A 114,172-nucleotide genomic window follows, 5' to 3' on the forward strand; every position below is an offset into this window, starting at 1 on the left:
CGCCCGCAAGTACTTCGGCAACTGGGGCCAGGTCATCGACTTCTACACCCAGACCGTCGGCGGCACCGTCACCAACCACGGCAAGAAGTAACACCGCGCCCCGGGGGGCGTACGCCGGCGGCGTTCATACAGCAGTGCGGGCTCCTTCGCGTCGGGCGCAGGAGCCCGCACGCCGTCGTACGGCGGCGTGCGGCCGTACGGTCAGGGCCGCCCGCCCCGCGAGTGGAAGCCCCGCCGCGCGTCCCGCCCCGTACCCACTCCCCACCCGGCCAGCCATACTGGACGCGCCGGGGAGGGCACGGCGAGGCGACGGGGGCGACAGCACGCGATGGGGCACACCAGGCTGATCCAGGGCCGCTACCAGTTGCTCGATCTGATCGGGCGCGGGGGAATGGGCGAGGTCTGGCGGGCCCGCGACGAATCACTCGGCCGGCGCGTCGCGGTCAAGTGCCTCAAGCCGATGGGACCGCAGCAGGATCACGCCGTCACCCGGATCATGCGGGAGCGGTTCCGCCGCGAGGCGCGGGTCGCCGCGGCCCTCCAGCACCGGGGCGTCACCGTCGTCCACGACTTCGGCGAACACGACGGCGTCCTCTACCTCGTCATGGAACTGCTCGAAGGGCGCAACCTCAGTGAGCTGCTGGCGGACAACCAGCAGCGGCCGCTGCCGGTGCCCGACGTCGTGGACATCGCCGAGCAGGTCGCGGAAGCCCTCGCGTACACCCATGAACAGGGCGTCATCCACCGCGACCTGAAACCCGCCAACATCGTGCGGCTCACCGACGGCACCGTGAAGATCTGCGACTTCGGCATCGCGCGCCTCGGCCATGACCTCGACTTCACCTCGCGGCTCACCGGCACGGGCATCGCCATGGGAACCCCGCACTACATGTCGCCCGAGCAGATCGGCGCCGGCCAGATCGACCACCGCAGCGACCTCTACTCGCTGGGATGCGTGCTGTACGAGATCGCCACCGGCGCTCCGCCGTTCGACCTCGACGACTCCTGGGCGATACTGATCGGCCACCGCGACACCGTGCCGGAACCGCCGCGCAAGCACCGCGCCGAACTGCCCGCCTTCTTCGACCGGATCGTCCTCGACCTGCTGGCCAAGTCACCCGGGGAGCGCCCCGCCGACGCGGCGGAACTCCGGCGCAGGATCAGCGCCGCGCGCTCGGCCGAGGGCCCGCACCGGGCCGTCGCGGGAGCGGCCCCCGTTCCACCGCCCCGGTTTCCCGGCGGCGCCCCGCTGCCGTCCTGGACCCGGTCCATGACCACCGGCCACCAGGCGACCGGCACGCACGTGGCGCGGCCCACGCCGCCCGACCCCACCGCGGGCCTGACCGGGGAGTGGACCGGCCCGGCCGACCCGCGCGCCGCCGTGACCGGCCCCGCGCTCGGCGGAACCGGACGGCCCACCCCGCCGCCCGAGCAGCTCGCCGCGCTCACCGGACGGCACAACGCCGGGCTGAGCCTGGGCCGGCTGGGCCGCTGGAAGGAGGCGGGCGAGGTGCACCGGGCGGTCGCCGCCGAACGCGAGCACACCCTCGGCCCCGACCACCCGGACACCCTCGCCAGCCGGTACGAGGTCGGCGTCACCCTCAGCAGGACCGGCCGGACGGCGGACGCCCTGCGCGCGTTCGCGCGAGTCGCCGAGGGACGCGAACGCGTCTTCGGCCCCGACCACCCCGACACGCTCGCCGCCCGCCAGGAGACGGCGTACGCCCTGGGGCAGCTCGGCCGGCACTTCGAGGCCCATCAGCTGTACGCGTCCGTCCTCGCCTCCCGCGAGCGGGTGATGGGACCCGAACACCCGGACACACTGCGCTGCCGCCACAATCTGGCGTACAACCTGAGCAGGCTGGGCCGCATCGAGGACGCCCACCGACTGGCCGGCGAGGTCGCCGCGGTCCGTTCCCGGGTGCTCGGCGCCCGGCACCCCGACACGCTGGTCACCCGGTTCGAAGTGGCCTACACGCTGGGCCGGCTGGGGCGCCGGACGGAGGCGCTGACCGCCTACGGCGAGGTCGCGGCGGACCGCGCCCAGGCGCTCGGCCCGGACCATCCCGACACGCTCGCCGCCCGGTACGAGGTCGGTGTCAGCCTCGGCCGGCTCGGCCGGGGCGCGGAGGCGCTGGAGCTGTACCGCGGCCTGGTCGCCGACCGCGCCCGCGTCCAGGGGCCGGGCCACCCCGAGACCCTGCGCGCCCGGCACGCCCTGGGCGTCAGCCTCGGCCGCCTCGCCCGCTGGGAGGAGGCACTCGCGGAGGCCCACGACGTCCGCGCGATCCGTGAACGGGTCCTCGGCCCGGACCATCCCGACACGCTCGTCTCCCTCCGGGAGGTCGCCGTCGGCCTGGGCTGGCTGGGCCGCTGGCCCGATGCCCTGTCCGTCTACCGCCGGGTCGCGGAGGCCCGCGAACGGGTCCTCGGCCCCGCCCATCCCGAGTCCCTGGCGGCCCGCGACGACGAGGCGTACTGCCTGGAACGGCTGGGCAGAGGCACCGAGGCGGCCGCGCTGTACCAGCGCGTGGCGGCGCTGCGCCGGCAGCACTCCAGCCACGGCCCCTGACCGCCCGGCCCCTGACAGCGGCACGGCACGGCACGGCATGGCACGGCACGGCACGCACGGCACGCACGGCACGCACGGCACGCACGGCACCGCACGGTACAGGCCGGTCGGCGGCGGCCCGCCGTCCGGCCACCCGCCGTCCGGTCGGCGCGGGACCGCTCCCCGAACGCCCCGGCCGATCTCCGCCGGCCTCTGGCCCCGCGATCATCCGCGTGTTACCAAGGGCCCATGCCCGCACACGCTTCGTACGACGCCGTCATCGTCGGCGGCGGCCACAACGGCCTGGTCGCCGCCGCCTACCTCGCCCGCGCCGGGCGCTCCGTGCTGGTGCTGGAGCGCCTCGGGAACACCGGCGGCGCCGCCGTCTCCAGCCGTCCCTTCGCGGGCGTCGACGCCCGGCTCTCCCGGTACTCCTACCTGGTGTCCCTGCTGCCCGAGAAGATCGTCCGCGAGCTGGGACTGCGCTTCGCCGTACGCAAGCGCACCGTCTCCTCGTACACCCCGCAGGGCGGCGGCGGACTGCTGGTGGGCCAGGGACGTACCCGCGAGTCCTTCGCCGCGCTGACCGGCGGGGAGAAGGAGTACGCCGCCTGGCGGGACTTCTACGGGATGACGGGCCGGGTCGCCGAGCGGGTCTTCCCCACGCTGACCGAACCGCTGCCCACCCGCGAGGCGTTGCGGGCCCGGATCGACGACGAAACCGCCTGGCGGACACTCTTCGAGGAGCCCATCGGGGTCGCGATCGAGGAGCGGTTCAGCGACGACCTCGTCCGGGGCGTGGTGCTGACCGATGCCCTGATCGGGACGTTCGCCGACGCCCACGATCCGTCCCTCACGCAGAACCGCTGCTTCCTCTATCACGTGATCGGCGGCGGTACGGGGGACTGGGACGTGCCGGTCGGCGGTATGGGCGCGCTCACCGACGCGCTGGCCGAGGCCGCGCGCGCCGCCGGTGCGGAGATCCGTACCGGGCACGAGGTGACCCGCATCGACACCGACGGAACACAGGCCGAGGTCGCGTTCCGCGACGACGGCGCGGGCGGCGACAGGCGGGGCGGCGACACACCGGTCGGAGACACACCGGGGCGCGGGCACGGCGAAGGTACGGTGACGGCCCGCCAGGTCCTGGTGAACGCCTCGCCCCAGACCCTCGCAGCCCTCCTCGGGGCCGAGCCGCCCCCCGCCGCCGAGGGCGCCCAGCTCAAGGTCAACATGCTGCTGCGCCGACTGCCCCGGCTGCGCGACCGCGGCGTCGACCCACGGGAGGCGTTCGCGGGCACCTTCCATATCGCCGAGGGGTACGAGCAGTTGGCCACCGCCTACCGGGAGGCGGCGGCCGGCCGGCTGCCGAGTGCGCCGCCGTCGGAGATCTACTGCCACTCCCTGACCGACCCGTCGATCCTCGGCCCGGAGCTCGCCGCCCAGGGCTACCAGACCCTGACCCTGTTCGGACTGCACACCCCCGCCCGGCTGTTCGCGCACGACAACGACGCCGTACGCGCGGAACTGCTCGCCTCGACCCTCGCCCAGCTGGACGACCGGCTCGCGGAACCGATCGCCGACTGCCTGGCGCTGGACGAGAACGGCCGGCCCTGCATCGAGGCGAAGACCCCGCTCGATCTCGAACGCGACCTGCGCCTGCCCGGCGGCCACATCTTCCACCGCGACCTCTCCTTTCCGTACGCCGCCGAGGGAACCGGCCGGTGGGGAGTGGAGACGGCGCACGCGAACGTGCTGCTGTGCGGCGCGGGAGCCGTCCGGGGCGGCGGGGTCAGCGGTGTGCCGGGCCACAACGCGGCGATGGCGGCGCTGGGACGCTGAGGGGAGCCGGAACGGGACGCCGAGCGGGATCCGGGGGCGGCGCCGGCGTGAGCGGGACGTCGGCGTGAGCGGGACGTCGGCGTGAGCGGGACGCGGCGTGAGCGGGGCGTCGGCGGGGCGGTCACGGACCAGGTGGTGGCCGCGCCTGCCTTGGCGGTGGGGGCGCCGCAGGTGGTCGGCCCGTATGTCTTGGCCACGGGGGCGGTAAGGCGTACCCCCTTCGGCGCGGCGGTGTCGGTGGCCCTCCAGGAGAGGGTGAGCGGGACTGTCGTGGTGCTCACGGTGCGTGTGCGCAGCGCCGGGGCGGGCTTGGTGGTGAAGGCAACCGAGTTCGTCGGCGGCACATGACGGGGCCTGCGACCCGGGGGGCCCGGGGACGGCGTCAGTCCCGGGGCGGAGCGGGGGTCAAGAGCTGTTCGATGGCAGCGAGGCGCGTGTCCAGCCGGGCGATGTCCGCCCTGGTCGCGCCCTGTTGCGGGGGCTTGAGGACCATGACCAGCTGCCCGTCGGGCTCCAGGCGGCCGACGGCGACGTCGTCGACCGCCTCACCGCTCTGGAGCCGGACCGCGTGTTCGATCTCCGAGGGGCGCAGCGCCAGGTGTTTGAGGGCATCGGGGAGCAGGTGGCCGTCCTCGATGACGGTGCTCGGCCTGCCCTCCACGAGGCGAACGGCTCGTTCGTCGTGCGCCAGCCACCGGTTCAGCAGCACATTGATGGTGACCAGGGTGACCGCGCCGATCACCCCGCCGAGCAGGCTGTCGTCGTTCCCGATGACAGCGTTCTGCACGACGTTGGACAGCAGGAAGATCACGACGAAGTCGAAGGTGTTCAGGTTCGCCAGGCCCCGCTTGCCGCTCAGCCGGAACAGGACCACGATCAACGCGTAGACCGCGACGGTGCGCACGATCTTCTCCGCGATGGGGATCTGAATCGACGTCAGGTCGTGCCACATGGAAACTCCTCGGATCGACCAGCCCATCCGCCGATCATCCCGGACGCGGATTTGACATCGGCTCAGGCGAGGAGCAGCCGCACTACGTGTCACCGCTCGGGCCGCGCGCCGGGCCTGGGGCTGACGGCACGCCTCGCGATGGTGACTTCGCCGGTCTCGACGGCCCCCTGCCCGCGTGGGCGGACCACCCAGGACAGTGCCCGCGGGGGCCGAAGCGGTCAACGCGCGGGCGGGACGGATGTGGACGAGTTCGGGTGGACGTGGAGAGCCGGTCGCGGGTCCAGCCCCGGGGTGCGAGGACGCCCCCTCCTGGTCAGGGAGCGGGTTGTCAGCTTCCTGCGCCGCTGAGTTGCTGATTTCTCGTCGGCGTACAGGCTTTGTGTGTCGGTGCGGATGGTGGCGGCGGGGGCAGGGCCGTGTCGTCGGCTGTTCGGGTGAGGACGAAACGATGCCCCTGGCGCGGGGGGTTATGGGCTCGCCGTGGCGGCCGGGAGCATGTCGGCTGTCCGGCTGCCGCGCCGGACCTCGGTCGGCAGGTCTGGGCCGGTCGCGCGCCTGTGACGGCGAAACCCCGCACCCCTGGATGGGAGTCCTGCTGTGGCACTGACGACAGCGACGATCGCTTCGGAACTGGAAGCGGCGAACAAGGCCGGTGATCCGAAGGCCGACCAACTCGTGTCCGACCTGATCGACAACAAGGAGATCGACGGGGTCAACGCCCTGTTCCGTACGATCGGCACGCTCAAGCCCGGCCAGGACCTTTCCCAACTCCCGCCGAGGCTGGCCGAATTCCTCAAGGAGGCCACGGCCCCGCCGCCGGACTGGTCCGAGGCGGACGTCACAGCGGCGGAGAGCTTCTTCGCCCACCACCACGGCGAAGTCTCCATGCTCCAGGGCACCGTCGGTCTCATCGGCACCTACCTCGCCCCGGCCGGCGCGTTCACCCTGCGCTCCACCGGGCGCCTCGGCGGCGTTGACGGCCCCGGGCGGCGCCTGTCGCAGTCCTCCCGGCTCTTCCTCGACATGGGCGACAAGAACGCGATGAGGGACGGAACACTCGCGGCGAACGTCACCAAGGTGCGCCTGGTGCACGCCTCCGTACGGCAACTGCACCGCAAGAGCGGCGAGTGGGACTACGCCACGTGGGGAGAGCCCGTCTCGCAGAAATACACCACCGGGGCCGCCTTCGTCTTCTCCACCCAGATCCTGCAGGCCATGGAGCGACTGGGCGTCGACGTCGCGAAGGACGACGCAGACGGATTCATGTGCGCCTGGCACTACGTCAGCCACTACCTCGGCACCGCCGAGAAGTGGCTGATGCCCAAGAACGCCGACCAGGTCGAGGCGCTGTGGAACCAGGAACGCGACAAGGAGTGGAAGAAGACCGACGACGGAGTGTTCATGACCGAGCAGGCGGTCGACTTCTACAAGAAGTTCTACCCCCCGGGCGTGCACGACGCGTTCTTCGCGATGGTCCGCCACGCCCTCACCGACAAGTACGCCGACATGGCCGGCCTGCCCCGGAGCGTGCTCGGTCCGGCCGCCGAGCCGCTGGCCGCCGGCCACGGTCTGGTCAGCGGAATCGGCGGTGGTCTTCTGGGCGGCGGCGCGAAGAAGGCCGTGGGCGTCAACCCGTACAAGGACATCCTCGGCATCGCCTCCAAGGGATACAACGAGGTCCAGAAGTTCGCCCTGACCCACGACCAGGACAACCAGCCCCAGATGCACCAGGAACTGCACGACAATCGCTGATGCCCAGGATCCGGCGGCTGCCCGGGGGCGGCCGCCGGATCCGCACCGTCATCCGGGACGGTCCCGGCCGGGGCGGGCTCTTCCCGGCCCGGCACCGGGAACCGCTGTCCCTGTCGTCCTGCGGAGCGGACCGGCGGAACCACTGGTGCGTGTCCTCCAGAACGAGGATGTCGCGACCTCACCCGACCTCGCCCTCAGCGCCTTGCCATCCACGCACCGGTCCATCGAAGCCGCGCTCGGTGCAGCCTTCGAGCCCGGCCAGAACCGGCAACCCGCCGGCCTCACACCCTGCTCGCCATCCCGGCGGTCAGTCCGGGGACGCCGTCCAGCCCACCGCCTCGATCCGCGCCGCGTCGCGCTGGCGTGCCTCGTCGAAGAGGGTACGGGCACCGTCCTCGATCAGCAGCTCGTCCACGTACACGCCCCGCCCGACGTACCGCCGATCCGTCGTGTACCGCCAGCGCAGCCGTACCCCGGTGCCGTGCCAGGGCGCGAGCGGCGCGGTCAGCCGGTACCACAGCCGTCCCGACCAGCCTGTGACCGAGCCCGCCGGACGGGCCCGCGGCTCCTGGTCCGGGCACCCCGCACGTCCCGTCGGCACGGTGGTGAAGGGCACAGGACGCCACGTCGTACCGGCGTCGCCGGACGCCTCCAGGAACAGCGCTCCCGAACCGGGCGCGATGTCCCACCACAGGGCGCAGCGCAGCACTCCGTGCGGTGTGGCGGGCGCCACCGGCGGCAGGGTGAGGGTGGCCGTCGTGGCGGCGGCCATGCCGGAGAACCACGCGGTGGGGCCCCGCGTCGGCCGCACGGCCACGGCCCGCGCCATCCGGTCGGCGGCCGCCACGCGCGGCGCGCTGCCGGAGCGCCGGCCGCGCACCGGGTGGACGGAATTGCTGAGGACGACGAGGAACGAGTCGGTCGTCGGGTCGAGGACGAGGCTGGTCCCGGTGAACCCGGTGTGGCCCGCCGTTCGCGGGGTCGCCATGGCGCCCATGTACCAGTGCTGGTACAGCTCGAAGCCGAGGCCGTGCGCGTCGCCGGGGAAGCCCGTGGTGGCGTCGCCGAACATCAGCTCCACGGACTCGGGGCGCAGGATCCTCGCCCGGCCGTACGCGCCGCCGTTGAGCAGAGTACGGGCCAGGATCGCGAGGTCCCAGGCGCACGAGAAGACACCGGCATGGCCGGCGACGCCGCCGAGGCTGTACGCGTTCTCGTCATGGACCTCGCCCCACACCAGTCCCCGGTCGAGGCCCGACCACGGCGGCCGGGCGTCCTCGGTGGCGGCGATCTTCGGCTTCCAGGAGGCGGGCGGGTTGTAGCGCGTGCGGTGCATCCCGAGGGGAGCGGTGATCTCGTCGTGGACCAGTGCATCCAGAGGGTGACCGGTGATCTTCTCCAGGAGCAGCTGGAGCGCGATCAGATTGAGGTCCGAGTAACGGTAGGCGGTGCCGGGCGGCCGCTCCGGAGCCTGCTCCCACAGGAGCCGGAGCCCGCCCTCGCGGCCGCCTCCCGGCTCGTTGCCCTCCATCGGCTCCAGGGCCGCCCCCGTCCTCCCGGCCGGTGCCCGGTGGAGCGGGATCCAGGCAGGCAGCCCCGAGGTGTGGGTGAGCAACTGGCGCACCGTGATGTCCTGCTTGCCCGCCCGCCCGAATTCCGGCAGGTACGCGGCGACTTCCGCCTCCAGCTCCAGCGCGCCGCGCTCGATCTGCCGCACCGCGAGGATCGACGTGAACAGCTTGGAGACGGAGGCGAGGTCGAAGACCGTGTCCCCGGCCATGGCGATCCGCTGCCCGGCCGGCAACTCCACCCCGGTATCCGTCCTCTCGTCGTACGCCGCGTACCGCACCGCCGAGCCGATCGCCCGGTGCAGCGCCACCGTCCCGCCCCGCCCGGCGAGCAGGACGGCGCCCGCGTACGAGGGATACGCGGGGGACGGCCCCAGAAAGGCCACCGCGTCGGCGACCAGTTCCTCCAGCTGACCGGGGATCAGCCCGGCCCGCTCGGCCGAGCCGTGCCGCAGGGTCGTCCGACCGGAGCGGGGGCCGAAGCCCACGGCGTCCTCGTCCTCCGTCACCGGACCTCCTCCCGCACAGTGACTGTCGTGGTCCCGGTGGACCATCCTGCCCGTCACCCACCGGGAAACTGACCCGACATCACGCCCGCGCGGGGCGGGCGCCGTCCGGCGCAGCTCACCGCGCGTACCTCCGGCGCCTCTGGCAGCGTGTGGCTCATGAGTACGCGCACCGGCCCGAGGGCACTGCTGTCCCAGTGGACCGTGGTGGTGCCGCTGATCGCGGTGGTCGCCCTCGCGCTCAGCTGGGGGCGCCATCTGCCCGGCTACGCGGTCGCGCTGGTCGCCCTCTGCCTCGCGGGCGCGGTGCTCGCCGCCGTACACCACGCCGAGGTCGTCGCGCACCGGGTCGGGGAGCCGTTCGGCTCCCTCGTCCTCGCCGTCGCCGTCACCTTCATCGAGGTGGCGCTCATCGTCACCCTGATGATCGACGGCGGTGACAAGACCGCCTCGCTCGCCCGGGACACCGTTTTCGCCGCCGTCATGATCACCTGCAACGGCATCCTCGGGCTGTGCCTGCTGGTCGGCGCGATCCGCAGCAGACTCGCCGTGTTCAACGCCGAGGGCACCGGCGCGGCGCTGGCGACCGTCGCGACGCTGGCCACCCTGACCCTGGTCTTCCCGACGTTCACGACCAGCAAGCCGGGAGCCCAGTTCTCCCCGGCGCAACTCGGCTTCGCCGCCGTCGCCTCACTCGTCCTGTACGGGCTCTTCGTCGCCGTCCAGACCGTACGTCACCGCGATTACTTCCTGCCGGTCACCCAGGAGGGCGAGCTGCGGGAGGAGGACACCCACGCGCCGCTGCCCACCCGGCGGGCGACGACCCTGAGCCTGGCGATACTGCTGATCGCGCTGGTCGCGGTCGTCGGTGACGCCAAGGCGGTCTCACCCACCATCGAGTCGGGCGTGGCGTCGGCCGGGCTGCCGCAGGCCGTGGTCGGTGTGGTCATCGCCCTCCTGGTGCTGCTGCCGGAGACCCTCGCCGCCGTGCGCGCGGCCCGCCGCGAGCGGGTGCAGACGAGCCTCAACCTGGCCCTCGGCTCGGCCATGGCGAGCATCGGGCTGACGATCCCGGCCATCGCGCTCGCCACCATCTGGCTGAGCGGACCGCTGGTACTCGGGCTCAACGCCGTCCATATGGTGCTGCTCGCCCTGACCGTCGTGGTGGGCGCCCTGACCGTCGCACCCGGACGCGCCACGCTCCTTCAGGGCGGGGTCCATCTGGGGATCTTCGCCGCGTTCGTGTTCCTCGCCATCAGCCCGTGAGCGGCCGGCCCGCCCGGCCCCCGGGGACTGTTCGGCGACCCTGAGGAGGAGGCCCTCTCACGCCGTCCGCAGGTCCACGATCCGCCGGCTCTTTCCCGCTGAGCGTTCCAGCGTCCCCGGATCGACGATCTCCACCCCCACCGAGACCCCGATGCCGTCCTTGACGGAGGCCGCGATCGCCCGCGCCGCCTCCGCGCGCTGTCCGGGGCCCGCCTGCGCTCGGGCCTCGGCCCGTACGGTCAGCGCGTCCATCCGGCCCTCGCGGGTCAGCCGGAGCTGGAAGTGCGGAGCCACCCCCGGCGTACGCAGCACGATCTCCTCGATCTGGGTGGGATAGAGATTCACCCCGCGCAGGATCACCAGGTCGTCGGTGCGGCCCGTGACCTTCTCCATCCGCCGGAAGACCCGGGCCGTGCCGGGCAGCAGCCGGGTCAGATCCCGGGTCCGGTAGCGGATGACCGGCATCGCCTCCCGGGTGAGCGAGGTGAGGACCAGCTCGCCCTTCTCGCCGTCCGGCAGCACCTCACCGGTGGACGGATCGACGACCTCCGGATAGAAGTGGTCCTCCCAGATGTGCGGGCCGTCCTTCGTCTCCACGCACTCCTGTGCCACCCCGGGGCCCATCACCTCCGACAGGCCGTAGATGTCCACCGCGTCGATCGCGAACCGCTCCTCGATCTCCCGCCGCATCTCCTCCGTCCACGGCTCGGCGCCGAAGAGGCCCACCTGGAGCGAGGTGGAACGGGGATCGACGCCCTGGCGCTCGAACTCGTCGAGCAGCGTGAGCATGTACGAGGGCGTCACCATGATGATGTCGGGGCGGAAGTCCTGGATCAGCTGGACCTGACGGGCGGTCACCCCTCCGGAGGCGGGGACGACGGTGCAGCCCAGCCGCTCGGCGCCGTAATGCGCCCCGAGCCCCCCGGTGAACAGCCCGTAGCCGTAGGCCACATGGACCATGTGCCCGGGACGCCCGCCGGCCGCCCGGATCGAGCGGGCCACCAGATCGGCCCAGGTGTCCAGATCCCGCTGGGTGTACCCGACGACGGTGGGCCGGCCCGTGGTGCCGCTGGAGGCGTGGATGCGCCGTACCTCGGACCGGTCCACGGCGAACATCCCGAACGGATAGTTGTCCCGCAGATCGGCCTTGGCGGTGAACGGGAAGCGCGCCAGGTCCGCGAGCGAGCGGCAGTCCTCCGGGCGCAGCCCCGCCCGGTCGAAGGCCTGCCGGTAGAAGCCCACGCGCTCGTAGGCCCGGCGCAGCGTGGACCGCAGCCGCTCCAGTTGCCGTACGGCCAGCTCCTCGCGGCTGAGCCGTTCCGCCGCGTCCGCCGCGTCCGGCGCAGGGGTCATGGGCGCACTCCAGGGTCTCTCGGGGCGGGTCTCTCGGGACAGGTCTCCGGAGCGGGTGTTGTGCGGCACGTGGCCAACCGATCATTCGGTCGACTGCTCCGGGATCAGCAATTCAGCCCGGGTCCACGAGCGTCAAGGGCCATGACGCTCGTGGACCCGGGCGAAAGCCGTTTGCCCTGACCGGCGGCGCACCGCGACGATCAGGGCATGCCGAATTTCAGCGCGGACGACGGGACCCGCCTGGCCTGCCACCTGGCGGGGGAGGGAGAACCGCTGGTGTGTCTGCCGGGCGGCCGACGGGCGCGCTCGATGTCGACCGGCCTGTTGTTCCGTCCGTCGACGCCCAGCTGAATGACCCAGATCCGCTCCGGCGGGCGCGCTTCGACCGGATCACGGTCCCCACCCGGGTCATCGCGGGCGGCGGCGAAAGCCGCATCACCCAGGAGAACTCCGCCTGGACGGCCGACCGGATTCGGGACGCCCGCCCGGCCACGATCGAGGCGGGCCATCTGGTGCACGCGGCGCGGCCCGGGCAATTCCTCTCGAAGCTCAGGGAGTTCGGGATCTGACACGCGGTGGCGGTGTGCCCTTCCCCGCCTGCCCGCCGGACAGGACCTACGCTCGGAGTCCCGACCCGGCTGAGCGGAGAGACGTCCATGGATCCCACCGGTTCCGTACGCGGGTGGCTCACGGCGGGCGCCGCCGCCACCGCTCTCCTCCTCGGCGCGGGCACGGCCGCCGCCCTGCCCGCCGGGGGCCCCGGCCCCTCGGCGCTCCAGCCGGACGCCGGCCCCTCAGCGCTCCAGCCTGGCGCCGACCCCGTCGCGCGGCTCCGGCCGGTCGCCGGTCTCTCCGCGCGGCGCCTCGCGATCGCCGACCTGGTCGCGGCGGCGAAACGGGGCACCGGGAGCCCCGTGGACGATCCGGTCCGTGAGCGGCGGGTCCTCGACACGGTCGCGCACCGGGCGCGTGAACGGGGCGCCGACCCGGTGGCGACGGTACGGATCTTCCGGGACCAGATCGCGGCCGGCAAGGCCGTACAGCGGGCGCTGCTCCGCCGCTGGGACGCCGATCCCGCCGAGGCCCCGGCAGGCAGGCCGGAACTCTCCGCCGTGCGCGCCGAGATCGACCGGGTCGACGACGCGCTCGTACGGGCCCTGGCCCGCGCGGCCCCGGACCGTGCCACCCCTCACTGCGGCGGCGTCCTCCGCGCCTCGGCCGCGCTGGTCCGCACGGAACGGCGGCCGGACGCCGTGCACGCGGCGGCGCTGCGCCGCTCGCTGCGGTCCGTCTGCGCTGCCGCGGAGTTCGACCCCACCTGAGGCGGAGACGCGGCACGCCGCGCCGTCCGGATCCGGCCGTCCCCACCGCGCACCGTAATCTGACGATCATGAGCGGCGAGCGTGATCTGCGGAAACTGCTGAGCGGGATGCGGCCCGAGCTGAACCCCGGCCGCTACGTCTTCACCCACAGCGCCGGCCCCGCCCTGCCCGGCACACCCCCGGCGCACCCCGGCCCGGCGCTCCCCGGCCTGAATCCTGTCGTCACCGTCGCCGAGGCGGAAGGGCTGACCCTGGTCGTACGGGCGGAGGAGGCGGACGCGGCGGGGCTGCCGTACGACTACACGGCCGGCTGGATCACCCTGCGCGTGCACTCCGCCCTGGCGGCCGTCGGGCTGACCGCCGCCGTCGCGGCGGAGCTCGCCGGGGCCGGCCTCAGCTGCAACGTCGTCGCGGGTTTCCACCACGACCATCTGTTCGTGCCGTACGAGCGGGCTCCCGAGGCCCTCGCTCTGCTCCGGGACCTGGCGGCGCGCTCCGCCTGACAGGCCCGGCCTCACTCGTCACGCCCGCCCCGCCCGTACCACTGGTAACGATGTGCCGGAGCCGGTCTCCGGGACCCCGGCACCCGGCGCGGACGAAGTGGCGTGAACCCGTACCATGGTGGGATGTCCTTTCTCCGCCGCCGCAGCGCCGCCACACCCGCGGGCCCGGACTTCGATGTCCTGGCCATGGACCCGGGTGACTGGCCCGGGAATCTCGGGGCGGGTCTGCTGCCCGCGCCCGACGGCAGTTGCCAGGGTGTCTTCCTCCGGTACGACCTCTTCGGCGGACGCGGTCCGGCGATGGTCATCGGCAATCTGCCCGAGGGCTCCCCGGCGCGGGCCCTGGACGACGGACAGGTTCCGTTCGAGGTCGCCCAACTGCTGCTGGCCCTGGAGAACGAAGAGCCCGTCGAGGTCATCGGCGTCGAGGACATGCCGGTGATGCAGGGCGACAACCTGCTGATCGTGCGCCGCCTCAAGCTCTCGGAGAGCCGGATCTCCTGCGTGCAGTTCGACCGCAGTGACAAGGTCCTGGTCACCATCGCCAGCTGGGACCGGCCGATCACCGACGACCTCTACGCTCTGCTGAAGCCGCTGCCCGCGGAACTGTTCCAGCAGGGCTGATCCCGGCTCCAGCGGCGCCGCTCTCGGCGCGGCCGGGACCGCACGGCCGAGCCGGCGGACTCCGTACGGCCGGACCCGGCACCGATCCGGGCCGGTCGTGTCCACGGAGTTAATTTGTCATGTCCCTTGCAAAAACAGTCATCGGACTTTTACGGTGCTGGCCATGACTCCTGGTATCAGTCGCAGAACGACGCTCAAGTCCGCTCTCGGAGTAACAGGCGCCCTGACGCTGGGAGTTCCGGTGATGTCCGGAACGGCCGCTGCGGCCGACCCCTCCGATGAATTGACCCTCTGGTACACCTCGCCCGCCGCCGACTGGGAGCGCGAGTCGCTGCCCATCGGCAGCGGCGCGCTCGGCGCCAGTGTGTACGGGACCCTCGCCACCGAGCGGCTCACCTTCAACGAGAAGACGCTCTGGACCGGCGGCCCCGGCGCGGCGGGCGGATACGACCACGGCGACTGGACCGAGCCCCGGCCCGGCGCCCTCGCCTCCGTCCAGGAGCGGCTCGACGCCGAGGGCAAGCTCACCCCGGAGGCCGTCGCCGCCGAACTCGGCCAGCCGAAGCACGGCTTCGGCGCCTACCAGGTCTTCGGCGATCTGGAGCTGGCCGTGCCCGGCGCTCCGGCGGCCCCCGACGGCTCGTACCGGCGCTCCCTCGATCTCGCGTCCGCCGTCGCGGCCGTCGCGTACACCCACGAAGACGTCGCGTACAGCAGGGAGTTCTTCGCCTCCTGCCCCGGCAAGGTCATCGCCGGACGGTTCTCCGCCGACCGGCCGGGCTCGGTCGGCTTCACCCTGCGCTACACCTCGCCGCGCGCGGACCACACCGCCGCCGCGACCGGCGACCGGCTCACCGTCCAGGGCGCGCTCCAGGACAACGGGCTGCGGTTCGAGGCGCAGATCCGGGTGATCGCCGAGGGCGGCGAGGTCAGTGCCGGCGCGGACGGCACCCTGACCGTCAGCGGCGCCGACCGCGCCTGGTTCGTCCTCGCGGCGGGCACCGACTACGCCGACACCTATCCGGACTACCGGGGCGAGGACCCGCACGGAGCCGTCACCGGCGCCGTGGACGCGGCAGCCGGCCGCTCGTACGACGAACTGCGCGCCGAGCACGTCGGCGACCACCGCGCGCTCTTCGACCGGGTCTCGCTCGACATCGGCCAGCGGCTCCCGGACCTGCCCACCGACCAGCTCCTGGCGGGCTACACCGACGGGACGAGCGCCGCCGACAAGGCCCTCGAAGCGCTCTTCTTCCAGTACGGGCGCTATCTGCTGATCGCCTCCTCCCGCGCCGGCTCGCTGCCCGCGAACCTCCAGGGCGTATGGAACAACGTCGTCGACCCGCCCTGGTCGGCGGACTACCACGTCAACATCAACCTCCAGATGAACTACTGGCTCGCCGAGGTCACCAATCTCGCCGAGACCACCGCCCCGTACGACCGCTATGTCGAAGCGATGCGCGAGCCCGGCCGCCGCAGCGCGCGGGAGATCTTCGGCTCGGCCGGCTGGGTCGTGAACAACGAGACCAATCCGTACGGCTTCACCGGGGTCCACGAGTACGCCAGCTCCTTCTGGTTCCCGGAAGCCGCCGCCTGGCTCACCCAGCAGCTGTACGACCACTACCGCTTCAACGGCTCCACCGACTACCTGCGCTCCACCGCCTACCCGGTGATGAAGGAGGCCGCCGCCTTCTGGCTCGACAACCTCAGGACCGACCCCCGGGACGGAAAGCTCGTCGTCACCCCCAGCTACTCCCCGGAACACGGTGACTTCACGGTGGGCGCGGCGATGTCCCAGCAGATTGTCCACGACCTGTTCACCAACACCCTGGAGGCCGCGCGGACCCTCGGGGACGCCCCCGACTTCCGCACCCGGCTGGAGGACACCCTCGGCCGGCTCGACCCCGGGCTGCGCATCGGCTCCTGGGGTCAGTTGCAGGAGTGGAAGACCGACATCGACAGCCCGACGGACGACCACCGCCACGTCTCGCACCTCTTCGGTCTCCACCCCGGCCGGCAGATCGAAGCCGGCAGCGAGTGGGCCGAGGCCGCGAAGGTCTCGCTGACCGCGCGCGGCGACGGCGGGACCGGCTGGAGCAAGGCGTGGAAGGTCAACTTCTGGGCGCGGCTGCGGGACGGCGACCACGCCCACACGATGCTCTCCGAGCAGCTCAAGGGCTCCACGCTGCCGAATCTCTGGGACACGCATCCGCCGTTCCAGCTCGACGGTAATTTCGGCGCCACCTCCGGGGTCGCCGAGATGCTGGTGCAGAGCCAGCACGGTCCGGTCGAGGTGCTGCCCGCCCTCCCCGCCGCCTGGCCCGACGGCCAGGTGACCGGACTGCGGGCGCGTGGCGGCGTCACGCTCGACATCGCCTGGTCCGGCGGCCGGGCCGACCGGATCACGCTGCACGCGAGCCGTACGACCGACCTGACCCTGCGCAGTACCCTGCTGCCGGGTGGCGAGCGGACGATCCGCGTGATCGCGGGCCGCACGTACGTCTTCCCCGAGGATTCGTGATCGGGGGTTGGTGATCGGGGGTTCGCAGCCCCCTCGCGGGAGGGTCCCGGGGCCCTCCCGCGACGCCCCGCCTGCGGAGCCGGACAAAGTCCCGCAAAATGGTTGCACGCATGAGGATCCGGGCGCCGGGCGTCGGTCCGCCGCCGGACCTTCATCGAGCGAAGGGACAGCATGGACAGCAATGCTCTGACGCCCGACGTCCTGCGGGAGCTCCGCACACCGCGCCCGTACCCGGCTGTATCCCTGACGATGCCCACGCACCGGCGTGAGCCCCGCAGCGATCAGGACGCGGTACGGCTGCGCAAACTCGTCGCCGAGGCCGGGCGCCGGCTGGAGGCCGAGCCGAAGCTCGACAAGCGGACCCACGCCTCGGTCAGGGCGCGCCTCGCCCAGGCCGTCACCGAGGTCGACCTGAGCCACGCGCTCGACGGACTGCTGGTCCTCGCCGACGCCGAGGACCACGGGATCTGGTACCTGCCGCGCGAGGTGCCCGAACGCGTCGTCCTGAGCGACACGTACCTCACCCGCAATCTGGTGGCCGCCACCGCGCAGTCGCGGCCGTACTGGGTGCTCGGGATCGCCGCCGACCGCGCGACGCTGTGGAGCGGTGCCGGCGAGCGGCTGCACGAGCACCGCGAGGACGGATTCCCGATGCAGGCGCCGCAGGACAGCTGGGACGTCGAACGTGAGGAACGGATCGGCGACACACCCAGCACCTTCCGCGACGAGGAGACCCGGCGGTTCCTGCGGACCGTCGACGACGCGGTCGGCAAGGTCCTGGCGGAGCGGCCCCGGCCGCTCCATCTGGTCGGCCTCGCACCGGCCCTCGCCCTGCTGGACGAGGCGGGCAGCGCCACCCGCGCGGCGGCCGGCCGGCTCGTCAAGGGCGGTCTGACGAACGGCCCCGCCCCCGTCCTGCTCAAGGAACTCCGGCCCGTGATCGAGGCGTACGCCCGCCGCGAGAAGGACGAGGTGATGAACCGCCTGGACGGTGCCAGGGGCCGGCGTGCCTTCGGTGCCGGACTCGACGAGGTCTGGGAGTCGGTACGCGAGAAGCGAGCGGGCCTGGTCGCACTCGAAGAGCACTACCGCCGTACCGTCCGGGTCTGCGACGGCCATCTGGTCGCCGTGGACGACGCGACGGCCGCCCGCCCCGACGTACGCGACGACATCGTCGACGAACTCGTGGAGACGGCGCTGGACGGCGGCGCCGAAGTGGTCTTCCTCCCCGACGACGCGCTCGCCGCGCACGACCGGATCGCCGCGGTCCTGCGCTACTGACGCACCGGACGGACGCGCCGTCCGCGCCACGTGACGCACGGCGCGCGAGCGCGGGACGCGTGTCGGGCGTCACCGGCCTTCCCGGCCGGTGACGCCCGATCTCCCGCGGGGTGGGGTCAGCGCGCGGCCGGCCGCACCTCGACATCGGCCGCCTTCACATAGGCGACCCGGTGCCCGAACTGGATCTCGTAGTAGATCTCCTTGCCCCGCACCACCTGGTGCGCGGTGGTGTCGAAGACCGGCGAGTAGTAGTACTCGCCCGGCGCCCGGCCACCCACCACGTACCGCTGGCCCGCGAGCAGTTTGTACGGCAGGGCGGAGACCGTCTGCACCGGAACGCCCGACGGATACGCCGACGCCTCCGGATAGGCACGCCCGTACACCGGCACCTCGGCGACCCCGGCCTTCGGCGTCAGCACCGAGGCCTTGGCGCCCACCGCTGTCGGCCGTGCGCCCGGGTTGCTGAACCACGCCTTCTGGCCGAGGTACCAGATCGCCGTCCAGTCGCCCTGGCGCTCGGCGACCGCGAACTGCTGGCCGGTCGAGGCACGGGCGCCCATGTCGTTGACGTCGATCGTGGAGGCGTCACCGCCGGGACGCAGCCCGATGTCCTTCACCAGCGGCGCGCTCTCGTCCGGCGCGGTGTGCAGCCGTACGGCGCCCGAGCCGTGCGGCGCGCACGCCTCGCCGGCCTTCTCGCACCCGGTGTACGGCGGCTTGTTCGTCGCGAAGTCCGGCCGGATCGTCACCACGTCGGCGGTCGCGCCCGCCGTGGCCTGGAACGGCTTGCCGAGCAGCTGGAAGTAGTGCGCCCAGTCCCAGTACGGGCCCGGGTCCGTGTGCATCCCGGGGATCGTGGACGTGGTCGTGCCCGGCACGTTGTCGTGGCCGAGGATGTGCTGCCGGTCCAGCGGGATGTCGTACTTCTTCGCCAGATACGTGACCAGGCGCGCGGAGGTGCGGTACATCGCCTCGGTGAACCAGGCGTCCGGCGCGGTGAGGAAGCCCTCGTGCTCCAGACCCACCGACTTGGCGTTGGTGTACCAGTTCCCGGCGTGCCAGGCCACGTCCTTGAGCGCCACGTGCTGGGCGATGTGTCCGTCGGAGGAGCGCAGGGTGTAGTTCCACGACACGTAGGTCGGGTCCTGGACCAGCCGCAGGGTGGTGTCCCAGGACCCCTCGGTGTCATGGATCACGATGTAGTCGACCGACTGGGACTTCGGCCGGTCCGCCTTGTCGTGGTTGCCGTAGTCGCCCTCGCCGAACTCCTCGTACGGCGCCGGTACCCACTCGCAGGCGACCGTCGTCGGACACTCCGTCTTCGCGGCCTTGGGACCGCGCAGCCCCAGCCGGGCCCGCTGGGAGGTGTCGGGCGTGAGCGCCGGAACCGCGCGCAGCGCGACCTGCTGGCCGCTGTCCGTGGTGCGCCGCTCGCCGCCCCGGATCACCGCGTACACGTCGTCGGCGTAGGTCGTGGCGGTCGCGGAGTCGTCGGCGCCGGAGAAGCGGGCGACCGCCCCGTACCAGTCGGCCGGATCGCCGCTCAGCGGCTCACCCAGCTCACGCTGGGCGGCGGCCAGCAGCGCCGCGCCGCCCTCGACATTGGCGGCCGGGCTCTCCCGCAGCTCCTTCGCGGGCAGCCCGGTCAGCTGGGCGGCGCGGTCCAGGGTGCGCAGCCGCGCGGGCAGCTCGGACGCCTGGGGCAGCGCCTTCACGGTGGCCGTCCGTACCGCGCGGGAGCTGTCCCCGCGCGCGTCCTCGGTGCCGTCCGCATGGTGCGGCGCCTCGGCGAGCGCGGTCCTGGCGTCGGTCAGGTGCATCGGGCCGTAGCCGCCGGTGACGCTGGGGGCGCCGCTGTGCGCGTCCCAGCGGGACTGCAGGTACGAGACACCGAGCAGCACGCTCTGCGGCACCTTGTACCGTGCCGATGCCGCGGCGAACTCCCTTTGCAACGTGCCGGATCCGGGCTTCTCGGCGGTGGCCGAGGGACCGGCTGAGACCAGGGGCAGCAGCAGGGCGGCGGACGCCACGGCGCCCCCCGCTCTCCATACGTGTCTGCGGGCGGGCCTCGGTCGTGGGGGGACGGAACCTTGCAATGCAGCCTCCAGTGACGGGTGATGCGCGACAAGCCTGCTGGGCCGACTCGCCTACAGAGGTATCGGCTGGCGGACGATCCGTCAATCATCCGCCACAGCAAGGATTTCGCACGTCAGCGGGCGTGTCGCGGAGTTTCGCGGCGATGGCCCCCGGGCCTGCGGCGCGTCAGTGGAGTGGACCAATGAATGTATACAGTCCGCTCCTGCCGCTCCCCGCCTCTTCCGCCGCCCCGTGCCGCGCGCCCCGTGCCGCCCTGAGGCGCGCGGCACGGGGGCTCACTCCCGCGAGGGCCCCGCCCGCCCGGCTCAGCGCGTGCCCACCGCGGCGCGCACGGCCCGCCGGGCCATCGCGCAGTCGTCGTGCAGGCGCCGCAGCAGCAGCCGCTGCTCCTCGCCCGCCACCGGACCACTCGGCTGCGCCCCCTGCCGGGACCGGTCGCCACCGGCGCCCGACGGGGGCGTCTCCCGCATCGCGCGCTGCACCGCCGTCTCGTACATCCGGATCTCCCGGGTCAGGACGAGCATCAGATTGACCAGGAACGCGTCCCGCGCCGCGGCCCCCCGGGCCTGGGCGAGCTTGCTGATCTCCCGACGCGCCGCCGGGGCGTCCCCGAGGACCGCCCACAGCGTCGCCAGGTCGTACCCGGGCAGATACCAGCCCGCGTGCTCCCAGTCGACGAGCACCGGACCCGCCGGTGACAGCAGTATGTTCGAGAGCAGCGCGTCGCCATGGCAGAACTGGTTCATGCCCTGCCTGCTGCTCGCGAGACCGTGTATCAGCTTCTGCAGATCGCCCAGGTCCCGGTCGGTGAACAGACCGAGCTCGTGATAGCGGGCGATCCGCGTCGCGTAGTCGAGCGGCTTGCCGAACATCCCGGCCGGCGGCTGCCAGGTGTTGAGCCGGACGACCGCGCCGAGCGCGGCCCGCAGATCGGTCCTGGACGGAGCCTGCGCCGGATGGCGGGTGAGGGCCGCCGCACGACCGGGCATCCGCTCGACCACCAGGACGCAGTTCTCAGGATCCGCGGCGATGAGGCGCGGTGCCCGCACCGGGGGCCGGTGCCGGACGAAGGAGCGATAGGCCGCTATCTCGTGACGGAACCGCTCGGTCCACACGGGGGAGTGGTCCAGTAAACACTTGGCGACCGCGGTGGTGCGCCCGGTGGTTCCGACGAGCAGGACGGAACGGCCGCTGCGGCGCAGCACCTGCACCGGATTGAACTCCGGGCAGATCCGGTGCACCGACGCGATCGCCATCCGCAGCTGCGCGCCCTGAGGGCCCGACACGTCGATTCTCCCGCTGAGCGGTTGGGTGGCCGTCCCCGCCCAGCGCCGCGCCCGACCGGCATGTGAGGGGTCGAGATACGGTCCGCTGCCGACCGCGACCGTACGCGTCGGCCGGGGCGGGGCGGACACGGAGGACGATGCTGTGTACATGGGGGGTACAGATCCCTTCGTGTGCCGACGAGTTGCCTGCGCCGCCCCGGCCCGGCGGTCCCGCGGACCCTGGGGAGTACGTTCGGCTGCCGGGCCGGGATGGCGCGTTCCTACCCGACACCGGCGCGCGGGTGGCACACCAGCTGGCGCACCCTGGCGAAAGCCTGGCGAATAGTCGCCAGGCATCTGACACGGGTTACTGTCGGATCAGCCGAGAACCTGGGGGCTTGACGTGAACGGCGAACCCAACACCCGTCTGTCGGATCTGTTCGGCCTGGCCGGCTGGTCCAAGGGCGAACTCGCGCGGCTGGTCAACCGGCAGGCGGCGGCCATGGGCCACCCCCAACTGGCCACCGACACCTCGCGGGTGCGGCGCTGGATCGACATGGGGGAGACCCCGCGCGATCCCGTACCGCGTGTGCTGGCAGCCCTGTTCACCGAGCGGCTCGGTCGTGTCGTGACCATCGAGGACCTCGGGTTCGTACGGAACGGGCGAGCGGGGAAACGACGGGACGCCGGGAACACGGACAACCCCGACGCCCTGCCGTGGGCGCCCGACCGGACGGCAGCGGTCCTCACCGAATTCACGGGAATGGACCTCATGCTCAACCGACGCGGCTTGGTGGGCGCGAGCGCCGTGCTCGCCACCGGCTCCGCACTCACCAGCGCCATGCACGACTGGCTGCACTCCGACCCCGTACTCGTCGCCGACGCCCCCCGGCTGGGCGACCCGCTGCACGCCGGCCCCGCCGGGTTCGACCGCTACGAGGCCGCCCCCATCGGTTCACAGGAGATCGACGCGCTGGAGCGCTCGGTCGAGGTGTTCCGCCGCTGGGACGCCGCCTGCGGCGGCGGTCTCCAGCGCAAGGCGGTGGTGGGCCAGCTCAACGAGGTGGGCGGCATGCTCGCCTACCGCCACCCCGACCATCTGCAGCGGCGCCTGTGGGGCGTCGCCGCCAATCTCGCCGTACTCGCCGGCTGGATGTCCCACGACGTCGGCCTCGAACCCACCGCCCAGAAGTACTTCGTCATCGCCACCCACGCCGCGCGCGAGGGCGGCGACCGGCCGCGCGCGGGTGAGGCGCTGTCCAGAGCCGCACGGCAGATGATCCACCTGGGCCGGCCCGACGACGCCCTCGACCTGATGAAGCTCGCCAGGTCGGGCTCCGGCGAGCAGGCCCTGCCCCGCACCCAGGCCATGCTGCGCACGGTCGAGGCGTGGGCCCAGGCGGCCCTGGGCCACGGGCAGGCCATGCGCCGCACCTTGGGGGAGGCGGAGGAGCTCTTCGTCTCGGACAAGGGCGATGTCCCGCTGCCCTGCTGGATGCAGATGTTCGACGAGGCGGACCTCCACGGCATGGAGGCCCTGGCCTTCCGCACCCTGGCCGATCACGAGCCCGCGGCGGCCACCGTCGCCCAGCACCACGCGAGACGGGCGCTGGAGTTGCGGGGAACCGGCCGGCAGCGGTCGCAGATCTTCGACCACCTCTCGCTGGCCTCCGCCTGCTTCATCGCGGACGACCCCGAGCAGGCCGACCGCTACGCCCGGCTCGCCCTGGCGTCGATAAAGGAGACTTCCTCCCACCGCACCTGGGACCGGCTGCGGGAGATGTACCGGCTCACCGGCCGCTACGCCGGTTACCCGAAGACCGAGGAGCTGCGTGAGGAGATCCAGCTCTCCCTGCCGAAGATGCCCGCGAAGCGGGCGCGGAGCGCGGACCTCTAGGGACGCGGAGGTCAGGGGAGAGGCGGGAGGGTTCTTTTCAACAGGTGTTTCAACAGGTGCGGGACGGTGCCGGGTGGAGCGTCTCAGGCGCCGATCCTGGCGGCCATCACACAGGCGTCGTCCGTACGAGCGGCCGTGCCGAATTCCTCGACGACCGCTCGCGCGCACTCCTGTGCGGTGCGGGCCCCGGCCAACCGGGGCGCCAGCGCGAGCAGCCGGTCCTGTTCCGGCGAGCCGTTCCGGGCGAGCCCGTCGGTGTGCAGCAGCAGCAGGTCGCCGGGGAGGAGCCGGATGTCGGCCTGCTCGTACGCGGCTCCCGAGGTCGCCCCGAGCAGGACGCCGTCCAGGGGTGTCAGCGCGCGCCCCGCCCCGCCGCGGAACAGCAGCGGGGCGGGATGCCCTGCCTGCGCCCAGGCCAGCGTGCGGGTCGCCGGGTTGTAGCGGGAACAGAGCGCGCTGCCCAGCGCGGGCTGCCCCGAGGTGGTGAGCAGCTGATTGAGGTGTCCCAGCAGGGCCCCGGGCTCGATGCCCGCCACGGCCATTCCCCGGAGCGCGCCCAGCAGCATCGCCAGTGTCGAGGCGGCGGCCACCCCTTGCCCGGTCAGATCGCCGACGGTCAACAGGGTCTCCCCGCCGGGAAGTTCCAGCGCGTCGTACCAGTCTCCGCCGGTCGGCGGGCAGGAGGCGGACGGCAGGTAACGCGCGGCCAAATCCAGTGCCGCGGGACCGCTCTGGGACAGCTGTAACGAGCCGCGCCACGAAGGGAGAACGGCCTCCTGCAACTCGACCACGATCCGCTGTTCGGTGCGGGCCGTGTGCTGCTCGCGCCGGATGGTCTCGCGGGATTCCCGTACCGCCCTTTCACCGCGGCGCAGTTCGCTGACGTCACGGAGGACGGCCCACATGGAGGCGGTGCAGCCGTCGGCGCCGAGGACGGGTTCGCCCCTCATGTGCAGCGTACGGATCCGGCCGGCACCCGTCAGGACGCGGAACTCGCCGTCGATGGGCCGCCCGTCGATCAGACAGCCCGTCACCAGGGAGGTGAGCAGCGGCTGATCGTCCGGGAATACCAGGGAGGGCAGTTCGTCCAGTGACAGCGGGCCGCTGAGCGGCGCCCGCCCGAAGATCTCGAACAGCTCGGCCGACCAGGTCACCTCGTCGGTGATCAGATTCCACTCGGCGCTGCCGACCCGGCCGACGGGTGAGCCGCCGGGCTCCGGCCGATCCGGCCGGGGGAGGGCCGCGGGGGCGTCCTGCCGTCCCTCGGCGGGCGCCCCGGGCCTGCCGGCCCTGAGCTGATCCAGGTGGGCGCCCAGGTCGTCCAGCTGATGTACCGCCAGGTCGCACAGCGCGCGCTGCCAGCGCCACAGCGAGTCGTCGCCGGTGGCGGTGTCCCGGCGTACGGCGTCCACGTCTCCGCGCAGCCGGCGCGTCCGGGTGATGAGCGCGTCCACCGTCCCCGGCTCCGGAGGCCGGGGCGCGGGACGGTCCGCGAACAGAGGGGACGGCATCTCAACTCCGATACGACGCGGCACGACCACTGCCTGATCCGATCGATGGACCTTGACGACTGTCGCACAGGCGCCTGGGGCCCGTAAGGCGTTCGGCGACACTCGCCGCGACGGTGCTCCTGGCATATGCCACGGGCGGTACGGGGGAGCCGTGTTCGCCCGGGGGGCCGACGGTCCGGCCGTCAGTGCGATGCCGGCGGAGTCTCCAGTGCCCGCTGGAGATTGCGCAGTGTGGTCCGGATGTTCCGGGCCTGGAAGGCGGCGAAGGTGTGACCCCGGGTGGCGATCCGGTCGAACAGGTTCGCCACGGCATCCGGCCAGGAACGCCGGTCGTCCGTCCAGGTCTCGGTCACCCGGGTTCCTCCGGGGACGGCCTCGAAGCGGTAGTCCCAGGTGGCGATGGGTCCGCGCAGCCGTGGCGTCCGCACGCCGATGGCATGGACGCGGAACGTGAACCGCTCGCCGGGGTCGGCGGCGGTCACCGTGCACCGGGTGGTCCAGCGTGCGGGGCCGCGCTTGTTGCGGCCGTCGAAGACGGTCCCGACCGTCGCCTCCCGCTCACCGCCGAGCACCGTGGCGCCGAGATTCTCCGGACTCCACCGGCCCATCAGAGAAGGCCTGCTGACCCGTCCGTAGACCGTCGCGGGATCGACGGCTATGACGATGGAGTCGGAAACGGTGAACGTACGTGGCATGGACACCCCAATCTTGGCGTCCTCGACAGTAGCGCGGCCGGACAGGCCTTAAAACGCCGGCAGTCGGTGGAGGGCCACCAACAGTCGCCGGACGCGCGTCGCGATGGACACGGCCGAGTCCTCGATCAGCCCGTGCGGCCGGTCCGCCGGCACCCCCGTGAACGTGGCGGCCACCGCCGTGGCGATGGGGCTTGAGGAACATCCATGTCAGATCGTGCGCTAAGCCCTCTCGGTGTTGCTTGGTGCTTTGACCTCGGATGATCGCCTAGCAGAGCCTTCGTGGGTCGCTGTTGTCGATCTTCGGAGTTTTGTTGTGGCGGTCGAGTTTCCGTCGGGCGAGCAGGCTGGGTACGGGGTGTTTGTCGGGGCGCCGTCCCGTACGGAGTTGGAGCGGTACTTCTTCCTGGACGACGCGGACAGGGAGGCGGTGCAAGCCAAGCGGCGTGCGCACAACCGGCTCGGGTACGCGGTCCAGCTCACGAGCGTGCGCTACTTGGGCCGGTTCCTGCCGGACCCTCGGCAGGTGCCGGCGGAGGTGGCCGAATACCTGGCCGAGCAGCTGGAGATGGCGGACCCGTCGTGCCTGAAGGAGTACGGCGAACGGGACGGGACGGCCCGCACCCACGCCGGGGAGACTCAATGAGGCCGGGGGCTGGCGGGACTTCGCCGAGGTCTCGGCCGAGCTGAGTGAGTGGCTGGACGCGCGGGCCTGGACGACTGGGGATGGGCCGAAGGCGTTGTTCGATGCGGCGGCGGGATGGCTGCGCGAGCGCAGGGTGCCTCTGCCCGGGGCGAGCCGCTTGTCACGTCTGGTGGGCAATGTCCGGGAGGCGGCGAACCAGCGGCTGTGGGACAGCCTCTACGGACTGCTGAACACCGGCCGGCGAGCGGTGCTGGACTCGCTGCTGACGGTGCCCGCCGGTGCGCGGGTCTCGGAGCTGGATCGCCTGCGGCGCGGGCCGGTGCGGGTGTCGGGCCCGCAGATGAAGTGATCCCTGGCCCGGGCAGAGGAGATCGCTGATCTAGGCATGGGTGAGCTGGACGTGTCGGGGGTGCCGCCCCGCCGGCTCGCGGAGCTGTCGCGGTACGGGGTGGACGGGAAGGCGACGCTGCTCAAGCGGCACAACGACGCGCGGCGCCTGGCGACGCTGCTGGCCACCGCGGTGCACCTGACGACACGGGCGGTTGATGACGCCTTGGACCTGCTGGAGGTGCTGATCGCCACGAAGCTGCTGACCAAGGCGGAGCGGGAGACGGCCAAGGAGAAGATTGAGGACCCTGCCGAGAGTCGAGCGGGCCGGGGCGAAGCTGGCGACCCCGTTCCAGGTCGTCTTCGACACCACTGCCGAGCAGGTCGATACCGACACCGGGGAGATCAGCGACCCGAAGGTGCAGACGCTGGCGGCGATGTGGGAGCAAATCGAGGCGGTGGTGCCGCGCAGCGAGCTGGCCGCCGCGATCGCGGCGCTGTTCGAGCTGACCCCGCCGCTGGACTCCGATGCGGATCAGGCATGGCGGGCGATGCTGGCCACCCGGTTCGGGACGGTGCGACCGTTCCTGAAGCTTCTGGTCAAGGTCGTGGACTTCGGAGCGACTCCGGAGGGCGCCCCGATTCTGGCCGCGCTGAAGACCTTGCCGGAGCTGATGGGCCGCAAGAAGGTGGGACCTGCCGAGATCGACACCGAGCTGCTGGCCGGGTCCTGGCGGCGTCTGGTGCTGGCCGCGCCGGGCCTGGAGCCGGGGACGGTGGACTGGAAGGCGTACGTGTTCTGCGTGCTGGAGCAGTTCCACCGCATGCTGCGACGGCGGGAGATCTTCGCGAAGAACTCCTCCAAGTGGGCGACCCGAGGGCGAAGCTGCTGGCGGGTGAGGCGTGGGAGCAGGCCAAGTCCACCGTCCTTGCGTCCCTGGGCCTGCCCGAGGGCGCGGGCGAACACCTGGCGGCGCGGGCCGCGCTGCTGGACGGTACCTACCGGGAGGTCTCGGGCCGCCTGCCGGAGAACGCGCAGATCTCTTTCGACGATGACGGCCGCTTGCACTTCGCCGCGCTGGAGCCGGAGCCCGAACCGGCCTCCCTGCTCGGTCTGCGGGCGGCGGTGAACGCGATGCTGCCCCGCGTCGACCTGCCGGAGGTGCTGCTGGAGGTGTTCCCCTGGACCGGCGCCGACCAGGCGCTCACCTCGGTCACCGGTGGCGAGGCCCGGCTCAAGGACCTCCCCGTCACGATCGCGGCGCTGCTGGTGGCCCATGGCTGCAACGTCGGCTACACCCCCGTCATCAGCGGGGTTGACGCGCTGAAGCACGGGCGGTTGTCCCACGTCGACCAGACGTATCTGCGGCTGGCGACCTACCGGGCCGCGAACGCCACACTGATCGACGCCCAGGCGGCGATCCCGCTCGCCAGTGCGTGGGGCGGCGGGTTGGTCGCCTCCGTGGACGGGATGCGGTTCGTGGTGCCGGTGCCCTCGGTCTATGCACGGCCGAATCCGAAGTACTTCGGGCGCCGGGGCGGCGCCACCTGGCTCAACATGATCAATGACCAGGCGGCCGGACTCGGCGGCAAGGTGGTGGCCGGCACCCCGCGCGACTCGCTGTACGTGCTGGACGTCCTTTGCGACCGCGATGGTGGCAAACGCCCCGATATGATCGCTGCGGATATCGCCTCATACTCCGACATTGTCTTCGGACTCCTGACCTTGGCGGGGTTCACCTACGCACCGCAGTTGGCCGACCTGCCGGACCAGAAGATGTGGCGCATCGACCGCATGGCCAACTACGGCGCGTTCGAGGACGCGGCCCGCGACCGGGTCGACCTGGTCCGGATCGAGCGGCATTGGGAGGACATCCTGCGGATCATCGGCTCGATCCACACCGGGGCCGTGCGGGCCTACGACGTGATTCGCATGCTGTCACGCGACGGCCGACCCACCCCGCTGGGCGATGCGATCGCGCACTACGGGCGCATCTCCAAGACCCTGCACATTCTGCGTCTGGCGGACGAGCCGGCCTACCGGCGGAAGATCAAGGTGCAGGCCAACCTCCAGGAAGGCCGCCATGCGCTCGCCCGGAAGATCTTCCACGGGAAGGCCGGGCAGCTCTACCAGCGCTACCAGGACGGCATGGAGGACCAGATCGGCTCCCTCGGCCTCGTCCTCAATACCCTGGTGCTGTTCAACACGAGGTACATGGACGCCGCCGTACAGCAGCTCCGCGAGGATGGGTTCGACGTCCGCGACGAGGACGTGGCCCGTCTCTCCCCGTTCGTCCGCCATCACGTCAACATGCTCGGCCGGTACTCCTTCCAGCTCCCCGACCTGCCCGGCGGCCTGCGGCCACTACGTGATCCGGATGCCGTAGACAACGAGTGAGGGGCACGCCTGGCAAGTCTGGCTGGAGGCTGGACCCCAGGAGGAGATGACCGCCGCGCTGGCCAGGTCGAAGCTGAGGCACGCCCCTCTGTGGCCGGCAAGCCTAGGTGCTCACGCCTGGCCGCTGCCGGGGCAGCTCGGCTCGCCGTACGGCCCCGGAGGCTAGGGCAATGACCACGCCCAGGCTGGCGAAAATGCCGCAGCCGACGAACACCGGGGCGCCGCCCCAGGCGCCGATGGCGGCGCCGACCAGCGGGTAGCTGAGGGGTGCGAGACCGACCATGGTCAGCATGACCACAGAGGTGACGCGGCCGAGATAAGCGGGGTCCGCCGCGGTCTGTATCAGGGCGCTGTCCAGACTGCCGAAGACACCCGCGCTCAGTCCGATGACCGCTGCCAGCACTACCGCGATCCAGAGGGTCGGAACCAGTGCGATGGTGGCCGCTCCCGTGCAGCCCACGAGCAGCGTCCCGGCCAGCATCAGGCCGGCGCGGGGCAGCCAGCCAGTGATGGCGAGCAGGGCGGCGCTGGCCGCTGCTCCTGCGCCGAAGCTGCTGACGATCCAGCCGTAGCCGGAAGGTCCCCAGCCTCGCTCGGCGTTGAGGAGGACCATGCCCACGTTGAGGGTGCCGGTGAGGCCGAGCTCGCAGATGGCTCCGGCGGCGACGAGCGGCCCGATGAGGCGGTGGCGGCGGATGTAGCGCAGGCCGTCGAGGAGGTCCTTCCATGCCGTGCCGGGTTCCGGTTGCTGCTGGCCGTGCTCCCCGAGGGGCTGCATCCGTATCGTCAGCAGGAGCGGCAGGGAGAGTGCGAAGAGGAGGCCCGCGACGGTGAAGGCGGCCGCAGGCCCTCCGAGTCCCATGGCCAGGCCGCCGATGGGCGGGCCCGCGATCTGGCTCAGGCGCATGGACAGGGAGCGCATGCCGGTGACCCGGGCGAGCTGGTCGGAGTTCGTGATCCTCGCCGGAAGGGCCCCGATCGCGGGTACGAACAGCGCGTCCACGGCACCGAAGACGAGTGCCACCGCGAGCAGGATCCACAGGGCTGGTGCACTCAGCGCTATGACAGCGGCCACCGAGAGGATGAGGAGACAGCGCAGGGCGTCGCTGCCGAGAATCACCCGGCGTGGATCGATCCGGTCGGCCAGCACGCCCCCGCCGAGCATGAGCAGCGCTCGTGGCAGCGCCCCGGCGGCCATGACCAGACCGACTTCGGTAGGACCGGCAGCCTTCTGGGCCGACCAGGCGAGGGCGACGAAGTACACGCTGTCACCGACGAGGGAAGCGGTGTACGCGGTGAGCCAGCGCAGCACGTTGCCGTCGCGGTAAGCCGGTGTGGCGGCACGTTGGGGCAGGGCTGTCTGTATCTCTAAGGGTTCCATGACGGGGCTCCAGTGAGTCGGGGATGCAGCCCGGTCAGGGCCGGAAGGGGAAGCCGTAGAGGTGGGCGGAGACGTGCTCACGGTCCTCGGTATCGCCGGCCGCCTTGGCGGCCTTGCCGCGCTCCCGCCAGTGCCGGGCCACTGCCTCCAGTTCGTCGCTCATTTCAGCGAGTTCAGCCGGAGTGAGGTCGAACATCCATTCCGAGCTGAACGCGGCGTCGGTCCACGCCTTGCCCCAGGCGGCCGTCTGGTCCAGATACGTGCGGTACTGGGCGGTGCGGGTGTCGAGGATGCTCCGGGTTACTGCCCCGACGGCAGCGGCCCCTTCAGGCGATTCCGCGAAGTCCGAGTCGCGAAAGCCCCAGCCCTCCTCGGACGCCACCTGCCACCACCGCTCACGGCCGTCGGTCCCCTCGCCGCTCGCCTGGGTCACGAAGCCGTGCTCGGCCAGCTTGCGCAAGTGGTAGCTGACCAGCGACGGCGTCTCATAGACGTGTTCGGCGAGTTGAGAGGCGGTCGCTGTGCCTGCGGCGTACAGCAGCCGGTAGAGCTGCATTCGCAGGGGGACGGTGAATGCCTTCAGCCGGGACAGGTCGGTGATCTGCTCGGGCTCATGCTTTGGGCGCATGCCCTCACCTTAGATATGAAGCCGAAGTTTCGCAATATTCGCTTCAGGCCTGCGCGAGAGTGAACCCGGCCCCTCGACGGGGGCCCATGTCCATTCGATGCAGGTCGGTTTGACTGCCGCAAAGGCCGGAGACGCGGTCAGCGTCGGCGATCGCCCGGCACGAGTACGCTGGTGACCTCGGCGATCGCCTCGGGCGAGGGGTGGAAGTACTTCCGCACGTTCTCCGCCTTCTTATGCCGGGACTTCGCCATCAGCATGAGCAGACTCGCCCCGCCCTCGCCGAGGTGGGTCAGGCCGGAGTGCCGCCACTCATGCAGATCCCAGCCCGTGCCCGGCTCGCCGTCCAGGGTCGTGCGCTCGTCCAACAGCATCCGAGCCTGCCCGTAGGAGAGGCGGGCGAGCCCAGTGTCCGGGCATACATCGCGCGGGCTGACTACCTTGCCGGGGCCCGGCTTGCGGTGGGTGACGAACACCGGGCCGCGAGTACGGCCCTTAAGGAGGCGGGGCAGCAGCCGGGCGGTACCCGCGTCCCAGTAACCGTCTCCAGCACGAAGTCCGTGCGGACGGCGCCGCGGCGACGTGTACGAGGACGAGCACCCTTGGCCTTCACCGGAGCCCGACGCCCGGCGAGGTCCAGCTCCTCGATGTTGACGCCCAGAATCTCCTCCGCGCGGGCAGTGGTCTCGTAGAGCATCCGCCACAACGTCTTCTCCCGCAGGTGCACCTCCCGCCGAGCGATCAGCCGGTCGATCGCCATCTTCGAGCGGGCCGGAGTCTCGGAGTCCGGCGGGGTGAGCCGCTTCGCCCAGACCGGGACCGCCGGGCCGTCGTACCCACGCTCACCACACCAGTCCAGCCACGAGAGCACCGACGCACGCCGGCGTTCCCAGTGTTCACTGCGGCACTTCCCCACAGCAGCTCCAGGGCCTCGCCGATCTCGTCGTCCGCGACGGACGCCAGCGGCCGGCCCTCGCCGAGCCACTCGGCGGTCTTGCCCACCCCGATCCCGTAGTTGCGGACCGTGTTCGAGTTGCCGAGCGAGTCGAGGAACACATCGGCCGCCGCGCGGACGGTCAGCGCCTTCCCAGCTGGCAGTTGCACGACAGTGGGCACCGCTTTCCCCCTTGCCGCAGATAATGGGGCCGCTTCGCGTACGGCTTGGCGGCCGTTCCCGCAGGTCGCGGTCAGCCGTCCCGCAGATAATAGGGCGTTACCCGTGGAAAGACTTCAGATGGCTTTCGCTATCGATGCTGCGTCAGCCGCCCACCAGGCACGACAAGGGCTTAGCGCACGATCTGACATGGATGTTCCTCAAGCCCCGCGATCAGCTCGGTGGCGGGCGCCCCGGCCAGGGCGCGTTCGGCGCGGCTGCGCTCACGCAGTTCACGGTGGAGCGGCTCGCCCGGCGGACCGCCGCCGCCCGGGCGCGGGAGCACCCGGTAGAGCGCGGCGTGCGGGGCGAGAGCGGTCAAGAAGAAGGTGAGCGCGGGCGGTGTGAGCCGCGGGTCGGGGGCGCCCCGCCAGGCGTGCAGCGCGTCCACCGCGTTCCGTACGACCTCCGCGCAGGCGTCGACGGCGAGTGCCTGGAGGTCCGGGTGGTGCGGAGAGAACGTGGCCCTGCCCGGACCGGCCCGGCGCACCAGGGCAGCTACCCCCACCTCTTCGAACGGGCGCGGCGCGCACTCGTCGAGGAGCGCCTGGCGCAGCTCGGCCCGGGGCCTGGCCGTCCGGGGATCGCCCTCCGGTCCGCCGTCCGGTGGTCTCCCCGCCGGTGCGCCGGTCATCCCGCCGTCAGGACGGCGGCCAGGGCGAGGGCGCCCGGCAGCGCCTGGGCGACGAGGATGCGCCGGTTCGCGGTGACCCCGCCGTACACGCCGGCGACGACCACGCAGATCAGGAGGAAGACCTGGACCCGGAACCCGGTCGGGTCGGCGGCGAGGAGGCCCCAGATCAGCCCGGCCGCCAGGAAACCGTTGTAGAGACCCTGGTTCGCGGCGAGGGGCGCTGTCGCGCGCGCCATGTCGGCGTCGAAACCGGACAGCCCGCGCCCCGGCTTCCGTTCCCACAGGAACATCTCCAGCACCATGATGTAGACGTGCAGCGCGGCCACCAGGCCGGTCAGGACATTCGCGGCTATCTGCATGATCGGGATCCCCCACGCTCGAACAGTTGGACAGGTGTCCGCGAACTATAGACACCTGTTCAGGAGGGCGTATCACGGGGCCACCGGGACCCTGCCGGCTCCGGTACTACGGCCGGGAGGCGGTCGGGAGAGGGTCGGTCGCCGGGCCCGGTGATCCGGACGCGGACAAGCCGGAGCCCCCGGGACGACCGCGTCCCGGGGGCTCCGGCCAGCTTTCCCCGATGGGGGCGCTTGGAGTTAACCCGGCACAGTCTGGCACCGGGCGTGATCAGGTACGGAGCTGCCGCGCCGCGCTCACCAGATGGCCTCGACCCATTCGGGGTGGTCGATGAACGGGTTCCTGTTGTGCTGGTAGTCGTTGTATATGACGTCGTTGCGCTTGCGCTCGAAGGCGCTCGGCGGGTCCTGCTCGCTCCACTGCTTCAGCACGGAGAGCCGCCCGATCGCGGGGCTGGAGCCGTTGTTGACCTTCTCGTTGGGTTCGAGATCCGCGAAGGAGTCGTCGCCCTCGTACCGCACGGCCATGTAGAGGATCATCCGGGCGACATCGCCCTTGTCCGCGTCGCGCGGCTCGTACGAGTCGGAGTCGGTGTAGTTGCCCGGAGCGCCGGAGACCGCGCTGCCACCGTTGTCGAAGTCCTTGTTGCCTCGGGTGGAGTTCACCTGGACATCGCTCGGGCGCAGGTGGTGGAGGTCGGTGCCGGGGCCGGTGGACTCGCCGAAATCGCCGTGGGACTTCGCCCAGACGTGCTCGCGGTTCCACTGACCCGTGTTGCCACCGTTGCTCGACTTCGGCCGTGACGTGCCGGTGTAGAGCAGGATCACGTTCGACGGGTTCGCGGGATCCTCGTCGGTGGCCTTCAGCGCGTCCCACGCCTGTGCGTAGGTGAACTTCGTCTGGTTCTTGATGATCGTGTGCAGGGCCGCCTTGAGCGTGGGGCCGGTCTTGCCGAGCGCGCCCTGGTAGTACGTGTCGTCGAGCGCGGCGGTGGAAGCGGCCGCGGAGGCGGCCGGGAACGGCGCCGGCTGGGCGGCCGGTGCGGCGGCCACGGTGGTGGCGAGCACCGCCGTAGCGGCGCAGAGAGTCAACAGCGTACGTCTGGAGGGGCGTTGACGACGGGCCATGTGAGGGCTGGTCCTCTCCGGGAGACCACGCGGGTGGCACGGCCAGGGGTGGGGGCGGCGCCGCTGTGGTCGTGAGGTAACGGTTCAGCGGGAGCTTTCCACAGGAGTCGGGACCGCGTGTGAATGCCAAGCGGCGGTCATGTGCAGGTCAAGTCGAGGCATGGCCCGTCATGCCGGGGATGTCGGACAGTCCGGTTGTGCGGGGTCTGCGTTCATATGGATGCGCGGCGGACAGAGCTCTGGCCAACTTTGGTCCATACCAGCTTCTTGACGCCCCCTCCGACCCTCCCTTAAATCAAGTACGGAAATAAGCGGGCCGGGGCGGACCCTTCCGAGCGACCACCTCCCGGTCCGTGAACTGTCATGCGCATGCCCCCACGCGAAGCGATGTGATGACCTGTGCGAAACACTCTGGCCCGTCGGATGGCGCTGTACGCGCTCGCCCTTCTCTGCTGTTCGGGAGCGGCGGCCGCCGTGCCCACGGGAGCGCTGGCCGCCCCCCTGCCGCAGCCCGCCGTGGCCGCCGCCGCGACCTTCACCGAGGACTTCAACGGTCCGGCCGGATCGGCCGTCGACGGTGGCAAGTGGCAGATCGAGACCGGCGACAACGTCAACAACCACGAGCGGCAGTACTACACCGCCGGCAGCAGCAACGCGGCTCTCGACGGCCAGGGCAACCTGGTCATCACCGCCCGTAAGGAGAACCCGGGCAACTACCAGTGCTGGTACGGGCGGTGCGAGTACACCTCGGCCCGGCTGAACACGTCCGGCAAGTTCACCTCCACGTACGGACACGTGGAGACCAGGATGAAGATCCCGCGCGGCCAGGGCATGTGGCCCGCGTTCTGGATGCTGGGTGACGACATCGGCGGCGTCGGCTGGCCCAACAGCGGCGAGATCGACATCATGGAGAACGTCGGCTTCGAACCCGGCACCGTCCACGGCACCCTGCACGGTCCCGGCTACTCCGGCGACGGCGGCATCGGGGCCGGCTACACCCTGCCCGGCGGTCAGGCGTTCGCCGACGCCTTCCACACCTTCGCGGTCGACTGGGCGCCCGACTCCATCACCTGGACGGTGGACGGCACCGTCTACCAGCGCAGGACACCCGCCGACCTCGGCGGACGCAACTGGGTCTTCAACAAACCCTTCTTCATCATCCTGAACCTCGCCGTGGGCGGCTACTGGCCCGGCGACCCCAACGCCGGCACCAGCTTCCCGCAGCAGCTCGTCGTGGACTACGTACACGTCACCACGAGCGACAGCGGTTCGGGAGGTTCGGGCGGCACGGGCGGCACGATCACGGGGCTCGGCGGAAAATGCGTCGATGTCGCCTCCGCCAGTTCGGCGAACGGCACCCCCGTGCAGCTCTACGACTGCAACGGCTCCGCGGCCCAGCGATGGACCGTGGGCTCGGACGGCACGATCCGCGCGCTCGGCAAGTGCCTGGACGTGAAGGACAACAGCACCGCGAACGGGGCGCAGCTCCAGCTGTGGGACTGCACCGGCGGGCCGAACCAGCGCTGGGGTGTGTCGGGGGCCCGCGACATCGTGAACACGCAGGCCGACAAGTGTATGGACGTCACCGGCAACAGCTCCGCCAACGGCACCCGGCTGCAGATCTGGACCTGCTCCGGAACCGCTAACCAGAAGTGGACGGTGAACCGCTCATGACCCCCGCACGCGGACCCCGCAAGCACCTCAGATCCCTGTCCCTGCTGGCCGCCCTGCCGCTCGCGGTCGGCGCCTCGCTCGTCGCCGCACCCACCCCGGCCGCCGCCGCGACCGGCACGATCACCGGCCTCGGCGGAAAATGTGTGGACGTGGCCTCCGGCAGCTCCGCCAACGGCGCCGCGGTCCAGCTCTACGACTGCAACGGCTCCGCCGCCCAGCAGTGGGACGTCAATTCCGACGGCACGATCCGCGCGCTCGGCAAGTGTCTCGACGTGAAGGACAACAGCACCGCGAACGGGGCACAGCTCCAGCTGTGGGACTGCACCGGCGGCCCCAACCAGCGCTGGACCGTCTCCGCGGCCCGCGACATCGTGAACACGCAGGCCGACAAGTGTATGGACGTCACCGGCAACAGCTCCGCCAACGGCACCCGGCTGCAGATCTGGACCTGCTCCGGAACCGCCAACCAGAAGTGGACCGCCCCCTCCGGCTCCGGAGGCGGCGGAACCCCGCCGGCCGGCGGCGGCCCCATGGCGGTCGCGCCGTACCTCTACAACGGCTGGGGCAGCCCGCCCAGCCCGACCACGGTCATGAACGCGACCGGCGTGAAGTGGTTCACCCTCGCCTTCGTCCTCAGCAACGGCTACTGCAATCCCCAGTGGGACGGCGGACGGCCGCTGTCCGGCGGGGTGGACCAGCAGACCATCAACACCGTGCGCGGTGCGGGCGGCGATGTCATCCCGTCCTTCGGCGGCTGGAGCGGCAACAAGCTGGAGAGCTCCTGCTCCAGCGCGGGTGAGCTGGCCGCCGCTTACCAGAAGGTCATCAACGCGTACGGCCTCAAGGCGATCGACATCGACATCGAGGCCGACGCCTACAGCAACACCACCGTGCAGCAGCGCACCGTGGACGCCCTCAAGACCGTCAAGGCCAACAACCCGGGCATCAAGGTGTACGTCACCTTCGGTACCGGCCAGAGCGGCCCGGACACCGGCCTGATCAACCGCGCCGCCTCGTCCGGGCTGACGGTCGACAGCTGGACGATCATGCCGTTCGACTTCGGCGGCGCCGGCCAGAACATGGGCACGCTCACCACCCGTGCGGCCGAGGGCCTGAAGACCGCCGTCAAGAACGCGTACGGCTACAGCGACGACCAGACCTACCGCTCCATCGGCATCTCGTCGATGAACGGCATCACCGACGACAACGAGACGGTGACCGTCGCGGACTTCCGCACCATTCTCGCCTACGCGCAGCAGCACCACCTCGCCCGGCTGACCTTCTGGTCGGTCAACCGCGACCGGCCGTGCGGCAGCGGCGGCCCCGGCGACGACACCTGCTCCGGCGTGAGCCAGCAGGCGTGGGACTTCACCCGCGTCTTCGCGCAGTACACCGGCTGACCGGGCCAGGAGGAAACCGTGAACACACTCTCGTACGGGGGCGGAGCGCGTACCCGCCCCCGCGGGCGGCGCCCGTCCCCACGCGTCCTGCTGCTGACCGCGGCGGCTCTGTGCGCGTCGCTGGTCGCCCTGCCGCAGCAGCCGGCCTCGGCGGGCACCACCGCCGCGGCCGCGCTGCCCACCGGCTGGGTCACCGTCACCAACAAGGGCAGCGGCAAGTGCGTCGACGCACGCGCCGCCGCCACGGCCAACGGCACCGCCGTCCAGCAGTACACCTGCAACGGCACCCTCGCCCAGAACTGGAGCCTCACGGCGACCAGTGGAGGCTATGTGAAGGCGGGCAACCGCGGCGGTGAGACCCAGGCCTGGGACGTGAAGGACGTCTCGACCGCCGACGCCGCCGCGATCCAGCTCTGGACGTACAGCGGCGGGAACAACCAGCAGTGGCAGCCGGTGGCGGAGGCGGACGGCGCGTACCACTTCGTCAACCGCAACAGCGGCAAGTGCCTCGACGTGCCGAGTGCCTCGACCGCCGACAGCGTCCAGCTCGACCAGTACACCTGCAACGGCACGGCCGCGCAGTCCTTCCGGGTGAACGCGGCCGACCCGCCGCCGCCCGCCGGCACCCCGGATCTCGGACCCAACGTCGTCGTCTTCGACCCCTCGATGTCGGCCTCCTCGATCCAGAGCCGGGTGGACACCACCTTCAAGCAGCAGGAGACCAACCAGTTCGGCACGCAGCGGGCGGCCTTCCTGTTCAAGCCCGGCACCTACAGCGCCGACGTGAACGTCGGCTTCTACACCCAGGTCGCCGGTCTCGGCCTCTCCCCGGACGACGTCACCATCCGTGGCGCCGTCCACGCCGAGGCCGACTGGTTCCCGCCGCAGAACGCCACCCAGAACTTCTGGCGCAGCGCCGAGAACCTGTCGGTGACACCCACCTCGGGCGCGGACCGCTGGGCGGTCTCCCAGGCCGCCCCGTACCGCCGGATGCACGTCCGCGGCGACCTCGCCCTGGACGACGGCGGCTGGGCCAGCGGCGGCTTCATGGCCGACAGCAAGATCGACGGCCAGGTCAGGTCCGGCTCGCAGCAGCAGTGGCTGTCCCGCAACACCGAATGGGGCAGCTGGAACGGCTCCAACTGGAACATGGTGTTCGTCGGTGCGCGGAACGCCCCCGCGAACACCTTCCCCAACCCGCCGTACACCACGGTCGCCCAGACCCCGCAGGTGCGCGAGAAGCCCTTCCTGTATGTCGACGCGGCCGGCGCCTACCAGGTGTTCGTGCCCGCGCTGCGCGCCAACTCGCAGGGGACGACCTGGTCGGGCGGGGCACCGGCGGGCACCTCGATCCCGCTGGACCAGTTCTTCATCGCCAAGCCCGGCGCGACGGCCGCCGACATGAACGCCGCACTGGCGGCGGGCAAGAACCTGCTCGTCACCCCCGGCGTCTACCACCTCGGCCAGACCCTCAAGGTCACCCGCGCCGACACCGTCGTCCTCGGGCTCGGCCTCGCCACCCTTATCCCGGACAACGGCGTCACCGCGATGTCGGTCTCCGACGTGGACGGCGTGAAGGTGGCGGGCCTGCTGATCGACGCGGGGTCCGTCAACTCCCAGCGGCTGATGGAGGTCGGCGCCGACGGCTCGAACGTCAGCCACGCGGCCGACCCGACCTCGCTCCACGATGTGTTCTTCCGCATCGGCGGCGCGGGCGTCGGCAAGGCGACCACCAGTCTCGTCGTCAACAGCCGCAATGTCATCGGCGACCACATGTGGCTCTGGCGCGCGGACCACGGCAGCGGTGTCGGCTGGACCTCCAACACGGCGGACACCGGTCTGGTCGTCAACGGCGCCGACGTCACCATGTACGGCCTGTTCGTCGAGCACTACCAGAAGCATCAGACGGTCTGGAACGCCAACGGCGGCAAGACGTACTTCTACCAGAACGAGATGCCGTACGACCCGCCCAACCAGGCGGCCTGGATGAACGGCTCCACCCAGGGATACGCGGCGTACAAGGTCGCCGACTCCGTGACCAGCCACCAGGCGTACGGGCTCGGCAGCTACTGCTTCTTCAGCACCAACAGCAGCGTGACCGCCGAGCATTCGTTCGAAGTGCCCAGCAATCCCAACGTCCGCTTCACCAACATGGTGACGGTCTCGCTCGGCGGTACCGGGACCATCCGGCACGTCATCAACGACAGGGGAGGTCCGTCGAACTCGGCCACGAACGTCGCCAACCTCGTCAGCTACCCCTGACGGCGCCCGACGGGCCCGGGTGACGGGACGGCGGAACTGACGGCCGGCGGATGAACACCGCCCCGGGCAGCGCCACCGACCACCGCCCGGGAAACCACCCGACCAGCACCCGGGAAGCACCCGAGCAGCACTCGGGAAACCACCCGGGAAGCACCCCGAGCACCACCCGGGAAGCTCTCCGGAAAGCGCCCCGGCACCGCCCCGAGCACCGGCAGGACAGGAGGTGCTCGGGGCGGTTCCCGAGGCGCCCCCGCTCAAGAGGCGGGCTCGACCTCCAGGAACCGCCGCCGCCCTGGCCCCCGGTACAGCAGGGCTTCCCAGCCCAGGCGCTCCAGCACGGCGGCGCACGCGGTCAGCGCGCCCTCCTCCTCCCGCGCGGCGCCACCGCCGTGCGGGCCGAGCCATTCCACCCGTACCGTCCCGGCCCGCTCCCCGGGGCGCACGCGGAACCCCGTCGCCACCCGCAGTCCGGTCCCCGCCGCGTCCACGGACGAGGCCGCCGTCCCGGACGCCTCCAGCGCGAGCGCGACGGCCCGCACGGGCCGTCGCCGCTCCCACTCCGCCGGAACGGCCGCGGGATCGCCGGGACCCGGGTTCGTCAGACGCCGGATCTGGAGCAACCCCTCGAACGCGGCCCGGACTTCGGCCGCACGCGCCCCGGGCGCCGCGACCGGCACCGGCCCATCGCCCGTGGCCGGTTCGAAGCCGCCGGGCAGTCGCGTCTCTTCTTCGGCCGCCATGGTCGACATCTTCCCTGGTGTCTGTAATTTGCGCAACGGATCTTCAATTTTTGCGTAGTTGGTTGGTAGGTTGATGGTGTGAAGAAAAGACTCTCTCAGGTGGCCGAGTTCGCCGGTGTCAGCGAGACCACCGCCCGGCGGGTGCTCAACGGGGCGACGGACGTGGCGCCGGCGACCCGTGACGCGGTGCTGACCGCGATGGATGTCTGCGGCTTCGAGCGGCCCAGGCAGTTGCAGCGGGAGCGGGCCGCGCTGATCGGGCTTGTCGTGCCTGACCTGCAGAACCCGATCTTCCCCGCGTTCACGGAAGCGCTCGCGGGGCTGCTGAACAAAAGCGGCCTGATCCCGGTGCTCTGCACCCGGACGGCCGACGGGGTCTCCGAGGCCCACTACATCGACATGATCCTCAAACAGAACATCGGCGGGATCATCTTCGTCGGCGCCAGCTACGCCGACGCGGGCCCCGAGCAGGGCCGCGCCCTGCGCGAGCGCCAGGTGCCGATCGTCCTGGTCAACGCGGCGGACGAGAACCTGGGCGTCGCGCAGGTCGCCATCGATGACGCGGCCTCCTCCCAGCAGGTCCTGGGGCACCTGACGGCGCTCGGGCACGAGCGGATCGGCATGATCCTCGGACCGGTCGGTCATGTCCCCTCGGCCCGTAAACTCGCCGGCTACCAGGCGTTCTACCGGAGTCGCGGCGGCTTGAAGGGCGACTGGAAAAGGCGCGTCGCCCATGGGCTGTTCTCGATGGAGGGCGGCGCCACGGCGTTGTCGCGGCTCAGGGCGGAGGGCGTCACGGCGGTGGTCTGCGCAAGCGACGCACTGGCGCTCGGCGCGATCCGGGCGGCGCGGCGCCAGGGGCTGCGGGTACCGGAGGATCTGTCCGTCGTGGGATTCGACGACTCCCTGTACATGGTGGCGACCGATCCGCCGCTGACCACGGCCCGTCAGCCGGTGCCGGCGATGGCCGCCGCCGCGGTCGCTTCGCTGCTCTCCCAGATGAAGGGTCACGCGACGACGGGGGAGTCGATGATGTTCGACACCGAGCTGATCGTGCGCAGCTCAACGGCCCCGCCGGCCCGTACGCGAGCCAGCTGACCGCATCACGGGCGGCGTCCGCCGCGCGTCAGGGGTCCGGCCCTCGGCCGGGCCCCTTCTCGCCGTCCCGCGTCCGCCACGCGGCCTTGGCGGCCCGAATCAGCGGTCCTCGCCACGCGCCGCGTGGTGACGGTGTGTTACAGGCGCAAGCGTCGCTGATTAAGTTCTTGCGCAGACTCATTGACTTCTTGCGGTTCCCGCTTTTACTGTCAGCGCCGTTGAGACGACGCGACGGCCCGGCCGCCGCAAGTCACGCAAACCCTTTGCAGACCTCGCCGCCCGTCTCCGGGGACCGGTGTGTCTGCTGTCGTTGTCAGGAAGGCATGGGATCCCCATGGATGGCATAGCAAGACGTCAAGTACTCGGCCTGGCCGTGGCCACCTCGCTGTCGCTCGGCCTCGCGGCCTGCGCGGGGCCCACGGCATCCTCGGGCGTGGACAAGGACGGCGTGGTGACCATCAGCGTCAACGGCATGCCCACCAAGACCCAGCCGGCCGACCGCAAGGACTTCGAGGACCTCGTCAAGGAGTTCGAGGCGAGCCATCCCAAGATCAAGATCGACGCCCGTGAGGGCCAGATGGATCCGAAGACCTTCGCGGCGAAGCTGGCGGGCGGCCAGTTGGAGGACGTCTTCTACGTCTACTTCACCGACCCGGCCGGGCTGATCCAGCGTCACCAGGCCGCGGACATCACGCCGTACCTCAAGGACGTGCCGTACCTGAAGGACGTCAGGCCCGCGCTGCAGGACGTCTTCAAGGGCGCGGACGGCAAGATCTACGGCCTGCCGACCGGCAACTACTCGCTCGGCCTCGTCTACAACCGCGACCTGTTCAAGAAGGCCGGACTCGACCCCGACCAGCCGCCCACGAGCTGGGACGAGGTGCGCGCGGACGCCAAGAAGATCAGCGCCCTCGGTGACGGAACCGTCGGCTACGCCGACTACAGCAAGAACAACCAGGGCGGCTGGCACCTCACCTCGTGGATCTACTCCATGGGCGGCGAGGTCGCCACGAAGGAGGGCAGCACGTGGAAGGCGGCGTTCAACAGCGACGCCGGACATCAGGCGCTCCAGGCGCTGCACGACATGCGCTGGACCGACAACAGCATGGGCACCCGCCAGCTGCTGGAGATCGGTGACGTCCAGAAGATGATGGGCGCGGGCAAGCTCGGGATGTACATGGCGGGTCCGGACAACATCCCCACCATCGTCAAGCAGTTCGAGCGCAAGTACGACGAGTACGGCCTGGCCGCGCTGCCCGGCTCCGCCACCCTCGGCGGCGGCGACGGGTTCATGTTCAACCCGAAGGCGTCGCCGGAGAAGATCAAGGCGGGCCTCCAGTGGGTCCAGTGGAAGTACCTCAACCCGGACCGCGAGGAGGCGAACGTCAAGAAGTTCGCCGAGCTGGGCGTCCCGATCGGGCTGCCGCAGCCGAACCTCTTCGACGGCGCCGCACAGCGGAAGAACGACGCGATCCACGCCGAGTACGCCAACGTGCCGCAGCAGAACTACCAGCCCTTCGTCGACCGGGGCCCTGACGTCGCGGTGAAGGTCGAGCCGCCCAACGCCCAGCAGATCTACACGGTGCTGGACAGCGTCATGCAGGCCGTGCTGACCAAGAAGGACGCGAACATCGACGAACTTCTCGCCGCCGCGCAGAAGAAGGTCGACGTCATCCTCGCCACGGTCAAGTGAGCTGACCGACCCGGTCGGGGCCGGTGGCGCGCCAGAACCGCCCGCCGGCCCCTCCTCCGGACCCCCGCACTCGGCACGGCAGGAATCGAGTTCACCATGACGGCCCACCCGCTGACCTCAGCACACGACCCGTCCGTCCCGGCGGACACCGGGAGCACGACGACGCCGAGCACGACGACGGGAAGCACGACGACGCCGAGCACGACGACGGGAGGCACGACGACGCCGAGCACGCCCCCGTACCCGGCGAAGAAGACCCGGAGCGCGGGCACGGGAAACACCTCCCGCACCCCCGGCCGCCGGCCGCGCCGCATCCGCGAGAACCTCGTCGCGTACCTCTTCCTGGCCGCCGGCATCCTCTGCTTCGCGCTGTTCTCCTGGTACCCCATCGTGCGGGGCGTGCTGCTCGGCTTCCAGCAGGTCACCTTCGCCGAACCGGCACAGTGGGTGGGCCTCGACAACTTCCAGCGGCTCTTCGCCGACCCGCTGTTCGTCACCGCGTGGCGGAACACCGGCTGGTTCACCCTGCTCGCGCTGGTCTTCGGGTTCGCGGCGCCCTTCGCCACCGCCGTCGTGCTGAACGAACTGCGCCACGGCAAGGCGTACCTGCGGATGACCGTCTACCTCCCGGTGATGCTGCCGCCGATCGTCACCATGCTGCTGTGGCGCTGGTTCTACGATCCCGGACCGGGGCTCTTCAACCAGGTGCTGGAGGTCTTCCACCTTCCCGCCCAGCAGTGGCTGGAGTCGGAGAACCTGGCGATGGTCTCCCTGGTCCTCGTCTCGACCTGGGCCAACATGGGCACCACCACCCTCATCTACCTGGCCGCACTCGGCGGTATCCCCGGCGAGCTGTACGAGGCGGCCGAGCTCGACGGGGCGTCGATCCGCCAGCGCCTGTGGCACATCACCATCCCCCAGATGCGCTTCATCCTGATGATCACGCTGCTGCTCCAGGTCATCGGGACGATGCAGGTGTTCGTCGAACCGTTCGTCCTCACCGGCGGCGGCCCGGACGACGCCACCGTCACCGTCCTGCTGCTGCTCTACCGCTACGCGTTCGTCTACAACGACTTCGGCCTGGCCAGCGCCATGTCCACGCTGCTCTTCGTGGTGCTGGGCCTCTTCGCGGGCGTCTACCTGCGCCTGACCCGGACCAAGGGCTGAGAGGAAACCACCATGGCAGCCGAAGCCACCGAGACCGCCGTCCGTACCCTGATCGCTCCCACCGAGATGAACCGCCGCACCGGCAGGTTCCTGCATCGTTTCGTCCTCACCGCGACCCTGACCGGCTTCACCCTCGCCTTCGTCTTCCCCCTCTACTGGATGGCGACCGGCGCGCTGAAGTCCTCCGCCGAACTGGCCGACCCGAACCCGAGCCTGCTCCCCGCCGCCTGGCACCCGGAGAGCTACGCCGAGGCGTGGACGAACGTCGGCCTGGGGCAGTACTTCCTCAACACCTTCCTGCTCGCGGCCGGTGCCTGGCTCTTCCAGCTGGTGGTGGACGTCGCCGCCGCCTACGCGCTCTCCAAGCTGCGCCCCGTGCTCGGCAATGTCGTCCTCGGCATGATGCTCGCGACCCTCATGCTGCCCGTCTCGGCGCTGCTCGTCCCCACCTACCTGACCGTGGTCGACGTCCCGCTGGTCCATCTCAACCTGATCAACACGCCCTGGGCGGTCTGGCTCCCGGCCTGCGCCAACGCCTTCAACATCTTCATCCTGAAGCGGTTCTTCGACCAGATCCCCGCCGAACTCCTCGACTCCGCGCGCATCGACGGCGCGGGCACCCTCCGCGTCCTGGTCTCCGTCGTCCTGCCGCTCTCGCGGCCGGTCCTCGCCGTGGTCTCCATCTTCGCGGTCGTCGGAGTCTGGAAGGACTTCCTCTGGCCGATGCTCGTCCTGCCGGACCCGGCCAGGCAGCCCATCACCGTGGCGCTCAACCGGCTCTCCACGGACATGCCGGCCAACCAGCTGCTGGCGGGCATGGTCATGGCCAGCGTGCCGCTGCTCGTGCTGTTCCTGATCTTCCAGCGCAACATCATCGCGGGACTCACGGCGGGCAGCCTCAAGGGCTGACCACGCCCGCGCTCCCGCCCCGGAGCCCCGGCCCTCCCCGCCACCGGAGCCCCGCCACCGGAGCCCCGCCCCCCGAGCTCCGCCCCCCGAGCCCCGGCACCGGACCCCCGTCCGCGCCGGCCCCATCACCCACGGTCCCGTTCCCCCTCACGGAAGGACACACCGTCGTGTCATCTGCACTCCGCACGCGACCGCCCACCCTCCGGCTGATACCCGCCCTGATCCTGTCCCTGCTCTGCGCGCTGCTGTACGGGCCGTTCGCCGGATCCGCGTCCGCCGCGGACACCACCCTGGAGGCGGAGTCCGCCGCGCTCTCCGGCGGCGCCGCCGTCTCCACCGAGCACCCCGGCTACACCGGCAGCGGCTTCGTCGGCGGCTACACCGACGGCAACAAGGGCAGCGCCTCCACCTCGTTCACCGTCCAGGCCGCGGCGGCCGGGGCCGGATCGATCCGTATCCGGTACGCGAACGGCACCACCGCCACCATGACTCTCAGCCTCTACGTGGGCGGCGCCAAGCTCCGGCAGATCAGCCTTCCGCCCACCGCCAACTGGGACACCTGGACCACCCACGACGAGTCACTGACCTACCAGCAGGGCGCCAACACCGTCGCCCTGACCTTCACCACCGCCGACAGCGGCAACGTCAACCTCGACAACATCGTCGCCACCACACCGGCAGGCGGCGGCACCACCGATCCGCCGCCCACCCTGACCCACCAGGCCGAGAACGGTTACTTCTCCGGCGGCCCCTCGGTCGCGACCAGCGTCAGCGGCTACGGCGGCACCGGCTACCTCACCGGCTTCACCACCGCCGGCGCCCGCTCGGTCCTCGCCGTCAGCGCGCCGTCCGCCGCGACCTACCCGGTCGTCGTGCGCTACCGCACCCCCGACTCCGGCGCCGCGACCATCACTCTCACCGCCAACGGCACCAAGGTCCGCCAGCTCTCGCTGCCCGGTACCTCCGGCGCCTGGAAGTCCGCCTCCACCGACGCCCCGCTGCGCGCCCAGCTCAACACGCTGACCCTGCGGACCGAGTCCGGCGACAACGGAAACCTCGCGCTCGACGGCGTCTCGGTCACCGGCTCCACCGCCAACGCGACGCGCGGCGCGACCGTCCCGTACACCACGTACGAGGCGGAGAGCGGCACCACCAACGGCTCCACCATCGGTCCCGACCGCACCTACCTCACCGTCGCCTCCGAGGCCTCGGGCCGCAAGGCCGTCGTCCTCAAGCAGACCGGCCAGTACGTGCAGTTCACCCTGACCAAGCCCGCCAACGCGGTGACCCTGCGCTACTCGGTGCCGGACAACACGCCGGCCACCACACTCAGCGTCTACGCGGGCTCCACCCATGTCCGCGACCTCGCCCTGACCTCGACGTACAGCTGGGTGTACGGCGCCTACCCGTACAACAACGACTCCTCCCAGGGATCGGGCCACCACTTCTTCGACGAGACGCGCTCGCTCATCGGCAGCTTCCCGGCCGGTACCGTGCTGAAGTTCCAGAAGGACGCCGGCGACACCGCCGCCTCGTACACACTGGACCTCGTCGAGACCGAGACCGTCGCCGCCGACCAGGCCATGCCCTCCTCCGGCTTCGTCTCCGCCACCACTCTGGGCGTCACCGCCAACGACGGCAGCGACGACACCGCCGCGCTCAACTCGGCCGTGTCGAACGTCAACTCGCAGGGCAAGGGCCTGTGGCTGCCCGCCGGTACGTACAACATCTCCGGCCATGTCAACCTCACCGGCGTCGCCCTGCGCGGAGCCGGCGCCTGGTCCACCACGCTGCGCGGCTCGAACGGCAAGGGCGGCCTCTTCGGCCAGGGCGGCACCAGCACCGTCCAGGACCTGACCATCGCCGGCGACGTCACCTACCGCGACGACGCCAACTTCGACGCGGGCATCGAGGGCAACTTCGGCAACGGGTCGACCTTCCAGGACGTCTGGATCGAGCACACCAAGGTCGGCCTCTGGATCGACGCGCCCACCAACGGCCTGTACGTGAGCGGCCTGCGGATCCGCGACACCTTCGCCGACGGCGTCAACCTCCACAAGGGCACCGCCAACACCGAGATGTGGAACTCCAGCATCCGCAACACCGGTGACGACGCCCTCGCGATGTTCTCCGAGGGCCAGGCGGTCTCCAACAGCGCCTTCCGCTTCAACACCGTGCAGGTCCCGCTGCTCGCCAACACGATCGGCATCTACGGAGGCAACGCCAACCGCGCCGAGGACAACATCCTCTCCGACACGGTCACGGCTTCCGCGGGCATCGCGATCAGCAGCCGCTTCGCCCCCGTACCGTTCAGCGGCACCACCTCCGTGCAGCGCAACACGCTCCAGCGCACGGGCGGCTTCGAGCCCAACTGGCAGAGCAAGTTCGGCGCCCTGTGGATCTACGCCGACTCCTCCGACATCACCGCCCCGGTCCTGGTCCAGGACCTCGACATCATCGACTCCACCTACAGCGGCGTGCTCGTCTCGTACCAGAAGACCGTCAGCAACCTGACGCTGAAGAACATCAAGATCCAGAACACCGGCGCGTACGGCATCGAGGTCATCTCCGCCGGCGCCGGCAACTTCTCCAACGTCACCGTCACCGGCACGGCCTCCGGCGGCCTCAGCAGCACCGGCGGCTTCACCATCACGCGCGGCTCCGGCAACAGCGGCTGGTAGCCACCACCCCCGCCGCCTCTCGCGGCACCCGGTGCGGGCCCGCACGGACGGGCCCGCACCACCCCATTCGGACAAGGAGTTCCTGTGAACCACTGGTGGCGGCATGCCGCGATCTATCAGATCTACGTACGCAGCTTCGCGGACGGCAACGGCGACGGCGTGGGCGATCTGGCCGGCGTCCGGGACCGGCTGCCCTACCTGCGGGACCTGGGCGTCGACGCCCTGTGGTTCACCCCCTGGAACACCTCCCCGATGGCCGACGGCGGCTACGACGTGGCCGACTACCGGGACATCGACCCGCTCTTCGGCACGCTCGCCGAGGCCGAGCGGCTCATCGGGGAGGCGCACGGCCACGGCCTGCGCGTCCTCGTCGACCTCGTCCCGAACCACTGCTCCGACCAGCACGTCTGGTTCCAGGAGGCGCTGGCGGCAGGACCCGGCTCGGCGGCGCGCGAACGCTTCTGGTTCGTCCCCGGCCGGGGCGAGGACGGCAACGAACCGCCCAACGACTGGCACTCCTACTTCGGCGGCCCCGCCTGGACCCGGATCACCGAGGCGGACGGCACACCGGGCCCCTGGTACCTGCACATGTTCGCCCCCGAGCAGCCCGACCTGAACTGGGAACACCCCGAGGTCCGCGCCGAGTTCGAGGACATTCTGCACTTCTGGCTGCGCCGGGGTGTCGACGGCTTCCGGATCGACGTCGCCCACGGCCTCACCAAGAAGCCCGGCCTGCCCGATGTCGGCCCGCGCCCCGACCACACCGACCTGCCCTACCAGGACTGCGACGACGTCCACGACATCTACCGCTCCTGGCGCAAGATCCTCGACGGCTACGACGGGGACCGGATCTTCGTCGGCGAGGTCTGGCTGCCCACGGCCGAACAGTTCGCCCGCTACCTGCGCCCCGACGAACTGCACTCGGCGTTCAACTTCGATTTCCTGTGCTGCGCGTGGGACGCCACCGCGCTGCGGGCGGTCGTCGACTCGACCCTGGCCGCCCACGGCCCGGTCGGAGCGCCCCCCACCTGGGTGCTCTCCAATCACGACACGATCCGCCACGTCACCCGCTACGGCCGCGAGGACACCTCGTTCGACATGGGCGACAAGCGGCTCGCCGACCCGAGCGACCGTGCCCTCGGACGCCGCCGGGCCCGGGCCGCCGCACTGCTGACCATGGCGCTGCCCGGCGGGGTGTACGTCTACCAGGGCGACGAGCTGGGCCTGCCCGAGGTGCGGGACCTCCCCGACCACCTGCTCCAGGACCCGACCTTCGTCCGCTCCGGCGGAACCGACCGGGGCCGGGACGGCTGCCGCGTCCCGCTCCCGTGGGGGAACGGCACCGGCTCGCTGGGCTTCTCGCCCGCCGACACCACGACAGCGCCCTGGCTGCCGCAGCCGGCCGACTGGGCCGGGCTGACGGCGCAGGCGCAGGAGAACGACCCCGGGTCGTTCCTCACGCTCTACCGGACGGCACTGGCCCTGCGCCGTGAGCGGCTGACACCCCTCCCGGAGACACTGACCTGGGTGGAGACCGGCCCGGGAACGCTCTGCTTCGACCGGCCCGGGGGCTTCCGGTGCCTGGTCAACGCGGGTGGGTCCCCGCTCGCCCTGCCCCCGGGGGCGAGCGTCCTGCTGAGCAGCGCGCCGCTGGACCGTACGGACGACGGCGTGCTGCTGCCGGTGGACGCCTGTGTCTGGCTGACCCTGGCGTGAGGCCCGTACGGGAGTAGGCGCCCGTAGGGGCGCCAGGACGGGAGGAGGCCCCGACCGGGCGGGGGGACGCCGATCGGGGCCGAACAGAGGAGGGTGCGGATGGCGGTCGCCTCGCGGCGATAGGCTCCGCAGGGCTTCAGCCGAACGATCTTCCCTGCGGGCGATTCTTTTGTGGGGCCCGGGGACACTGTTCCATCCACACCCTCGATCTGTTCAACGGGTGGACACCATCGAATGTTCCCCGCCCCGTCCCGCCCTCCCGTCGCAGGGGGCGGAACGCCGACGACCGGCGCCGGGGCGGGAAGGCGGTCCCCGCGCCGACACCGGTCACCGGGTCAGGCCGCAAGCGGTCAGGCGGTCAGGCGGTCACGACGGCAGAACCCAGATCGGGTTCGAATAGAACCAGAGGTCCTTCCACGGATCGGCGTCGCCGATCACGTCCATCGCGGGGCCCACGGGGTCGACCTTGGCGCCGCCCAGGCCGACGGCGCTGCGGTTGCCGTCGGTCCCGCGCAGCCGGACGTACAGCGGGCCGGAGACCTTGCCGAGCTTGTACGTCAGCTTGACGGTGCCCTTCGACTTGTTGACCTCGAAGGACTTGGCGACCCTGGCGGTCGGGGCGCTGAAGGTGTCCTTGTCCCGGGCCGTGCCCGTGACCTGGCCCTGGATGACGTCGACGCGGGCCAGCGTGGGGATGAACTGCGCCCAGTTCGCCCCGTTGGCCAGCGCGATGTCGATGCTCAGCTCGACCTCCGTGCCGCGCTTGACGTGCAGCGCGCCGCCGAGGGTCGCCCAGCGTCCGCCGCCCTGGAGCCGGGCGTCGAGGCCGCTGATCAGGCCGCCGTGGTCGACCCAGATCCGGCCGGCACGCATGGCGTCCATGACCGCCGCGTACGAGAAGCGCTCGGCGCCGACGTGCGTACGGCTGTAGTGGCCCGGCCAGAAGTCACCCTGCGTGAGGTCGAGTCCCTTGCCGTACACGGGGTCGGCGTGCTTGCCGTTGCCGTTGAAGTTGTCGTTCGGGCCGTACACCGAGGGCTCGGCGTACACGCTGTGCGAGTCGGAGTTGGCCGTGATCCACCACGGCTTGCCCTCGGCCAGCAGGCTGTCCCACAGACCGCCGACCGTCGAGGTCATCCAGTCGAAGCCGCCCCAGGTGCGGTAGCTCTCCGGCGGGTAGGGGGCGAAGGAGTTGGCGCTGGGCGCGTTCTCGTAGTAGCCGCGGCCACGGCCGCTGCCGCCGGGGCTGGGCAGGCTGGCGGCCTGGTGCCCGGGCGCGCCCTCCATGCCGATGGCGATCGGGTGGTCGGCCGAGGTGGCGTCACGCCAGGCGCGGATCTCGTGGGGCGAGTCGATGCCGTTGCGCGCCGGGTGGTTGGCGAGCATCACGATGTCGTCGACCTTGCGGCGGTGCACCTGGTCGGCCAGGAAGCGCAGACCGGAGACGGCCAGCGCCTCGTTGACGGCATTGGACGTGTTCGGGTGCAGGCTGCCGTCGTAGTCGTTCTCGAACTTCTTCAGCACCTCCACCTCGTTGCGCCCGGGGTGGACGAAGACGGTGGCGTGCTCGGCGCCCGGGATGTTCCACTCCAGGCCCTGGAAGACCAGCGCGTCCTTGTACGTGGAGCGGGCTTCCTTGATGTCGGGGTTGACCTTGTCGACGCCGATCTTGGCGTGCGCCTCGCTGCCGTGGTCGGTGATGACCATCCAGTCCAGGCCGTGCCGCGTGCCCTGGCGCACCTGGTCCATGACCCGGTACTTGCCGTCGCTGCTGTACTGGGTGTGGATGTGATGGTCGCCGGCCAGCCAGAGGTAGCCCTTGCCCCCGCCCTGACCGGTGTGGCCGTGGTCGTGGCCGTGACCCTGGGAGTGCGCGGCGGCGGTCGTGGCGCCACCGAGTACGCCGGCTCCGGCGAGGCCGGCGCCGAGAAGGCCCGCGCGGCGCAGCATGGACCGCCGGGACAGCTGGCTGGGCGACAGCTCACTGTCCGGCACGCTCACGTCGAGCGCCGCGGGCAGCGGGCCCGCGTCGGCCGCCGGGCCGTGGGAGTGGTCGTGCGGGTGGTCGTGCGGGTGGTGATGGCCGTGGCCCATTCCTGCTCCTCGCCGGTACCTGTCATGCTCAGCGGCTCAGATGCTTGGGGGACCGGATGGCGCGCGGGTGACGGGAGTCCGTACGGACCGTGTTTAATTCCGTACAGATCGCATACACGTACGGGCCGTCCCGAGCAGGCTCACTATGCACTCCGTGTATACGCCGTGTGTATAGTTCGCACGCGCGGCGCCGTCCGGGCCGGCGTACAACGGAAGAGGGAATGGATCATGTCGGGGATGCCAGGGAAGAAAACCGCTCTCGGAGCGCGGATCGCCGCCGCCCTGGCGGTGGTCGCGACGCTGTCCCTGGCGCTGACCGGCTGTTCGGCCGACCCCCTCACCCCCGCGGACGCGAGAAGCCGCACCGACCTGGACGGCGACGGGAAGAGCGGGAAGCCGGAGGCCAGGACCGGCTCGGTGGACTGCCGTCAGGCGCGCTGCATAGCGCTCACCTTCGACGCGGGGCCGGGCAAGGACACGCCCCGCCTCCTGGACATACTCAAGGAGAAGAAGGTGCCCGCGACCTTCTTCCTGCTCGGCAGGAACCACGTCCTCAAGCACCCCGACATCGTCAGCCGGATGGCCCGCGAGGGTCATGAAGTGGGCAACCACACCTGGACCCACAAGCGGCTGACGGACCTGGACGCCGACGGCATACGCGAAGAGCTCTCCCGTACGCAGGACGCCATACAGGAGATAACCGGCGACGTCCCCACGGTGATGCGTCCACCGCAGGGCCGCACCGACGACCAGGTCTCGGAGGTCAGCCGCGACCTCGGCCTCGCGCAGATCCTCTGGAGCGCCACCGCCAAGGACTACGCGACGACGGACCCGGCCCTCATCGAACGCCGCATCCTCGACGCGGCGGACCGGGACGGCATCATCCTGCTGCACGACATCTACGCGGGGACCGTGCCCGCCGTCCCGAGGATCATCGACGAGCTCAAGAAGCGCGGCTACACCTTCGTCACGGTGCCCCAGCTGCTGGCCCCGGGCGTTCCCGAGCCGGGCGCCGTGTACCGGCCCTGAGCCAGGGGGAAGGGAGCCCCCGGTGATACCGCTCAGACGGCGGGGGTCCGGGGGTGGGTCGCGGCGGCGCGCTTGCCGCGCCGGTCGGCGAGGAGGGCGAAGGCGACACCGATGGCGACCCAGGCGGTGAGGACGAGGGCGGGCAGGCCGGCGCCGGCGCCGGCGAAGAAGGCGTTGGCGCGCAGGAGGCTGCCGGAGGCGCCCGGAGGGAGGAATTGGCCGAGGGTGGCCCAGCCGGTGGGGAGCCAGTGGGGGCCGGTGGCGAGGCCCGAGAGGGGGTTGCCCAGGAGCATCATCAGCGCGCCACCGAGGGCGAAGCCGGCCGTGCCGAGGAAGGCTTGGAGGCCCAGGAGGGTGGTGGACATGGCGGCCATGGCGAGGATGACTCCGAGGGCGGTGAGCCAGTAGTCGCCGTCGACCGAGTGGGTGGCGAACTGGAGAACGGCGGCGACAGCGGTGCCCGCCACGATGGAGAAGAGCAGGGCTCCCGCCAGGCGGGTCCGCAGCCCGTGGTGGCCGGGGAAGACACCGCTGAGAATCAGGGCGGTGAAGATTCCGCCGAAGATCATGGGCAGGAGTGCGGAGGTCAGCCCGGTGCCGCGGGGGTCGTCCTTGGTGAAGGCCACCAGGTCGTGGACGGACGCCTTCATCGCGTGCTGTGCGGCGACGCTGTCGCCCAGTTCGGTCAGGGCACTGGTGGCGGAGGGGCCGCCCGCGGTGGCGGTGTAGACGGCGACGCCGTGATCGGTGACCGCGAGGCCGCCCGCTATCTCACGGTCCTTGACCGCGGACCGGACGGCGTCGGGGGTCTCGTAGACCCGGACGTCCCACGCGTCCCCGTCAAGGTTCTCCCGGAGAGCGTGGGTGGTCTGCGGGGTCCCGCTGACGCCGATCGGGATGTGGTGGGGGCCGCTGTGGAGCGAGGGCAGCGCGAAAGCGCACAGCATCGTCGTGATCAGGGCGGCCAGGCCGAGGACGACCAGGGCCAGCTTGCGTCCCGTACCGGGCAGCGTGGAGTGCTTGGACATCGGTGAGTCTTTCTGTGCTGCATACCGTGCTCGGAAAGGGCGGAGCCCCCTTGCCGGCGGAGTGGGGGGCCGAGTGGGGGAGAGAGAAGGCCGGACGGGCCCGAGCCCGCGCACGTCGAAGCGGCCGGCCCGTGCCGCCCTGATGGGTCGGCACTCATGTGGCTGCCGGCCGGACGTCGGGCCGCGTGGCTCGCTGGTGTCGAAGCTGCCCGGCGTCCGGCCGAAGACCTCAGGCGCGGGCCGCCGCCGCGGCGACGATCCAGTTCCTGAACTCGACGGCGTAGTGCCGCAGGTGGTGTTCCATGACGTCGTCCGGGCACGTGACGGGGAAGTAAACCGTCAGGTGCGCCGTGAAGCCGTCGGCGGTGTCACCGAACTGGATCAGCGACCGCCCGACGACCGTGCCGTCGGCCAGGAAGAGGTTCGACGACATCTTGCGCGGAAACTCCGACTCCGGGAGGAGTTCGGCCGCGTCCGCCGCCCAGGCCATCGCGTCCGTTCCCCAGCCGCCCATGGAGAAGGAGCAGACGTGGGGGCCGATGTTCTCCACCACGCGCGCGCCGACGGCGTCGGTGCCCATCGCGTAGTGCTCGGGGTGCGCCGCGAGGAGCGCGTTCTCGTCACCGGCGAAGGCTCTGTCCATCCAGGCCAGAAACGCGGCCGAGGTGAGGCCCCGCGTCGTGAGCACCGTCGTGCCTGCCGTGAAGCGGCCGTCGGAGGTGCGAGCGCTCTCGCGCAGGAAAGCGTTGCCCTCTTCGATGTCCGCTGCCAGGAGGTCGAGCAGGCCCTGACGTCCCAGCCGCTTCCTGAAGCGGTCCAGGGCGCGGCGGGCGTAGAACAGCTCGAAGTCGTCGATGCTCCCGGCACCGGTGGGCCCTGACTCAAGCGTCACGGTCACGGGCGGGGCTGTCCGGTTGTCGCTCATGGTCGAACCTCCATAGAATGCGAATGTGAATTCACGTTCACATCATGAGGGTACGCAGAGGGGTACACCACTTGTCAAAAGGACCTGCCCGGACCACCGCAGATACCATGCAGGACATGACCGAGGAGCCGGACCGCCCAGCGCCCTACCGGGAGCCCCGGCAGGCGCGCAGCGCCGCGACGCTGGCCCGCGTACTCCAGGCGGCCGAGGACATCGCCTCCTCGTCCGGCCTGGAGGAGATGACGATCACCGGCGTCGCCGCGCACGCCGGCGTCTCGGTCGGCACGATCTACCGCCGCTTCGAAGACAAAGAACAGCTGATCACCGCCCTGACCGAGCGGATGCTGGAGCGGCGCGAGGAGTACGTGGCCGAGCGACTGCGCAGCGCCGAGCCGTCGCTCTCCGGCGTCGTGGACGCCTACGCGCAAGCCCTGTTGCAGTCCTTCGCCGACAGCAACCGCCTCTTCCCCGAGCTGCTGCGTGTCCGGAGAACCACATCCCTGGACCGCGGCGCCCGCACCATCACCGAAATCCACCGCCTCCTGCTCGAAGCGGCAGCCCCCTACACCGACCAGATCCGGCGCTCCCGACCCGAGGCGGCGCTGGACACCGCGGCCCGCGCCATCCTCGGCGCCTGCTTCCACAACTCCGTGCGCCCCGACCCTGTTACGGGAGAGGCGGCCAGGCGCCGGTACGCCGACGAGCTCAGCGACATGGCCATCACCTACCTCCTCACACCCGAGCGCCACCGCACCGCACAGACCTGAACGGCCCCCGCGCCGTCGGCTGCGGAAATCTTCCGTGCGGCGACTGTGACCCCGTCGGACCTCCGGAAACGGCGCCGGCCGGGCACCGGATGTCCGGGCTGCCGCCGTGTCGGATGACGGTCAGGACGCGCTCGGGGCGCGTCCTGACGGCTCCCTGCTGGCGGGTGCGCGAGACCGGCCGTACGGTGGAAAGGCGACTGACGTGAGTGACCTGTGTGGTCGGACGGGCGGCAGCGACATGGCGAACGACGAAGAGCGGACGAGCGGGATGATCTGCGGTCATCTCGCGGAGGTCCAGCCGGTGAGCGCGGACAGTGCGGACACCTGTCCGGAGTGCGTCGCCCTCGGCGACAGCTGGGTGCATCTGCGCGAGTGCCAGGGATGCGGGCACATCGGCTGCTGCGACTCGTCCAAGAATCAGCACGCGACCGCGCACCACGACGCGTCCGGACATCCGCTGATCCGCTCCTACGAGCCCGGCGAGGGCTGGTGGTGGTGTTACGAGGACCACGTGGTCTTCGAGGTCGAGGGCGTGCCGCCGGTACGGGCGGCCTGACCGGACGACGGGTGCCCGGGTCGCAGGTACGGACGGGTGGCGGACCGGCGTGGTGTGCGGGCGCGGCGGGTGTGCGGAAGGCGGCGGGCGGCGGGTGTGCGGAAGGCTCAGAGCAGGCTCCCGGTGAATCCGTCCCGCCAGGACCTGTGGCGGGGGCTCCAGCCCAGCTCCTCGCGCGCATAGCGGTTGTCCGCGCCGCGCGCCCAGTCATGACGCTCCGGGCCGGGGGAGCGCGGCGGCGCGGGCGCGCCCACGGCGGCGCAGAACACCGGGATCCACGCATGGCCCGTGGCCGGCTCGTCGTCGCAGATGTTCACCGGCCCCGAGGGCCAATCCAGTGCCGCGAGCGCCGCCGCGGCGGCGTCCTCGACCCGCAGGAAGCTGCAGATGTCCCCGTCCGTGGCCAGTTCGCCCGCCAGGGCCCGCTCGGCCATGAGGCCGCCGGGCGCGTACCACGTGCCGGGGCCGTAGAGCACGCCGTACCGCAGCACCACCCACTCCGGAGCCTCCCGTACGGTCGCCTCCAGCGCGGCCACCCCCCGTACGGTCGTCGCCCGGGGCAGGTCCGCCTCCAGATCCAGCGGGGTCGGCTCCGTGGCGGGAATGTCCCCGCCCTGGTACGCCCAGGCCACGCTCTGCGCCACGATCCGGCGCACCCCGGCCTCCACCGCCGCGTCCGTCAGATTGCGGGTGCCGGTCCTGCGCATGTGCGCGTTGGCCTCGGCGCTCGCGCCGCCGAGGTCGGTGAGCTGGTGGATGACGACCTCGGGTGCCGCGTTCCTGAGCGCCCGGGTGAGTGACTCGGCGTCGTACGCGTCGGCCACCGCCGGCTCCGCGCCCAGGGAACGCAGCCCTTCGGCGTCCGTGGTCCGCCGGGTCAGGGCCGTGACCTGATGCCCCTCGGCGAGCAGCAGAGGCAGCAGCCGGCTGCCGATGACTCCGGTCGCTCCCGCCAGGAAGACGCGCATCGCGTCACCTCGCCGGGGTCGCCGGGGTCGCCGGGGCCACGACGGGGGAGGAGGGCGGGATGGGCGAGAAGAGCGAGGGGGGAATGGTGGCTTTTGCCCGGTCCGTCATAGGGGTCACGTTAGCTCAGCAGGCTCCCCGGGAGTCGTACGGCGATCCGGGGGCAGTGCCTCATCATGACGAACTTGACGCCGTCCACCACAGAACCGGTCCTCGACCTCCAGCTCCAGATGCTGATACGGCTGCTGGAGGAGGACCCCGGGTCCTCGCTGCCGATCACCCTGAACGTGCCCGGGGGAGTGGTGTACGGGGATCTGATCACCCGCGAGGAGTGGAAGGCCGACTGGGCCGCCTCCCTGCACCAGGTCAGGAGCGTGGGCGCGGATCTGCTCGCCAGGCTCCCGGAGACCGTGGACGAGACGGTCGGCGAACTGCTCGGCGAGGAGGGGCAGCGTCATCTTCCGCGCTGGATCCATCTGCGCAAGGCGACGCTGCCCGCGGGAGGCGTCACCTCCGGGGTGGAGCTGCCGGTATGGCGCGGCAGACTCGCCGACGTCGCGGGCTGGGCACTGGGCCGCCCGTCCGACGGCGCATGAACGGGCCCGCCGGCTACGGCTGGCGGGCCGTTGGTTCCGGGAAAACCGCTCGTCGGAGGGAAAGGGCAGGCCACAGGGCAGCCAAACAGCAGATAGAGGGCGACCAGGCTTCCGGTGAAAGGGCCTGGTCAGACTTCACAAGCTTCGCTGTACTACGTGATGACCCGCACACCATGCGTGCTACGGAGGTCGGCCACTTGGAGCGCCCGATGGAGACTCGCACCGCGCCGTAGGGCGAGAGCGAGCAACTCTCGGCGTGGCTCGCCGTAGCGGGCCCCGCCCGGTTCTCGCCGCCGACCTGTGGCGTCAGCACCCGAACCTGCCGCGCCGGCGCCGTTGTGGAATCACCTTCGACGGTGGTCCTGAACCGACGGCGGTGTGGTAGAGCAGACCTACCGGCCCCTCCACCAATACGGGCAGCCCCTTGGCCCCGCCCTGCTCTTCCCTGCGTACCGGCGCCGTACTCGTCCCTCGCGGCCCGGCGGCCCGGTGGAGTGGCCTGATCGAAGCCTCTCCGTGGCCCGAGCGGACGCCCCGGCCGGCCTGCCTCGGTGTAGGGCACGGCCATCCAGGTGCCGGCCTAGCACCCAGCAGCGCCTCGATCGTCCGGTGGCTGGAGGCCCCGGACACGAATCTGCTCATCGGGACGGGACCTCTGGCTCACTAGGTGTATTGACCCGCCAGACAAGGAGCTAAGAGAATGTCTCACGTGGTGAGCTTCGCGAGTCTCTTGTAGCAGGTGAGGGCTGCGGCGAGGCCCGCACCGACGCGGCATCGACGATCGCGGACGACCAGTCCAGCTCACCCCTGGCGCCGAGTTCGTCCAGCACCGTCCGGTGCAGCCTGCGCCACAACCCGGCCTCGGTCCACACGGTGAACCGGCGGTGCGCGGTGGCCGGCGAGACGCCGAACGACTCCGGCAGATACCGCCAGGCGCACCCGCTCGTCAGCACGTACACCACGGCCGTGAACACCGCCCGCTCGTCCACCGGAGCCGTACCACCGCCCTGCGGACGGGACGTGAACCTTGGCAACAACGGAGCTGCCAGCTCCCACAGTTCATCCGGAACCAGCCGACGCGACAGATCAACCCTCACGGGACAACATCATGCCTCGCCATCAACTCACCACGTGAGACATCCTCTAAGGGCTGTCCCGTTAAATACCTCGACATCGGTCGTGGTGATCGGGGAGGCTTCGCGTGATGACCAGAATCGACGACACACCTCCCGCGTGGGACGAGCGCACTCAGCTCACCACGTTTCTCGACTACGCACGTGACACCGCCCGCGCCAAGTGCCAGGGCGTCTCCGCAGAGAACGCACGCAAGGCGCTCCTGCCCGACTCACCGCTGATGACCATGAGCGGAGTGATCAACCACCTCCGCTGGGTCGAGTACCACTGGTTCCAGGTGGTCTTCCTCGGCGAGGAGGACCGGGGCCCCTGGACCGAGGAGGACCCCGACCGCGAGATGCGTATCGCCGTCGACTTCCCACTCACGCAGTTGCTCGACGAATACGCCGAACAGAGCGCCCGCTACCGCGAACTGGTCGCCGGAAACGGCCTGGACGACCAGGCCCAGCGCCCCGTCCGCAACGGCCTCCACGTCGACCTGCGCTGGATCCTCCTCCACCTCACCGAGGAGACAGCCCGCCACAACGGCCACCTGGACATCCTGCGCGAGATGCTCGACGGCACGACCGGCGACTAGATACGGCGGAGATCATGAGCCGGAGTCGGATCGAGGCGATGGTGACGGTGCCGTGGAAGATGGGGCCGCGCTTGTCGAAGCGTCAGGTCGTAGAACGGCGGAGACACCCCCGGGGACCTGGGAAGATCGCACGTGAGAGATGCCTTGCTTTACTTGCCGGATGGAGCCCTGAGAAGTCCCACCTTCGCAGGTCACAAGGCATCTCTTCGTTTCGGACCTCCTGCCCCGCAGATATCAACCGGTGGATCCAGGCTCAGAGATCGCCAGGCTTGGACGTCCAGCCCTTTTCGTCCGAGCCTGGCCCCCCGAGTCTTATCCTGCCGAGGCCGGTCCGTCACGGACGGCCAACTCGGCGAGATACTGATCGCGTTTGCTCAGCAAAGGATAGTTGGGCATCGGCAGGTCGAAGGAGTAGAGCAGCGCGCGCAGTAGGTCATGCTCGGCAGGCGTGACCGCGATGCCGTACTTGCGCAGCGTACCGATCAGGCCGTAGGCCAGTTCCTCCAGCTCGCCGACCGCGATGAACACGCCGAACTGTTCGGCCCGGCCTTCCGGCAGCCGTTCGGCCAAGCTGTCCACCAGGGATTTCGCTGTGTTTATCGCTGAGTTGGTTACCACGTTGGCCCTCCTTCGTTCCCGGCCGCCGGCCGCGTGGGCTGGTCAGGCATCGGCGGGTTCGCCTCCCCCTCCGGCAGGTTCCCCTCCGGCGGGTTCGCCTCCGCCACCGGCAGGTTCCTGTGCGTCCCTATCCTTGCGAACCAGCGCTTCCTCGCGTTCTCGCTCGGCATCTTGCCGCTCCCGTTCGGCATCCCGCGCGGCATGCTCGTCACCGTCGCGACGGGCCTCGTCCGCCTCCTCCGCCGCCTCCCGCGCGCGGCCCTCGGCTTCCTGCTCGGCTTGTTTCGCCTGCTCCGCGTCGTGCTCGGCCTCTTTCCGCCGCTCCTCGTCCCTCGGATCGAGCGGCTGCGGTTCGCCGTTCTCGTCGTTATGGCGTACACCCTCGCCTGCTACCGGATAGGCGGTCCTGATCCGGCCGTCCTCCTCAACGATGACCTCCATGGTGACCCCGTCCCTGGTGCCGGTAACCTTCCACGACGTGCCGCCGTCGGCGTCGTCCTGTTCGACCGGGGGCTGATCGGGGTTCTTGGCCACATCCTCGACGTTGTGCATGAGTTTGTCGTCGTCGGTCCATGGCTCTTTGTTGGGGAAGGTGTTCTTGTTCGGTGTCCTGCTGTCCGGCGCGTGACCGTCGAGTGTGTGGTTCCGGCCTTTCCACTCCTCGTGGACATCGGACGGGTTGGGATGCGAGCCTTCCAGGTCGTCCCACTTGTTACCAGTCCCTACGGGACTGGTAACCGCTGGGAAGCCGGCGGGCGCGCTGGCCGACTCGAAACCGAGCCCGGTGTCGTCACCGGCTTGTCTGACCTGCTACCGCGTCCGGTCCAGCAGTTCGGTCGCCGCCTGCTGTCCCGCCGCGGAACCGTCCGCCTGCTGCCAAAGTCGCGCCGCCTCGGCCGCATTGCGCTGCCCCCATTCCAGGGTGCCCGCGTAGCGGGAGAGCGCCGCACCAGACGTGCGCAGTGTCTCGCCGGCTTTGCTCCATCGCGGCGAGTCCTCGGTCTGCGCAGCGCTGAACGCCCGCGCAGCCGGTCCCTGCCACGGCCCGACGTCCAGACCGGACAAGTCTTTCCCGGTCGAGTCAAGGATCTCAGCGAGTTCGTGCCAATGTTGGGCAGCGGTCTGTAACTGCTCGGGACTACCGGGAACCAGTTCTCTCGGATCGGATGTCTGCCCCAGTTCAGCCATTCTGGTCCGTCAGAATCGCGAGAATAGCGCCGATTGCACTGGCATTGGCCTGATCCACTGCCTCGTACTCCGCCGCGCAGCTGATAAGTTTGTCTCCCTTACCATGGCCTTCCTCGACGAAGCCATCCACACTGGCCTGCCACTGCGTGGTGAAGGTGTCGATTGTCCGCGCGAGGCCATCGTGCCCCACATCGGCCGAGGCCATCGTGATGGAGTGTGAATCAAACGCACGCAGCTCATCGGTCACCTGATGCGCCCGCGCTCCTGCTGCCCGCAACACCTCAGGTTCAGCGACGAATCCGTTCCACATGTCGGCTCCTGCCCAGGGCCTCTCATGCCACTGCGCGACCTCTTCAAGGTCGTGAGCATTCTCAACTGTACTTTAGGTGAATGCGTTAAGCGGGTCTGTCCAGTAAAGGCGTAACTGGGCTTGGCGTGGCTGGAGTTGGCCTGTGGTGAGGCGACCGTCGAAGGCGATGTCGAAGGCGTTCATCGCGCTCTTCCAGCGCATGGTCCAGCGTTCGCGGCCGGCGCCGGTGGGGTCGAAGCTCACTTGAGGGCGGCCTGCTTCGAGGGAAGTGCCCGCGGGAACGGACGGACTTGCGGATGCGGGCGTTGCCATTCTCGATGCTGTTGGTCGTGACATAATCCGGCGTATTTCCGCACAAACTGGAGGAAAGGCGTGAATTTCGTCCAACTGGGCTCCCGCAGACGGACGATCGCCGGATACTTCTTCCCCCAGACCGCGGCGAACTCCGGGAAGCTTGTCGTGGCCGCGTTCTCGCTCGGCGCGGTGCAGACCGGCTTCAACGCCTTCGCGATCTTGTCCCAGTCCTGCCAGGCCGCGTATCGGAACGACGCCCACAACAGGTGAACCACACATGTTTGCATAACGGTACGAGGTCAGACCTCACCCGCCGCGTCGGGCAGCCTCTTCAGCCCATCACAGACCAGCATGAGGACGTCTTCGACGCCCCTGTTCTTCGGCTCCGACAGCACCGCAGCCAATGTTTCGCGCCTTCGCCGCCGTCGCCGGCCCACAGGCCGAGCCAATCGGGTTTGCGTCACAGCGGACGCGGTGCAGCGAACACTGCACCGCATCCGCTGGAGCCGGATCGAGCGGGATGCAGCCGGACGGAAACAGGTTGATATGCCCGCTTCGCCAAGAAAACCGCAGGTGAGACGCGTCACCGGGATAGGTTCGGGCTGTTCAGTCCGGGGGTCTGCGGTCCGAGGCCCGGGGTCCGTTCAGTCCGACGTGACGGTGAACAGCGCGCCGTCCGGATCGCGCAGCGTGGCCTCCCGCGCGGCCGGCGAGACGTCCGGGCCCGAGACCAGCGCGCCCCCGCCGCTCAGCGCCGCCGCGACGGAGCCGGGCACCTCCGGCACCCGGAAGTAGACGTGCCAGCGCGGCCGCAGCCGGGGATCCGGCATGGCCTGCACGGCGCCGCCTCGGATCTTGGCCACCACATGCTCGTCCTGCCGGAGTACCGCGTGATCGGCTTCGTGTACGAGGGTGAACCCGCTCTCGGCCTCGGGCGCCCAGCCGAGGACCTGGCTGTAGAAGCGGGCGGCGTCGGTGGTGTCCCGCGTCCGCAGCTCCAGCCAGGCCGGCGCGCTCCCGCGTCCCACGGTCCAGTCCGAGCGTACGGCGCCCTCCCAGATGCCGAACGCCGCGCCGTCCGGGTCGGTGGCGAGCGCCGCTCGGCCGGAGTGGAACGCCAGCGGCCCCACCGCCACGGTGGCGCCACGCTCCCTGATCCGCGCCGCGGCCTCGTCCACATCGGCGACCGCGAAGTACGGTGTCCACGCGGCGGCGACGCCCGACGACGCCGCCGGCGCCCCGATCCCCGCGACGGGCATCCCCTCGGAGAGCGCCACCCGGAAGTCGTCCCCCAGTCCGGCGGGCCGGTAGGTCCAGCCCAGTACGCCACCGTAGAAGGATTGCGAGGCGGAAAGCTCGGGTGAGAGCAGGGTCACCCAGCACGGACCTCCGGCCACTGTCTGTGAGTCCATCCTGTCCTGCTGCCACACGCCACTCGCACCGCTCACACTGCTCACTCCACCCTCATCAGAACCCTTGTTACGACTGCCTTTTGCCCCTACTCTGCCAGGCCACGCCCCGAACTGGTGCGAGCCGTATCACCCATGGGCCCCGGTGGCCCGGCCGGCGGCTCAGCGCAGCAGCAGTTGAAGCCCGCCGAGGACGGTCGCCGCGATCACCAGCCGTTCGAAGAGACGTTGGTCGATCCGGTTCACGCACGCCCTGCCGAGGAGGGCGCCGGGGACGACGAACAGCACCAGGGCGGCGTCCAGCAGCAGGGACCGTTTGTCGATCAGACCGAGCCCCACGCTGAGCGGCACCTTGGACGTGTTGACGATGAGGAAGAACCACGCCGAGGTGCCCAGGAAGCCCAGCTTCCGAAAGCCCGCGGAGAGCAGGTAGAGCGACATGACCGGACCACCCGCGTTGGCGACCATGGTGGTGAAGCCGCTGACCACACCGTACGAACGTGCCATGAGCCGCCCGCCGAACGAAGCTGTGCCGTCAGGGCCGTTCGGCGCGCGGCTCCGGCCTGTCGCGCTCTCCGTCGTCCCGCTCTCCGTCGTCCCGCTCTCCTTCGCGCCCTCCCCGGCGTCGCGCCGCCGCCACATCGTGACCCCGGCCATCAGCAGCAGAATCGCGCCGATCGACGTACGGACGGCGGCGTCATCGGCCACGAGCAGAAAGACGGCGCCCGCCACGACGCCCGCGGCGACGGCGGGGAAGAGCCGCCACAGGGTCGGCCAGTGGGCGTGCCGCCGGTACGCCAGTACGGCGAGCACGTCCCCGATGATCAGCAGAGGCAGCAGCACACCCGTCGACCCGCGCGCCGGCAATACGGCCGCGAACACGGCCAGACTGACCGTATTGGCGCCGCTGACCGCGGTCTTCGAGAAGCCGACCAGCGCCGCCGCCGCCGCGAGCGCGGCAAAACCCCACCATGTTATTTCCATCCCGGCGGATGATCCTAGCGCCGCGACCGGCGCCAGGGCGTGCGGCCGGTCCGGCGCCGGTCGGACGGCCGGGCGGGCGCACGTCGCACCGCCGGGCGGGCGCCGGCTGGCCGTCGTTCAGGCGGGCACCGGCCTTGCTACGGGGGCCTCCAGGCGTCCGGAACGGGCCAGCGCGAACACCCCGACCGCGCAGGCCAGACCCGTACCGCTCAGCACGACCCAGGGCAGCCACCGTGCGTCATGACGTCCCGCGACATCCCACAGCGCCCCGATCGCCAGATTGCCGAGCGTGATGCCCAGCCCCGACACGGTGTTGTAGAGGCCGTAGTGGGTCGCGACCAGCCGGTCGCCCGACAGCGCGACGACCGTGTCCATCTCGAAGGGGTAGACCACCGCGCTGCCGACGGCCAGCCCGACCACCGCCGCCACCAGCGCGGCGAGGACGCCCAGCCGGGCCGGGCGCCCGTCCCCGGCCGGGACGAGAGCGGGCGGCAGGAACGCGAGCCCCATGAGGGCGAGTCCCCGTACCAGCGCGCCGTGCGCACTCCACCGGCGCGCGGCCCAGCCCGTCAGCCGCAGTTGCCCGGCCACCGCCACGGCCGCCGAGATCACGAACAGCGCCCCGGTGGCCTTCGTACCGGCGGACCCCAGCGCGTCGTCGGCGGCCAGCGGCAGCGCCAGATAGACCTGGAAGGTCAGGACGTACGAGCCGATCATCGCGAGCGAGAACAGCAGGAACGGCCGATTGGCCAGCACCGTACGCCACGGAGTCGTCAGCCCCGCCGCTCCGCCGGCCGCCGGTCCCTTGCCCGCCGCTTCCTTGTCCGCCCTCCCGCCGCCCCGCGCGGGCAGCGCACGCCACTGCAGCACGGTCAGCGCCGCGAAGATCAGCGCCGCGACCGTGCACACCACCCGGAAGTCGGCGGCCAGCAGGACGAGACCGGCCGGCGGCCCCAGCAGTATCCCGGCCTGGTAGTAGACGTTGAAGGCCGCGAACGCCGCCACCCGGCGCTCGCCCGCCTCGGCCGCCAGATAGGCGCGCACGGCGGGGTTGAACAGGGCGCCCGCGAAGCCGGTCGCCGCCGAGGCCGCGATGAGCGCGGGCAGTTGGTCCACCCAGCCCAGCAGCGCGAAGCCGCCGGTCCGCAGGAGACAACCGGCCATGATGGGCGCCTTGTAGCCGAAGCGGTCGGCGAGGGTGCCGCCGACGAGGAACATGCCCTGCTGGGAGAGGTTGCGTACACCGAGCACCAGGCCGACCGCCCAGGCGGCCAGGCCGAGGGTGCCCGCGAGATGGGCCGCGAGGTAGGGCATCAGCATGTAGAAGGCCAGATTGATGGCGAACTGATTCACCATCAGTAGTCGTGCGGCGGGCGAGAAGGAGCGGGTGGCGGCCCAGGGGCCTGCCGCCGGGACCTTCGACGGCGCCGTCACCGGGCGGATCCCGCCAGGTCGCACGCGTCGGGCCCGGGACCGGTGCCCCCCGCTTGTGAGCCGCCCGGGACCGTGTCGGCGCCGGTGGCGAGCGGGTCCGCCACCGTGGTGCAGCGCGTCCACCGGGTGACGGTCCGCTCGCCGGGATGCGCGATCTCCTGCGGCCGGTCGGCCGGTTCGTGGCCCAGCAGGTCGTGCTCGCGGCAGTACGCGTCGTCGAACACGGTCCCGACGTAGCGCTCGGGCCCGTCGGGGAAGACCGCCACGATCCGCTCCCGCGCGGGCCGGACCGCCGCCAGCCAGCGGGCGACCAGGGCGACCGCCCCCACGCTCCAGCCGCCGGTGGCATAGCGCGCACGTGCCAGCGAACGCGCCGCCCAGACCGCCTCGGGGGCGGCGACCCAGTGCACCTCGTCGAACAGGTCGTACGCCACATTGCGCGGGTGGATGCTGCTCCCCAGGCCGCGCATCAGCCGGGGCGCGGCGGGCTGGCCGAAGATGGTCGAGCCGGTGGAATCGACCCCCACCACCCGCAGGTCGGGGAAGAGACCGCGCAGCACCGACGCGATCCCGGCGGAGTGCCCGCCCGTACCGACGCCAACCACCAGCGCGTCGACGCGCCCCAGTTGGGACACCAGCTCCAGGGCCAGCGGACGGTAGGCGGCCACATTGTCCGGGTTGTGGTACTGGTCGGGGCACCAGGCGTCCGGATGCGCGGCGAGCAGCTCCGCCACCCGGCGGCGGCGGGCCTGCTGCCAGCCGCCCACCGGATCCGGGGCCCCTACCCGCTCGATGTCCGCGCCGTACGCGGTGAGCAGACCCGTCATCAGCGGTTCCATGCCCGGATCGGTGACGACCGTGACGGGATGGCCGAAGGTCACCCCGGCCAGTGCCAGACCCAGCCCCAGCGTGCCGGAGGTGGACTCCACGATCCGCGCTCCCGGTGCCAGTTCACCGCGCTCGCGGGCGCGCGCCACCATGAACAGGGCCGCGCGGTCCTTGATCCCGCCGGGGTTGGCGCCCTCCAGCTTCGCCCAGAATCCACGGCCGGGCACCGTGAACGGTTCACCGACCCACAGGGCCGGGGTGTCGCCGACCAGGCCCGCCGGGCTGTGCGCGGGCCGCGTGGACGCGGACCGCGCACAGCCGGGGGGCATACCAAGATGTTTCGTCACGGGGGTCTCCTGCGGCGGGTCTCCCGCGACCGGGCGCGCGGCGGCGCCCCGGGTCGCGATGGTGGGTCGTACGGACGGGCGGTGACCTGAGGGCTGCTGACGGACCCGCCGGCACAAGGCCGACGAACCGTCAGAAGCCCTTGGGAGGTGTCAGATCCGCCACACGCTCAGGGCCGCACGTGACCGGTGGTCCGCGCCCCACCCGTCTCCCGCGCCGTCCCGGTCCGCGCGGGAGACGCCGCCGGGGCCGTTCCGTACGGCCACGCCGGTCGTCCCCGGCGCCGACGCGCCCACCGTCCGGGGGGTGGCGGACCTGTCCGTACGCTGCGGCAGGATGCTCGGTTCGTCGGTGTCGGTGCAGGCCGCCGCCCCGTGCGCGGGCCGCCCGGCGCAGGCCGCTGTCGACCCGGCCCTGTGGGATTCCGCCGGGTGGTGAGGCGCGGGCGTCCCGGCCATCGGAGCGTTCGCCAACGGGCCTGCGGTGACGGGCCCGTGGGCGCAACCCAGCAGATGGACCAGCGCGGCCAGCACGGCGAACAGCGCCAGGCGGGACCACGCCCCGCGCCCGCTCCTCGTACCACCGGCCACACCGCTCATGTCGCTCAGCGTAGGCGATCGGACACCCCGAGTGCGCACCGCGCTCCGTCCGGGCCGGGCGGTGAGGCGTTCGGAGTCCCGGCCGGACCTGGCCCGCACGGCGCACCGGTCCCGATCTCCCCCGCCGGGGGCGGCTGTTGACGGCCCGGAGATCGACAAGCGGAAAGAGGTGCGTACGCTGGGGGCTTCTACGACGACCGAGCCGCGAAGGCGTGCCGAGAGGTGGATGTGATGGCTGAGGACCGGCCGCTGGAGATCGACTCGGGCGTGGCCCATCCGGCCCGCGTGTACAACGCGTGGCTGGGCGGCAAGGACCATTACCCCGCGGACCAGGAGGCCGCCGAGCTGGCGGCCCAGGCCAACCCGGGAATCGTGCACGCGGTGCGCGCCAACCGCGCGTTCCTCGGCAGGGCGGTCCGCCACCTCGCGGGCGAGGTCGGCATCCGGCAGTTCCTGGACGTCGGCACCGGCATCCCCGCCGCGGACAACACCCACGAGGTCGCCCAGTCCGTGGCCCCGGACGCCCGGGTCGTCTACGTCGACAACGACCGCATCGTGCTGGCCCACGCCCGCGCCCTGCTCGTCGGCACGCCGGAGGGCCGGACCGACTATGTGGAGGCCGACGCCCGCCACGTGGAGACCATCCTCGCCGAGGCGAAGCGCACGCTGGACTTCAGCCGCCCGGTGGCCCTGATGTTCGTGGCGGTCCTCCAGTACATCCCCGACGCCGAGGACCCGCACGGGATCGCGGCCCGGCTGCTGGAGGCGCTGCCGTCCGGCAGTCATCTGGTGGTCTCCCACCCGGCGGCCGACATCACCGCCGACGAGGTCGCCCAGTCGATGCGCGTCTACAACGAGCGGGCCGCCGCGCACGCGTCCGCGACGCCCCGCACCCAGGACGAGGTGGCACGGTTCTTCGAGGGGACGGAGCTGCTGGAGCCCGGTGTCGTATCCCTGCCGAACTGGCGTCCGGGGCCGCATGACGTGCCGTCCGACACCATCCCGATGTGGGGCGGAGTGGGCCGCAAGCCGTAGGGGCGCGAAGGCCCGGCCCCGGATCCCGGTCACGGGAGCCGGGGCCGGCCGCCTCTTCGCCTCCGTGGGGCCGTCGTTGTCAGTGCCTCGGGGCAAGATGCGGGGCACTGACGCGTCACATCGGCAGGGGGCAGCGTGGCTGAGGGTATCGAGTGGCTCCTGGAGCCGTACGTGGTCGACTGCGTGACGTTCGCGCGCGGTATCGAGCCGGCCGATCTGGTCGCACGGCTGGGTGGCAGACCGGGCCAGAAGCCGAGAGGGGCTTCCGCGGATGACGCCGTGGACGCGCTCGCAGCACCGGACGTCGACAGTGTCGCCCGGGTCGGCCGGGTCCACGACTGGTCCTTCGCCGTCGAATACGGCGACGCGGTCGGTTCGACGGCCGCCGGCCTGGAGGCCGTCTCGCGCGACGGCGTGGAGGCGATCAACTTCCTGCTGACCCCGTGGCATCCGCCGTCGACGTTCACCTACTACAGGGACGCCGCCCTCACCTGCTCGTTCGGCATAGGGCAGGAGACCTGGCGCCGGGGCCGCAATCCCGACCTGCTCGTTCCGGCGCTGGAGGAGGCGGGAGTCCTGCCGGTGGGACGGCAGTTGACCGACGCCGCACGCCGGCGTGGACGGCAGCTCAGCGTCCTGGCGATCGGCGCCCACTTCGGGCTGCGGCTGCCACGGCACGACATCGTGGAGGGGCGGCTTCCGCTCTACCGTGTGCGGGAGCGCTGAGCCGGGGCCCAGCCAGAAATCGAAGGACACCGGCCGCCCGAATCCGTACCGTCCCGGGGATGAGTAGGGAAAACGAAACGGCGGTGGTCCGTCCCGGCCGCCGGCCGGTCCTCGACGCGCTCGCCCGCCACCGTACGGAGGACCCGGCCGAGGCCGCCGACATCGTCCGCGTGCGCGCGCTCGCACAGAGCGCCGACGACCCGTGGCTGCGCTCGATCCCCCTGCATGTGACGGCCTCCGCCCTGGTCGTGCACCCCGCCGGCGGTCGTGTGCTGATGCGGTGGCACCAGCGACAGCGGTCGTGGCTGCACGTGGGCGGGCACGGCGACCCGGGGGAGACCGATCCTCTCGACGTGGCGCTCCGGGAGGGCCGTGAGGAGACCGGCCTCGGCGACCTGGCCCCGTGGCCGGACGACTCCCTCCTGCAGGTGGCCATCGTGCCCGTACCCGCCGGGGGCGGCGAACCCGCCCACGAACACGCCGACCTGCGATTCGTCCTCGCCACCGCCGAACCCGACGCGGCACGCCAGGAGAGCCCCGACGCCCCGCTGCGCTGGATGACGCCCCGGGAGGCGTTGGAGGCCACGACCCGGGCGAACGTCCGCGAGGCGCTGCGGCGCGTGGAGAAGCTGCTGGCGGCCCGGGCCTGATGCGGACCGCCCTGATATGTACCGGGCCCCATACGGACCGCTGCTGACCGGCCGGGGCGGGTCTCATCCGGGCCGGGTCTCGTCCGGGCCTGGTGCCAGGGCGAAGAGACAGGCGGCGCCCGCGACCGCGGTGGCCGCGAGGCCGACGACGCCCGCCAGTGTGACCTGCAGAAGCAGCGCCCCGGTGGCGGCCCCGGCGAACATGACCAGCAGCGACCCCACCCGGCGATGCGGCTTGGCGCCCGTGCCGGCCCCGAGCACGCTCTGCGCGCTGAGCGCGGTGAGCGTCTGGGTGAGGACGGTCGTCGTGAGATCCCGGGGAGCCAGCAGGCGTACCGTCGCGTTCTGGAGGCCGCAGCAGGCGGCGAGCAGGGCGACGATCGCCAGCACGATCCTGCCCTCGGGCCGCAGTACCCCGGTGGAGAGCAGTACGGCCGTCAGGGTCAGCCCGCCCGCCTGACCGGCGAATGCCCCGCCGACCCAGAGCCGCGGCCGGTCGCTGAGGATCCTGTTGAGCTTGCCGCCCAGAATCGCGCCCAGCACGAAGGCCGCCATGGCCACGATCGGGGCCACCACCGGCAGGCCGGACGCGCGCGAGAGGGAGAAGCCGAGAAAGACGACGTTGCCGGTCATGTTGGCGACGAACACGTGCCCAAGCCGCAGATAGCTCACGGCGTCCACCAGGCCGGTCGCGAAGGTCATGATCAAGAGTGCTCCCACGGCCCACCGCCGCGCGACGGGAAGTTCCTCGGGCATGGTGGCCCACCTTCTTTCCTCGGACTTTCCCCAGGTCGGTGCCCGGGGGCGTTTCCTGGCGTCCCAGCTTCGCGCGCGGCCCCGGGCGGAGGGCGCCGCGACATGACCCTGCACCGGCGTGCGACAGTGCAGTGCAGAGGAAGGGGGGTGCGGCCCGGCCGCCACGCCCGAACGCAGCGAAGGAGAAACCCGTGTCCCGCACGCCTGAGAACCCCGATGTCCCGCGCGTGAAAGCCGTCTCCCCGATCGCCACGAACTGGGCCGGCAACATCACCTTCAGCGCGGCACGCGTGCACACTCCCTCGTCGGTGGACCAGCTGCGGGAGATCGTCGCCGGGAGCACCTCGGTGCGCGCGCTCGGCAGCGGCCACTCCTTCAACGCGATCGCGGACACCCGGGGCAACCTGGTCTCGGTGGCCGGACTGCCGCGCACCGTGGAGGTCGACGAAGAGGCCGCCACGGTCACGGTCGGTGGCGGCCTGCGGTTCGCCGAGTTCACCGAGGCCGTCCACCGGGCGGGCCTGGCGCTGCACAACCTCGGTTCGCTCCCGCACATCTCCGTGGCCGGGGCCTGCGCCACCGGAACGCACGGCTCGGGTGTCGGCAACGGCTCGCTGGCCACGGCGGTCCGCGCGCTGGAGCTGGTCACCGCCGACGGCGAGCTGCTGTCGCTCGACCGGAGCGACGAGGACTTCGCGGGGGCCGTGGTGGCTCTGGGGGCGGCCGGGATCGTCACCCGGATGACACTCGGCCTGGTGCCGGCCTACGACATCCGGCAGTGGGTGTACGAGGGGCTCTCGTACGGTCAGCTGCGCGAGCGGTTCGACGACGTGCTCTCCTCCGCGTACAGCGTGAGCCTCTTCACGCGCTGGCGGACCGACCTGATCGAGCAGGTGTGGCTGAAGCAGCGGGTCGGCGACGGCGACCCGGGGCCCGCGCCGGACACCTGGCTCGGCGCCGTCCTCGCGGACGGCCGGCGCCACCCGGTGCCCGGCATGGACGCGGAGACCTGCACCGTGCAGTCCGGTGTCCCGGGGCCGTGGCACGCGCGGCTGCCGCACTTCCGGCCCGAGTTCACGCCGAGCAGCGGCGAGGAGCTGCAGAGCGAGTATTTCGTGGCCCGGGAGGACGCCCGGGCGGCCTTCGACGCGCTGGCCGCCATCAGGGAGCGGATCGCACCGGTCCTGCAGATCAGTGAGATCCGGACCATCGCGGCGGACGGCCTGTGGCTGAGTCCCGCGTACGGGCGCGACTCGGTGGCCTTCCACTTCACCTGGTTCCCGGATGCCGCCGCCGTGGCACCGGTGGTCGGCGCGATCGAGGAGGCGCTGGCTCCGTTCGCGGTCAGACCGCACTGGGGGAAGGTGTTCACGATGAGCCCGGAGCGGGTCAGGGGGCTGTACGAGCGCTATGCGGACTTCGAGGCGCTGACGGCGAAGCTCGACCCTCGCGGAGTGTTCCGAAATGACCTGATAAGGGAGTATTTTCCTGGCGCACGCGGATAGTACGGGACGTTTTGCTCGGGGGATATGTCATGAGTTCGTTACGCGCGAGGCCATCATTTCTCAGATTGTCTTCTTAGCCTCGTACTCATGTCCCGGCACTTGTTCGCTCCGCGCCTCGCCACGTCGGCCCGGCGCCACCCGTCGCGCTGCACCGTCGCCGCCGTCGCGCTCCTCGTATCCGGCTGGGCGGCGGCGGGCGGCTTCGAGACGCCCGCCCGGAGCGACTCACCGGCCGCACCGAGATCGGCCGCGCCGTCGGCCGGGCTGTCGGCCGGGCTGTCGGCCGGGCTGCCGGCCGGCAGTCTCGCGCCGTCCGGGACCACTCCCCTGACCTCGATCATTTCGCTGCCGTCAGCCACGGCCCTCTCCCTCCCGCCGTCACTTCCGGAGCCGTCGGCGTCGCCGGCGGCGTCGGTGGCCGCGCTGCGCGTCCCTCAGCCCAGGAAGGTGCCCGAGGCCACGCGCGACGCCGTCCTGTCCGAGCGGCTCGGACCGGTCATGGGGGCCACTACGGCATCGCTGTCGGTGGCGGTGATCGACCCGGCGGAGAACCTCCAGGCGCGCTACGGCGTGCGCGCCGGCGCCACGTACGACACGGCGAGCATCGTCAAGGTCGACATCCTGGCGGCGCTGCTGCTGAAGGCGCAGGACGGGAAGCGCGGGCTCACCGCCCGGGAGAAGGCCTCCGCGACCGCCATGATCCGGGTCAGTGACAACGCGTCGGCGGACGAGCTGTGGAGCGCCATCGGCGGGGCGCCGGGGCTGGACGCGGCGAACCGCCGACTCGGTCTGACGGGGACCACCGGAGGAAGCGGCGGCCACTGGGGGCTCACCCAGACCACCGCCGCGGACCAGCTGGTCCTGCTGTCCGCCGTGTTCGGCGAGGACTCGGCACTGGCCCCGGCCTCGCGTGCCTACGTACGGAGCCTGATGGGCGCGATATCCACCGGCCAGGACTGGGGCGTGTCGGCGGCGGGCACGGTGACGGGCCTGAAGAACGGGTGGCTCCAGCGGACCGCGACCGGCCGTTGGGACGTCAACAGCATCGGGCGCGTCACGGTGGACGGGCACAGCCGCCTGCTGGCGGTCCTGTCACGCGGGAACGTCAGCATGGAGTCCGGGATCGCGCTGGTGGAGACAGCGGCCAGGGCGGCGGTGTCGGCCCTGGAGGCGCGGGCATGAGCGGCCCGCGCCGGCGTGCGTCCGCAGGGGCCAACTCGCCTGCGGGACAAGTCGTTTGTCCTCGGTGCCGAGCCGGAAGAAGTGGCGGATTTACGACGGATGATCCTGGTAGCGGTATGTCGGAGACAGCCGTTATGGGGCACGCTGGTCGGGTGAGCGCGAACTCAGATGAGGCAGCAGACGAGGTATTCGACGATGCGGCCGCCCGGCGGCTGCTGGAGCTCGGAGAACGGGAGGAGGCGCTGCGCCGCAAGTTCCCGGTGGAGGGTCCGGTCTGGGAGCGCATGTCCGTCTCGCACTACACGGCATACGCGGCGATGCTCCACGAGGACCGGGGCTGGCGGCAGCTCTTTCCGGCCGTTCCGGTCGAGGACGAGGCGCGGACCGACCTCCGGGACGTCCTGCGGGTACGGGCCACGGACGCGGGTGAGCTGGGCCCCCGCTTCGTACGTGCCGCCGCGTCGATCGAGGACGGCGAGAACCAGGTGATCATCGGTGACGATGTGTACCGCCTGGTACGGGTCGAGCAGACGATCATCATGACCGGCACGGGACCGCAGACACCGCAGGCCCGGGACCAGGAGTTCCCGGACGTGCTCGACGAGCGTCCGGGGCCGCGGGGGCCGGGACTGGCGCTGGACGACTGACCGCCCGGGCGGCGACCCGCGCGGCCCACCCGGCTCGCTCACCACCACCTTCCTGGCCCGCCCGCTCAGGCCCTGCGGGCCACCACCAGGGCGCAGCGCGGGCCGCCTTCGGGCCGTTCGCCGAGGTCCGTCAGGGGGAGCAGCCCGGTGGTGAATCCCGCGCGGGCCAGTTCGTCCAGTACGTCCGGAAGACGGAAGGTCCGGTAGTACATGACGAAGCTGGGACGCCGGAGGAGATTGCGCAGGCGCATCGCCGTGTCGAAGCCCCAGAGCGCCCAGTAGAGGCTCGAACCGACCCGGGGCGGCGCGGGAACGGGGAAGGCGAACAGGCCGCCGGGGCGGAGCGCCGCGTGCGCCCGCGCGAACAGCGCGGGCCGCTCGGCGGGCAGGAAATGACCGAACGCCCCGAAACTCGCGGCCAGGTCGAAGACCGGGGCGAAGGGCAGCGCGCGAGCGTCGGCCCGTACCCAGTTCACCGCCGGGCCGCCGGAAGGGTCCGGAGCGCCCGGAGCGCCCGGGGCGTCCGGGGCAGCGGGAGCATCAGGGGCATCGGGGGCATCCGGCAGGGCCGACGCGGCCATGGCGAGCATGCCCGCGCTGAAGTCGACCCCGACGACCCGTTCCTCGCACAGTCTCCGCAGCGCCCCGGTCCCGGCCCCGGTCCCGCAGCAGATGTCGAGTCCCGTACGGAACGGCCCGAGCGGACGTACGGCGTGTACGACGGCGTCCAGCAGAGCGTCCGGCGTCCGGAACGGCGTCCGGTCGAACTTCGGGGCCAGCAGGTCGTAGCCGTGCTCGATGGACGAGAGCGCCTGCACGGCGAGTTCGCGGAGGGTGGGGCCCTGGGAGGAGAACATCGCCGGCCAGCCTAACGCGGCCCACCGGGAGCACGGGGCAACGGCGGCTGTCCCACCGCGCGCCGGTCGACCGGCCCTGAGCGCGATCAGCGCACCTCGCGTATCCAAACCTCCTACCACGCCCTTCGGGCGGATTTCACAAGATCGCAACGCCCCGATCTCGACACACGCCCCCCTGCGATGCGACTCTCCCGCCATGCACCTCAGCGTCCGAAGCCTTGTTCCCGCCCTGATCGCCATCGCCGCCGTCGCGGCCACCGGCTGCGCGCCCCAGGAGACGTCGTCGTCCTCCGGCCCCTCGTCCTCCGACCCGTCGTCAGGCGCCGCGCCCGCGCCGACCTGCGACCCGGGCGAGCAGGCCACCGAGACGACGGGGAAGCTGACGATCGGGACGGACAAACCGGCCTACGCGCCGTGGTTCCAGGACGACGATCCGGCGAGCGCCAAGGGCTTCGAGTCCGCCGTCGCCTACGCCGTCGCCAAGGCGCTCGGCTACGAGAAGGACCAGGTCGTCTGGCAGACCGTCCCGTTCAACAACGCGTTCGCGCCGGGCGAGAAGCACTTCGACTTCGACCTCAACCAGATCTCCATCAGCGACGAGCGCAAGCAGGCCGTCGATTTCTCCTCCGGCTACTACGACGTGCGCCAGGCCGTCGTCGCCCTGAAGAACTCCCCGTACGCCCGGGCCAGGACCGCCGCCGACCTCAAGGAGGCCAAGCTCGGCGCCCAGGTCGGCACCACCAGCCTCGACACGATCAACGAGATCGTCAAGCCGTCCCACCAGCCCGCCGTCTTCCAGAAGAACGACTTCGCCAAGTCGGCGCTGCGCAACGGCCAGGTCGACGCGATCATCGTCGATCTGCCCACCGCCTTCTACATCACGTCCGCCGAGGTGCCGGACGCGAAGGTCGTCGGCCAGTTCGCCGACTCCGCAGGTGCGCAGGAGCAGTTCGGGCTGGTCCTCGACAAGGGAAGCTCACTCACGCCCTGCGTCACCCAGGCCGTCGACACACTGCGCGCGGACGGCACGCTCGCCGCCCTGGAGAAGCGGTGGCTGTCCGAGGCCGTGGACGCTCCGGTGCTCAAGTGACCGAGGACGCCCTCCACCAGGAGGAGGGGACCGACGGGAAGCACGACACCTACACGCCGTCGTCGCGCAGGATCGAGCGGGAGCGCTACCGGCGCTCCCGCGCCCGCCGCGCCACCGCCGTCGCCGCGCTCTCCACGCTGGTGACCGGCGCCGTCCTCTTCCTCGTCATCACCGGCTCACCCGGCTGGCAGCGCACCCGCGAGACGTTCCTCAGCCCCGAGTACGCCCGCATGGCGCTGCCCCAGGTCCTCGACGGCCTGCTGCTCAACCTGCGGCTGCTGGTGATCTGCGGCGCGTGCGTCCTCGTCCTCGGCCTCCTGCTGGCCGTGGCCCGCACCCTGCGCGGTCCGGTGCTCTTCCCGCTGCGCGCCCTCGCCACCGCGTACACCGACTTCTTCCGCGGGCTGCCCCTGATCATCTGCCTCCTGATGGTGGTCTTCGGGGTGCCCGCGCTGCGGCTCCAGGGCGTCACCACGGACCCCGTGCTGCTCGGCGGCACGGCGCTCGTCCTGACCTACTCCGCGTACGTCGCCGAGGTCTTCCGGGCCGGCATCGAATCCGTACACCCCTCGCAGCGCGCGGCGGCCCGCTCCCTGGGGCTGTCCAGCGCCGCGACACTGCGGTACGTCGTCCTTCCGCAGGCGGTACGGCGCGTGGTGCCCCCGCTCCTCAACGACCTGGTGTCGCTCCAGAAGGACACCGGTCTCGTCTCCATCGCCGGTGCCATCGACGCCGTCTACGCGGCCCAGATCATCGCCGGAAAGTACTTCAACTACACGCCGTACGTCATCGCGGGCCTCGTCTTCGTCGCGCTGACGATCCCCATGACCCGCTTCACGGACTGGGTCACGGCCCGGATGGACCGCAGGCGCGCGCAAGGAGGAACCGTATGACCGCCGCCGAGCCGCCCGTGCTGCGCCTGGAGTCCGTACGCAAGACCTTCGGACGGGACCGGGTCGTCCTGCGGGACGTCAGCCTCGATGTCGCCCCGCACACCGTGACGGCGCTGATCGGAGCCTCGGGCTCAGGCAAGTCGACGCTGCTGCGCTGCGCCAACCTGCTGGAGGAGATCGACGACGGGGCGATCTTCCTCGACGGCGAGGAGATCACCGACCCCCGGGCGGACCCCGACGCCGTGCGCCGCCGGATCGGCGTCGTGTTCCAGTCGTACAACCTCTTCCCGCACATGACGGTCCTGGGGAACATCACGCTGGCGCCGCGCCGGGTCCTCGGCCTCCCGCGCGAGGAGGCGGAGGCGCGGGCCCGCGAACTGCTGGCCCGGCTCGGCCTCGCCGACAAGGCCGGGGAGTACCCGGACCGGCTCAGCGGCGGCCAGCAGCAGCGCGCCGCGATCGTACGGGCCCTCGCGGTACGCCCGCGCCTGCTGCTCCTCGACGAGATCACGGCGGCGCTCGACCCCGAACTGGTCGGCGAGGTCCTGTCGGTCGTACGGGATCTCAAGGACGAGGGGATGACGATGGTGCTGGCCACCCACGAGATGGGCTTCGCCCGCGAGGTCGCGGATCAGGTCTGCTTCCTGGACGGTGGCGTGGTGCTGGAACGGGGCACCCCCCAGCAGGTGTTCGGGGACCCGGCGGCGGACCGTACGCGACAGTTCCTGCGGCGGATCGTCGAGGCGGGCCGGCTGTGAGGGACGCGTACGATCGGGCGGCGCCGGCCCGGTCGGCGGATCGCCGTCATGGCGGCGAGGCCGCGTCTCAGGTACGCCCGTAGCGGATGGTGTGGTCGGCGAATTCCAGGGCCATGTCGTGGGTGACGGTGGGGCGGGTGTGGCGGATGGTGTGCAGGTAGTCGCCGGTGGTGGGCCGCGCCCGCTCCCCGCTGTCGAGGGTGCGTTCGAAGGTGGCCTGGGCGACAGCGCGCGCGGCCTGCTTGATGTCGGCCGGGGTGAATCCCTCGCTGGCGTCCGCGAGCACGGTGATGGCAGCTTCCGCCCCCGTCTTGGCGGTGTAGCTGGCCCACAGGGCGGTCCGGGCCTCGTGGTCGGGCGGGCCGACGGGCAGGACGTAGTCGAAGCGGCCGTGCCGCAGGAACGCCGGGTCGAGGGCGGCGACGGTATTGGTGGCACAGATCAGGAGTCTGCCGTCGCGGTCGCGGAACCGCACGATGGCTTTGAGGAGTTCGTTGACCACACCGACGGACGCGGGATCGGCGAGGTTGCGGGCGCCGGCGACTTCTTCGACCTCGTCGATGAAGACGAGCACGTGATCGAGTTGCGCGATCTCCTCGAAGCGCCGGCTGAGCCCGTTCGCCAGCCCGTCCTCCAGCGCGAGCCGGGACGGGAACAGCTCCACGAAGGGCCAGCCGAGCCGGCCGGCCACCGCCGTGGCGAACGTGCTCTTGCCGGTCCCGGGGGGCCCGAACAGCACGACGGCCTGAGGCGGTTCGACACCGTGCTCGGCCGCCAGCTCGGGGTTGGCGAGGGGCAGCACCAGACGGCGTTCGATGAGCTGCTTCTCGTCGGCCATACCGGTCAGCTGCCCCCAGAGACCAGCTGCGGGCACCGTCGCACCGAGCGAGGAGAGGACCGCGGAATCCTGGGCCGTCACGGACCGCGCCTTCTCGAAGTATGTCAGCCCCCGCTGCGGACGGAACCCGGAGTTGCCCAGCGCGGTGGCCCCCGTCTCCTCCTCGGGCAGGACCGCCGCCACGGTCCTGGCCCCGGCGCCCCGCAGCCGCTGCTCCAGGGCGGAGAGCAGCGCGGTGCCGAGGCCCAGATTCCGCCAGGCCGGATGCAGGCCGATCCTGAGCACCCAGGCGCGGTCGCCGTCCACCCGCCCCGCAGCGGCGCCCACGAGATGACCGTCGGCCGTCGCGACGACGCAGGGATGCTGTGCCTGGAGCGCGGCGACCACCTCGGAGAGGCGGAAGACGGCGGGCCGGTCGGTGGTGGGGCTCTCACCATCGAGTCGCACCACTGCTTCGAGATCGTCCGGGGCGAAGTCCCGCACGTGCCACACAGCCATGGCCCAACCTCTGCGTGTCGCTTCCCCGAGGCTTCCATCATCGGCCGGACGGCGCCCGACCGCCTGTTCAAGCACCGGGCGCCTCTTCCGGGCCCCCTCCAGCGACCCCGCCCGTTCAGGACCCGCCCGCGAACGCGTGTGTCCGCCCAGCGTCCGCTCAGCGCTCCATCCGGTCGATCTGACGGATCTTGTTCGTCACGTCGAGGGCGGCCACCTTGTACGACTCCGCCAGCGTCGGGTAGTTGAACACCGCGTCCACCAGGTAGTCGACGGTACCGCCGCAGCCCATCACGGCCTGACCGATATGGATCAGCTCCGTCGCGCCCGAGCCGAAGCAGTGCACCCCGAGCAGCCGCCGGTCCTCCGGGGACACCAGCAGTTTCAGCATGCCGTGCGCGTCACCGACGATCTGGCCGCGCGCGAGCTCCCGGTACCGGGAGACACCGACCTCGAACGGCACCCGGTCCTCCGTCAGCTGGTCCTCGGTCCGGCCGATGAAGCTGATCTCCGGGATGGTGTAGATGCCGATCGGCTGCAGGTGGTGCATCGCGTTCACCGGTTCGTCGCAGGCGTGGTAAGCCGCCGCGCGCCCCTGCTCCATCGACGTCGCGGCCAGCGCCGGGAAACCGATGACGTCACCGACGGCGTAGATGTGCGGCACCGCCGTACGGTAATGCTCGTCCACCGAGATCCGGCCGCGCCGGTCGGCGGCGAGGCCCGCCCTGCCGAGATCGAGTTCGTCGGTCAGCCCCTGACGCCCGGCGGAGTACATCACGGCGTCGGCGGCGATCTTCTTGCCGCTCTCCAGAATCGTGAGCGTGCCCTGCGCGTGCCGCTCGACCGCCGCGACCGTCTCCCCGAAGCGGAACGTCACGGCCAGGTCCCGCAGGCGGTACTTGAGCGCCTCGATCACCTCGACATCGCAGAAGTCCAGCATCCCGTCGCGCTGTTCGACCACGGTGATCCTGCTGCCGAGGGCGGCGAACATCGAGGCGTACTCCATGCCGATCACCCCGGCCCCCACGATCACCATGGAGCGGGGCACCTTCTCCATGTTCAGGACGCTGTCGGAGTCCATGACCGTACGGTCGTCGAACTCGACGCTCGCCGGGCGCGCGGGACGCGTGCCGGTGGCTATCACGATGTGGTCGGCGGTGAGCAGCCTGTCCTGGCCCGAGGCGTCCCGTACGGCGACGGTGCGGTCGTCCATGAACCGTCCCGTGCCCGCGAGCAGCGTGACCTGGTTCCTGGCGAGCTGGGCTCGTACGACGTCGACTTCGAGGCCGACCACATGCTGCGTACGGGCCGTCAGGTCCGCGACGGTGATCTCTTCCTTGAGCCGGTAGCTCTGGCCGTACAGATCCCGCTGGGCGAGCCCTGTGAGGTAGAGGACCGCCTCGCGCAGCGTCTTGGAGGGGACGGTTCCGGTGTGGATGGAGACACCCCCGACCATGTCGGGGCGGTCGACGACGGCGACCCGGCGGCCGAGCTTGGCCGCGGCGATGGCGGCCTTCTGGCCGCCCGGTCCTGATCCGATGACAAGCATGTCGAAGTCGGGCACGGAAGGAGTCTGACAGCCGTCCGTGCTTCCGGGAAGGGCGGGAGCGAGGAGCGGGACAGCCGCCGGCCCGCTCCTCGCTCCTGTACTCCGGGGGCGTGACGGTCAGCGGCGCCCGCGGCCCAGCCGCACCGCCACGACGAGGAACACGACGGCTCCGGCGATGAGCGGGCCCGCGTTGCGGCGCGCGGCGTTCGCGACCTGTCCGGTCCTCCCACGCCAGGACTCCGGGGTCTTCTCCTGGACGAGCCGCACGGTCCGCGCCGCCGTGTCCTGGATCCGGCCCTTCGCCTGGCCCGCCGTGTCCTGGATCCTTTCCTTCGCCTGGCCGGCCGTGTCCTGCAGCCGGTCCCTGGCGTAGGCGGCCTTGTCCTCGGCCTGAATCCTGATGACCGCCGTCCTGTCCCCGATCCGGCCGCCCACCTCAGCCGCCTTCTCCTGGACCCGGCCCCTGACGTCCGTCCCGGCGGTGGGGACCTCGATCGTCTCGTCGAGCCGCTCGTGTGTTCGGTCCGCTTGCTCCCGTGCTTCCTCGGGCGTGGGCGTGGGCGTCGGCCCGCCTGTCCCGGGTTTCTTCGTCATCGGTATGACCCTTCCTCGATCCCGGCCACATCGGCCGGGCTGCCGTCGATGGCCGGACGCGGACACGGCGGCGCCGCGCCGGGTAGGAGCCGGCATCCACGGGCTCCCGCCGTCGTCGACCTGCCATGGCTCCCGGGTATCCCGAAAGACCGCTCGCCAATCACCGCGCGTTTCGTGACAGCGAAGTCGGAGAGGTGATCTTCTGGACGGATATGGCCGACCCCATCGGATCGAGGTTTTCCCATGCCCGCAGTGCCCGGCATCACCCTCAACAACGGTGTCGAGATCCCTCAGCTCGGCTTCGGGACCTTCCAGATCGCCCCGGAGGACACCCGGGAAGCGACCCTCATGGCCCTGGAGACCGGTTACCGGCACATCGACACCGCCGAGATGTACCGCAACGAGAAGGAGGTGGGACAGGGTGTCCGCGACTCCGGGCTCGACCGGAGCGAGGTCTTCGTGACCAGCAAGCTGAACAACGGCGCCCACGCTCCCGAAGCCGCGCTGCGGGCGTTCGACCGGACGATGGAGGACCTGGACCTCGGTTACCTGGACCTCTTCCTCATCCACTGGCCCCTGCCCGCCGTAGGGGACTTCGTGGAGACCTGGCAGGCCCTGGAGGAGATGTACCGCTCCGGGCGCGTGAAGGCGATCGGGGTCTCCAACTTCCAGCCGCACCATCTGCGGCGCCTGCTGCAGAGTGCCGTGATCGTGCCGGCGGTCAATCAGATCGAGGCGCACCCGTATCTGACCCAGGAGGCGGTACGGGCCTTCGGCGTCGAGCACGAGATCGTCACGGAGGCGTGGTCGCCGATCGCCCAGGGCAAGGTGCTCGGCGATCCCGTCATCACCCGGATCGCCGGACGGCTCGGCCGGTCGGCCGCCCAGGTGACGCTGCGCTGGCATGTGCAGCGCGGCGACGTCGTCTTCCCGAAGTCCGTCACCCGCGAGCGGGTCGAGGAGAACTTCGCCCTGTTCGACTTCGAACTGACCGAGAGCGACATGGCGGACATCACGGCCCTGAATCGCGACGAGCGGATCGGCCCGGACCCGGACAGGTTCAACCCCACCGGGTGAGCGCGGGTGGGCCCGCGTACGCCCCTGCGGTCGGTTGCCCGTACGGATCGACCCGAGGCACACCCGCAGCAGGCGAAACACGCGAAACGCGCACAGCACGGAAGACCGAGAAGATGGGTAGCCAGTGATTCTGAAGACGTTCGGGTGGGCGTTCCTCGTCACGGCGCTCGGCCTCGCCGCCGGCGGGATCTACGACGGATGGGCGGCCCTGGGGGTCGTCGCGATCCTGGCCGTCCTCGAGGTCTCGTTGTCCTTCGACAACGCGGTGATCAATGCCGGAATCCTCAAGAAGATGAGCAGTTTCTGGCAGACGATCTTCCTGACCGTCGGCATCCTCATCGCGGTGTTCGGCATGCGGCTGGTGTTCCCCGTCGTCATCGTCGCCATCAGCGCGAAGATCAGCCCCGTCAAGGCGGTCCAGCTGGCGTTGGACGACAAGGACCGATATCAGCAGCTGGTGACCGACGCGCACCCGTCGATCGCCGCCTTCGGTGGCACCTTCCTGCTGATGATCTTCCTCAACTTCATGTTCGAGGAGCGGGACATCACGTGGCAGACCTGGCTCGAGCGGCCGCTGGCCAAGCTCGGCAAGGTCGACATGCTCTCGGTCTGCATCGCGCTCGTCGTCCTACTCGTCGCGTCCATGACGGTGGGTGCGACCGCGCACCAGCACGGCGGCGCGCACGCCGACAAGACCCAGACGGTGCTGACCGCCGGGGTCGCCGGGCTCATCACGTACCTGATCGTCGGCGGGCTCTCCAGCTTCTTCGAGGACCGTCTCGAAGAGGACGAGGAACGTGAGGAGGAGGCCGGCGAGGCGGCGCGGGAGAAACGCGTGGCGGGGACCGTCGGCAGGAGTGCCTCGGCGGCCGCCGTGACCGGCAAGGCCGCGTTCTTCATGTTTCTCTATCTTGAGGTCATCGACGCGTCGTTCTCGTTCGACGGTGTCATCGGCGCCTTCGCCATCACCAACGACATCGTGCTGATGGTTCTCGGCCTCGGCATCGGCGCCATGTACGTCAGGTCGCTCACGGTCTACCTCGTCCGGCAGGGGACCCTTGACGACTACGTCTACCTGGAGCATGGTGCGCACTACGCCATCGGCGCGCTCGCCGCGATCCTGATCGTGACGATCCAGTACGAGATCAGCGAGATCATCACCGGCCTCGTCGGCGTCGTCCTGATCGGCTGGTCCTTCTGGTCCTCGGTCCGGCGCAATACACGTCTGGCCGCCACCCAGCGGTAGCGGGCCTCGCGGCGCTACCGCGTGGTCACCGGCCCCATGGGAGAAGGCTTCACCGGCATGGGCAAACTCGACGGCAGGACAGCACTCGTCACCGGCTCCACCAGCGGAATCGGCCGGGCCATCGCGACCCGGCTGGCCGCCGAAGGCGCGTATGTCCTCGTGAGCGGCCGCGACGCCGACCGAGGACACGCCGTCGTCTCCGCGATCCGGGACGCGGGCGGACGCGCCGATTTCGCCGCGGCCGACCTCACCACGGCGCGGGACGCCCAGGCGCTCGCGGGCGCCGCGCTCGACCTCGCCGACGGCCGCGTGGACATCCTCGTCAACAACGCCGGCATCTATCCCGGGACCCCGACCCTTGACCTGGACGAGGCGACGTACGAACAGGTCATGGACGTCAACGTCCGGGGCCCGCTCTTTCTGACCCAGGCGCTCCTGCCGTCGATGCTCGACCGGGGGAGCGGCGTCATCATCAACATGGGCTCCTGGGTCGCCCAGGTGGGATTCATCGGCGGAGCGCTCTATTCGGCGAGCAAGGCGATGCTCGAACAGCTGACGCGCGGCTGGGCGTCCGAGTTCGGGAGCCGGGGCGTCCGGGTCAACGCCATCGCCCCCGGAGTCATCCTCTCCGACCCCACCGCGCCGGGCGCCGACTTCAAGCACCGGATGGTCGAGGCGTCACCGGCGGGCCACGCGGGCAGCGTCGAGGACATCGCCCACGCGGCGGTCTATCTGGCCGGTGACGAGTCGGCGTACGTCCATGGCACGACGCTCGTCGTCGACGGCGGCGTACTGGCGACCAGGCCCGGCCCCCGTCTCGGCTGAAGCGGCCGGAAGTACCGGCAGCGCCGGCCCCCGCGCCGCGCGAGCGCGCCCGCGCGGCGGACGCCTTCCCCCGGCGGGACGCGAGGCGAGACGCCGCCGACCGCCCCGGCCCGGCCGGTCGCGCGGACGACCGTCCGGGCCGGGGCCGGCCGAGGGCCCCTTCGCGATCCGGTTTTCGGCCGCCCCCGACCGCCTTTACTCCGTGTGCGATCGCAATAGCCGCTGACCCGCCGTCCGCCGTCTCACCAGGGCCGACATCGGTGGCCCATGCACGGGTCGGAGGGCGGCGACGGCAATTTTGACACGCCCTTGACAAATTACGAGCGCGTTGCCAACATGCAAAAATCTCGCGAGTTTCTGCACATATCTTGATGCCGCATCGAAAGTTCTCCATCGGATCGGTTCGGCTGCTCCCCGGGTGACGGGACATCACCCGGGGAGCAGGCTCTTCCCCCAGTGGCATGGCAGCGCGCCTCGGCGCGCACCCATGTCCGGGTCGCCCCCCGCGCAGGATCAGGGAAGGAAGATTCATGTCAGGACTGTCAGGTCTGTCAGGAGCACGACACAGACGGCCGTGGTTGAGATGGTTCACCGCGCTGGCGCTGGTCGTGACCGGCGGCGCCATCGTCGGCCCCACGGCCGGCGCCGCCCCGGCGGCCATCCCGGCCGCCGACTACCAGCAGGTGCAACTCGCCCTCGGATCAGCCGAACTGGGCGAGGCGATGTCTCTCGCGGTCCTCCCCGACCGCGCGGTCGTCCACACCGCCCGGGACGGCACGGTCCGGCTCACGGACGCCGCCGGCAATACCAAGACGGCCGGCAAGCTCAACGTCTACACGCACGACGAGGAAGGTCTGCAGGGTGTGGCGGCCGACCCCGGCTTCGCCACGAACCGCTACCTCTACCTGTACTACTCGCCCCGCCTGACCACCCCCGACGGCGACGCCCCCGTCAGCGGCAACGACGCGGCCTTCGAACCGTTCAAGGGGCACCTCAACCTCTCCCGCTTCACCCTGAAGACGGACGGCACGCTGGACATGGCCAGCGAGAAGGTCGTCCTCGAAGTGGCGAACGACCGGGGCCAGTGCTGCCACGTCGGCGGTGACATCGACTTCGACGCCCAGGGCAATCTCTACCTGACCACCGGCGACGACACGAACCCGTTCGAGTCGAGCGGCTACTCCCCGCTCGACGAACGGACGGACCGCAACCCGCAGTTCGACGCCCAGCGCACCTCAGGCAACACCAACGACCTGCGGGGCAAGGTCCTGCGGATCAAGCCCACCGCCGCCGGCGGCTACACCATCCCGACCGGGAACCTCTTCGCTCCGGGCACGGCCAGAACCCGTCCCGAGATCTACGCGATGGGCTTCCGCAACCCGTTCCGGATGGCCGTCGACAAGGCCACCGGCATCGTCTACCTCGGCGACTACGGTCCCGACGCCGGCGTCACCGACGCCACCCGGGGCCCCAGCGGCCAGGTCGAGTTCAACCGCATCACCTCGGCGGGCAACTACGGCTGGCCGTACTGCACCGGCACGAACACCGCGACGGAGACGTACGGCGAGTACACCTTCCCGAACGGCCCCTCCGCCGGTAAGTACAACTGCGGCTCGGGCCCGGCCAACAACTCCTTCCGCAACACCGGACTGGCCACCCTGCCCGCGGTCAAGCCCGCCTGGATCAGGTACGCCGGCGACGCCGGGTCTCCCCCCGAGTTCGGCGGTGGCTCCGAGTCGCCGATGGGCGGACCCGTCTACCACTACGACCCGAATCTGAACTCGGCCGTCAAATTCCCCCAGTCCCTCGACGGCCGCTTCTTCGCCGGCGAGTACGGCCGTCAGTGGATCAAGGCCATCGAGGTCAAGGCCGACGGCAGCCCCGGCACCATCGACGCCTTCCCCTGGACCGGCACCCAGGTCATGGACACCGCCTTCGGCCCCGACGGCGCGCTGTACGTCCTCGACTACGGCACCGGCGCCAACAACCAGGCGCTCTACCGCATCGAGTACCTCGCCGGCACCAACCGAAACCCGATCGCGGTGGCCGCCGCCGACAAGTACTCAGGACCGGTCCCGCTCACCGTCACCTTCTCCTCGCAGGGCAGCTCCGACCCCGAGGGCAAGGCACTCACCTACGCGTGGGACTTCGGCGACGGCGGCACCTCCACCCAGGCCAACCCGTCGCACACGTACAGCGCCAAGGGCACCTTCCGGCCGACGCTCACCGTCAGGGACCCGGACGGACTGACCGGCAGCGCCAGCCTGGTCGTCACGGCCGGCAACACCGCGCCCACCGTCGATCTGACGACCCCCAAGGACGGCGAGCTGTTCTCGTTCGGCGACACCGTGCCCTTCGCGGTGACCGTCAGCGACCCCGAGGACGGCGCCATCGACTGCGCCAAGGTCAAGGTCACCTACCTGCTCGGCCATGACAGCCACCGTCACCAGATCACCTCGAAGAACGGTTGCAGCGGCAGCATCGCCGTACCGACCGACGGTGAGCACGACAGCGCCGCCAACATCTACGGCGTCTTCGACGCCGAGTACACCGACGGCGCCGGGCTGACCACCCACAGCGCCCGTATCCTCCAGCCGCGCCACCGGCAGGCCGAGCACTTCTCCGCCCAGTCCGGCATCCAGGTCGCGGCCCACGGCACCGCCGAGGGCGGCAACACCGTCGGTTTCACCGACAACGGCGACTGGATCTCCTTCAAGCCGTACGCCCTGGGCAACGCCAACAAGATCACGGCCAGGGTCTCCTCGGCCGGTCCCGGCGGCACCCTGGAGGTCCGCGCGGGCTCGGCGACCGGCACCCTGCTCGGCACGGCCACCGTTCCGGTGACCGGGAACTGGGAGACGTTCACCGATGTCTCGGCCAATCTGAGCAACGCGCCGGCCGGGACGACGGAGCTGTTCCTCGTCTTCAAGGGCCCGACGGGTCAGGGCAACCTCTACGACCTCGACGCCTTCACGTTCGCCACCGGCGGCGGGGGCACGAGCCAGACGGTGGAGGGTGAGTCGTTCACCTCCACCGGCGGCGTCCAGGCCGCCGATCACGCCGCGGCGAGCGGCGGCAAGACGCTCGGCTACATCGAGAACGGCGACTGGGCCGGTTACTCCCAGGTCCCCACCGCCGGAACGAAGACCTTCAGCGCGAAGGTCTCGTCGGCCGGGGCCGGCGGCACCATCCAGATCCGCTCCGGATCCGCGACCGGCGCCCTGCTGGGCTCCGTCGCCGTCCAGCCCACCGGCGGCTGGGAGACCTTCACGACCGTCTCCACCGCTCTGACCGGCACCGCCTCTTCCGGACAGCTGTTCCTCTCCTTCACCGGCGGCGCCGGATCCCTGTTCGACATCGACACCCTCACCCTCACCAAGTGACGCCGGGAAAGGGACAGTGATGCTCGGAAAAGTGATGCTACGAAAAGTGATGTCCCGTCATCTGCGGGGGATCCCGGCGGCGGCCGCCTCGGCCTTCGTCGTGACCCTCGCCCTCATCGGAGCGGTCCTGACACCGGCCGCGACGGCCCAGGCCGCCGACCCCGCCTACAAGGTGCTCGTCTTCTCCAAGACGGCGGGCTTCCGGCACGACTCCATCCCGGCCGGCACGCAGGCCGTCCGTGACCTCGGCGCGGCCAACAACTTCACCGTCACGGCCACCGAGGACGGCGCGGCGTTCACCACCTCCAACCTGGCCCAGTACAAGGCGGTGGTGTTCCTCTCCACCACCGGCGACGTCCTGGACGCCGGCCAGCAGTCGGCCTTCCAGTCGTACCTCGACGGGGGCGGCGGCTATCTCGGCGTCCACGCGGCGGCCGACACCGAGTACGACTGGCCGCAGTACGAGCAGATCGCCGGCGCCTGGTTCAAGAGCCACCCGGCGATCCAGCAGGCCACCGTGAAGACCGAGGACCGGGCCAACGCGGCCACCGCGCACCTCGGCCAGACCTGGTCCCGCAGCGACGAGTGGTACAACTACCGCACCAACCCGCGCGCCAACGTCCGAGTGCTGCAGAGCCTCGACGAATCCAGCTACAGCGGCGGCGAGATGAGCGGCGACCACCCCATCACCTGGTGCCACCCGCAGGGCAACGGCCGGGCGTTCTACACCGGCCTCGGCCACACCATCGAGTCGTACGCCGACCCCGCCTTCCGGACGCTGCTGCTCGGCGGCATCCGGTACGCGGCCGGCTTCGCCAAGGCCGACTGCCGTGCCGAGACCGGCTACACCACGCTCTACAACGGCTCGACCACCGGCTGGGCACAGGCCGGTCCCGGCAGCTTCACCAACAGCGACGCCACCCTGGCGTCGGTGGGCGGCATGGGCCTGTACTGGTACAAGACGAAGGAGTACGCCTCGTACTCCCTCAAGCTCGACTGGAAGATGACCGGCGACGACAACTCCGGTGTCTTCGTCGGTTTCCCCGCCTCCGACGACCCCAACTCGGCCGTGAACCAGGGGTACGAGGTCCAGATCGACGCGACCGACAGCGCGGACAGGACCACCGGATCCGTCTACGGCTTCAAGTCGGCCGACATCGCCGCGAGGGACGGCGCCCTCAACCCGCCCGGCCAGTGGAACACGTACGAGATCCGGGTGGAGGGCGAGCGCCTGCAGGTCTTCCTCAACGGCGTGAAGATCAACGACTTCACCAACGCCGACCCGGTCAGATCCCTGAAACAGGGCTACATCGGCATCCAGAACCACAGCGCCGCCGACCACGTGTCCTTCCGCAACGTCCGCATCAAGGAACTCGGCGGGACCACCACCTCCTCCACGTTCGAAGGGGAGTCCTACACCTCCTCCCAGGGCGTCCAGCCGGCCGACCACGCTCCGGCCAGCGGCGGCAAGACCCTCGGCTACATCGAGAACGGCGACTGGGCCGGCTACTCCCAGGCGCAGCTCGCGGGGGTCAGGACCTTCACCGCCAAGGTCTCCTCGGGCGGTTCCGGCGGCACCCTCCAGGTCCGCTCGGGATCGGCCACCGGGCCGGTACTCGGCACGGTCGCGGTCCCCAGCACCGGCGGCTGGGAGAATTTCCAGAACGTCTCCACCACCCTGACCGGCACTCCTAGCGGGCCGCTCTTCCTCACCTTCGCGGGCGGCTCGGGCTCCCTCTTCGACATCGACACCTTCACCCTGGACAAGGTGGCGGCGTTAGAGGCCTCGTCGGCGGATGTCCACCTCTTCTACTACCCGTGGTACGGCAGCCCCGTGAAGAACGGCGGCTACCGCCACTGGCAGCAGGGCGGCCGCACCCCGCCGCAGGACATCGGCGCCGACTTCTACCCCAAGCTGGGCGCGTACGACTCCGGTGACTTCGCCGGAGCCGTCACCCAGCAGATGAAATGGATCAAGCAGTCGGGCGCCGGTGTGCTCGTCTACAGCTGGTGGGGGCAGGGCAGTTACGAGGACACCCTGGCACGGGGCGTCCTGGACGCGGCCCAGCAGCAGGGCATCAAGGTGGCCTGGCACATCGAGCCGTACTCCGGGCGCACCGCCGCCTCGGTGGTGTCCGACATCCGCTACCTGGGCGCCACGTACGGCAGCCACCCCGCCTTCTACCGCGACACCGAGCACAGCGACCGGCCGGCGTTCTACATCTTCGAGAGCCTCAAGATCGCCGACTGGACCGCCCTCGACCAGGTCACCCAGACCAACACGGTCCTGGCCCAGACCACCGACACCAGCAAGATCGCGCACTTCTCAGGGCTCTACACCTACGACGGCATCGCGGGCGCCACGGCCCCCGGCTGGAAGCAGGCCGGCGACTACGCCAAGGCGCACGGCCTGATCTGGGCACCGTCGGTCGCACCCGGCTACCTCGACGACCGCGCCGTCCCGGGCAACACCACGCCCACCCTCGCCCGGGACAACGGCGCGGCCTACGACAAGGAGTGGAACAACGCGCTCGACCCGGCCATCGGCGGATCACCCACCTGGGTCTCCGTCACCTCCTTCAACGAGTGGCACGAGGGCAGTTCGATCGAACCGGCCACGTCCACGCCGCCGGCCGGCTTCGGTTACCAGACCTTCTCGGGCGCGTACGGGAAGACCGGGGCCGACGCCGAGACCGCGTACCTCGACCGGACGAAGTACTGGGTGGCCCAGTTCGACGCGAAGCGGCCGCGCTGACGTCCGGGACATTCGGCGTCCCGCACCATCCGGGACATCCGGCGTCCTGACCACCTGAACAGTCGCTCGTGAGCGGGGCGGGCCCGGGGACACACCCCGGGCCCGCCCCGCCACCGTCCCGGCGGACCGCTTTTCGTATCTTCGTACGACCGGAGAGGACGGCCCGCGCCTGCCGGAGCCCACCGCCGTCACGGACGGGGCGGTCGCCGCTCGATGAGCGGAAGGGTTGCGTCCATCGGTGATCACCTCCTCACCGGCAGTCCCACACCAGCGGCCCGGTCGTGCCCGGCCGAACGGCCGCCACCCCCACCGGACCGTTCGTCCCGGTCAGATGTCGTCCCGGCCCCGGCCGTCACCATCTCCCTCCTCATCCCCGCCGCCGTCCCGGCCGCCGGCCGCGCGGGACCTCCGCTGGGCGGCGGCCCGCGCCGCCAGAGCGCGCGCTTCGAGCCGCAACTCCTCGCGGTCCAGGGTTTCCTGCACCCGGCGCAGTACGGCGTCGTCGATGCGGCGCGCGTCGCGCAGGGCGACCAGCGCGGTCCGCTTCGCGGCCAGCAGCGCCCGGCGCAGCTCGTGCTCGGCCTCATCAGCGGGTTCGTCGTCCGCACGCAGGCGTTCCGCGCGCTCGCTCAGTTCCTCGGTGAGGCGGTCGACCACCTCCTGCGAAGCCCCGAGCCGCTCCGCGTGCCCCGGCAGTTCGTCGAGCGCGCTCTCGACGACGTGCTGCCGCGCCAGGATCTCCTCGCTGTCCTCGGTGGGGTCCTCCGGCAGCCGGGACCACCGGATCACGAGGGGCAGAGTCTGCCCCTGGAAGAGGAGCGTCACCACGATGACCGCCGCTGTGACGAAGACGATCACGTCCCGGCCCTGCAACCGCGACCCGTCCGCCGCGTACGTCGGTACGGCGAGGGCCGCCGCCAGGGACACCGCACCGCGCACCCCGCCCCACGCGACCGGCATCCGCTGGCGGGCGCCGACCCTTCTGGCCCGCTGCTGCGGGCGTCGGTCCACCGCCCGGATCAGGTACGGCGTGCTGTGCAGGTACAGCAGCCGGGTGAGGATCACCGCCGCGCTGACCGCGGCGGCGAGCAGCAGCGCCCTGCCCAGCCCCAGCGACCGCAGCCCGAGCACCGCACTTGGCAGTTGCATCCCCACCAGGACGAACAGCGAGCCGTTGAGCAGGAAGGTGGAGACCTGCCAGAAGGCGATCGTCTGGAGACGGCTGCTCGCCCGCGTCAGCAGAGGACTCGCCCTGCTGATGATCAGTCCGCACATCACGACGGCCAGCACCCCGGAGACACCCGCCGCTTCCGCAGGCAGGTAGACGGCGAACGGGGTGAGCACACTGAGCCCGGTCTCGATCTCACCGTCGTCGATCCGCCGCCGCAGGGTGATCGCCAGCAGCGCGCCCGCGGCGCCGATCGCCATCCCGCCCACGTAGCTCAGGGCGAACCGCCAGGTCGCTTCGCCCCACGCGAACGCGCTCCGGCCGACGGCGATCTGCACAGCGACCGCGAACACGACCAGCGCCGTGCCGTCGTTCATCAGGGATTCGGCGCGCATCGTCGTGAGGGTCCTGCGGGGCATGCCCCGTGCCACGCCCGCCACCGCGGTGGCGTCGGTCGGCGCGAGTACGGCCCCGAGGACGAACGCCATCGGCCAGACCATGCCGAGGCCGTGCGCGGTTCCCGCCACCGTCAGCGCGGTGGCCAGCACCAGTCCCACCGACAGCAGGACGATCACCCGCAGATTGGCCCGGATCTGGTGGAGCGAGATCGTCAGCGACTCGGCGTAGAGCAGCGGTGGCAGGAAGATCAGCAGGACGAGATCCCCGGGCAGCCGCACCGAACGGAATGCGGGGATGAGGCCGATCAGCACCCCGCCCGCGAGCAGGCAGACGGGCTCGCTCAGGCGCAGCCGCCGCGCGACCCAGGTCAGGCCGAGGACGGCGGTCAGCAGGACGACGACGATCTCCAGGCCCTCCACCGTGTCAATCTCGCATCCCGCCGCCCGCTCCGCACCCGCCCGTCCGGAGATGTGTCCACAGTGCGCCGGGCGAGGGTTCCACGCCTCTGCGGGTATACGTATGACGGGTATTCGTACGAAAGTGGATGGGCAGGTGGACCGAATGTCCGATCACCCTCAGACCTCTCAGGCCTCGGAGAAGGGGTCCACGGAGGAGTCCGCGAAGGAGTGCGTAGGGGCCGGCCGGGCGTGGCGGCTGGGTGCCATGGCGGCGGCCGTCACCCTGCTGGCAGCCGCCACGGCCGCGTGTTCGAGTGGCGGTTCCCCCGGTGGCTCCGCGGCTTCCACTCCGGCGAGCTCACCGACGGTGAGCAGCGGTCGGACCGGCGGCACGTCGAGCGGGCCGCCGTCGCCGACGGCCTCGCTCCGGTCGGCCACCCCCGCCACGCCGCCGACCAGCGGCCGGAGCACCCCGGCCGCCCCGGCCCGGTGCACCGCCGATCAACTGGTCCCGAGCATCGGCCCGGCGGACGTCGGCGCCGGGAACATCCGCTACGAACTCCGGCTCACCAACACCGGGCAGGGCGCCTGCACGCTGCGGGGCTTCCCCGGCGTGTCGCTCCTCGCGGGCGACGGCGCCACCATCGGCAAGCCGGCCACGCGGGAGGGCGGGGAGCTCTCCGTCGTGAAGCTCGCGCCCGGTGCCGCCGCGCAGGTCACCCTGCACACCCTGAACAAGGGGATCAAGGGCACGGCCTGCTGGCCCGCTCCGAGCCTGCTCCGGATCTTCCCGCCCGGCTCCAAGGACGCTCTGACGCTGCGTACCCCGGTGCCCGTGGTCTGTGGTGACACCTTCACCGTGACGGCCGTACAGCCGGCCTGACCGAGCGGGCGCGACCGAGGCGGTCTGACCGAGCGGGCCCGACCGAGGCGGTCTGACCGAGCGGGCCCGACCGAGGCGGCCTGACCCGGCGGGCACGACGTCGGCGGCCTTCCGGCCTGACGAAGGCCGGAAGGGTCAGGCCAGACCGAAGAGCTGCGTCCAGTACGTCCCGGCCGGGCCGCCGCCCGCGAAACCGGCGCCCAGGTGCGTGAAGTCGGGCTTGAGGATGTTGGCCCGGTGTCCGGGGCTGTCCATCCAGTCCCGGACCACCTCGCGTGCGGTGCGCTGCCCACAGGCGATGTTCTCGCCGATGCCCCGGTGGGCGGCGCCGGCCGCGGCCGCCCGGTCCCACGGCGCCGACCCCTCGGGCGACGTATGGGAGTAGAAGGCGCGCGCGGCCATGTCGGCGCTGTACGCCTGCGCCGCCCTCCCCAGGTGTACGTCACCGGCCACCGGGCGCAGGCCCGCGGCGGCCCGCTCCGCGTTGGTGAGGGCGAGGACCTCGGCGGTGACACCGAGCAGCCCGTCCCCGGTGAAGGGCCGGGCCCACAGCGCCGTCCAGTAGACGTCGCCGGAGCGTGCGTCCACGGCGTGGCCGACCCCCGCCTCGGTCAGCGCCGGGTCGTGCAGCGGGCCACGGGTCGCGTCGCCGGTCAGGCAGTAGTCCACGAACTCGCGGGGTGTACGGGGCCCGGAGACCAGCTGCTCACCGATCTGGAGGTAGCGGTAGCCCGCCGCGGTGATCCGCTGGTAGACGGAGACCCCACCGGGCCCGTCCGTACCGAGCCGCCGCTGCCTCGCCATCACCTCGGCATGCGCCTGGGCGGCGGCCGAGAGCCGGCGCTCCAGCACCATGGGCGCCACGCCGGCCGCGCGCCGGGCGCTCCGGACGAGCGCCGCGAACTCGGCCTCCGTACCGCTCGCCTCCCCGCGTACCGCGCCTGTCGCCCCACCGCTCGCGGCACCACCCGCCCGGACGGTGGAGCGCACGGGCCCGGCGGGTCTCTCCGGGGCGGGCTCCTCCGCGACATCGACCCCGAAGTCGCGGGCGACTCCGGCCAGCCCGTCCGCGTATCCCTGGCCGAGGGCGCGCAGCTTCCACCCGGCGCCGCGCCGGTAGACCTCCGCCAGCAGCAGGACCGTTTCGTGCGCCGGGCGCGCGGGCGTGAACCGGGCGAGGGGGCCCGCGCCGTCCGCCACGACGGTCAGCGCCGGGACGGGCAGACCACTGAGCGCGGTGCCCGGGTCGGCGGGGCTGACGGTGACCGTGACACGGCTCGCTCCCGCCCGGAGCCTGCCGGGGTCCAGGCTCACACCGCCCGCGCGCAGCCGGGCGCCGGGGGCCGACGGCTGGTTGTAGAAGACGAAATCCGCGTCGCCGGAGACCTTCCCGTCGTCGCCGGTGATGAGGACGGAGAGATCGAACGGCCCCGGCACCTGGAGCGACAGCGCCCCGTCCGGCAGGGGCAGATTCCCCCCGGGTACCAACTCGCGCATCGCCACCGCCCCTTCATGGCCGAGAACGGCACCGGCCGTGCGCGGTGCCGTCCGGAGAACGCCGGGGAAGGCCGCGACGGTTCCACGGCGCGGTGAGGGAACCGGCGAGTGCCCGGTCGGCGAGAGGCGCTGGCGAGCGGCGCCGGCGAGCGGCGCCGGGGAGGTGACGCCGGTGTTCACCGGCCCTGTCGGCGGCGATGCGCTTCCCGTGGAGTGGGAGGGAAGAAGCCGATAAACTGCCAGCCTGGTCAAAACGGGCATTTCGACCCTCTCCATCCCTGTACATATCGAACACATGTTCATTGAGGAGCTTGATCATGACCGTCACCCAGCAGCCCGCCCGAGCGTCCGGCACCTTCCTCCTCGGCGGCGACCTGTCCGTCACCCGGCTCGGCTACGGCACCATGCAGCTGACCGGCCCCGGAATCTGGGGCGACCCCGAAGACCCGGCGGAAGCCGTACGGGTCCTGCGCCGCGCCGTCGAGCTGGGCATCAACTTCATCGACACGGCCGACGCGTACGGCCCCTTCACGGCCAACCTGCTGCTGCGGAAGGCGCTCCACCCCTACCCCGACGACCTGGTGATCGCCACCAAGGTCGGCCTGGCCCGCACCGGACCGGACGGCTGGGTGCCGATCGGGCGCCCGGAGTATCTCCGGCAGCAGGTCGAACTGAACCTCCGCCATCTCGGTCTGGAGCGCATCGACCTGCTCCAGCTGCACCGCATCGACCCGAAGGTGCCGCTCGCCGAGCAGCTCGGCGAGCTCGCCGCGCTCCGGAGCGAAGGCAAGATCCGGCACATCGGACTGAGCGAGGTCTCGGTCCCGGAACTGACCGAAGCCGCCGGGATCACCCGGATCGTCTCGGTCCAGAACCGCTTCAACCTCGCGGACCGCGCCGCCGAGGAGGTACTGGAGTACGCGCAGGCGCACGCCCTCGGATTCATTCCGTGGTTCCCGCTCGCGACCGGCGCCCTCGCCGGAGCGGACAGCCCGCTGACGAAGATCGCGGCCGACCACGGCTCCGCGCCGGCGCAGCTCGCGCTGGCCTGGCTGCTGCGGCGCTCGCCGGTCATCCTCCCGATCCCCGGCACCTCCTCGGTGGCCCACCTGGAGCAGAACGCCGTCGGCGCGAGCCTCGAACTGACCGACGACGAGTACGAGACGCTCTCCCGCGCGGGCGCCTGACGGGGCCGGCCGGAGGGAGGTGCGACGGGCCGTCCGACAGCCGGCCGTGACCGTCCAGCCGGCCGCGACCATCCAGGAGGTACAGGCGTCATGAGCACATGGCTGATCACCGGAGCCTCGCGGGGCCTCGGCCTGGAGATCACCCGGGCAGCACTCGCCGAAGGGCATTACGTGGCCGCCACGGCGCGCGACACCGCCGCGCTCCACGCCGAGTTCCCCGACGCCGGCGACGCGCTGCTCGCCGTACCGCTGGACGTGACGGACGAGGACCAGGCGTACGCGGCGGCGGCGTCGGCGGTCGACCGCTTCGGCGGTGTCGACGTCCTGGTCAACAACGCGGGACGGGGACTGCTGGGCGCCGTGGAGGAGGTCACCGACCGGGCGGCGCGCGCCGTTTTCGACACCAATGTGTTCGGCACGCTCAATGTCCTGCGCGCCGTTCTGCCGGTGATGCGCCGCCGGCGCTCCGGGCACGTCATCAACATCAGCTCGGTCGGCGGATTCACCGGCACTCCCGGCTGGGGCGTCTACGCCGCGACCAAATTCGCCGTGGAAGGCTTCTCCGAGGCCCTGCAGCAGGAACTCGCCCCCCTCGGCCTCCAGGTGACGATCGTCGAACCGGGCCTCTTCCGCACCGACTTCCTCGACGCGTCGAGCCTGCACACCCAGCAAACCTCCTTTCCCGAGTACGAGGTGAGTGTCGGGGCCACCCGCGAGAGCGCTGTCAAGGGAAACCACGCCCAGCCCGGTGACCCCGCCAAGGCCGCCCGTATCATCGTCGCGCTCGCGCAGAATCCGGCGGCGCCGCTGCGCCTCCAGCTCGGAGCGGACGCGGTGACCCGCGTGGAGGCCAAACTCGATCTCGTACGGGGAGAGCTGGCGGACTGGCGCGCACTGTCACGCTCCACGGACTCGGCAGCTCTGTAGTGCCGCTACCGGCAAGCTTCGCCTGTCGCGCAGACACTGCCCGTCGCGGCACTGGAGTCCGGGCCACGGCCCGGCAGTCCCGCGGCCCGGCCGCCCGGACCACGGCGGATCCGGGCGGCGGGACTCCGGCTTCGGCTCAGGCCCGGTAGAGCTCAGGTCTGGTAGAGGGGAGTGGCGAACGAGGTGGTGGCCGGGCTCAGGAGGGTCGCGTAGGGATCCTCGTGGTGGCGGCGGTGCCGGCCCGCCTGGTTGTTGTCGGCGGGCGGCGCGCCGGGGGTGAGCAGTCCGTCCCCGGCGAGAGTCTGCACGCGCAGCAGCAACGCCCGCAGGTCCAGGCCCAGTTCCGCGGCCACCGTCTGGAGGTCGAGGCCGGACTTCCAGCTCCACAGCAGTACGGAGTCCATGCTCGACGACCAGACCACCGTGTCCTGCGGCGGTGGCGCGTGGAGTACGGAGGGCGCGGTCGATTCGTACGGTGGTGCGTCCGGCGGCGGGGGAACCGTTTCGCCCCGAGGGTGCGGCAGATGGACTTCCGTCAGGGAAGGACGGTCGGCGAGAGGTTCGAGCGGCACCTGCGGCCCGCGGGCCAGTAGCTCCTCCGCGACGGTGCGGGCATCGTCGCGCCCCACCGTACGGCGAGCCACGCGCACTTCCCGCTCGTTCAGGCCCATCAAATCCGCGACGGCGCCGTCGTTGCCGACGGTCACGGCGAATGCCGCGAGCGTCCTGCTCCGCTCCGCCTGCGCCTCGTCCAGCACGGACTGTGCCTGACGGACGCGCTCGTCGCTGGCGCAGAAAGCTTCGGCCAGGACAGTGTTTCGCTCCCAGAGTTCACGTGGATCCACGAGGGGAACAACGCTCCTGTGCCCGACAGGAATGGATTGTCGGGCCAAGTGCACCCGAATAGAGCAAAACGCCTGATCCAGACTCGGCGGAACAGTGGTCCCCCGACATGTTTGGGCGCCGCGTCCGGGGCTACACGACCGGCCGTAAGGAAAATATAAGTCTGAGAAAGGATCTTCATCATGGGCATCATCGCCTGGATCATCATCGGACTTCTGGCCGGTCTGATCGCGAAGGCCCTGGTCCCCGGCAAGGACCCCGGCGGCATCATCATCACGATGCTGGTGGGGATCGTCGGCGGACTTCTGGGCGGTTTCCTCGGCAAGGTCATCTTCGGAGTGGACTCCATCGACGGTTTCTTCGATCTGTCGACCTGGATCGCCGCCGTCGCCGGCTCCGTCATCGTGCTGCTGATCTACCGTGCCGTCACCGGCCGTGGCCGCGCACACGCCTGACGCACCACCGGCTCACGAACTTCGCTCCGGCCGCCCCCGCACCCCGGGGGCGGCCGGAGCGCGTCGCGGAGCGGCGCCGTCATCCGGTGAGGCGCCCGCTCGGCCCACGGGGATGCCCGGCTCGCCCTCGGGGATGCCCGCTCATATCCTCCGTACGCTCACGCCTTCGGCCGCCCCGGCCGTCCGCGGGTCAGACCTTGCGTACGGTCACACCCGCCGCCGCCATCGCGTCCGTCTCGCCGCCCGGAGCGCTCTCCTCGGTCACCAGGGTGTGCAGCGCGGCGACCGGCGCCACGAAGGCGAGCGCGGTACGGGAGAGCTTGGCCGCCTCCGCCACGGCGATCACGCGGCGCGCCGAGGCGATCGCGGCGCGCTTGACGGCGGCGTCGGCCAGGTCGTACGAGGTCAGGCCGTCCGCGGCGGTCAGCCCGCAGCAGCCGATGACCGCGGTGTCGAACCGCAGCGCGGCCAGGGATGCTTCGGTCAGCGGGCCGGTCAGCGCCAGCTCGCCCGGGCGGGGCTCCCCGCCGGGCAGCAGCAGTTTCATCGGCGGTCCGCCGGTCAGCGCGTTGGCGGCGTGCAGGGACAGCGGCATGACGGTCAGCCGGCGGTGCCCCAGGGCGCGGGCGACCTCCAGGCAGGTGGTGCCGCTGTCGATGACGACCGACTCGCCGTCCGTGATGAGCCCGGCGACCTCGGCGGCGATACGCCGTTTCGCCTCCAGGCCGTCCTGGGCCCGCAGCGCGAACGGTGGTTCCTCGCCGCGCAGCAGCAGGCTCCTCGCCCCGCCCCGGTAGCGCTCCAGAACGCCCTGGTCGGCCAGGACCTCCAGATCGCGGCGGATGGTCATCTCCGAGGCGCCGGTCAGTTCCGCGAGCTCCGCCACCCCCAGCTGCCCGCTCTCGCGCACCGCGCCGGTGATCTGTCTGAGTCGGTCCCTGCTCGCCATAGCGGAAGTGAACATGATTTATGTGCGGTAGGCAACCTATCGAACGCAAATGATGTGCGCTACGTTCGCATTCATGGAGAGATCACTGCGGGCCGCCCGGCTGGCCACGTTCGCCTTCTTCGCCCTCAACGGCTTCGTCCTCGGCATGTGGGTCGTCCACATCCCCGTCGTGGAGCACCGGGCGGGCATCAGCCACGCCGTGCTCGGCTGGCTCCTGCTGCTGCTCGGCGGCGGCGCCTTCGCGGGCATGCAGCTCGTCGGCCCGCTCACCGACCGCTTCGGCGCCCGCCGAACCGTACCGGTGAGCGCGGCCCTGTGCGGCGCCGCGCTCATTCTGCCCGCCCTGGCCACCGGCCCGTGGGCGCTCGGCGCGGCGCTGCTGGCCCTCGGCTTCGGCAACGGCTGTCTGGACGTCAGCATGAACACCCACGCCGTGCAGGTCGAACGCGGCTATCAACGGCCCGTCATGTCCGCCTTCCACGCGGTGTTCTCGGTCGGCGGGGTGCTCGCCGCCCTGGTCGCCGCCCGGACACTGAGCTGGGACTGGAGCCCGGTGGCCACCCTCGGCGGCGTCAGCCTCTTCGCGCTCGCCGCCACCGTCCTCGCCACCCCCGCGCTGCTACGGCCCGAACCCGGCCCGGCCCGTGAAGCCGCCGGTCCCGAAGCCGCCGCGCCGGACCCCACCGCTCCCGGAGCCCCTTCCCCCGAAGGAGCCGCCGACGGTCCCCGGCGCACCACACCCCCGCGGATCTGGGCACTGGCCGCGCTCGCCCTGATGCTCATGCTCTGTGAAGGCGTCGCCAGTGACTGGAGCGTGCTCGATCTGCGGGATGTCCTCGGCGCCCCCGCCGCCACCGCCGCCCTCGCCTACGGCGCCTTCGCCACCGCCATGACGGTCGGGCGGCTGCTCACCGACCGCCTGGCCGCGCGCTTCGGCCCCGTCGCCATCGTCCGTTACGGCGCCTCGCTGGCCGCGCTCGGCCTGACGGCGGTCGCGCTCGCCCCGTGGATTCCCCTGGCCCTGATCGGCTGGACCGTCTTCGGCGCCGGACTGTCCGGCTGCGTCCCGCAGCTCTTCAGCGCGGCGGGCCACGCCGACCAGGAGAACGCCGGGACCAATGTCTCCCGCGTGGCCGGTCTCGGCTACCTCGGCATGCTCGCCGGTCCCGCCGTCATCGGACCACTCACCCATTTCATCCCGCTGAACCTCACCTTCTTCCTGCCCGTGGCCTTCTGCGCGGTCGCGGCCTGCGCGGCGCGGATCCTGCGGACCGAGCCCGGAAAGGCGGCCAGGGACACGGGGCCGGCCGCCCAGCCCGCCACCGGTTGACCATCCGACCGGTCGCCTTGACCATCCGACCGGTCGCCGCCCCTCCGGGGGGAAGGACGGCGACCGGCAGCCGGGTCACGCGTCACGTCAGCCCGTTCAGAGCGTCCGCGACGGGGGTGGGCCCACCGATGAGGTCGAAGGCGCGGCCCACGGTTGCCGGGCTGTCCAGGCTCGCGATGATCGTATCGGCCACATCGGCGCGGGAGACGGGGGAGTACGGAAGGCGGTCGGCCACCTGGACCGTCCCGGTGGGCTCCCGGTCCGTCAGCTGTCCGGGACGGACGCTGGTCCACTCCAGGCCCGAGGCCGCGAGGGCGGCGTCCGCCTCCCTCTTCGCGCCGAAGTACGCCTCCCACCAGGGGCCCGACACGTAACCGGGCAAGGTGTCGCCGACACCGAGGCTGGAGACATGGACGAACCGGGTGACGCCCGCCCGCTTCGCGGCCTCGATGGACGCGGTGACCCCGCCGAAGTCCACGGTCCACAGCTGCTCCGGTGTGCCGTCGCCGCTGCTGGCCGCGAACACGATCGCGTCGGCGCCCGTGAACGACGGCACGAGAGCGCCTGCACCGAGGTGTTCCAGATCGATCAGTACCGGCTCACCGCCCAGGGCGCGGACGGCCTCGAACTGCTCGGGGCGTCTGACCAGAGCGACCGCCTCGTCTCCCCGGGCCGCCAGCCGGGGCAGCATCAGACGGGCGATACGGCTGTGTCCGCCGACGATCACGATCCGCATGGGGAATTCCTCACTTCTGACTTCTCGTACTGCTTGCTCGTAGGACTGACACGCGTGCGGGACAGCTGTCCCCGGCCCTCAGGCGGTGACGCCGAGAGCCCCGGCGAGCAGCGCGTGCGAGTGGAGCCGGGCTTCCTGGTCGGGAAGGATGTCGTGGATCATGATTTCGGTCGCGCCGGTGAGCTCGGCCATCTGCTCCAGTTGGGCGCGGACGGTCGCGGGTGTGCCGGTGAGCTGGCGGGGCAGGCGGCCGTTCACGATGGTGGTCGGCTCGTTCTTCGCCGCGGCGCTCAGCATGCGCCCGGCCTCGTCCGGCCGGGGCGCCAGGGCGGCGAGGCCGACTCGGCCCAGCTGGTCCCGGAAGGCGCGGAACGGCCAGGCCAGCCGCCGCGCCTCCTCCTCGGTGTCGGCGACGGCGACGTTGACGGCGAGCATCGACTGAGGCTGCTCGGGACCGTACGGCGTGGGGCGGAAGTTCTTCCGGTAGGCCTGGAAGGCGGCCGCCGCGCCGTTCGGGTTGATGAACCCCGAGAAGGCGTAGCCGACTCCCAGTGCCGCCGCGAGCCCGGCGCTGTTGCCGGAGGAGCCCAGGATCCAGACATCGGGCTTGGTCTCCGGGGTCGGAGGAAGTTCCAGCCGGCTGAACGGGTGCTCCGCCGGGAAGAACCCGCCGTGGTAGTAGGCGAGTACTTCCTGGACCTGCTGGTCGAAGTCGTTCTCGGGCCGGGCCCGGCGGTCGCGCTGCAGGGCGAGGTCGATCAGGGGACCCGCCGTGGCGCGTCCGAGCCCCAGGTCGATCCGCCCGGGGGCGAACGCCTCCAGCTGGTGGAAGCTCTCGGCGACGCGGAAGGGGCTGTGGTGGTTGAGCAGGACCGCACCGGAGCCGAGCCGGATCCGCGAGCTGACCCGCGTCGCGGCGGCCATGAGGAGTTCCGGGGAGTGGGATGCGACACCGTGGGTGGCGTGGTGCTCGGCGAACCAGACACGGTGCAGCCCGATCTCCTCGGCGTGGCGCACGGTGGCCAGCGAGTTCTCCAGCGCTTCCGTCTGGGACTGGCCCTGGGCCACGGCGGACAGCTCGACCAATGACAGCTTCATGGGGGTGGTGCTCCTGCTCTCTTGCTCTGGTGCTCGGTGCTCTTCTCCGGACCTGGTCCGGGAGATGTCCCGCCGCCGGCGGGCGCCGGTCAGGCTGTCGCCACGGCCTGCGCGCCGCCGGCGGGCGGCGGTCAGGCTGTCGCCACGGCCTGCGCGACCGGGGTGTCGCCGCCGCGTGCTTCCCACTGCTTGCCGATACTGCGCCCGTCGTCCAGGCAGGCGACGACGAGCGCGGCCACGTCCTGCCGCGCGATGGCGCCCGAGCCGGTCCGCTCGGCGAGGCGCACCGTCCCGCTGCCGGGCGCGTCGGTGAGCGGGCCGGGGCGCAGGACGGTCCAGTCCAGGCCGCTGCCGCGCAGTTCGCGGTCGGCGTCGCTCTTCGCGGAGACGTACGCGGTCCAGGACGCGTCCGAACCGGGGGCGACCGGGTCGTCGACACCGACGCCTGACACCTGGACGAACCGGTTGATACCAGCCAGTCGCGCCGCTTCGACGGAGAGGACCGAGCCGCCGTAGTCGACCGTACGCTTCCTCGCCGCGCCCGACCCGGCCCCGGCGCCGGCGGAGAACACGATCGCGTCGGCGCCGGCGATCGCCCGTGCGAGCTCCTCCGCCGACGCGGACTCGATGTCCAGCAGTACGCCCCGGCCGCCGAGGCCGTTGATCACCTGGACCTGATCGTCTCGCCGTACGACGCCGAGCACCGTGTCACCGCGCCCGGCCAGTGCGCGGAGCACGAGCCGCCCCACCTCGCCGTGGGCACCGATGATCGCCACAGTTGCCATGTCTTCACGCTTCCTTGCAGGTCGGGGATGCTTGAGAGGAACGCTAAGCACCCCCGTCGGAAGACGGGTAGGAGTCGCACTCCTACCCCTGCGGTTATCCGGCCGGGTTAGCGTGGAGCGGTGACGATACGGACAGACTCAGCGGCCGGACCGCTCGCCGCGTTCCTGCGAGCCCGCCGTGAGCAGGTAAGGCCCGAGCAGCTGGGCATGGTCTCCGGCGACGACCGGCAGGTGACCGGACTGCGCCGCGACGAGGTCGCCGTGCTGGCCGGGATCAGCACCGACTACTACATCCGCCTGGAACAGGGCCGCGAGCGGCGCCCCTCCCGCCACGTCATCGAGGGTCTCGCCGACGCGCTGCTGCTCGACGAAGCGGCCGTACGGTACCTGCGGGAACTCACAGAGGCCGACCAGGCGCAGCCCGCCCCGGCCCCGGGCGTCTCGTCCGACCGCCTGACCGGGCTCGTCCAGCTCGTGGACAGCTGGGACCGGACTCCGGCCCTGATCGTGAACCGGTGGCTCGACATCGTCGCCTGGAACACGCTCGGCGACATCCTGTACGAAGGCCTCGCCCACCGCGAGAACTACGCGCGGATGGTTTTCCTCAGCCCGAAGGCGGCCGATTTCTTCCTCGACTGGCCGGAGTTCGCACACTGCACCGTCGCGTCCCTGCGCGCGAACGCGGGCTCGGAGACCGACGCCGCCAACCTCGTACAGCTGGTCGGTGAACTCACCCTGAAAAGCGGCGAGTTCAGCGCCTCCTGGGCGCGCCACGACCTGTACGAGCAGACCGTCTCCCGCAAGCGCTTCGGCCACCCACTGGTCGGTGCGGTCGAATTCGAGCAGCACGTCCTGGCCATCCCCGGTTCCGGCGGCTACCAGGTCTGGGCTTACCACCCCGTCGCCGAGGGCGACAGCCGGGAGAAGCTCGGGAAACTCGGCGACCTCGCCTCGTTCAAGAAGTCCGGGCAGCGCCGGCCCGAACGCGCGGGCAGGGACCAGGGGGCCGGCAGGGACCGGGACCGGGTGGCCGAAGCCGCCCCGGGGCGGTCCGGCGCCCCGAACCGCCCCGGCGGCTCCTCAGGGCAGTAGGCGGTCCATCAGGATCGGTGCCTCGCGGACCCGGATCCCGGTGGCGTGGTGGACGGCGTTCGCGACAGCCACGGCCATGCCCACCACATCGCCCGCCGACGTCGTCCGGGGATCCGCCTCCACGCGGCGCCAACGCCCGTTGATCGTCCAGGACGAACGGGCTCGACGGCGGCGCCCCGGCCGCCGCCCGTTCCCGGCCGGAATTCCTCATTGGGAATGGGCATGACAGATAATTCTCCGGTCGGGAGGGTTTCTGCTCCCCCCTGCGCCCGTGCGCTTTTTCAGGCGGGCGCAGGGGGGTGTCATTACCTTACGTATGCCATTCGCCACCCTCCGTTTCCTGTATCGCCGTTCCTACCAATAACAGGGTCAGGGTAATTCGGCGAGAAGAGGCCATACTCGGAGGCATGGCTGAATTGGGAGAATTCCTGCGGTCCCGGCGAGGAGCACTGCGCCCGGAAGAAGTGGGGCTGAACACGGAGAGCAGGCGACGCCGCGTCGCGGGCCTGCGCCGCGAGGAACTCGCGATGCTCGCGGGCGTGAGCCTCGCTTACTACACGCGTCTCGAACAGGGTCTGAGCCGGAACGCCTCCGACAGCGTGCTGGACGCGCTCGCCGACGCGCTGCGGCTGGACGCCGACGAGCGCAACCACCTGCTCAGCCTCGCCCGACCGCAGCGGAGAGCCGTGCACGCGCCGGAGAAGCCGGAGGGCATCCGCCCCGGCGTCCGTCTGATGGTCGACTCCCTGGTGAACTCCCCGGCCCTCGTCATGGGACGCAGCCTCGATGTGCTCGCCTGGAATTCCCTGGCACACGCCCTGATAGGCAGCCACCTCGACCGGGATGCCGTGGACCACCCCGACGACCGGCCGAACATCGCCCGGATGGTCTTCCTCGACCCGCACCTGCTCGACCTGTACGTCGACTGGAAGACGAAGACCGAGGAGACCGTCGCCTACCTGCGGCTGGCGGTCGGGCGCTACCCCGAGGACGCCCGGCTGAACGCCCTGATCGGTGAGCTCACCGTGAAGAGCGCGCACTTCGCCACCCTGTGGTCCTCGCACCCGGTGAGCGACTGCTCGCACGCCGTCCGGGAGTACCAGCACCCCCTGGTGGGCCGGCTCACCCTTTCCGACGAGGTGCTCCAGCTCGCGGACCCGGGGCAGCGGCTGGTCGTCTACAACGCCGAGCCCGATTCGCCCTCGATGGAGGCCCTGAACCTGCTGGCCCGGCAGGACTAGGTTCTGTCCGGCGGCGACCCGCACCAGCGTCCCGGGACGGGCGGCCGGAAGCCTCGGTCCCGGGAATCCGGAGGAGGATCATCACCGCCTCCCCGCCACGAACGCCCGGCCGTGTCCAACGGCCGGGCGTTCGGCCGTGCGGACACGGTCCGAGGCGGGCGGAGCGCTGACCGGAACCCGTACCCGTAACGCCCCGCCGCCCGCACGACGCTGCGCCGCCGGACCCATCAGGTCCGGCGGCGCAGCGCGGTGTACGGAAGGCCCCGTACGGGAAGGCGGGAGACGGTCAGGCGCTCCCGCGCTCCTGCTCGGCGAGGAACTCCTCGAAGAGGCGTCCCAGCTCGTCCGCCGACGGCAGCTCGGCGGCGGAGCGCTGTTCCGGCGTCGTACTGCCCAGCACCGCGTCGTAGTCCCGCTCCAGCGAACGGACCAGCTCGGACAGCTCCCCGGCCCCGGTCAGCTGGTCGTCGATCCCGGCGCGCACGTCATCGACGACGGCACGCAGCTCGGAAGCGGGCAGGACAAGCCCGGTCGCCGACTGCACGGCCTCCAGCAGGGCCACCGCGCCCGCCGGGTAGGGCGAGTCGGCCACGTAATGCGGGACGTGGGCGCCGAAGCCGAGCACGTCGTACCCGGCCTCGCCGAGGCGGAATTCCAGCAGCCCGGCGGCATGGCCCGGCACGGGTGCGTTCTCGAACCAGACCGGCACATCGGCCGTCAGATCCAGGCGATTGCCGTGCGGCGTGTGATCCACCGGCCGCGTGTGCGGGACACCCATGGGCATCCCGTGCACATACACGGTCAGCCGCACATCCAACCGGTCCACCAGGTCACGTACGGCGGCCGTGAACCGCTCCCACTCCCGGTCCGGCTCCGGTCCGCTCATCACCAGGAACGGGGTCCCCGTGGCGTCGCGCACCAGATGAACGGCCAGCTCGGGCGACTGGAACCCGGCCCACCGGTCACGTCGGAAGACCATCGGGGGCCGACGTGCCCGGTAGTCGACGAGCCGGTCGACGTCGAACCGCGCCACCAGCCGCGCGTCCCCCTCCTCCCGCACGTGCCCGACCGCCAGCGAGCCGGCCTCCCCGGCGTCGATGAAACCGTCGAACTGGTACAGCAGTACGAGACCGTCCTGGGAGGCTGCCGCCGCCTTCTCCGCCGCCTCCAGGCCCAGCGGCTCCCACGTGTACAGAGCTTCCGGATCAAGCATCGTCGATCAACCTCTCTCCCGCTTCGGTCAGCAGGCACAAGCTAAAGGGACAGGACCGCCGTCGCGGGAAAGGAATATCTTGCTCCTGCGTCCCCCAGGGCAACAGCGGGCCCCGGCGCCCAATTCCCGGAGCGCGACGCAAAGGCCGGCCAAGGGGCCCTTGCCATTCGTACCCCCGGCATGCGTATCAGGATCAGGGGCCTGGCTACCCGATAGGGGCCTGGCTGGCCGATTTCACCGGCCCGATATTCGTGAGGTGACGCACATATCTGAGCCGCCCTCTCGGGTGGTATCCCCTCAAGTCCCCGGCGGCATGGCGCTCATCGTCCTGTGCGCCGCGCAGTTCATGGACGCCGTCGACCTCTCCGTCGTCGGCGTCGCCAGGCCGTCGATCCAGCGCGACCTCGGCAATGTCCGGCGGCTCGCCGCAGTGGAACGTCCCGGCCTACGTCCCCGGGTACGGAGGCTTCCTCCCGCTGGGTGGCCGCGCCGCCGGCCTCCTCGGCCGCCGCCGGGTCTTCCTGGTCCCACGGCCGCGGGCTCCCGTCGTACTCCGTACCCACGGACCGGCCGGTGTTCGTACGGGTCAGCTCCCGTGTCTACGGGTCGGATCCGTGTGTACGGGTCAGCCGGCGTCCCCGGCGGCGGCTCCGGACGTGTCCGGGTCATGGGCGTCGCCCAGCTCCGGAAGCACCCGCGTACGCACCTGACGGGCGTAACGCTCGACGAGGCGCTGGAGCACGGCGACGGTGGTGGCGACATCCGCCTCGTCGATGCCGTGCAGCGCCCGCTGGAGGCTGTGCTGGTTGGCCTGCCGGAGCCGGGCGAGCAGCTCGGCACCCGCCACCGTGATCGCCACCCGGCGGGCGCGGCCGTCGAGCGGATCCGCCGTTCGCTCGACGAGCCGCCGCGACTGCAGGCGCGCTATCTCCCGTGTGACGTGCGAGGGTTCGACCATCAGCAGGCCGGCGAGGTCGCCCACCCTGCTCGTACCCCCGCTCATGTCCAGGGCCAGCAACAGGTACACGTCGGAGCGGCGGGCGCTGACCCCTGCCCGGGAGACCTGCCAGTCGTGCGCCTGGGAGCGAGTGAGCAGATAGGACAGCGAAGCCAGCGTCTTCTCGAGCGCGGCGGTGGGTTCCAGGGCCGTGGCGGCGTCCGACATGCAGGCACTGTAACGGCAACGCCGCGCGGGAGCGCGCCCGTTGGAGCGGTCGGCATTCGGCCAATGTGGAGCGGGCCGCTTTCTCCTCTTCCCTCTCCACGCAGAGCGAGATACCGTGACCGAGAGTTAATTGCTTTTGTTAGGTAATTCGCTCACTCCGCTCGGTCCTCTCCGCGGACTCGCCTCCCCCAGCGCGAAGGAGAAGCCCCCCATGACCGTCACCGAACCCACCCCCGCTCTCACCGCCCCCGCCTCTCGCGGCGGTTGCCCCTTCGACCCGCCGCCCGCGTACGAACGGGCACGCCAGGAAGCCCCGGTCACCCGGGTGACACTGTGGGACGGCTCCTCCTGCTGGCTGATCACCCGTCACGAGGACGTGCGGGCGGTCCTCGGCGACCCGGCGTTCAGCGCCGAGGCCACCCGCCCCGGCTTCCCCTTCCTCAGCGCCGGGCGCAAGAAGCTCTCCGGCGGCGACCCGAGTTTCATCCGCAGGGACGACCCGGATCACGCCAGGCTGCGCCGCATGCTCACCGCGGACTTCATGGTCAAGAAGATCGAAGCGATGCGCCCCGACATCCAGCGCATCGCCGACGAACTCCTGGACCGGATGACCGCCGCCGGCACGTCCGCCGACCTGGTGTCGGAATTCGCCCTGCCGCTGCCGTCCCTGGTGATCTGCCGGCTGCTCGGGGTGCCGTACGAGGACCACGACTACTTCCAGAGCCGCAGCCGCATCCTGCTGCACGACGCCTCGACGGCGGACGAGATCAGCCGCGCCATGGACGACCTCGTCACGTACCTGACCCAGCTCGCGAAGGACAAGGAGCGCGAACCGGACGACGGCATCATCAGCCGGCTGACGGCCCGCGGCGAACTCGACGCCGGTGAGATAGCCGCCATGTGCCGGCTGCTGCTGATAGCCGGCCACGAGACGACCGCCAACATGACCGCGCTCTCGACACTCGCGCTGCTGCGCGACCCCGGCCAGCTCACCCGGCTGCGCGAGACCCCCTCGCTCATGAAGGGAGCCGTCGAGGAACTGCTGCGCTACCTCACCATCGTGCACAACGGAGTGCCACGCGCCGCCACCGAGGACGTCACCGTGGGCGGCGTGACCATCCGTGCGGGAGAAGGCGTGCTCTGCATTCTCAACACCGCCAACCGGGACGAGGACGTCTTCCCCTCCGGCGCCGGCCTCGACGTGGAACGGGACGCCCGCCGCCACGTCGCCTTCGGCTTCGGCGTGCACCAGTGCCTGGGCCAGCCACTGGCCCGCGTCGAGCTGCAGGTCGCCCTCGAAACCCTCATCCGCCGCCTGCCGGAGCTGCGCCTCGCCGTTCCGTTCGAGAGCATCCGTTTCCGGGAAGACATGGTCGTCTACGGAGTTCACGCGCTGCCGGTCGCCTGGTGAGCGCCGGAACGGAGAAGGGAATCATGCGAGTCCATCTCGACCAGGACAAGTGCTGCGGAGCGGGACAGTGCGTCCTCGCCGCCCCCGAGGTGTTCGACCAGCGTGACGAGGACGGCATAGCGGTCCTCCTCGACACGCGACCGCCGGCCGCCCTGCGCGAGCAGGTACGTGAAGCCGCGGTCATCTGCCCGGCCGCCGCGATCCAACTGGACCTGGCGTGAGCGACATCCGGCAGGTGACCATCGTGGGCGCCTCGGCCGCCGGTCTGAGCACCGCCGAGGGCCTGCGCCGAGCCGGCTTCGCAGGCCGGATCACCCTCATCGGCGAGGAGCCCCATCTCCCTTACGACCGGCCGCCGTTGTCGAAACAGCTGCTGTCGGGAGCCTGGGAGGCCGACCGTCTGCGACTGCGTGCCGACGACGCCCTCGCGAGCCTGCGGCTGGATCTGCGCCTGGGAATCAGGGCCCGGGCCCTGGACACAGCGGCGCACGAGGTCGTCCTGGCCGACGGCGAGCGGGTCGGCTACGACGCGCTGGTGGTGGCCACCGGCGCCGCCGCCCGCAGGCTGCCCGGCACCGAAGGCATCGCCGGAGTGCATGTGCTGCGCACACTGGAGGACGCCCTGGGGCTTCGCGAGGAACTGCGCGGCGGCCCCAGGCTGGTCATCGTCGGCGCCGGTTTCGTCGGCTGTGAAGCCGCCGCGATCGCCCGCGGGCTGGGCGCCGAGGTGACCATGGTCAGCGATCTGCCGACACCCCTGGCGGACGTACTCGGCCCCGGCCTCGGGGAGATGCTCGCCGAGACGCACCACGAGGAGGGGGTACGTCTGGAGCGCGGCGTGCTCGTCGAGGGGATCCGGTCCGAGCGGGGCCGCGTCACCGGGGTGCGCCTGGCCGACGGCCGGACCCTGCCCGCGGACGTGGTCCTGGTCGGCATCGGTGCCCGGCCCGGCACCGCCTGGCTGGAGGGCAGCGGAGTCCCACTCGGTAACGGGGTCGAGTGTGACGCCACCCTCTACGCCGGGTGGGATGTCTGGGCGGCCGGCGACGTCGCCTGCTGGCTTCACCCGCGCACCGGGACCCCGACCCGGATCGAGCACCGTACGAACGCCGCCGAACAGGGGCTGGCCGTCGCCCACAACATCCTGGCCGGACCCGGCGCGGCGCTTCCGTTCGACCCCGTGCCCTACGTCTGGTCCGACCAGTACGACCTGAAGGTGCAGATCTTCGGCCGTACGAGGGGCGCCGACCGGATACGCGTCGTCGAGGGCGGCATCACCGAACGAAAGCTGATCGCGCTGTACGGCCTGAGCGGCCGGGTCTGCGGGGCTGTCGCCGTCAACATGGCGCGAGCGGCGCGGACTTACCGTACCCACGTCGCCGAGGGAACCGACTGGGAGGCCGTGGCCGGCGCGCACGGCGAGTTGGTGAGGTAAGGCGTTGACCCCGCATCGGGCGGCCGCTGTACCTCCCGGCCGCTGTACCTCCCGGCCGCTGTACCTCCCGGCCGCTGCGGCTCCCGAGCCGCAGCGGCCGCACGCCGGGACGGGCCTCGCGGCCGGCGCCGCGCCCCGTCCCCCGTGATCGCGACCACAGGCCGTCGCCGACTGTCCCGGTCCCCGTCCGGCCTTCCTCCCCATCCGGCGGGAGTGCGACAGCCCTGACCTCGTAAGTGACCGAGGTCACCATTTCGGGTGGTCCTGGGCGGGCATGCGGCGGCCGTGCGACGGGTTGGTACGTGATGTCTCCGGTTAGGAACCGGAGGTAGGCGAGCCGCCCCAGGCGTCCCAGGACGCTCCGAGACGACCCACTTCCTGGCTTTTCGTGTTCGGTGCCGCTCGTGTGCGGTACCGAGGAGGTGCTTCAACGATGGCTCTCAGCCCTCGATTCGTGTTCAACACTGCCGCTGTCGTCGCCGGAGGTTTCCTCGCGGTGTCCTCGATGGCCTTCTCCGCTCCGGTCGCCGGATGGCTCGGCTTCGGAGTCTCCGCCGCCCTGCTCGTCGCGGGAATGGCCGGAGTCGCCTTCGCGGGCCGGACGTCGGTGAAGGCGGGGCACGGCGCCCTGGCCCTGCTGGGGCTGTGGTCCCTGGTCGCTTCGCTGGTCTTCTCGGGAACCGCGCTGACCTGGCTGGTCTTCGCGAACGCCCTGGCGATCGCCGTGGCCGCCCTGGCCGATCTGACAGCCCATGAGCTGAGCACCGAGCGCGTCGTGCACGCGCTGGAGGTCCGTCCTGCGGAGACTCCCGCGACCACGAGCGCTCTGTCGAACGGCGTTACGGTCTGATACGCGAAACCCGGACGGTCCACGGCCATGGAGGCCGTGGACCGTCCGGCAGCTGTACCGGTGATCGGCGGCTACCGGCCCCGGCCCGCGAGGTATACGCCGAGCACGGGGGCGAGTTGCCCGAACCACTGCTGAAGCCTCGCGTGGTTTCGGGCCTTGACCGCGCACTCGTAGAAGCGGCCGTCGGGGAGTACCACGGCCACCATGAGGACGTGACCGTGACCGGCCGCCTTGTAGTGGACGGTGCTGAGCTCATGCCAGGCGAAGTCGGCGGTCCGGCCATCAGCCTCGAAGGACACGCCGTCCGCGTCGACCACGACGGCGTTGCGGCGGTCGGCCGCGAGGAAGTCGGGCCCGGCGGGCGGCTGCGGGGCGGCGTACGGCGGGGGGACCTCCCGCTGCGGGGCGTACGCCGGATGCGGCGGCTGCTGCTGCGGCTGCTGGGGCATGGGGGAGTAGGCCGCGGCCGGCGGTCCGAACCCCGGCGGTCCGAACCCCGGCGGTCCGAACCCCGGCTGGGGATGGGGAACCGGTGCCGCGCCACTCCCGTCCCCGTACTGATCCATCTGCGCCATGTACGGCCTCCCCGGCCCTCGTTCACCGCCCTGTGAGCGCGTGCGCTGAAGATTATGCCCGCCTGACGCGCTGATCAGCGGCTGCGGTTCGGCCCCGGACCGGCCGCGACCGCCCGTGGCCCCGCGGCTGCCGTCGGACCACCCGTACACCCCGAGGGGTGGCGGAGCCGGGAGCGGTGGTCGGGGCCGTCGATATCCGCGTCCCCGCGTTGTGGTGCCACCAGTACGGCAGGGCCGAGGATGCTCCGGAAGCCGTGGGATGGCTGCTCGACGAGGAGTTCGCCCAGGGCGACGGAGGCCAACCAGGCCGGGTCGTCTTCGTCGGGCTGGATGACGACGAAGGTGTTGTCCGCACCGTTCAGATCGCCGATCTTTCGGGCGGATTGCCCGGACGGGCCGGGGCCGGCGACGTCGAGATCGCCCCTGCCCCGGGCCGCTGCTCCTGTCAGGCGTTGGGATCGAACGGAATGTTCGCCGGCTTGGCCCTGGTGAGGTGGGAGTTGAACTGGTCGTCCCTGATACCGAGGGTGGCGCTGCCGAAATCGGCCTGGGTCAGCTTGTCGCGAAGGCCGGCCGGGTACCCGTCCCAGCCGACCAGCGTGACGTACTGCCACGTCCCCTTGTGGTTCTCCGGCGGCTCGTCGTTGGAGTTCGCGGCCCGGAAGCAGTGAGTGCTGCCGCCGTCCTTGTGGTAGACGACCTTGGGGTGGGTCCCGTCGAAGCGCATCTCGGAGCGGTTGTGGACCGTGAACCCGCCATGGTTGGACGTGGAGACGTATTCGACCTGATTGTTCTGCACCCACACCACGACGTGCTCCCAGTCGTGCCGGTGCCCGGCACTTCCGCCGCCGAGGGAGACCTGGTCCTTCTCGAAGTAGAGGGCGTACATGATCGCACACCACCCGTTGTTGCACTTCTCGCGCGAGTAGGAGTTGGTGTTGTCGAGGTCGGACAGGTCACGGCAGCTGCCGTTGACGTCACCCCCGAGCTTCAGTCCCGGGGCGATCGTCCCGTCGGGGCCGATGGCGGGGGTCGGGTAGCAGCCGTCCTTGTCGTAGTCGAAAGCGGGCTGGAAGGACTGCTCCAGCCCGTCGGCTTGTGCCGGCAGGGCCCTGGGCGGGTCCGCGAAGGCGCTGGCCGGAAAAGCGACGACCAGCACCATGGCGCCGAGAAGACTGGTGAGCGGAAGCCTGCGGAACCGCCGGGCTCCTGTCCTTCGGGCGGTGGAGGAACCCTTCGACGGCAATCTGTTGTTCACTGCGTCCCTTCCGGTCGAACGCGGCACAGGCCAGGCGGCCTTGGCCGGGCATGCGCGTTCAGCTTCCCCGGTTTTCGTTGACACCCCAAGAGGGGACAGGTGTCACATCGATGAAAGGCTGCCCAAATACTCTTCACCACTCCCACGAGTCTCACTATCCCGACTACCCCTACCAACGTGACCACTTCGACCTTCGGCTGCCCCAGCGGGATCGCCACGTACGCCGGAGCCCAGGCCGAAAGAGCGGGAAACCACCGCCGCGTCGGATGAACCGCGGCCGTGAGAAACGATGTTGCCCTCGGGGCGAGCGGGTAGGGGGTTGCCGGTACGGCGCTCCACTGCACTGGACCGCACAGGGCCGAACGGGCAAGTCGACTCCGCAAAGGCGCAGGTGGACTCGCGGTCGCCCAATCTCCGCCTGTGGTGGCCTACTGCGTGTTCCGGCGGTGTGGGTGCCCGGGATCGGCTGAACAGGCGAAGATGTTCAGCTCCAGCCAGGCGTCCTCCCGGCTGTCGACCCGGGCCGGCAGGTCCCCGGGCAGCAGTTCGGCGAACGGGCACGTGGCCACCTGCAACGGGTACGTGGCCACCTGCTCCGGGTGAAAGTACGCGGGCTCCGCCACGTGCCCCGCGGATCCGACGACGTCCGGCCGTGGCGCGGCGAGGCCGGCACCGCGCCGACCTCCCGCGACCTTCGCCAACGCAGCCGCACCCCCTCCGGGGGACCCGAGGCCGGTCTCCGGGCCCACGTGGAGGCCAGGATCAGCCCCTACTCCGGTCCCGGCTCGGCGCCTTTTCTCCGGAGACAGGTCCCCCACCTGGTGACTGCGGCGGCGGGGACAGCGGCCGGGGGCGGTGGCGATGCGCTCGGCGGGTGCTGGGTCAGGCGCGGGGACTGTTGTCGTCGCGGCCGGTGACGCCGGGCCGCGTGTTGAGTGACCACGTGTGCGTGCATCGCGGGCACTGCAGGTGGACGACCGGTCCGTTGTTGGAGATCAGATAGCGCCAGTGCTCACCGCAGTTGCGGCGGTCGGCGCAGGTCGCGCAATGGCGGGCGTCGTCGCAGACGGGGCAGGCCACCCAGGCGCGGCGGGCGAGGTCCGCCTGCGGATCAATGGGCAGCCGCACGGCCCGGCTCTTCTCCCGGCAGAACACCGGCCGCGACCAGCAGGTCGTAGGTACGCTGCTGCTCGGCGTCCAGGCCCGAGTAGAGGAGCGCGTACGCCGCGTTCTCCCCTTCGAGG

The 114,172-nt window shown here is 71.2% G+C and carries 96 protein-coding genes and 4 pseudogenes (1 of these 100 cut by a window edge); 52 read left to right on the plus strand and 48 right to left on the minus strand.

The genetic code is table 11. The features are described from left to right. Positions 1-328: 328 nt before the first annotated feature. Positions 329-2,572 carry a tetratricopeptide repeat protein gene (locus ACIBAE_RS15770; RefSeq protein ID WP_399285376.1) on the plus strand — a complete coding sequence of 748 codons (2,244 nt, stop codon included), beginning with the start codon at positions 329-331 and terminating at the stop codon, positions 2,570-2,572. Positions 2,573-2,800: 228 nt separating this feature from the next. After that, positions 2,801-4,393, plus strand: a complete 1,593-nt coding sequence (locus ACIBAE_RS15775) for a phytoene desaturase family protein (protein WP_399285378.1) — start codon at positions 2,801-2,803, stop codon at positions 4,391-4,393. A gap of 382 nt (positions 4,394-4,775) precedes the next feature. On the opposite strand, the gene ACIBAE_RS15780 is transcribed toward ACIBAE_RS15775, so the two are convergent. Next, entirely contained in the window at positions 4,776-5,345 is a 570-nt protein-coding gene (locus ACIBAE_RS15780) for a DUF421 domain-containing protein (RefSeq protein ID WP_399285380.1), read from the minus strand. A 597-nt stretch (positions 5,346-5,942) separates the two neighbouring features. Here ACIBAE_RS15780 and ACIBAE_RS15785 point away from each other — a divergent pair. Next, positions 5,943-7,097 carry an oxygenase MpaB family protein gene (locus ACIBAE_RS15785; RefSeq protein WP_399285381.1) on the plus strand — a complete coding sequence of 385 codons (1,155 nt, stop codon included), beginning with the start codon at positions 5,943-5,945 and terminating at the stop codon, positions 7,095-7,097. Between the two features lie 307 nt (positions 7,098-7,404). On the opposite strand, the gene ACIBAE_RS15790 is transcribed toward ACIBAE_RS15785, so the two are convergent. Further along, entirely contained in the window at positions 7,405-9,219 is a 1,815-nt protein-coding gene (locus tag ACIBAE_RS15790; RefSeq protein WP_399285536.1) for a serine hydrolase, read from the minus strand. A gap of 111 nt (positions 9,220-9,330) precedes the next feature. On the opposite strand from ACIBAE_RS15790, the gene ACIBAE_RS15795 reads away from it, so the two are divergent. Continuing rightward, on the plus strand, positions 9,331-10,437 hold the full coding sequence (locus ACIBAE_RS15795; protein ID WP_399285382.1) for a calcium:proton antiporter: 1,107 nt from the start codon (positions 9,331-9,333) through the stop codon (positions 10,435-10,437). Positions 10,438-10,494: 57 nt separating this feature from the next. Here ACIBAE_RS15795 and paaK read toward each other — a convergent pair whose 3' ends face one another. After that, positions 10,495-11,790 (minus strand): phenylacetate--CoA ligase PaaK, encoded by a 1,296-nt coding sequence (gene paaK / locus ACIBAE_RS15800; RefSeq protein ID WP_399285384.1) that lies wholly within the window; start codon positions 11,788-11,790, stop codon positions 10,495-10,497. 278 nt (positions 11,791-12,068) lie between these two features. Between paaK and ACIBAE_RS15805 the strand changes: the two genes are divergently transcribed. From ACIBAE_RS15805 to ACIBAE_RS15830, 6 genes are all read left to right on the plus strand, one after another. Then, positions 12,069-12,359 (plus strand): alpha/beta fold hydrolase, encoded by a 291-nt coding sequence (locus tag ACIBAE_RS15805; protein ID WP_399285386.1) that lies wholly within the window; start codon positions 12,069-12,071, stop codon positions 12,357-12,359. An 87-nt stretch (positions 12,360-12,446) separates the two neighbouring features. Beyond that, positions 12,447-13,112: a gamma subclass chorismate mutase AroQ gene (gene aroQ, locus ACIBAE_RS15810; protein ID WP_399285388.1), complete on the plus strand. Its 666-nt coding sequence runs from the start codon at positions 12,447-12,449 to the stop codon at positions 13,110-13,112. 68 nt (positions 13,113-13,180) lie between these two features. Further along, positions 13,181-13,615: an ACT domain-containing protein gene (locus ACIBAE_RS15815; protein WP_399285390.1), complete on the plus strand. Its 435-nt coding sequence runs from the start codon at positions 13,181-13,183 to the stop codon at positions 13,613-13,615. Positions 13,616-13,738: 123 nt separating this feature from the next. After that, a complete protein-coding gene (locus tag ACIBAE_RS15820) occupies positions 13,739-14,239 on the plus strand; it encodes a hypothetical protein (protein ID WP_399285392.1) in 501 nt (166 codons plus the stop codon). A gap of 244 nt (positions 14,240-14,483) precedes the next feature. Continuing rightward, positions 14,484-16,760, plus strand: a complete 2,277-nt coding sequence (locus ACIBAE_RS15825) for a glycosyl hydrolase family 95 catalytic domain-containing protein (protein ID WP_399285537.1) — start codon at positions 14,484-14,486, stop codon at positions 16,758-16,760. A 171-nt stretch (positions 16,761-16,931) separates the two neighbouring features. Next, entirely contained in the window at positions 16,932-18,041 is a 1,110-nt protein-coding gene (locus ACIBAE_RS15830; RefSeq protein WP_399285394.1) for a chemotaxis protein, read from the plus strand. 116 nt (positions 18,042-18,157) lie between these two features. On the opposite strand, the gene ACIBAE_RS15835 is transcribed toward ACIBAE_RS15830, so the two are convergent. Continuing rightward, positions 18,158-20,137 carry an N-acetylmuramoyl-L-alanine amidase gene (locus tag ACIBAE_RS15835; protein ID WP_399285396.1) on the minus strand — a complete coding sequence of 660 codons (1,980 nt, stop codon included), beginning with the start codon at positions 20,135-20,137 and terminating at the stop codon, positions 18,158-18,160. Between the two features lie 306 nt (positions 20,138-20,443). Then, a complete protein-coding gene (locus ACIBAE_RS15840) occupies positions 20,444-21,574 on the minus strand; it encodes an aminoglycoside phosphotransferase family protein (RefSeq protein ID WP_399285398.1) in 1,131 nt (376 codons plus the stop codon). 232 nt (positions 21,575-21,806) lie between these two features. Here ACIBAE_RS15840 and ACIBAE_RS15845 point away from each other — a divergent pair, with 232 nt between their 5' ends. After that, positions 21,807-23,300 (plus strand): hypothetical protein, encoded by a 1,494-nt coding sequence (locus ACIBAE_RS15845; protein ID WP_399285400.1) that lies wholly within the window; start codon positions 21,807-21,809, stop codon positions 23,298-23,300. An 83-nt stretch (positions 23,301-23,383) separates the two neighbouring features. Here ACIBAE_RS15845 and ACIBAE_RS15850 read toward each other — a convergent pair whose 3' ends face one another. Both ACIBAE_RS15850 and ACIBAE_RS15855 read right to left on the minus strand, forming a co-directional pair. Continuing rightward, positions 23,384-24,811: a PP2C family protein-serine/threonine phosphatase gene (locus tag ACIBAE_RS15850; protein ID WP_399285402.1), complete on the minus strand. Its 1,428-nt coding sequence runs from the start codon at positions 24,809-24,811 to the stop codon at positions 23,384-23,386. A gap of 182 nt (positions 24,812-24,993) precedes the next feature. Beyond that, positions 24,994-25,506: an SRPBCC family protein gene (locus ACIBAE_RS15855; protein ID WP_399285404.1), complete on the minus strand. Its 513-nt coding sequence runs from the start codon at positions 25,504-25,506 to the stop codon at positions 24,994-24,996. 313 nt (positions 25,507-25,819) lie between these two features. Between ACIBAE_RS15855 and ACIBAE_RS15860 the strand changes: the two are divergent. Beyond that, positions 25,820-28,874, plus strand: a pseudogene (locus ACIBAE_RS15860) (Tn3 family transposase). A gap of 103 nt (positions 28,875-28,977) precedes the next feature. Here the strand turns inward: ACIBAE_RS15860 and ACIBAE_RS15865 are convergent. The 6 genes and pseudogenes from ACIBAE_RS15865 to ACIBAE_RS15890 all read right to left on the minus strand — a co-directional run bounded on the left by ACIBAE_RS15865 (position 28,978) and on the right by ACIBAE_RS15890 (position 34,151). After that, the gene (locus ACIBAE_RS15865) at positions 28,978-30,255 is read right to left on the minus strand and encodes an MFS transporter (RefSeq protein ID WP_399285406.1); all 1,278 of its coding nucleotides are present in this window, start codon (positions 30,253-30,255) and stop codon (positions 28,978-28,980) included. A gap of 34 nt (positions 30,256-30,289) precedes the next feature. After that, a complete protein-coding gene (locus tag ACIBAE_RS15870) occupies positions 30,290-30,883 on the minus strand; it encodes a helix-turn-helix domain-containing protein (RefSeq protein WP_399285408.1) in 594 nt (197 codons plus the stop codon). Positions 30,884-31,020: 137 nt separating this feature from the next. After that, positions 31,021-31,996: pseudogene (locus tag ACIBAE_RS15875) on the minus strand (tyrosine-type recombinase/integrase). A 170-nt stretch (positions 31,997-32,166) separates the two neighbouring features. Further along, positions 32,167-32,667 carry a TetR/AcrR family transcriptional regulator gene (locus tag ACIBAE_RS15880; RefSeq protein WP_399285410.1) on the minus strand — a complete coding sequence of 167 codons (501 nt, stop codon included), beginning with the start codon at positions 32,665-32,667 and terminating at the stop codon, positions 32,167-32,169. Further along, complete coding sequence (locus ACIBAE_RS15885; protein ID WP_399285412.1) at positions 32,664-33,026, minus strand: DUF1304 domain-containing protein; 363 nt, start codon at positions 33,024-33,026, stop codon at positions 32,664-32,666. The genes ACIBAE_RS15880 and ACIBAE_RS15885 overlap by 4 nt, the downstream gene beginning before the upstream one ends. Positions 33,027-33,320: 294 nt before the next feature. Further along, the gene (locus ACIBAE_RS15890) at positions 33,321-34,151 is read right to left on the minus strand and encodes an endonuclease I family protein (RefSeq protein ID WP_399285413.1); all 831 of its coding nucleotides are present in this window, start codon (positions 34,149-34,151) and stop codon (positions 33,321-33,323) included. A 423-nt stretch (positions 34,152-34,574) separates the two neighbouring features. Here ACIBAE_RS15890 and ACIBAE_RS15895 point away from each other — a divergent pair, with 423 nt between their 5' ends. The 3 genes from ACIBAE_RS15895 (at position 34,575) to ACIBAE_RS15905 (ending at position 39,487) form a co-directional block, all read left to right on the plus strand. Further along, positions 34,575-35,825, plus strand: a complete 1,251-nt coding sequence (locus ACIBAE_RS15895) for an RICIN domain-containing protein (protein WP_399285538.1) — start codon at positions 34,575-34,577, stop codon at positions 35,823-35,825. Next, positions 35,822-37,225 carry a ricin-type beta-trefoil lectin domain protein gene (locus ACIBAE_RS15900; RefSeq protein WP_399285414.1) on the plus strand — a complete coding sequence of 468 codons (1,404 nt, stop codon included), beginning with the start codon at positions 35,822-35,824 and terminating at the stop codon, positions 37,223-37,225. The genes ACIBAE_RS15895 and ACIBAE_RS15900 overlap by 4 nt, the downstream gene beginning before the upstream one ends. A 93-nt stretch (positions 37,226-37,318) precedes the next feature. Then, positions 37,319-39,487 (plus strand): RICIN domain-containing protein, encoded by a 2,169-nt coding sequence (locus ACIBAE_RS15905; RefSeq protein WP_399285539.1) that lies wholly within the window; start codon positions 37,319-37,321, stop codon positions 39,485-39,487. A 254-nt stretch (positions 39,488-39,741) separates the two neighbouring features. Here the strand turns inward: ACIBAE_RS15905 and ACIBAE_RS15910 are convergent, their stop codons facing one another. After that, entirely contained in the window at positions 39,742-40,227 is a 486-nt protein-coding gene (locus tag ACIBAE_RS15910) for a hypothetical protein (protein WP_399285415.1), read from the minus strand. Between the two features lie 78 nt (positions 40,228-40,305). Here ACIBAE_RS15910 and ACIBAE_RS15915 point away from each other — a divergent pair, with 78 nt between their 5' ends. From ACIBAE_RS15915 to ACIBAE_RS15940, 6 genes are all read left to right on the plus strand, one after another. Continuing rightward, positions 40,306-41,325: a LacI family DNA-binding transcriptional regulator gene (locus tag ACIBAE_RS15915; protein ID WP_399285416.1), complete on the plus strand. Its 1,020-nt coding sequence runs from the start codon at positions 40,306-40,308 to the stop codon at positions 41,323-41,325. 334 nt (positions 41,326-41,659) lie between these two features. After that, positions 41,660-43,018 carry an ABC transporter substrate-binding protein gene (locus ACIBAE_RS15920; protein WP_399285417.1) on the plus strand — a complete coding sequence of 453 codons (1,359 nt, stop codon included), beginning with the start codon at positions 41,660-41,662 and terminating at the stop codon, positions 43,016-43,018. A 96-nt stretch (positions 43,019-43,114) separates the two neighbouring features. Next, positions 43,115-44,185, plus strand: a complete 1,071-nt coding sequence (locus ACIBAE_RS15925; RefSeq protein ID WP_399285418.1) for a carbohydrate ABC transporter permease — start codon at positions 43,115-43,117, stop codon at positions 44,183-44,185. Positions 44,186-44,197: 12 nt separating this feature from the next. Beyond that, complete coding sequence (locus ACIBAE_RS15930) at positions 44,198-45,094, plus strand: carbohydrate ABC transporter permease (protein WP_399285419.1); 897 nt, start codon at positions 44,198-44,200, stop codon at positions 45,092-45,094. A 167-nt stretch (positions 45,095-45,261) separates the two neighbouring features. Continuing rightward, positions 45,262-47,775, plus strand: coding sequence for a carbohydrate-binding protein (locus tag ACIBAE_RS15935; RefSeq protein ID WP_399285420.1), 2,514 nt, complete (start codon positions 45,262-45,264; stop codon positions 47,773-47,775). A gap of 84 nt (positions 47,776-47,859) precedes the next feature. Beyond that, on the plus strand, positions 47,860-49,491 hold the full coding sequence (locus ACIBAE_RS15940; RefSeq protein WP_399285421.1) for a glycoside hydrolase family 13 protein: 1,632 nt from the start codon (positions 47,860-47,862) through the stop codon (positions 49,489-49,491). A 366-nt stretch (positions 49,492-49,857) separates the two neighbouring features. On the opposite strand, the gene ACIBAE_RS15945 is transcribed toward ACIBAE_RS15940, so the two are convergent. After that, entirely contained in the window at positions 49,858-51,585 is a 1,728-nt protein-coding gene (locus ACIBAE_RS15945; RefSeq protein ID WP_399285422.1) for a PHP domain-containing protein, read from the minus strand. Positions 51,586-51,822: 237 nt separating this feature from the next. Here ACIBAE_RS15945 and ACIBAE_RS15950 point away from each other — a divergent pair, with 237 nt between their 5' ends. Next, positions 51,823-52,614 (plus strand): polysaccharide deacetylase family protein, encoded by a 792-nt coding sequence (locus tag ACIBAE_RS15950; protein WP_399285423.1) that lies wholly within the window; start codon positions 51,823-51,825, stop codon positions 52,612-52,614. 32 nt (positions 52,615-52,646) lie between these two features. Here the strand turns inward: ACIBAE_RS15950 and ACIBAE_RS15955 are convergent, their stop codons facing one another. Together ACIBAE_RS15955 and ACIBAE_RS15960 are read right to left on the minus strand one after the other, a co-directional pair. Next, positions 52,647-53,642 carry a hypothetical protein gene (locus ACIBAE_RS15955; protein WP_399285424.1) on the minus strand — a complete coding sequence of 332 codons (996 nt, stop codon included), beginning with the start codon at positions 53,640-53,642 and terminating at the stop codon, positions 52,647-52,649. Positions 53,643-53,871: 229 nt separating this feature from the next. After that, positions 53,872-54,567: a hypothetical protein gene (locus ACIBAE_RS15960; RefSeq protein WP_399285425.1), complete on the minus strand. Its 696-nt coding sequence runs from the start codon at positions 54,565-54,567 to the stop codon at positions 53,872-53,874. A gap of 116 nt (positions 54,568-54,683) precedes the next feature. On the opposite strand from ACIBAE_RS15960, the gene ACIBAE_RS15965 reads away from it, so the two are divergent. After that, positions 54,684-55,334: a TetR/AcrR family transcriptional regulator gene (locus ACIBAE_RS15965; protein WP_399285426.1), complete on the plus strand. Its 651-nt coding sequence runs from the start codon at positions 54,684-54,686 to the stop codon at positions 55,332-55,334. 202 nt (positions 55,335-55,536) lie between these two features. Beyond that, positions 55,537-55,890, plus strand: a complete 354-nt coding sequence (locus ACIBAE_RS15970) for a UBP-type zinc finger domain-containing protein (protein ID WP_399285427.1) — start codon at positions 55,537-55,539, stop codon at positions 55,888-55,890. A gap of 107 nt (positions 55,891-55,997) precedes the next feature. Here the strand turns inward: ACIBAE_RS15970 and ACIBAE_RS15975 are convergent, their stop codons facing one another. Then, complete coding sequence (locus ACIBAE_RS15975) at positions 55,998-56,858, minus strand: NAD-dependent epimerase/dehydratase family protein (RefSeq protein ID WP_399285428.1); 861 nt, start codon at positions 56,856-56,858, stop codon at positions 55,998-56,000. A 174-nt stretch (positions 56,859-57,032) separates the two neighbouring features. Here ACIBAE_RS15975 and ACIBAE_RS15980 point away from each other — a divergent pair, with 174 nt between their 5' ends. Next, positions 57,033-57,452: a hypothetical protein gene (locus ACIBAE_RS15980; RefSeq protein WP_399285429.1), complete on the plus strand. Its 420-nt coding sequence runs from the start codon at positions 57,033-57,035 to the stop codon at positions 57,450-57,452. 692 nt (positions 57,453-58,144) lie between these two features. Here the strand turns inward: ACIBAE_RS15980 and ACIBAE_RS15985 are convergent. Next, positions 58,145-58,549, minus strand: a complete 405-nt coding sequence (locus ACIBAE_RS15985) for a transposase (protein WP_399285430.1) — start codon at positions 58,547-58,549, stop codon at positions 58,145-58,147. A 107-nt stretch (positions 58,550-58,656) separates the two neighbouring features. Between ACIBAE_RS15985 and ACIBAE_RS15990 the strand changes: the two genes are divergently transcribed. Beyond that, positions 58,657-59,163 (plus strand): DinB family protein, encoded by a 507-nt coding sequence (locus tag ACIBAE_RS15990; RefSeq protein ID WP_399285431.1) that lies wholly within the window; start codon positions 58,657-58,659, stop codon positions 59,161-59,163. A 312-nt stretch (positions 59,164-59,475) separates the two neighbouring features. Here ACIBAE_RS15990 and ACIBAE_RS15995 read toward each other — a convergent pair whose 3' ends face one another. The 10 genes and pseudogenes from ACIBAE_RS15995 to ACIBAE_RS16040 all read right to left on the minus strand — a co-directional run bounded on the left by ACIBAE_RS15995 (position 59,476) and on the right by ACIBAE_RS16040 (position 67,172). Next, positions 59,476-59,781, minus strand: coding sequence for a hypothetical protein (locus ACIBAE_RS15995; RefSeq protein ID WP_399285432.1), 306 nt, complete (start codon positions 59,779-59,781; stop codon positions 59,476-59,478). A 42-nt stretch (positions 59,782-59,823) separates the two neighbouring features. Then, positions 59,824-60,480 carry an EndoU domain-containing protein gene (locus ACIBAE_RS16000; RefSeq protein ID WP_399285540.1) on the minus strand — a complete coding sequence of 219 codons (657 nt, stop codon included), beginning with the start codon at positions 60,478-60,480 and terminating at the stop codon, positions 59,824-59,826. A gap of 111 nt (positions 60,481-60,591) precedes the next feature. Next, positions 60,592-60,969 carry a putative T7SS-secreted protein gene (locus ACIBAE_RS16005; RefSeq protein ID WP_399285433.1) on the minus strand — a complete coding sequence of 126 codons (378 nt, stop codon included), beginning with the start codon at positions 60,967-60,969 and terminating at the stop codon, positions 60,592-60,594. Then, positions 60,962-61,279: a hypothetical protein gene (locus ACIBAE_RS16010; protein WP_399285434.1), complete on the minus strand. Its 318-nt coding sequence runs from the start codon at positions 61,277-61,279 to the stop codon at positions 60,962-60,964. Before ACIBAE_RS16010 ends, ACIBAE_RS16005 begins: the two co-directional genes overlap by 8 nt. Positions 61,280-61,351: 72 nt before the next feature. Beyond that, positions 61,352-62,024 (minus strand): annotated as a pseudogene (locus tag ACIBAE_RS16015) (transposase); the annotation flags it as partial. Between the two features lie 193 nt (positions 62,025-62,217). After that, positions 62,218-62,985: a VOC family protein gene (locus tag ACIBAE_RS16020; protein ID WP_399285435.1), complete on the minus strand. Its 768-nt coding sequence runs from the start codon at positions 62,983-62,985 to the stop codon at positions 62,218-62,220. Positions 62,986-63,144: 159 nt separating this feature from the next. Further along, positions 63,145-63,966, minus strand: a complete 822-nt coding sequence (locus ACIBAE_RS16025; RefSeq protein WP_399285436.1) for a sulfite exporter TauE/SafE family protein — start codon at positions 63,964-63,966, stop codon at positions 63,145-63,147. Between the two features lie 117 nt (positions 63,967-64,083). Further along, positions 64,084-65,322, minus strand: coding sequence for an MFS transporter (locus tag ACIBAE_RS16030; protein ID WP_399285541.1), 1,239 nt, complete (start codon positions 65,320-65,322; stop codon positions 64,084-64,086). A 74-nt stretch (positions 65,323-65,396) separates the two neighbouring features. Beyond that, positions 65,397-66,557: a PLP-dependent cysteine synthase family protein gene (locus ACIBAE_RS16035; protein ID WP_399285542.1), complete on the minus strand. Its 1,161-nt coding sequence runs from the start codon at positions 66,555-66,557 to the stop codon at positions 65,397-65,399. A 168-nt stretch (positions 66,558-66,725) separates the two neighbouring features. Further along, a complete protein-coding gene (locus ACIBAE_RS16040; protein WP_399285437.1) occupies positions 66,726-67,172 on the minus strand; it encodes a hypothetical protein in 447 nt (148 codons plus the stop codon). Between the two features lie 231 nt (positions 67,173-67,403). Between ACIBAE_RS16040 and ACIBAE_RS16045 the strand changes: the two genes are divergently transcribed. The 3 genes from ACIBAE_RS16045 (at position 67,404) to ACIBAE_RS16055 (ending at position 69,583) form a co-directional block, all read left to right on the plus strand. Continuing rightward, on the plus strand, positions 67,404-68,207 hold the full coding sequence (locus tag ACIBAE_RS16045) for an SAM-dependent methyltransferase (protein ID WP_399285438.1): 804 nt from the start codon (positions 67,404-67,406) through the stop codon (positions 68,205-68,207). A 135-nt stretch (positions 68,208-68,342) separates the two neighbouring features. Further along, the gene (locus ACIBAE_RS16050; protein WP_399285439.1) at positions 68,343-68,933 is read left to right on the plus strand and encodes a DUF6461 domain-containing protein; all 591 of its coding nucleotides are present in this window, start codon (positions 68,343-68,345) and stop codon (positions 68,931-68,933) included. A gap of 59 nt (positions 68,934-68,992) precedes the next feature. Further along, a complete protein-coding gene (locus ACIBAE_RS16055; protein WP_399285440.1) occupies positions 68,993-69,583 on the plus strand; it encodes an NUDIX hydrolase in 591 nt (196 codons plus the stop codon). A gap of 63 nt (positions 69,584-69,646) precedes the next feature. Here the strand turns inward: ACIBAE_RS16055 and ACIBAE_RS16060 are convergent, their stop codons facing one another. Then, entirely contained in the window at positions 69,647-70,339 is a 693-nt protein-coding gene (locus ACIBAE_RS16060) for a YoaK family protein (RefSeq protein WP_399285441.1), read from the minus strand. Positions 70,340-70,530: 191 nt separating this feature from the next. Between ACIBAE_RS16060 and ACIBAE_RS16065 the strand changes: the two genes are divergently transcribed. From ACIBAE_RS16065 to ACIBAE_RS16075, 3 genes are all read left to right on the plus strand, one after another. Then, positions 70,531-71,844, plus strand: a complete 1,314-nt coding sequence (locus tag ACIBAE_RS16065; protein ID WP_399285442.1) for an FAD-binding protein — start codon at positions 70,531-70,533, stop codon at positions 71,842-71,844. A gap of 87 nt (positions 71,845-71,931) precedes the next feature. Continuing rightward, on the plus strand, positions 71,932-73,026 hold the full coding sequence (locus ACIBAE_RS16070; RefSeq protein ID WP_399285443.1) for a serine hydrolase: 1,095 nt from the start codon (positions 71,932-71,934) through the stop codon (positions 73,024-73,026). 152 nt (positions 73,027-73,178) lie between these two features. Beyond that, positions 73,179-73,673, plus strand: coding sequence for a DUF5954 family protein (locus ACIBAE_RS16075; RefSeq protein WP_399285444.1), 495 nt, complete (start codon positions 73,179-73,181; stop codon positions 73,671-73,673). Positions 73,674-73,738: 65 nt separating this feature from the next. Here ACIBAE_RS16075 and ACIBAE_RS16080 read toward each other — a convergent pair whose 3' ends face one another. Then, positions 73,739-74,530, minus strand: a complete 792-nt coding sequence (locus ACIBAE_RS16080) for a class I SAM-dependent methyltransferase (protein ID WP_399285445.1) — start codon at positions 74,528-74,530, stop codon at positions 73,739-73,741. Between the two features lie 196 nt (positions 74,531-74,726). Between ACIBAE_RS16080 and ACIBAE_RS16085 the strand changes: the two genes are divergently transcribed. The 3 genes from ACIBAE_RS16085 to ACIBAE_RS16095 are packed head-to-tail and all read left to right on the plus strand — an operon-like array spanning position 74,727 to position 77,271. Continuing rightward, entirely contained in the window at positions 74,727-75,620 is an 894-nt protein-coding gene (locus ACIBAE_RS16085) for an ABC transporter substrate-binding protein (protein ID WP_399285446.1), read from the plus strand. After that, positions 75,617-76,513, plus strand: coding sequence for an amino acid ABC transporter permease (locus ACIBAE_RS16090; protein ID WP_399285447.1), 897 nt, complete (start codon positions 75,617-75,619; stop codon positions 76,511-76,513). The genes ACIBAE_RS16085 and ACIBAE_RS16090 overlap by 4 nt, the downstream gene beginning before the upstream one ends. Further along, entirely contained in the window at positions 76,510-77,271 is a 762-nt protein-coding gene (locus ACIBAE_RS16095; RefSeq protein ID WP_399285448.1) for an amino acid ABC transporter ATP-binding protein, read from the plus strand. The genes ACIBAE_RS16090 and ACIBAE_RS16095 overlap by 4 nt, the downstream gene beginning before the upstream one ends. Positions 77,272-77,338: 67 nt before the next feature. On the opposite strand, the gene ACIBAE_RS16100 is transcribed toward ACIBAE_RS16095, so the two are convergent. The 3 genes from ACIBAE_RS16100 to ACIBAE_RS16110 all read right to left on the minus strand — a co-directional run bounded on the left by ACIBAE_RS16100 (position 77,339) and on the right by ACIBAE_RS16110 (position 80,747). Next, a complete protein-coding gene (locus ACIBAE_RS16100; RefSeq protein WP_399285449.1) occupies positions 77,339-78,607 on the minus strand; it encodes an ATP-binding protein in 1,269 nt (422 codons plus the stop codon). Between the two features lie 157 nt (positions 78,608-78,764). Next, entirely contained in the window at positions 78,765-80,168 is a 1,404-nt protein-coding gene (sthA, locus tag ACIBAE_RS16105; protein WP_399285450.1) for a Si-specific NAD(P)(+) transhydrogenase, read from the minus strand. A gap of 102 nt (positions 80,169-80,270) precedes the next feature. Next, on the minus strand, positions 80,271-80,747 hold the full coding sequence (locus ACIBAE_RS16110) for a hypothetical protein (protein ID WP_399285451.1): 477 nt from the start codon (positions 80,745-80,747) through the stop codon (positions 80,271-80,273). A gap of 243 nt (positions 80,748-80,990) precedes the next feature. Here ACIBAE_RS16110 and ACIBAE_RS16115 point away from each other — a divergent pair, with 243 nt between their 5' ends. From ACIBAE_RS16115 to ACIBAE_RS16135, 5 genes are all read left to right on the plus strand, one after another. Beyond that, on the plus strand, positions 80,991-81,824 hold the full coding sequence (locus ACIBAE_RS16115; RefSeq protein ID WP_399285452.1) for an aldo/keto reductase: 834 nt from the start codon (positions 80,991-80,993) through the stop codon (positions 81,822-81,824). 124 nt (positions 81,825-81,948) lie between these two features. After that, positions 81,949-83,070 carry a DUF475 domain-containing protein gene (locus ACIBAE_RS16120; RefSeq protein ID WP_399285453.1) on the plus strand — a complete coding sequence of 374 codons (1,122 nt, stop codon included), beginning with the start codon at positions 81,949-81,951 and terminating at the stop codon, positions 83,068-83,070. Positions 83,071-83,127: 57 nt separating this feature from the next. Further along, the gene (locus tag ACIBAE_RS16125; protein ID WP_399285454.1) at positions 83,128-83,895 is read left to right on the plus strand and encodes an SDR family NAD(P)-dependent oxidoreductase; all 768 of its coding nucleotides are present in this window, start codon (positions 83,128-83,130) and stop codon (positions 83,893-83,895) included. Positions 83,896-84,425: 530 nt separating this feature from the next. Continuing rightward, a complete protein-coding gene (locus ACIBAE_RS16130; protein ID WP_399285455.1) occupies positions 84,426-87,278 on the plus strand; it encodes a carbohydrate-binding protein in 2,853 nt (950 codons plus the stop codon). 49 nt (positions 87,279-87,327) lie between these two features. After that, positions 87,328-90,033, plus strand: coding sequence for a ThuA domain-containing protein (locus ACIBAE_RS16135; protein WP_399285543.1), 2,706 nt, complete (start codon positions 87,328-87,330; stop codon positions 90,031-90,033). Between the two features lie 327 nt (positions 90,034-90,360). On the opposite strand, the gene ACIBAE_RS16140 is transcribed toward ACIBAE_RS16135, so the two are convergent. Next, a complete protein-coding gene (locus ACIBAE_RS16140; protein WP_399285456.1) occupies positions 90,361-92,019 on the minus strand; it encodes a Na+/H+ antiporter in 1,659 nt (552 codons plus the stop codon). A gap of 142 nt (positions 92,020-92,161) precedes the next feature. Here ACIBAE_RS16140 and ACIBAE_RS16145 point away from each other — a divergent pair, with 142 nt between their 5' ends. Continuing rightward, a complete protein-coding gene (locus tag ACIBAE_RS16145; protein ID WP_399285457.1) occupies positions 92,162-92,881 on the plus strand; it encodes a DUF4232 domain-containing protein in 720 nt (239 codons plus the stop codon). 135 nt (positions 92,882-93,016) lie between these two features. On the opposite strand, the gene ACIBAE_RS16150 is transcribed toward ACIBAE_RS16145, so the two are convergent. Then, entirely contained in the window at positions 93,017-94,378 is a 1,362-nt protein-coding gene (locus ACIBAE_RS16150) for a CAP domain-containing protein (RefSeq protein WP_399285458.1), read from the minus strand. 317 nt (positions 94,379-94,695) lie between these two features. Here ACIBAE_RS16150 and ACIBAE_RS16155 point away from each other — a divergent pair, with 317 nt between their 5' ends. Beyond that, positions 94,696-95,565: an aldo/keto reductase gene (locus ACIBAE_RS16155; RefSeq protein WP_399285459.1), complete on the plus strand. Its 870-nt coding sequence runs from the start codon at positions 94,696-94,698 to the stop codon at positions 95,563-95,565. Positions 95,566-95,655: 90 nt separating this feature from the next. Then, the gene (locus ACIBAE_RS16160) at positions 95,656-96,492 is read left to right on the plus strand and encodes an oxidoreductase (RefSeq protein WP_399285460.1); all 837 of its coding nucleotides are present in this window, start codon (positions 95,656-95,658) and stop codon (positions 96,490-96,492) included. Positions 96,493-96,644: 152 nt separating this feature from the next. Here the strand turns inward: ACIBAE_RS16160 and ACIBAE_RS16165 are convergent, their stop codons facing one another. After that, a complete protein-coding gene (locus ACIBAE_RS16165; protein WP_399285461.1) occupies positions 96,645-97,337 on the minus strand; it encodes a hypothetical protein in 693 nt (230 codons plus the stop codon). Positions 97,338-97,517: 180 nt separating this feature from the next. Here ACIBAE_RS16165 and ACIBAE_RS16170 point away from each other — a divergent pair, with 180 nt between their 5' ends. Then, positions 97,518-97,790 (plus strand): GlsB/YeaQ/YmgE family stress response membrane protein, encoded by a 273-nt coding sequence (locus ACIBAE_RS16170; protein ID WP_399285462.1) that lies wholly within the window; start codon positions 97,518-97,520, stop codon positions 97,788-97,790. Positions 97,791-97,980: 190 nt separating this feature from the next. On the opposite strand, the gene ACIBAE_RS16175 is transcribed toward ACIBAE_RS16170, so the two are convergent. Beyond that, on the minus strand, positions 97,981-98,739 hold the full coding sequence (locus ACIBAE_RS16175) for a DeoR/GlpR family DNA-binding transcription regulator (RefSeq protein ID WP_399285463.1): 759 nt from the start codon (positions 98,737-98,739) through the stop codon (positions 97,981-97,983). A gap of 73 nt (positions 98,740-98,812) precedes the next feature. Between ACIBAE_RS16175 and ACIBAE_RS16180 the strand changes: the two genes are divergently transcribed. After that, positions 98,813-100,069: an MFS transporter gene (locus tag ACIBAE_RS16180; protein WP_399285464.1), complete on the plus strand. Its 1,257-nt coding sequence runs from the start codon at positions 98,813-98,815 to the stop codon at positions 100,067-100,069. An 82-nt stretch (positions 100,070-100,151) separates the two neighbouring features. On the opposite strand, the gene ACIBAE_RS16185 is transcribed toward ACIBAE_RS16180, so the two are convergent. The 3 genes from ACIBAE_RS16185 to ACIBAE_RS16195 all read right to left on the minus strand — a co-directional run bounded on the left by ACIBAE_RS16185 (position 100,152) and on the right by ACIBAE_RS16195 (position 102,688). Then, the gene (locus ACIBAE_RS16185) at positions 100,152-100,805 is read right to left on the minus strand and encodes an SDR family oxidoreductase (protein ID WP_399285465.1); all 654 of its coding nucleotides are present in this window, start codon (positions 100,803-100,805) and stop codon (positions 100,152-100,154) included. A gap of 78 nt (positions 100,806-100,883) precedes the next feature. After that, positions 100,884-101,903, minus strand: a complete 1,020-nt coding sequence (locus ACIBAE_RS16190) for an LLM class flavin-dependent oxidoreductase (protein WP_399285466.1) — start codon at positions 101,901-101,903, stop codon at positions 100,884-100,886. A gap of 131 nt (positions 101,904-102,034) precedes the next feature. Further along, complete coding sequence (locus ACIBAE_RS16195; RefSeq protein ID WP_399285467.1) at positions 102,035-102,688, minus strand: NAD(P)H-binding protein; 654 nt, start codon at positions 102,686-102,688, stop codon at positions 102,035-102,037. Between the two features lie 120 nt (positions 102,689-102,808). Between ACIBAE_RS16195 and ACIBAE_RS16200 the strand changes: the two genes are divergently transcribed. Further along, entirely contained in the window at positions 102,809-103,780 is a 972-nt protein-coding gene (locus ACIBAE_RS16200; RefSeq protein ID WP_399285468.1) for a helix-turn-helix transcriptional regulator, read from the plus strand. Between the two features lie 407 nt (positions 103,781-104,187). Next, on the plus strand, positions 104,188-105,021 hold the full coding sequence (locus ACIBAE_RS16205; protein ID WP_399285469.1) for a helix-turn-helix transcriptional regulator: 834 nt from the start codon (positions 104,188-104,190) through the stop codon (positions 105,019-105,021). Between the two features lie 286 nt (positions 105,022-105,307). Here the strand turns inward: ACIBAE_RS16205 and ACIBAE_RS16210 are convergent, their stop codons facing one another. Then, the gene (locus ACIBAE_RS16210; protein WP_399285470.1) at positions 105,308-106,234 is read right to left on the minus strand and encodes a PAC2 family protein; all 927 of its coding nucleotides are present in this window, start codon (positions 106,232-106,234) and stop codon (positions 105,308-105,310) included. Between the two features lie 265 nt (positions 106,235-106,499). On the opposite strand from ACIBAE_RS16210, the pseudogene ACIBAE_RS16215 reads away from it, so the two are divergent. Next, positions 106,500-106,758: pseudogene (locus ACIBAE_RS16215) on the plus strand (MFS transporter); the annotation flags it as partial. A 101-nt stretch (positions 106,759-106,859) separates the two neighbouring features. Here the strand turns inward: ACIBAE_RS16215 and ACIBAE_RS16220 are convergent. Then, a complete protein-coding gene (locus ACIBAE_RS16220; RefSeq protein WP_399285471.1) occupies positions 106,860-107,399 on the minus strand; it encodes a MarR family winged helix-turn-helix transcriptional regulator in 540 nt (179 codons plus the stop codon). A 211-nt stretch (positions 107,400-107,610) separates the two neighbouring features. On the opposite strand from ACIBAE_RS16220, the gene ACIBAE_RS16225 reads away from it, so the two are divergent. The 4 genes from ACIBAE_RS16225 (at position 107,611) to ACIBAE_RS16240 (ending at position 111,095) form a co-directional block, all read left to right on the plus strand. Continuing rightward, positions 107,611-108,810 carry a cytochrome P450 gene (locus ACIBAE_RS16225; protein WP_399285472.1) on the plus strand — a complete coding sequence of 400 codons (1,200 nt, stop codon included), beginning with the start codon at positions 107,611-107,613 and terminating at the stop codon, positions 108,808-108,810. A gap of 23 nt (positions 108,811-108,833) precedes the next feature. Next, the gene (locus tag ACIBAE_RS16230; RefSeq protein WP_399285473.1) at positions 108,834-109,031 is read left to right on the plus strand and encodes a ferredoxin; all 198 of its coding nucleotides are present in this window, start codon (positions 108,834-108,836) and stop codon (positions 109,029-109,031) included. Next, entirely contained in the window at positions 109,028-110,245 is a 1,218-nt protein-coding gene (locus ACIBAE_RS16235) for an NAD(P)/FAD-dependent oxidoreductase (RefSeq protein WP_399285474.1), read from the plus strand. Before ACIBAE_RS16230 ends, ACIBAE_RS16235 begins: the two co-directional genes overlap by 4 nt. 433 nt (positions 110,246-110,678) lie before the next feature. After that, on the plus strand, positions 110,679-111,095 hold the full coding sequence (locus ACIBAE_RS16240) for a hypothetical protein (RefSeq protein ID WP_399285475.1): 417 nt from the start codon (positions 110,679-110,681) through the stop codon (positions 111,093-111,095). A 71-nt stretch (positions 111,096-111,166) separates the two neighbouring features. On the opposite strand, the gene ACIBAE_RS16245 is transcribed toward ACIBAE_RS16240, so the two are convergent. The 5 genes from ACIBAE_RS16245 to ACIBAE_RS16265 all read right to left on the minus strand — a co-directional run. Then, the gene (locus ACIBAE_RS16245; protein WP_399285476.1) at positions 111,167-111,544 is read right to left on the minus strand and encodes a hypothetical protein; all 378 of its coding nucleotides are present in this window, start codon (positions 111,542-111,544) and stop codon (positions 111,167-111,169) included. A gap of 571 nt (positions 111,545-112,115) precedes the next feature. Next, positions 112,116-112,832, minus strand: coding sequence for an NPP1 family protein (locus ACIBAE_RS16250; protein ID WP_399285544.1), 717 nt, complete (start codon positions 112,830-112,832; stop codon positions 112,116-112,118). Positions 112,833-113,356: 524 nt separating this feature from the next. Then, on the minus strand, positions 113,357-113,551 hold the full coding sequence (locus tag ACIBAE_RS16255) for a hypothetical protein (RefSeq protein WP_399285477.1): 195 nt from the start codon (positions 113,549-113,551) through the stop codon (positions 113,357-113,359). Positions 113,552-113,810: 259 nt separating this feature from the next. Further along, the gene (locus ACIBAE_RS16260; RefSeq protein ID WP_399285478.1) at positions 113,811-114,056 is read right to left on the minus strand and encodes a hypothetical protein; all 246 of its coding nucleotides are present in this window, start codon (positions 114,054-114,056) and stop codon (positions 113,811-113,813) included. Beyond that, positions 114,040-114,172, minus strand: partial view of a DUF6400 family protein gene (locus ACIBAE_RS16265; RefSeq protein WP_399285479.1) — the 3' portion only. The gene runs 122 nt beyond the window's last position; 133 of the gene's 255 nt are visible here — the last part of the coding sequence; its start codon lies off the right edge, out of view; it ends in the stop codon at positions 114,040-114,042. Before ACIBAE_RS16265 ends, ACIBAE_RS16260 begins: the two co-directional genes overlap by 17 nt.

Origin of the sequence: Streptomyces sp. NPDC051569 (assembly GCF_044454085.1) — a bacterium.
Lineage (GTDB): Bacteria > Actinomycetota > Actinomycetes > Streptomycetales > Streptomycetaceae > Streptomyces.

What these genes read in the sequence shown, in the direction of transcription:
- ACIBAE_RS16175 (WP_399285463.1), bottom strand. Translation starts at nt 98,739, where the DNA reads ATGGCGAGCAGGGACCGACTCAGACAGATCACCGGCGCGGTGCGCGAG.
- ACIBAE_RS16045 (WP_399285438.1), top strand. Translation starts at nt 67,404, where the DNA reads ATGGCTGAGGACCGGCCGCTGGAGATCGACTCGGGCGTGGCCCATCCG.
- ACIBAE_RS15930 (WP_399285419.1), top strand. Translation starts at nt 44,198, where the DNA reads ATGGCAGCCGAAGCCACCGAGACCGCCGTCCGTACCCTGATCGCTCCC.
- ACIBAE_RS15990 (WP_399285431.1), top strand. Translation starts at nt 58,657, where the DNA reads ATGACCAGAATCGACGACACACCTCCCGCGTGGGACGAGCGCACTCAG.
- ACIBAE_RS15960 (WP_399285425.1), bottom strand. Translation starts at nt 54,567, where the DNA reads ATGAGCGACAACCGGACAGCCCCGCCCGTGACCGTGACGCTTGAGTCA.
- ACIBAE_RS15975 (WP_399285428.1), bottom strand. Translation starts at nt 56,858, where the DNA reads ATGCGCGTCTTCCTGGCGGGAGCGACCGGAGTCATCGGCAGCCGGCTG.
- ACIBAE_RS16110 (WP_399285451.1), bottom strand. Translation starts at nt 80,747, where the DNA reads ATGACGAAGAAACCCGGGACAGGCGGGCCGACGCCCACGCCCACGCCC.
- ACIBAE_RS15950 (WP_399285423.1), top strand. Translation starts at nt 51,823, where the DNA reads ATGCCAGGGAAGAAAACCGCTCTCGGAGCGCGGATCGCCGCCGCCCTG.
- ACIBAE_RS16125 (WP_399285454.1), top strand. Translation starts at nt 83,128, where the DNA reads ATGGGCAAACTCGACGGCAGGACAGCACTCGTCACCGGCTCCACCAGC.
- ACIBAE_RS16135 (WP_399285543.1), top strand. Translation starts at nt 87,328, where the DNA reads ATGTCCCGTCATCTGCGGGGGATCCCGGCGGCGGCCGCCTCGGCCTTC.
- ACIBAE_RS15780 (WP_399285380.1), bottom strand. Translation starts at nt 5,345, where the DNA reads ATGTGGCACGACCTGACGTCGATTCAGATCCCCATCGCGGAGAAGATC.
- ACIBAE_RS16020 (WP_399285435.1), bottom strand. Translation starts at nt 62,985, where the DNA reads ATGGACTCACAGACAGTGGCCGGAGGTCCGTGCTGGGTGACCCTGCTC.
- ACIBAE_RS16220 (WP_399285471.1), bottom strand. Translation starts at nt 107,399, where the DNA reads ATGTCGGACGCCGCCACGGCCCTGGAACCCACCGCCGCGCTCGAGAAG.
- ACIBAE_RS16195 (WP_399285467.1), bottom strand. Translation starts at nt 102,688, where the DNA reads ATGGCAACTGTGGCGATCATCGGTGCCCACGGCGAGGTGGGGCGGCTC.
- ACIBAE_RS15955 (WP_399285424.1), bottom strand. Translation starts at nt 53,642, where the DNA reads ATGTCCAAGCACTCCACGCTGCCCGGTACGGGACGCAAGCTGGCCCTG.
- ACIBAE_RS16185 (WP_399285465.1), bottom strand. Translation starts at nt 100,805, where the DNA reads ATGCGGATCGTGATCGTCGGCGGACACAGCCGTATCGCCCGTCTGATG.
- ACIBAE_RS15920 (WP_399285417.1), top strand. Translation starts at nt 41,660, where the DNA reads ATGGATGGCATAGCAAGACGTCAAGTACTCGGCCTGGCCGTGGCCACC.
- ACIBAE_RS15880 (WP_399285410.1), bottom strand. Translation starts at nt 32,667, where the DNA reads ATGACCGGCGCACCGGCGGGGAGACCACCGGACGGCGGACCGGAGGGC.
- ACIBAE_RS15790 (WP_399285536.1), bottom strand. Translation starts at nt 9,219, where the DNA reads ATGGTCCACCGGGACCACGACAGTCACTGTGCGGGAGGAGGTCCGGTG.
- ACIBAE_RS16115 (WP_399285452.1), top strand. Translation starts at nt 80,991, where the DNA reads ATGCCCGCAGTGCCCGGCATCACCCTCAACAACGGTGTCGAGATCCCT.
- ACIBAE_RS15820 (WP_399285392.1), top strand. Translation starts at nt 13,739, where the DNA reads ATGTCCTTTCTCCGCCGCCGCAGCGCCGCCACACCCGCGGGCCCGGAC.
- ACIBAE_RS16150 (WP_399285458.1), bottom strand. Translation starts at nt 94,378, where the DNA reads ATGCGCGAGTTGGTACCCGGGGGGAATCTGCCCCTGCCGGACGGGGCG.
- ACIBAE_RS16085 (WP_399285446.1), top strand. Translation starts at nt 74,727, where the DNA reads ATGCACCTCAGCGTCCGAAGCCTTGTTCCCGCCCTGATCGCCATCGCC.
- ACIBAE_RS15980 (WP_399285429.1), top strand. Translation starts at nt 57,033, where the DNA reads ATGACGAACTTGACGCCGTCCACCACAGAACCGGTCCTCGACCTCCAG.
- ACIBAE_RS16025 (WP_399285436.1), bottom strand. Translation starts at nt 63,966, where the DNA reads ATGGAAATAACATGGTGGGGTTTTGCCGCGCTCGCGGCGGCGGCGGCG.
- ACIBAE_RS16250 (WP_399285544.1), bottom strand. Translation starts at nt 112,832, where the DNA reads ATGGTGCTGGTCGTCGCTTTTCCGGCCAGCGCCTTCGCGGACCCGCCC.
- ACIBAE_RS16210 (WP_399285470.1), bottom strand. Translation starts at nt 106,234, where the DNA reads ATGCTTGATCCGGAAGCTCTGTACACGTGGGAGCCGCTGGGCCTGGAG.
- ACIBAE_RS16055 (WP_399285440.1), top strand. Translation starts at nt 68,993, where the DNA reads ATGAGTAGGGAAAACGAAACGGCGGTGGTCCGTCCCGGCCGCCGGCCG.
- ACIBAE_RS15815 (WP_399285390.1), top strand. Translation starts at nt 13,181, where the DNA reads ATGAGCGGCGAGCGTGATCTGCGGAAACTGCTGAGCGGGATGCGGCCC.
- ACIBAE_RS15855 (WP_399285404.1), bottom strand. Translation starts at nt 25,506, where the DNA reads ATGCCACGTACGTTCACCGTTTCCGACTCCATCGTCATAGCCGTCGAT.
- ACIBAE_RS15825 (WP_399285537.1), top strand. Translation starts at nt 14,484, where the DNA reads ATGTCCGGAACGGCCGCTGCGGCCGACCCCTCCGATGAATTGACCCTC.
- ACIBAE_RS16030 (WP_399285541.1), bottom strand. Translation starts at nt 65,322, where the DNA reads ATGGTGAATCAGTTCGCCATCAATCTGGCCTTCTACATGCTGATGCCC.
- aroQ (WP_399285388.1), top strand. Translation starts at nt 12,447, where the DNA reads ATGGATCCCACCGGTTCCGTACGCGGGTGGCTCACGGCGGGCGCCGCC.
- ACIBAE_RS16130 (WP_399285455.1), top strand. Translation starts at nt 84,426, where the DNA reads ATGTCAGGACTGTCAGGTCTGTCAGGAGCACGACACAGACGGCCGTGG.
- ACIBAE_RS16160 (WP_399285460.1), top strand. Translation starts at nt 95,656, where the DNA reads ATGAGCACATGGCTGATCACCGGAGCCTCGCGGGGCCTCGGCCTGGAG.
- ACIBAE_RS15865 (WP_399285406.1), bottom strand. Translation starts at nt 30,255, where the DNA reads ATGGAACCCTTAGAGATACAGACAGCCCTGCCCCAACGTGCCGCCACA.
- ACIBAE_RS16145 (WP_399285457.1), top strand. Translation starts at nt 92,162, where the DNA reads ATGTCCGATCACCCTCAGACCTCTCAGGCCTCGGAGAAGGGGTCCACG.
- ACIBAE_RS16155 (WP_399285459.1), top strand. Translation starts at nt 94,696, where the DNA reads ATGACCGTCACCCAGCAGCCCGCCCGAGCGTCCGGCACCTTCCTCCTC.
- ACIBAE_RS16070 (WP_399285443.1), top strand. Translation starts at nt 71,932, where the DNA reads ATGTCCCGGCACTTGTTCGCTCCGCGCCTCGCCACGTCGGCCCGGCGC.
- ACIBAE_RS15870 (WP_399285408.1), bottom strand. Translation starts at nt 30,883, where the DNA reads ATGCGCCCAAAGCATGAGCCCGAGCAGATCACCGACCTGTCCCGGCTG.
- ACIBAE_RS15925 (WP_399285418.1), top strand. Translation starts at nt 43,115, where the DNA reads ATGACGGCCCACCCGCTGACCTCAGCACACGACCCGTCCGTCCCGGCG.
- ACIBAE_RS15795 (WP_399285382.1), top strand. Translation starts at nt 9,331, where the DNA reads ATGAGTACGCGCACCGGCCCGAGGGCACTGCTGTCCCAGTGGACCGTG.
- ACIBAE_RS16240 (WP_399285475.1), top strand. Translation starts at nt 110,679, where the DNA reads ATGGCTCTCAGCCCTCGATTCGTGTTCAACACTGCCGCTGTCGTCGCC.
- paaK (WP_399285384.1), bottom strand. Translation starts at nt 11,790, where the DNA reads ATGACCCCTGCGCCGGACGCGGCGGACGCGGCGGAACGGCTCAGCCGC.
- ACIBAE_RS16040 (WP_399285437.1), bottom strand. Translation starts at nt 67,172, where the DNA reads ATGAGCGGTGTGGCCGGTGGTACGAGGAGCGGGCGCGGGGCGTGGTCC.
- ACIBAE_RS16225 (WP_399285472.1), top strand. Translation starts at nt 107,611, where the DNA reads ATGACCGTCACCGAACCCACCCCCGCTCTCACCGCCCCCGCCTCTCGC.
- ACIBAE_RS15895 (WP_399285538.1), top strand. Translation starts at nt 34,575, where the DNA reads ATGGCGCTGTACGCGCTCGCCCTTCTCTGCTGTTCGGGAGCGGCGGCC.
- ACIBAE_RS16245 (WP_399285476.1), bottom strand. Translation starts at nt 111,544, where the DNA reads ATGCCCCAGCAGCCGCAGCAGCAGCCGCCGCATCCGGCGTACGCCCCG.
- ACIBAE_RS15775 (WP_399285378.1), top strand. Translation starts at nt 2,801, where the DNA reads ATGCCCGCACACGCTTCGTACGACGCCGTCATCGTCGGCGGCGGCCAC.
- ACIBAE_RS15890 (WP_399285413.1), bottom strand. Translation starts at nt 34,151, where the DNA reads ATGGCCCGTCGTCAACGCCCCTCCAGACGTACGCTGTTGACTCTCTGC.
- ACIBAE_RS15830 (WP_399285394.1), top strand. Translation starts at nt 16,932, where the DNA reads ATGGACAGCAATGCTCTGACGCCCGACGTCCTGCGGGAGCTCCGCACA.
- ACIBAE_RS16005 (WP_399285433.1), bottom strand. Translation starts at nt 60,969, where the DNA reads ATGGCTGAACTGGGGCAGACATCCGATCCGAGAGAACTGGTTCCCGGT.
- ACIBAE_RS16100 (WP_399285449.1), bottom strand. Translation starts at nt 78,607, where the DNA reads ATGGCTGTGTGGCACGTGCGGGACTTCGCCCCGGACGATCTCGAAGCA.
- ACIBAE_RS16080 (WP_399285445.1), bottom strand. Translation starts at nt 74,530, where the DNA reads ATGTTCTCCTCCCAGGGCCCCACCCTCCGCGAACTCGCCGTGCAGGCG.
- ACIBAE_RS16170 (WP_399285462.1), top strand. Translation starts at nt 97,518, where the DNA reads ATGGGCATCATCGCCTGGATCATCATCGGACTTCTGGCCGGTCTGATC.
- ACIBAE_RS15965 (WP_399285426.1), top strand. Translation starts at nt 54,684, where the DNA reads ATGACCGAGGAGCCGGACCGCCCAGCGCCCTACCGGGAGCCCCGGCAG.
- ACIBAE_RS15900 (WP_399285414.1), top strand. Translation starts at nt 35,822, where the DNA reads ATGACCCCCGCACGCGGACCCCGCAAGCACCTCAGATCCCTGTCCCTG.
- ACIBAE_RS16180 (WP_399285464.1), top strand. Translation starts at nt 98,813, where the DNA reads ATGGAGAGATCACTGCGGGCCGCCCGGCTGGCCACGTTCGCCTTCTTC.
- ACIBAE_RS16035 (WP_399285542.1), bottom strand. Translation starts at nt 66,557, where the DNA reads ATGCCCCCCGGCTGTGCGCGGTCCGCGTCCACGCGGCCCGCGCACAGC.
- ACIBAE_RS15840 (WP_399285398.1), bottom strand. Translation starts at nt 21,574, where the DNA reads ATGTACACAGCATCGTCCTCCGTGTCCGCCCCGCCCCGGCCGACGCGT.
- ACIBAE_RS16205 (WP_399285469.1), top strand. Translation starts at nt 104,188, where the DNA reads ATGGCTGAATTGGGAGAATTCCTGCGGTCCCGGCGAGGAGCACTGCGC.
- ACIBAE_RS15910 (WP_399285415.1), bottom strand. Translation starts at nt 40,227, where the DNA reads ATGGCGGCCGAAGAAGAGACGCGACTGCCCGGCGGCTTCGAACCGGCC.
- ACIBAE_RS15850 (WP_399285402.1), bottom strand. Translation starts at nt 24,811, where the DNA reads ATGCCGTCCCCTCTGTTCGCGGACCGTCCCGCGCCCCGGCCTCCGGAG.
- ACIBAE_RS16190 (WP_399285466.1), bottom strand. Translation starts at nt 101,903, where the DNA reads ATGAAGCTGTCATTGGTCGAGCTGTCCGCCGTGGCCCAGGGCCAGTCC.
- ACIBAE_RS16060 (WP_399285441.1), bottom strand. Translation starts at nt 70,339, where the DNA reads ATGCCCGAGGAACTTCCCGTCGCGCGGCGGTGGGCCGTGGGAGCACTC.
- ACIBAE_RS16010 (WP_399285434.1), bottom strand. Translation starts at nt 61,279, where the DNA reads ATGTGGAACGGATTCGTCGCTGAACCTGAGGTGTTGCGGGCAGCAGGA.
- ACIBAE_RS15945 (WP_399285422.1), bottom strand. Translation starts at nt 51,585, where the DNA reads ATGGGCCACGGCCATCACCACCCGCACGACCACCCGCACGACCACTCC.
- ACIBAE_RS16230 (WP_399285473.1), top strand. Translation starts at nt 108,834, where the DNA reads ATGCGAGTCCATCTCGACCAGGACAAGTGCTGCGGAGCGGGACAGTGC.
- ACIBAE_RS16095 (WP_399285448.1), top strand. Translation starts at nt 76,510, where the DNA reads ATGACCGCCGCCGAGCCGCCCGTGCTGCGCCTGGAGTCCGTACGCAAG.
- ACIBAE_RS15770 (WP_399285376.1), top strand. Translation starts at nt 329, where the DNA reads ATGGGGCACACCAGGCTGATCCAGGGCCGCTACCAGTTGCTCGATCTG.
- ACIBAE_RS15885 (WP_399285412.1), bottom strand. Translation starts at nt 33,026, where the DNA reads ATGCAGATAGCCGCGAATGTCCTGACCGGCCTGGTGGCCGCGCTGCAC.